Below are 83,919 nucleotides of genomic sequence, written 5' to 3'. Positions count from 1 at the left end.
GGCGGCCGTATCCCTCGGGTACGACCTGACCATCCGACAGAGCCACGGTGCCGCCGATGGCCTCGATATGCACGCGGTTTGCGCTCAGGCGAAACCGGGCATGGGTTTCCGCAATGCCTGGATCGCTCAGGACGACATCCGAATCCAGGCTCGACCCTATAGTGAAGGTGGTATCGGTAAAATCCAGATTTGCGCCGGAATGCAGGCCCTCGGTGACCTCGAATGCGACCCGTCGGTCGGATGCATCTTTTTCACCGGTTCCGGAAGTGTCGGTTCTCCATACCCGTTCTGTAATGCGGGCCGTGTGCCGTGCAATATTCCGGGCAAAATCCGTCTCCCGCAACTGATCTGCCAATTTCGACAATTCGTTCATCATCAAGGCCACTCCCATGACACGATGCTGCGTGAACCGCCGTCGAGCTGCGGGTCAGTTTGTGGTGTGCCGCCCGTCCGGGTTTAGCGGCACACCATATCGTCTCCGGGTCATCAGGCCTTCTGGCCTGCCTCTCCGAGCTTGCGAGAGATGCTCATGTTCATGTCATGCTGAGATTTGGCCATTTCGGCTTTGATGCTCAACGCGAACATTTTTTCCTGGTGCTTGATCATCTTGTCGAGATTATCCTCGTTAGACGATCCTGATACAGCGCCGGGTGAAAAGTCGCCCATTATCGGCTCCCTTGAACGTGAGTGAATAACGTGCACGAACCTCGCTCAAAGGTGCATGCACGCGGGCATCCTAGGACAAAGGACCGGGAAATTAAAGTCCATTTGGAATTTTTGGGAGCCTCAGATTCCATATGTTGCTTTTGTGACAGTAACAGCGTAGCGTAATCAACGGGCTAAGGGGTTGGAGACATGAAGAAGGGGCCATTGGCAGAGCTGTTGCTCGAACGATTTGAATCCTTGCCGCCGCAACTGCAGGTGGCAAGTCGTTTCGTTCTCGACCATCCGGACGACGTCGCACTGATGTCGATGCGCGAACAGGCGATTCGAGCCGGCGTATCGCACAGTACGATGATGCGCCTCGCGCGGTCGCTGGGGCTGAACAGCTATGATGACATGCGCGCACTCTACGCCAAGGGGCTGCGCGATCCCGATCGGGAGTTCGACATTTCCGACCTGCCGGATCCCGGCAAGGAAGGACCGAGCGGCATTTCCCTGGTCGGAAGGATGTCGGATACGCTCGCCGCGCAGGTGGCGCGCCTGGGTGACTATACGAATGCCGGACAATTGATTGCGGCGGCGGAACTGCTTGCCGGTGCTCGTCGCTTGTTCAGCCTCGGCTTGCGTGCGGAACATGCGGTTGCACATCATTTCGCTCACATGTTTTCGGCTTTGGGCGAGCCTGCAACCCTCCTTGAGGGGATCGGCGGGACAGGGGTGGAGCTCCTGCGCGATGCCGGCGCAGACGACGTGATGCTGACGGTCGCTCTGGAGCCGTATTTGCGGGCGACGATCGAGACCGCACAGCAGGCAGCCGATCGCGGTGTTGCCATTATAGCCATCACCGACAGCCAGGTTTCTCCCTTGGCCCGTCTGGCGCGCGAGAGCGTCATCGTGACCGCGCGCTCTCATTCCGGGTTTCAGAGCATGGTTCCCGCAATGGCGGCGGCTGAGATACTGGCCGGGCTGACGGCGGCGCATCGCGGCGTCAATGTCGAGAAGGCGTTGGAGAAGACAAAAGGCCAGTTAGCGGCATTCAATATCTATTGGAAAACCTGACGGCGGGAGCCGTTTCTCCTGCCCGAGGCGGGCGGACAACAGGGCGGCAGAGGGGGCGATAACTTTGCGAGAGTGGAGTGATCTCCGATGGTGGTACGCCGGATTTCGCCGATACTGAAGACCCCTTGGGAAGCCCTGGCAGCAGCGCGCGCGATCATCGCCGAAATTCAAAGACAGCAGCAGGCTGCCGCTGCCACGCCGGTGCAGAAGCCTGTGCCGGTTACCCCGGCAAGCACTCAGCAGCCGACGAATGGCGTCCAGCCGACCAATGGGACTGATCCGAATATCGTCAGGCCCGCGCTTTATTATTCCACCTCCAGTGGCGTACCGCTGCACCTCAACTTCACGCCGACCGACTATGGCGGTCCCGCCGAGGCAGATCCGGCGGATACCGGCGATCAGGCGGCAGCCGACTCCGTTGTCGAGGATGTAGAGGCCGGCAAGAGCATAGATGCGATTGCGAACGAGCAGGGCAAGACACGCGAGGACGTGATCGCCGAGCTTGAGGCGGCTGGCTACACGGTCGAGACCACCGACCCGGAGAGCGACAATGGCGACGTCCGCACCACGAAGATCGTCGATCCGCAAAGCGGACGCACGGTCACCGAATATTATGACTTCCATCACGGGGCGTACCATACGAGCGTCGAGGAAAACGGCGAAGAGGTTGCCGGTCCGGTGCGCGACGAGCGCGGCTGGAAGATGGAAGAAGAATATGATCCCGAGACAGGGCTGACGACGACGCGCTACGAGAACGACCTGGGCAACGGCACCGTCGAGGTGGTGGAGGAATTGCCCAGTGGAGCCACGCTCAGAAAGACGACAACGGACGGCGAAACCACGACAACGGTGACCGTCGACGGCGAGGAAGTCACGCTGGCGGAAGGGCAGGAGCCGACGAAGGAGGGCACCCAGCCGCTGATCGATGACTTCATCGACGGCAAGAGCCTTGATCAGATCGCCGAGGAGCGCGGCCTTACGCGCGAGCAGGTGGAGGCGCAACTGCGTGCTGCCGGCTACACCATCACGACGGGCGAGCCTACCAGCGACAATGGCGATGTCTCCTCGACGGTGATCACGGACACCAAAAGCGGTGATCAGGTGGCCGCGCAATATCGCGACTGGCAACATGACGGCCGAACGATCACTTATGTCGACGACAAGGGCAACGAGGTCCGGCGCACCACGGAAAGCGATGGCACCGTCACCAAGACAGTAACAGACAAGGATGGCCGCCGGACCACTACGATCACCGAGGACGGCAATAAGACAGTCAAGATCACCTTCAACGGCTATACGCTGACGACCGGGCCGGACGGCAAGATAGTGCTGGAGGATCACGATCTCGGAACGACCACCGAAATCGAGCCCGGCAGCGTCGAGGAGACATTGGCCCGCACACTCCTGTCGATCAACCCGGAAAGCAGCGACCCCGCAACGGCCAAGCGGGACACAATCGTCAAGACGGTCATCGAGGGCATGCTCGCCGGCAGGACCTATGAGCAGCTTCTGGAGGAGGCCGGCGATCTCGAAGATGCCACCGAGGCGGCGATCGAGCAGTATGGGATCGGCCCGGAGGCCACTCCGGTCGTCGAGACCGACGAAAGCGGCAATGTGACGGTCATCGATTTCCAGGGCAAGCCGACGACGCCCGGCGAATGGGTGCCGGTCCAGATCAACGGGGGCTGGCATTGGGTTCATCCCGAGGTCGCCAGAGCGATAACGGCGGAGGCGGTCGTCAATGGTCAGCTTGCCAAGCTGCAGGCAGAGTTCGGCAGGGACCAGGCGCAAATCGACGTCTGGGCGCTCGATCCTGATTTCAAAGCAGCAATGGAAGCGGCCGGCGTCACCCTGGATGATGCTCTTGGCGAACATGGCTACCGCTGGGTGCGGCCAGAGCCGGAAGGCAGCCTGGCCGACGCCAGAGAGCGGTTGAGCGACGCCGAGGATCAGGTGACGCTGGCGAATGAGGCGCTGGATGCCTACGAGTCCTACGAGAGCCTGATGAATCAGGCGATCACAAAGCAGGAGAACATGCCGTTCTATCCTGACGGCACGACGCCTGTCGTCACTTCTGCCGATAGCGACTACAACTACCAGGAGGAAGTCAAGAAAGGCGAAGTAGCACGCAACGAACTCAAGAAACTGTTCTACCAGGCGGATTACCAGCGCATCCTGGGTGACCAGAAAACCACCGACTATCTGCTGGGCGATCTGGAAAATGGTTTCGGCGCCGGGAAGAATGGTTTGCCCGCGGGCGTGGAGCCGGTGGAGATCACCGTTGGGGACCAGACGGTGCAGGTGTCGCCTGAAGTTGCGGCGGAATACGAGAAAAAAGGCCTGCCTGCGCTCACGGCAGGCGGCTTGCCGGTGGGCATCCAGATCGACCCGGATGGCGATGGGAATGGGGAATGGATATGGGTCGATCCGACGCAGGCCGTAAGCTGGCTAGAGCTCAAGACCCAGCAGGGCGCGCTGGAGAAACAGCTGACCATCGCTGATGCCTATGTCGACTACTATATGGCGAAGGTCAATCTGGCCGATGCCGAATTGCGGGCCGAGCAACTGTTGATCGAATACAACGAAGACAATCCGCATCTGTTCGAGGAAGGCAAAAAGCACAGCCGGATCAATGGCGAATATCTGGGCCTGCTGGAGAGCCAGGAGATCGTGGAAAGGGATGGCCAGCTCTGGGTGATCAACCATTTCGAGGAAGGCACGACCGAACAGCAGCTTACCTATTCCCTGGATGACGAGAATGTCAGGCCGGAATATCGCGACAGGCCGCTCAACAAGCAGTGGCAGGAATTCATAAAAGGCCGGATCGATCATGAAGCGGAAATCTGCACCGTTGGAAACACCCTGACTATATTGCAGGCTGCGAAATTGCAGGCAGGCAAGAACCTCAATCAAACCCTGTCGGATCAGCTCGACATCCGCATCGAGGACCTCGACAATCAGATCAGTGAGCTGACGACGGAATATGAGGAGCTTCTGGAGAAGCATGGTCCCGGCACATTGACGGCGCCCGAAGGGACGCTGCCCGATGGTGTCGAGCCCGTCGAAATCCAAATCGCCGGACAGACGGTCTATGTAGCCCCGTCCGTCGCGGCGGCTTATGACGAGGAAGGCTTTTCTGCGCTCTTAGCCAGCGGCAAGCCGGTCAAGATCCAGATGGATGCCGATGGCGACGGCGACAAGGAATGGCTCTGGGTGGACCCACGCCTGGCGGAGAGCCGGCTGGCGCTCGATCTCGCGCAAAATCAGCGAGAGACGGCCGAAGACAGCCGTGACATGCTGGATGCTTCGGTCAATTGGTACGAGTTCCAGCGCGCCGAATTGCTGGAGGAGGGATACACCAACTCGCCGACGCACCATAATGAGCTTGTCAAAGCTTATCTCGACGAGCACGAGGACCAGATGCTGGACGAGCAGATCCGGCCGCAGCTCGAGACGCTCTATGAACAGGGATATGATGAAAACTTCCGCAGGCTGACGGATGAGGACATCACCGGCGCGCTGCCTCTGGACACGTCCACCTCGGAAGGGCGCGAAGCCCTCGACAAGGTCAAGGAGGAGATCACCGACATAGGGGGCGACGATGCCGAGGCCCGCATCGTGCCGATTTTCTATGTCGATGGTGAAGTCGGCGTGCAGCAAACGGCTCTGTTCGCTGTCAAGAATGACGAGGGGGAGACCCGTTACGTCGATATCGCCGGCAAGTCCTATGACAGCGTCGAGGACTTCCAGGACAACAACAACCAGTTCTCCGAAGACGGCAAGCTGATCGTTCCGGAAAACCTTCAGCTGACGCGCGGCGAAAATGGCGAGTTCGAGCTCGACGTCGTCAAGGCGCGCAATGTTTCAGTCTTCGACGAGATCATCGATCCGGTTGTGGGCATCGGCACCGCCGTCGCGACGGTCGCCTCGTTCACGCCGCTTGCTCCCGTCGCGGCGCCGCTCGCTTATGCCGGCGGCGCTTATCTCGGCACCCGCGCCGTGATGCGGCAGGTAAACCATCTCCAGCATGGCGGCGAGTGGGGCGAGACCGAATCTCTGATGAACATGGCAATGGTTGCGACCACAGCCCTGCCCATGGCTTCGAGCGGATTGCGCTCGATCGGAATGGCGCGCAACCTCAACCTGACCAAGAGCCAGGCCTTCCTGGCGAGCATGGGGGCGGTTCGCACGACCGGAACCGTCGAAGCAGCCGCAAATGCCAGCCGGTTCAAGAATATCTGGTACAACGCCCCCCATACCACGCAGGTGAGCAACTATATGCGCACCGCGGGCGGCCTGAACAGGGCAGCCTACGCCCTCGACGGGAGCGCGATCGCGATTGGCGCGCCCGTCATGGTCGTCTCGGCGCGCGATCTCATCCTTTATGGCGATCAGATGAACGGCCTCCAACTCGCCGATGCGATTACCGGGCTGACCACAGGATTTGCGGGAACCGGTATGGGAACGGCGAGCTTCGTTTCCTATGCCAGAACCGGCAAAACTCCCACATTACGGCTTACCGGAGAGAACGGTCAGCGGATAAGCGCCATGGTCTATGGCACGCCGCCTAAAAATCCGGACCAGATCTACATTCCACCGGCTATCGGGCCGCAGGTACGCGGCGATCACCCGAGTGTAGCCAGCAAGACGCATATTTTGGTACGCGACCCGAATACGGGTCAGGCGGCCGTGCTTCCCTGGATCAGGGGCGCCTCCCAGCAGAACAATCTGCCACCCGCGCCTTCCGCAAAGGAGGTGCGGGGCCTGGCCATAGCGGATATACCGTCCCTGACGGAGAGCTATCTGCTGTCTATCGCGCCCAGGCACCTGGAAAAGATGAGTCCCGACCAGATCGGTGCATTCACGCCGGAACAGGTCAGCAAACTGACTACAGAACAGCTTGCCGCGCTTAAGCAAAAGCAGTTGCGCGTGCTCGATTCGGATCAGTTGCAGGCCATCGACCCGACCCATCTCGGAGCCATAAGGCCTGGCCGGATCACCGCGTTCAAACCGGAGCAGATGGCTGCCTTCACCCCCGAGCAGATCGCAGCGTTGACACCCGAACAGGTAGGCAAGATTACCAGCGAACAATGGCCGATGCTGGAGGGCAGCCAGTTGCGGGCCTTGGGATCCGATCAGCTTGGGACGCTGACGCCGGAAAGGATTTCGAAGCTTCGGCCGGAGCAGATGGCTGCTTTCGAGCCGTCACAGCTTGGAACCCTGCTGACACCAAAAAAGATCTCGGGAGTTCGACCGGAGCAGGTGGCAGCTTTCGAACCGTCGCAGCTCCAAGCTCTGAGCCCATTGCAGATCGGCAGCCTTTCGGCCGATCAACTGAATGCGCTTGGCAAGAACCAGTTGAGGACGCTTGGCGAGAATCAGCTCGGGGCGATTACGCCGAACAAGGTCTCAAAGCTTCAGCCTGAGCAGGTGGCAGCTTTCGAACCGTCGCAGCTCCAAGCTCTGAGCCCATTACAGATCGGCAGCCTTTCGGCCGATCAACTGAATGCGCTCGGCAAGAACCAGTTGAGGGCGCTCGGCAAGGAACAGCTTGAGGCGATCGCGCCGGAAACAGTAGCCAAGTTCGATCCGAGCATTGTGCGGAGGCTCAGTCCGGAGCAGGTGGCAAGTTTCACATCGCGCCAGTTGGATGCGTTTACCCCCGATCAGATCAAGGCCCTGAGATTCAGCCAAAAGCTCAAGCTTTCGCGCGACCGGCGGGCTGCGTTCGGCTTGATGGAGCCTTCCATGACAATCGGCTATACAACGGTCAGCATGGGCGCTGTTCCGTTCGCCTTCCTGCCTCCGGATGTCCTTTCATCGATCTCCGCCGGTGCATATGGCTGGCGCAGCATGAGCACGATCTGGAAGTTCAAGTATGCCGACGCGACAGGGCCCGACAGGGTTCTGGGCCGCGTATTGAGAGGCATCGATGCCGTTTCCTACATGCCCACCATTGCCAACGGCGTCCTCGGGGTACCCGGAAACCCGGCCGTAAACACCACGTATCAGGTTGGGAGCCTGATGTTTGCCGGGAAAGCCATCGAGGAGATGCGGACCGGCAAACCTGCTTTCCCGGCAACGGACAAGTGGGCGCTTTCTCTCTACGCGGCGGGCAGCTTGGAGTATGTGAGGGTCTATTCGGTTGGGGAGGTCGGATATACCGGGAAGGTCATGGAGGGATCGGACTTGTCCGGTCTGCCCTTCATGCCGGATGCCGCATCGGACGCCTTGAGAGCCTTCCCTGGCGGAGCCGATACGATTGCCGGGGGGCTGTTCGCGATCGGCTCCGGCTATCTTGGGTACAACGCCTGGCGCCATCCGTCCAAGTCTCCGAGCATGAGATCTCGTATAATCGAGGCCGTCACCTTCGGAGGGGGACTGCTCCTGTTCAGCGGGATTACGCTGTCCTCGGTTCTGGCAGAAGATCAGAGTGTCGAACCTCCCGTGGATCAGCCTCCCGAAGAGCCGGTCACCCCTCCTCCGGACGAGCCGAGTGAGCCGCCGGTCGAGCCCGAAGAACCGGAGGAGACGGAAGAACCCCACCCGCAGCTGGTCGTCACCGCAGAGGATGGCCTCAACCTGCGCGAGGAGCCGGGCATTGATTCGCAGAAGGTGACGGTCTTTAAGCCGGGGTCGCTGATCCAGGAAACTGGCGAACGCAGGACCGACGGGGCGGGCAACGAGTGGGTTGCCGTCACCGGATATGGCTGGGACGGGCGGCAGCATGAGGGTTGGGTTTCAGCCTCGTTCGTTGCTCCGCACGACGAAGGGGCGCAGAACACGGATGGCCGCTACAATCCGGATCTCGAAGGCCAGGGTTACGAATGGGTGGTCGTGCAGCCTGGTCAAAGCATCGGCATCATTGCCAGAAGCCGTTCGGCCGATGTAGCGGAAACCATAGTGCTGAACATGGACCACATCGTCGACCCGCACCTCGTTTATGCCGGCGACAGGGTCTACCTGCCTCGAACGGCTTGAAGAATTGTCCGGCGCGGGGTCGCTCCGCCCTTGCGCCGGCGCTTGATCTTTCAGGGGAGATCGCTGGAATGTTCTTCCGCCGGGCTTTGCCGTCTTCTTGCATAGGTGCTGGCGACTTTGGCCGCCAGCAGCGCGGCATGCTCGGCCACTGGATTGAATGGCTCCATGGAAAATGAGACGGTGAACCGCAGGTCGGACGGGCGCCATTCGCAATCCACGATCCGAAGCTGCCCTTTCTCGACATAGGGCTCCACGAGGTCCTGGGGAAGGACGCCGATGCCGATGCCGTCGATGACCATCCGCAAGGAGGCCGCCAGGGAACTGGCCGGAAATATGCGCGGTATATCGTCAAGGTCGTTGCTGAGCTTGTGATAGAGCTCGCTATAAGGTCGGCTCGATTTGGCATAGGTAATGACGGGCAGGCGCAGCATCTCGCACAAGCTCGTTCGCGTGTCCGGCAGTTCGATATGGGGCGCGCAAACCCACACAAGAGGAAAGGGCGGTATCGTGATATTCTCGATGCGGTGCTCCGATACCGGTCCCATGAGGACAGCCATGTCGATCCGGTGTGCGAGGAGCTCGTCGCGCAGCTTGACGGTGGCATCGACCACGAGGTCTACATCGGTACTCGGATAGCTTTCGCGGAACTCCTTGAGGAAGTCGGACAGCCAAGTATGTACGACCGTTTCGGCTACGCCAAGGCGCAGGACCCCGTTGACCGTGGCCAAAGCGTCGGCCGCCCGCTGCAGCCGATCCGCGGTGCGCAGCGTCCGTTGCGCCAAGGGGAGCAGTTGTTCTCCCATGGCCGTCAGCCGCACGGTATTGCTCAGCCGCTCGAAGAGCTGAACTCCCAAAGCTTTCTCGAGGCTGGCGATCCGGGCCGACACAGCGGGCTGTGTGGTGTTCAGGCGACTGGCCGTCTTGCGGAAGCTGCCAAGTGTGGAGACCCAAAGGAACGTCTCGAGCTGCTTTATGCTGAAGGGAATCATCGAGCAGACTTCGCATCAACAATGGCTTTGCCGGTCATGACCGGACAATAACCTTCGCGCCAACCGCCACTCTCTCATAGAGGTCGATAACATCCTCGTTGGTCATGCGAATGCAACCGGAAGAAACAGCCTGTCCAACGGTCCAGGGCTGGTTGGTGCCATGGATGCGATAGAGCGTGTCGCCTATATAAAGCGCCCGTGCGCCCAGCGGATTGTTCGGTCCGCCTTCCACATAAGCCGGTAGCATCTGTCCTTTCAGGGCCTCCCTTCGGCGCATCTCCTCAGGCGGCCGCCAGTCAGGCCAATGCCGCTTGTCGGTTATGCGATCCTGTCCGTTCCATCCGAAGCCTTCCTTGCCGACGCCTACTGCGTATTTCAAAGCCCTGCCGTTGCCGAGCACGTAGTAAAGGCGGCGTTGTGACGTGCTTATGACGATCGTCCCTGGCGGCTGTTGCTCCTCGAATGCAACCACTTCACGCGGAATCGGCTGCCAGTCCGACCGCGGGGTGAGGGCCACCTGAATATTCGATCCATGAGGGGCGACGGTGCGGGTGGCCGAATCGAAACTCCAAGTCCGCGGGTCATAGCCCCCGCCACCCGATTGGGCGGATGCCGCGGAAGCAGCAATGGCAACCGGAACCGCCATTAGCAAGCGGCGGCTGCATCCTTCCGATTTCCCAGGCAGGTAGGTCAACGCACCCATAGCCGTACGGACCGTCCGGCAGAGATCTTCCAGCCTCGTTGCCATCAGCTTCTCCACGTGCAGCCAACAGGAATCTTGCAGATCACAATTGAACATAAACGGAATGAATGATCATGCAACAATTGGCACTGCCCTTCATGATAAAGTCCAATTGGACTTTTAATTTCTTCCCTGCCGCTATAGGGTGGTGCGAAGAGTTGGGCCGGCGCGGCTGAGTTCCGGCGGCCAGAGGATTCGGGCGCATTGCATGCAGTTCAGCACCGACAGGTCAGGCCGGCTTTTCACCAGTATGCTGGGTCTCATGACGTCCCTGTGGCTATGTGGCGCCGCGACGACTGTCATGGCGGCAGAGCCCGATTGGCCCGCCGGAACCTACAAATACATCACCATCGACCAGGATGTGCGGGAGGCTCTGGAGGAGTTCGGCCGCAATGTCGGCCTGCCGGTCCAGGTAAGCGACCGCGTACAGGGCCGTCTGAATCATGGAATGCCGGTGGGCACGGCAAAGGAGTTCCTGGAGTGGATCTGCAACCGCTACGGGCTGGTCTGGTTCTATGACGGCACCGTGCTTCATGTCGCGGCGGAAGGCGAGGTGCGCACCGAAATGGTGAAGCTCCCGGCTGAGGACGCGCGTGTCATGCGTACGCGTCTGGATCGATTGCAAATGAGCGATCCCCGCTTTCCGATCCGCTTTCTGGAAGAAGAAAACATAATGTCCGTTTCCGGGCCGCCGGCTTATGTCGGCGCGGTCAAGAATGCTCTGGGACTGATGTCGGGACCGGCCACGTCCCATGTCGCACGCGATGGCGAATCGATGAAACGGAGTGCTGCTCAAGTGCGTGTGTTCCGGGGCAGAAGCGCCGAGGCGGAGTCCGTTCCTGTGAACAGCCGACAATAGGAGAACGAGATGAGGATCGACGATTTTGCGGCCAATATGCGGGTCCAGTCCGAGATGAAGACAAAGGCGAAGGAGCAGGTCCTCCAGGCACAGATCGAAAACGCGCTGGCCGAGCGTCCGGTGGGAAAGGTTCAGCCGAATCCTTTGGCCGATAATGCGGTCAAGGCATCGGAAGGCGCCCAGGGAGACGCAGAATAGCATTTCGAAGGAAATCTGATCGCTAAATCAGGAGCGAGATCATGGAAGCGACATCCACCGGGGTTCCGTCGCCTTTGCCGCAGGAAGCCCAGCCGCCCCAGGCGCAGATCACCGTCGAGCAGCAGCTCTTCGACTATCTCCTCGAAGTCGAAAAAGGCGTCGGCGCAAATGGTCAGTTCACCGATCCGTCTGCCTTCATCGGAACGACGCTGCAGACCGTGGACGGTATTGCGCAGCAGGCGCGGGAAGCTTTCGAGAAGGCGAATACCGGCTTCTCGCCCGGCTCTGACGGCGCTTCCGCGAATGGAGGGTTGCAGTCGGCGCAAACCGGCGCGGAGGATGCTGCCGGCACCCAGGCATCGGAAGGAAACCTGGCCTTCTCTCTCGATCGCGCGGTCGAGGTCATGTGGGCCTCCGCCAATGTGTCCATGGCCGTCAATGGCATGACGGCAGCCACCTCCTCGGCCAACACGCTGATCCAGCAGCAATAGAAGGCGTGTCTGGTGAGAACAGCGCCGATGCCGCACTCCCGACCCGCAACCTGGATGAGCAGAGCGCGACTGGCGGTGGTGGCCATGGGCCTGCTGCTCCTGCAGGCATGCTCGGTCGAGCTTTACACGGGACTGAACCAGCAAGAGGCCAATGAGATCGTTGCCACGCTGGTTCGTCAGGGAATACCTGCCGAACGCCAGGCGGGGAAGGACGGCACCATGACCGTCATGGTGGAAAAGGGGCGATTCGCCGACGCCATGGCTGTCCTGGAAGAAGCCGGGCTTCCAAAGGCCCAGTTCAAGACCCTTGGGGAGGTATTCAATCGCGAAGGGCTCGTTTCCTCCCCGATAGAGGAACGGGCGGCCATGATCTACGGCCTTAGCCAGGAACTCTCCAGAACGATCTCGGAGATAGACGGTGTGCTGTCGGCCCGCGTGCATCTTGTGCTGCCGAACAATGATCCGCTTCGCAAGGACCTCATGCCGTCTTCGGCGTCCGTGTTTATCCGTCATCGGGCGTCGATGGCCATGAACGAGCTCATCCCGCAGGTGAAGATGCTGGTTGCCAATGGCGTTGCCGGACTGACTTACGACAATGTGTCGGTCGTCCTGGTGCCGGTGGCAAGCATGCCTGCGCCGGTCTCCGGCCAAACAGGCTTCGTCAGCTTCCTCGGTCTGTGGCTTCATCCGGACAGTCTGGCGCGCGCCAGGTGGCTGTTCTTCGGCCTCGGATTGCTTGTTCTCGGCCTTGCGGGCAAGCTTGCCTATGACCAATGGCTGAAGCGCCGAGATGTCTATTCGCTGCCGGTACCTGTGAAGAAGCCATGAAGGGCCAGGGCGAGTCGGGCCAGGCGGATCGCGATGACCTTCGCTCCTTTCTTGAGGAGCCTGCCTCCTATGCTGCGGTGGAACATCTGGAACCATGCTTCGATCACGCGATCAGCAGGCAAGCCTGCGAGCGCCTGCTCGCCGACAGGCGACTGAATGAGCGCCTCTCCGGCCTGCTTGCACAGCATTACGAATTGCCGGGAATGCCGGCCGGTGCGGAACAGGATCTCGATCCCGCCGACCGTTCGATCGTGCTGTCGGATAGCCAGAACATAGGCGAAATCGTGCTGCGCGCAGGCGCAATCTACTGGGCCAACACCATTGCCGGGACGGTGCTTGGCCGTGAAGCCGCGGCCTTGCACGCCGCGCTGGGCAGCGAATTATGCGCCTTTGCCGTGGCCAACAAGGATCTGGCAGGCCCTCGTCAACCCGTCGAACCATCCGAGACGCTGCGCGACCGGATCATGGCTGATGGTTGGCGATGTCTGGCTGCATGGTGCCGTGCGATCGATCCCGCGATCAGCGCACGTTTCCGTCTCAAGCTGTCTCCTTCTGCGCCGCTGGGCGAAGCGGAAATGCCGTTTGCCGAGATTGGTCCGGCGGTGGTGCGCAGGGTGGCGAGCCCAAGTCTTCGGTGAGCATGTGATGGCCAGAGGGGAGAACGAGCCGCTACATGACCTGCTGCCCACCCGGCCTGCCTGCCGTATTCTGCGCCCGGCGGAAGCGCAAGCGTGGCAGGAAGGCTTCGCATTTCTTGATGCAGCCCGAAGCGAAGCCCGCAGAACCCAGGAAGCTGCACGGCAGGCTTATGCCCGCGAATACGCCCAGGGCTATGAGGACGGCAAGGCCGCCGGTGAGGCCGAAGCTGCCCGCCTGGTCAGCGAAACGGTCGTCAAGGTCGATCGCTATCTGGAGGGGATTGAAAAGGATGTGGTGTCGCTGGCGCTCGATATCGTGAAGCGCGTCCTTGGTGATCTCGACGTGGAAAAACGTGTAGCATTGGCGGCCAGGAAACAGGTCGCCGACATCCGGCGGGCCAAATATATCCGCGTCACAACGCATCCCGATGTCGTCACGGAGGTGAAAAAGGAACTGGACGAACTGGCGGCCGAGGGGTCGCTGGCCTGCTCCGTGGAGATCGACGGCGACAACAGCGTGGCTCCCCATGCATGCATCGTTGCCACCGATCTGGCCGTTTTCGATGCCAGCGTGGAAGCGCAGATAGCCGCGCTTGCGGCGGCTATCGGCAAGGACGCCGAGGCAGGGCAATGAATACTCCGTTGCCGCCGGTCGACAAGAGACTTTCCGGCATCGTGCCGCGTTTGCGCGAAAGGCTGCGCGAGGATGGCGCCCGTCCGCGCATCGGCCGGGTTCGGCGGGTGGTGGGTGTCGTCATCCACGCCGCTGTTGACGAGGTGCGGCTCGGCGAAATCTGCGATCTCGTCGACCCGAAGACGGGCCGACGTGCAAAGGCGGAAGTCGTCGGCTTTTCCGACGAGGAAGCCGTTCTCGTGCCGCTCGGCGATCTGACTGGATTGTCCAGCCTGACCGAGGTGGTTCCCACCGGGAAGGACCTGCAGATACCGGTCGGTCCGGGACTGCTCGGCAGGGTGATCAGCGCGCTTGGCGAGCCCCTGGACAATCGACCATGGCCGCCGGAAGGCATCGCAGGCAGCTATCCCGTGCATGCCTATCCGCCTCCGCCACTGTCGCGTGTCCTGATCTCCGAACCGATACAGCTCGGCGTGCGGGCGCTCGATGGTTTCCTGACCTGCGCCCGCGGTCAGCGGATGGGGATATTCGGTGAGCCTGGAGTGGGCAAGTCGGTCCTGCTTGCCGATATCGTGCGCGGCACTGATGCCGATGTCGCCGTTGTTGCGCTTGTCGGCGAGCGCGGGCGGGAGGTGCGCGAATTCGTGGAGCGGCAGCTCAGTTCCGAGGGCAGGGCGCGCACTGTCATTGTCGCTGCGACTTCCGACCGCCCGGCGATCGAACGGGTCAAGGCCGCCTATGTCGCGACCACCATTGCCGAATATTTCCGTGACCATGGCAAGCATGTACTGCTCGCCATGGACAACATAACGCGGTTCGCGCGCGCCCAGCGTGAGATCGGCCTCGCCTCCGGAGAGCCGCCCACCCGGCGCGGATTTCCATCGTCGCTTTTCGCGGCTCTGCCCCGGCTTCTCGAACGTTCGGGCCCTGGTGAGCACGGCTCCATCACGGGCCTCTACAGCGTCCTTACCGAGGGTGACGGCACGCTTGATCCGGTGGCGGAGGAATTGCAGGCGCTGCTCGACGGTCACACTTTTCTGTCAACGGATCTTGCGCGCCGCGATCACTTCCCGGCCATTGATGTTTTGCGCAGTCGCAGCCGGCTGATGGAAAGCGTTGTCCCCCCGGCGCATCGCGCCGCTGCCGGCAAGCTGCGGGCGCTGATGGCGCGGCATGCGGATATCGAGCTGCTTCTTCGCGTCGGGGAGTATGAGAAGGGAGCCGATCCTCTGGCCGACGAGGCGATCCGCAAGATCGACCGGATCAATGATTTCCTGCGTCAGGTTCCCGGCACGCGCGTGACGCTGGCGCAAACGCAAAACCAGATGCAGGAGATCGCCGATGGATGATCGTGAGATGATCGCCCGCCTGCGCGACCTTCGCAGCCTGCGGGAACAGCGCGCCCAGGAAAAGGTGATCCGCCAGCACGCGACATTGCAACGGGCGGAGAAGAAAAGGCAGGAAGCTGTTCGGGCCACTGAGACGCATGTGCAGGAAACGGTCGCGGCCGAGCAGACCGAATTCGGCGCGCTTCTTGGGCAGGCCGTGGATGTCCAGGACATACACCGTCTTCAGGGGCGTTTCCAGAAGGCAGCGGCGGATTTCGAACTGTTGCGCAAGGCGGAGGAGCAGGCAGCGGCGGCCGAGCAGGATTGCCAGGGCAAGCTGACCAAGGCGCGCGGCGAACATCGGTCGCGTATGCGGGCCGTGGCAAAACTGGACGTGCTTCTTGAGCGGCTGGCGGCCCGATCCCTGCCGAGGCAGGCCCTGCTGGAGGAAAGCCGGGACGAAGAGGCTGTGAGCGAACGTGCCAGTCACATTGGCAATGGCAAGGCGTAGCGGCTCGATGCCTCCGGCTCTCACTGCGGAAAAGACGAAGAAGAAGCGACGTGCGCCGGCAACAGGCAAAGCCAGGCCGAAGGCGGCGGCATTGCCGCTGCGCAAGATCGAGCCGGCCGGCATGGCTGCTTTCAATGCCGTTTATCGGTGCCGTGAACCGCTCCAGTTCATGATCGCAGAAGACGCGTTCTTGCTGGCGGCAGAATGGACGGAGCCGAGTACTGTTCCCGCTGCGGCTTCGGCAATCCGGTTCTCGATCGACGGCGAGCCGGGCGAACTGATCCTGCCTTCAGCATTAATCGAGGAATGGGTAGATGCCATCGATCCCGAGGCGGATCGCGACCGGCTTGCCCCCGAACATTTCGCCCTTCTCGTCGAGTGTCTGCTGGGCGGCGAGCTGAGCCGGCTCGAAGCCTATTTCGATTGCCGGATTGTCTTTGCTGCGATCCAGAGGGAGGCGACGGCGCCGGACGGCAATGTCTTAACATTCAGTCTGGAGCGCGGCGGGGATGTCATGCCTTGCGTCCTGCAACTGGAACCGGCCTGGGCGGCCAGGCTCGGACATGCTCTCGACGCCATTCATGGCGCGAAACCTCCACTCCGTCTCGATATTCCGGCAAGCGTCTCCATCTGGCGTGGTGTGACCGTCATTTCCGTTGCCGACCTTCGCAGCCTTCGTCCCGGCGACGTCATCGTGCCGGAAGAAATGAATACGGATCAGGATGCAGCGGTGGCGATCATCGCGGATCGTTTCGCTGTCCCGGTGAAGGCGGTCGGAGAGGGCTGGCTTTTGACAGCCGGGCTCGGCGCGCTCGCTGCAACGAAATGGGAGTGGACAATGGACCAAACGAAAAAACCGTCCACGGTGAAGGTCGAGGACTCCGATCTCGAGGAATTGCCGGTGACCCTCGTCTTCGAGGTCGGCCGGATGGCAATGCCGCTGAGGGAGGTCAGCGGATTGACGCCGGGGGCTGTCATCGAGGTCACCGATATGTCGTCCCTGGCCGTCGATCTTCTGGCCAACGGAAAGCGGATAGGCCGCGGCGAGATCGTAAGGATCGGCGACGGGTTCGGCGTGCAGGTCACGCGGATCTTCGGCAATGCTTGAAAACGCCCCGAATTTTCTGGGCATTCTTGTCGCCATCGGGGTTGTCGGCCTTTTCCCCCTGGCGATCGTGACCATGACCGGCTTCCTGAAGATTTCGGTCGTCCTTTTCCTTATCCGCAATGCGCTGGGTATCCAGAACACGCCGCCCAATCTTGTGCTTTACGGTATAGCGCTCGTTCTCACGGTCTTCGTTACGGCGCCATTGATCAGCGAGATTTCCGCCAGACTGGAAGAAAACCAGATCACCTTTGAATCGAGCGCAGATATCGAGCGCGCCGCCGCGATCATACGGGAACCGCTGAAACAGCACCTCCTGCACTTCACTCGGCCGGAGGAGCGCCAGTTCTTTATCGATGCAACCGGCCGCATCTGGCCGGAAGGCGCCAGCCGCGATGTGCAGGATGACGATCTTTCGATCCTCGTGCCTGCCTTCGTGGCGTCGGAACTGAGCCGCGCCTTCGAAATAGGCTTTCTTCTCTACTTGCCCTTTCTCATCGTCGATATCGTCGTCGCCAGCATATTGATGACGCTCGGCATGATCATGGTGCCGCCGGTCCTGATCTCCATACCGCTGAAGCTGTTTCTCTTCGTGGCGATCGAAGGCTGGTCGCGGCTCATGCAGGGCCTGATTCTGAGTTACGCCTGATTTGGATTGGACCGAGGAAGCCATGAACGGTGATTTCGTACTTGCGAAGGTCCAGACGGCACTGCTGGTTGTGCTCTATGCCTCGGCTCCGGTCATCATCACCGCGCTGGCCGTCGGGCTGCTCATCGGCCTGGCCCAGGCCCTGACCCAGATCCAGGATCAGAGCCTGCCGCAAACGGTCAAGCTCGTCGCGGTGCTGGTGGTGCTTCTCCTGTTCGGTCCCGTCATGGGCTATCAGATCGCCGAGCAGGCCTCCTCCGCTCTCGACGAATTCCCGCGTGTGACCCGATAGGCCCAAGAAATTTACGACGAAGGCTGCGGCGATGGACTACGGCATATTCTTCGAAGCGCTAAAGGGCCTCGAATATTATGTTCTCGCCGGCGCTTTTGCGCTCGCCCGTATGGCGGGCCTCATGGCGATCATGCCGCTTTTCTCGCGCATAAGATTGACAGGTGTCCTGCGCAACGGGGCCGCGCTTGCCCTTACCGTCCCGGTCATTCCGATGATTGCTTCGGTTCTGCCCGGAATAGAGGTGACGACGCTATTCATATTGCTCCTGATGTTCAAGGAGGTGCTGATCGGGCTGATGCTCGGTTTCGTCCTCGGCATCCCTTTCTGGGCGGCGGAGGCGGCGGGCGACATTGTGGATCTGCAGCGCGGGTCAACCATGGGAGCCCTGCTCGATCCGATGATGACGCACCAGACCAGCCCAACGGGAACATTCCTTGCCATAGTCATGCTGGTCGTCTTCCTGGCGGCCGGCGGGCTCGAACTCGTGCTTACCATTCACTATCGCAGCTATGAGCTATGGCCGATCGATCAGATCATGCCCACCATCAGCCAAGAAGCCGCCGAACTCTTTCTCGAATTACTCGACCGCCTGCTGGCCATGGCGCTGATCCTGGTCTTTCCGCTTGTGGTCGGACTGCTCTTGTCTGACCTGGTCCTGGGCTTCCTCGCGCGCGCCTCGCCTCATCTCAATATTTTCGCCCTGTCGCTGATAGTTAAAACCTTGATCTTCAGCCTCATACTGGTTCTGTATGCTTCATTTCTCGTGCATTTCATGGGAACGAATCTCGAATTTCTGAATGACATTGAGAAATACATCGAAATAATTGCGTGATCAGATACGTAAGAAATACCATTCTTCCGAATGTTTTCATTGCAGTCGCCCAGTAAAGAAAAAATCTATTGCCATGGAAAAAATCTGACAATTTGACAGACCTGCTGGCCCTGAAGAAGGTTTGCCTAATGCAACCTTGCCGGGAGGGGCGGCATTGTGATTCCCATCGCTGGCCATCAGACGCTTCCGCTCCATGAAGCATTGTCCGCTGTCGATGTCGGCCAGGTACGCAGGGTCATCCGGCAAGGAGCCTATGGGAGGCAGACCCATGGGCTTGCCACCGGCAAACTTCAGGCCAATCTGATCATCCTTCCGCGTGATTTCTCCGCCGATTTCCTGCGCTACTGCAAGAACAATTCCAAGCCCCTGCCGCTTATCGGCGTGAACAGGATCGGCAGCCCCTTTATCCCGCAACTGGGCGACATAGACCTCAGGACGGACGTGCCCAGCTATGACGTTTATCGTTTCGGCATCCTTGCGGACCGGTCTTCGGATATTCTGGCCCATTGGCGGGATGATTTTGCCGCCTTTGCAATCGGATCGGGCTATAGCTTCGAGCATGCACTGGCCAAACGCGGTGTCAGGCTGCGTCGGCCGGATGCCTGCAAGGCGCTGCCAAAATTCCGGACCACGATTCCGACCGGTCCGGCGGGTCCGTTCGCCGGTAACTTTGTCGTCACCATGCGCGCCATTCGCCGCCAGGATTTGGACAGCGTCTACGCAGTCACGGCAAGGTTTCCCCATGCGCATGGAGCGCCGATCCATATAGGCGATCCAAAGGCGATCGGTATCGGTTGCCTGGACAGGCCGGACTGGGGCGACCCGATGACCATCGGCTCCGGTGAAGTGCCGGTTTTCTGGGCCAGCGGCATGACGGCGTTTGAAGCGCTGCAACGGGCGAAGCCGGATATCGCAATAACACATTCGCCCGGCCACATGTTGCTCACCGACCTCGACGGGCGGGCGGAAGTCGGTTCCTTCAGGGTGTTTTAACGGACACTGGCGTTCGGCAGCCGTGGCTGGCATGTCGGAAAACGTTCCCGTCATCGCCTTGTCGGGCAGTGTCGGATGGTGGGCTCACCTCAATTCCGAACGGTAGTGGGTCTTCTCTGTCAGGCAGCGCGAGACGCGCAACTCGACGGGATTCTGCTCCAGATCGAAGGCGACGCGCGAGATATGGAGGAGCGGCATGCCGGGCCGGCAGCCGAGATGCCTTGCATCGCGCAGGTCGGCGCCGGTTGCCTTCAGTTTTTCGGAAGCCGCCCCGATGGTGATGCCCCAGCGCTGCGAATAGAGCCGGTAAACATTGTTGGGGATTTCCTCGATTGTATCGAAACCGGGGAAGCGGGCAGCCGGAAGGGTGATAGTCTCGACCAGAAGAGGTTCCTTTCCGAACATGCGGATGCGCTCGATGCGCCAGACGGTCGCATCCCGGACAAGGCCGAGCGTCTCCATTTCCTGCCGATTGGCTTTTTCCGGTCCTGAGCGCAGGATGCGCGAGGAGGGGAAGGAGCGTCCTCCGTTGTCCTGCACCAAGCGGAAGAACTGGAAGAGCAGCCGGCCTTCTTCAGGCTCGGCAACGAATGTCCCGCGGCCTTGCCGGCGGATCAGAAGGTTCTCCGCGGTCATGGTATCCAGCGCCTTGCGCACCGTGCCCTGACTGACTCCGAGCTCGCGCGCAAGCTCCATCTCGGAGGGGATGAGCTGGCCGGGCTGCCATGAGCCGTTTATGAGCCGGCGCACCAGGCTCTCCTTCACCTGGAGATAGAGCGGCCTGAAGGTTAAAGCCTTGGCTTGCAGCGTCTCGGTCATGGTGCTGTACTCCAGTTCGGAAAAGCCGTCCTTGACATCAACCGTCCTGTACAGTCTTATATCTTATATAAGACATAAGATACAGTTATCGGAGTGGATGATGCAGATACCACACCTCCTCGTGCATGAGCACAAGGACAATGTCGGAGTCGTGGTCGTAGAAGGGCTGACTGCGGGCACCAGGATGCTCTGTGTGGTGACAGCAGACAATTCAAGCTTCGAGCTTGTCGCCAAGGCTGATGTGCCCATCGGCCACAAGGTGGCGCTGACGGATCTGAAAGCGGGCGATACGGCCATCAAATATGGCGAGGATATCGGCCGCTTCGTCGCCGATGTCGAAAAGGGCGGGCACGTCCATGTCCACAACCTGAAGACCAAGCGCTGGTAGGTCGGGAGAAGTTCCATGGCATCCAAATATTCCAACCTCACCTTCAAGGGCTATCGCCGCGACAATGGCCGGGTCGGCGTGCGCAACCATGTCGTCATCCTGCCGGTGGACGACATCTCGAACGCCGCATGCGAGGCTGTCGGCAACAACATCAAGGGCACGCTCGCGCTGCCGCACGCCTATGGGCGGCTGCAGTTCGGGGCCGACCTCGACCTGCATTTCCGCACCATGATCGGCACCGGCTCCAATCCGAACGTGGCGGCGGTGGTCGTCATCGGCATCGAGCCCGGCTGGACGAAGAAGATTGTCGACGGCATCGCCGAGACCGGCAAGCCGGTGGCGGGTTTCTCGATCGAGCAGAACGGCGACCTGAAGACCATCATGGACGCATCCCGCAAGGCCAAGGAATTCGTGCATTACGCGACCGAGCTGCAGCGCGAGGAATGCTCGATCTCGGAGCTGTGGGTCTCCACCAAATGCGGCGAGAGCGACACCACGACCGGCCTCGGCTCCTGTCCGACCGTCGGCAACATGTATGACAAGCTGCTGCCGGAAGGCATTTACGGCTGCTTCGGCGAGACCTCGGAAATCACCGGCGCCGAGCACATTGCCAAGGCGCGCGCCATCAATCCGGAAGTGGGCGAGCGCTGGTACAAGATGTGGAAGGCATACCAGGACGAGGTCATCGAGGCACACAAGACCGACGACCTTTCCGAAAGTCAGCCGACCAAGGGCAATATCGAGGGCGGGTTGACCACCATCGAGGAGAAGGCGCTCGGCAATCTGGAGAAGATCGGCCGCACCTCGAAATATATCGATATTCTGGAGCCGGCCGAAACGCCGAAATCGGGCAACGGCCTCTATTTCATGGATTCGTCCTCTGCCGCCGCCGAATGCGTGACGCTGATGGCGGCGGGCGGCTATGTCATCCACACCTTCCCGACCGGCCAGGGCAATGTGATCGGCAATCCGATTGTGCCCGTGATCAAGATTAGTGCCAATCCGCGCACCGTGCGGACCATGGGCGAACATATCGATCTCGACGTCTCCGGCATCCTGCGCCGCGAAATGACGATCGACGAGGCAGGCGACGCGCTGATCGACATGATTGTCCGTACCGCCAACGGCCGCAACACGGCGGCCGAGGCGCTCGGGCACAGAGAGTTCGTCATGACGAAGCTCTACCGCAGCGCCTGATTCGGATCGGCGTTGCTCCCAAAAGGGGGAGAGAAGCGCAGCTTTCACGAGTCTCTGGCTGGTTTTCGCCGTCATTGTCATCTTCAAATCCTGACCCTAGCCGATGCCAGAAATCGTCATTACGGAATTCATGGACGAAGCCGCCGTCAAGTTGTTGGCGGCCGAATATGACGTCTTCTACGATCCCGGACTTGTGGACCAGCCGCAGGAGCTTGCCGGGCTTGCGGCCGAAGCGCGGGCGCTTATCGTGCGCAACCGCACGCAGGTGAGGGGCGCGCTTCTGCAGGCGGCGGAACGGCTGGAATGCGTGGGACGGCTCGGCGTCGGCCTCGACAATATCGACGTGGAGGCCTGCAAGGCCCGAGGCATCACCGTCTATCCCGCCACCGGCGCCAATGATCTGGCGGTCGCCGAATATGTGATCGCGACGGCCATGATGCTCCTTCGGCAGGCCTATCTGTCCTCCGACGCCGTCGCGGCGGGCGCATGGCCGCGCCAGGCCCTGATCGGGCGGGAGATTTCGGGCAAGGTGATGGGTCTTGTCGGCTTCGGTGCCATCGCCAGGGAGGTGGCGCGGCGCGCGGATGCCCTCGGTATGAGCGTTGCCGCCCACGACCCTTTCCTTGCCGACGACCACCCCGCCTGGAAGGCGGCACGAAACCTTCCTCTGGAAGCGCTTCTGGGCGAGGCCGATGTGATCAGCCTGCATGTGCCGTTGACGGATTCGACGCGCCGCATCATCGATGCGCGAGCCATTGGGCGCATGAAGAAGGCGGCGGTTTTGATCAATGCAGCGCGTGGCGGAGTGGTGGACGAGGAGGCACTGTGCATGGCCTTGCGCGAAGGCCGGCTCGCAGGTGCCGCACTCGACGTCTTCGAGGAGGAGCCGCTGCAGGCTGGCAGGGGCGGGATGTTCGAGGGCCTGAAGAATCTAGTGCTCACGCCGCATATCGCCGGCGTGACGGAAGAATCGAACGTCCGCGTCAGCCACAAGATCGCGGAAAACGTTCTAAAGCATCTCGGGGGCAGGTCATGACGGACACGAGACTGACGGTCACTGAGGCGACCGCACTGGTCATCGAGACACTGCTGCGTTGCCGCACGTCGGAGCCCAATGCACGGACGGTGGCGCAGGCGCTGGTCGGCGCAGAACTCGCGGGGCAGGGCGGACATGGCTTGCGGCGGATGCCTTCCTATTGCGCGCAGGCGCTGGCCGGCAAGGTGGACGGCAAGGCCAATCCCAAGGCGACGCAGACAAGGCCGGGGGCGCTTTCCATCGATGCCGCGCATGGCTTCGCCTATCCGGCCCTGGAACTCGCCGAGGATTGGCTGCCGGAGGCCGCGCGCAGCCAGGGCATAGCCATTGCCGGCATCCATCGCTCCCATCATAGCGGGGTGACGGGCCTTGTCGTGGAGCGGTTGGCCGAAAAAGGGCTCATGGCGCTTATGGTCGCCAATGCACCTGCCGCCATGGCGCCATGGGGCGGCAAACGGCCGCTTCTCGGCACCGATCCGATCGCCTTCGCCGCTCCTGTGGCCGGAGCGGATCCGGTCGTCATCGACGTGTCGCTGTCCAAGGTGGCGCGCGGCAAGGTCATGGCTGCCGTGCAGAAGAACGCGCCCATTCCCGAGGGATGGGCATTGGACAGGGACGGCAATCCCACCACCGACGCCAGAGAGGCCCTCAATGGTCTCATGGTGCCCATGGGCGACGCAAAAGGAGCCGCCCTTGCCATTATGGTGGAGATGCTTTGCGCGGGGCTGACTGGCGCCAGCTATGCCTATGAAGCCACGTCCTTCTTCGATGCCGAGGGCGCGCCGCCCGGAACCGGACAGACCATCATCGCCATAGATCCGGAGGCCTTCGGCCCCGGCGCAACAGAGCGCTTCGCCCAATTGGCGCGGCTGATCGAGGAGATGGATGGCGCCCGCCTGCCGGGCCGCAGGCGCCAGGAGCTCAAGCGGCAGATGGAAAGGGACGGCATTCCGGTCGATCGCGATCTCCTGGACCAGATCGAGGCGCTCGGCCGGTGAGCCGCCGACAGTCCGCCTCTTGTCAGGCATCCGGGCAAATTCTCTGAACGCGAATAATTGCTCATATTCATTGACGTATCGCCGGCGGGCTGCCAGTTTCAGAAACATTGGTTGCAGGCTGGAGCGAAGATGGTCATTAGGCAGGAGCAGGGCAGCAGCAGGCTCGATGACGCGGCGCGGGCAGGGTGGCTCTACTATGTCGCCGGCAATACCCAGGACCAGATAGCGGCCAAGCTCGGTGTATCGCGCCAGTCTGCCCAGCGGCTCGTCTCGCTGGCCGTTTCGGAGGGGCTTGTAAAGGTCCGCATCGACCATCCGATCGCAAGCTGCCTCGATCTGGCGCAGCGTCTGCGCTCACGCTTCGCGCTCGATCTGGTGGAGGTCGTTCCGAGCGATCCGGCGTCCACTTCGACGACGATCGGCGTCGCGCAGGCGACGGCCGCCGAAATCGAGCGCTTTCTGAAATCGCCCGAACCGATCGTCATGGCCATTGGCACGGGGCGGACCCTGAAGGCGGCGATCGAGCAGATTTCGCCGATGGAATGCCCGCAGCACAAGATCGTCTCGCTTACCGGCAATATAGCGCCGGACGGTTCTGCGGCGTTCTACAATGTCATCTTTACAATGGCCGATACGGTGAAGGCGCGCAGCTTTCCTATGCCTTTGCCCGTGATTGCGGCGACGCCGGAGCAGCGCCAGCTTCTCCACGACCAATCCATCGTCCGTTCGACCCTTGCTCTTGCCGCGCAAGCAAAGGTGACGTTCGTCGGCATCGGCGATCTCGGGCCGAAGGCGCCCCTTTTCCTGGACGGCTTTATTTCGGAGGCGGAACTCAAGGCGCTGCAGAAGGCTGGCGCCGTGGGCGAAATCGTCGGCTGGGCCTTCGACAGGGATGGCCGGCTCATCGAGGGCATTACGAACGAGCGTGTGGCGAGCGCGCCTATCCCTTCCCGTGAAAATTCCCTTGTTGTCGGCGCGGCTATGGGAGAATTCAAGGTCCTGGGGATATTGGCGGCCGTCAGTCGCCGTCTCATCAACGGACTGATCACCGACGAACGTACAGCAACGGCGCTGCTAGAGGCGCGGTGACGCCCTCTGTGATCTGACGACAGCCTTTCCGTGCCTTTACCGGTCATGGTGTCGTTTCGGTCGAGAACTGGATGCCCGACGCTCTCCGCTTCGCTTCGAGGTCGAGGATGACGATGGCTTGATGACGCCGGCCCGCCGCCCACTGCTCACCTCCTTTTTCGCTGCGCTGCAGCAATGAATCCGTCTTGACTCGGCTGTCGTGCGGTGATCATTTGCTCAATGAAATAGCATTTGCTCATCATCATATCGGGAGGAAGCCATGAATATGAAGATCCTCGCCCTCGGTGCGTGCTCGCTCTTGGCGCTTGCTGCCCATGCACAAGCGGAGACCTTGACCATCGCCACCGTCAACAATGGCGACATGATCCGCATGCAAAAGCTGACGGATGATTTCACTTCCAAGAATCCGGACATTCAGCTCGAATGGGTCACTCTGGAAGAGAACGTGCTGCGCGAACGCGTCACCACGGATATCGCGACCAGGGGTGGCCAGTACGATATCCTGACCATCGGCAATTATGAGGTTCCCATCTGGGCCAAGCAGGACTGGCTGCTTCCGCTCGACAATCTCGGCGACGACTATGACGTGGACGACCTCCTGCCGGCCATTCGCGGCGGGTTGAGCGTGGACGACAAGCTCTATGCCGCGCCCTTCTACGGCGAGTCGGCGATGATCATGTATCGCACCGACCTCTTCGAGAAGGCGGGACTGACCATGCCGGAATCGCCGACCTGGGAATTCATCGGCGAGGCGGCGCGCAAGATCACGGACCGCGACAATGACATCAATGGCATCTGCCTGCGCGGCAAGGCCGGATGGGGCGAGAACATGGCCTTTCTCACCGCGCTCAACAATTCCTTCGGCGGGCGCTGGTTCGACGAGAACTGGCAGCCCCAGTTCGACCAGCCGCAATGGAAGGAGTCGCTGCAGTTCTATGCCGACCTGATGAAGGAGGCCGGTCCGTCCGGCGCTTCGTCCAACGGGTTCAACGAAAACCTGACCCTGTTCCAGCAAGGCAAGTGCGGCATGTGGATCGATGCCACGGTTGCGGCATCCTTCGTTTCCAATCCGGATGATTCGACCGTTGCGGACAAGGTTGGCTACGCTATCTTCCCGAGCAAGGAAGGCGTCGACAATCACGGCAACTGGCTGTGGTCGTGGAACCTGGCGATCCCGGCCAGCACGACCAAGGCGGAATCCGCCCAGAAGTTCATCGCCTGGGCGACCAGCAAGGGATACACGGAACTCGTTGCGGAGAAGGAGGGCTGGGCGAACGTACCTCCCGGCACGCGCACCTCGCTCTATGAAAACGAGGAATACAAGAAGGCCGCGCCCTTCGCCGAACCGACGCTTGCCGCCATGGATGCGGCGGATATCACCAAGCCGACCGTCGATCCTGTCCCCTATACCGGCGGACAGTTCGTGGCCATCCCCGAATTCCAGGGCCTCGGCACGATGGTCGGACAATTGTTCTCCGCAGTTGTGGCAGGACAATCCTCGGTGGATGACGCGCTCACCCAGGCGCAATCGATCGCCCAACGCGAGATGACCCGCGCGGGCTACATCAAATAGGGCATCCTCCCGAGCCTGGCTGCCCGGTCGCATGATCGGGCGGCCCTTTTCCAAAGCGAAAAGTTTCTACGCCTGCTACCGACAGGGTGATCGCGATGGCAACCAGACAGACCCGGACCTTGGCGCGTTTCATGATGACGCCGTCGGTCGTGCTTCTCCTGATCTGGATGATCGTACCGCTGGCGATGACCTTGTGGTTCTCGTTCCAGAACTACAATCTGCTGATGCCCGCGAACCGGAGCTTCGCCGGCTTTTTCAACTACATCTATTTCTATACCGACCCGGCTTTCTTCCAGTCGATCGCCAACACGCTCGCCATCGTCCTCGGTGTGCTCGCCATCACGGTGATCGGTGGAATCCTGCTGGCCCTGCTGCTCGATCAGCCGATATTCGGCCAGGGGATTGTGCGCATCCTCATCATCTCTCCCTTCTTCGTCATGCCGCCGGTGGCCGCGCTGGTCTGGAAGAACATGATCATGCATCCGGGCTATGGCGTCTTCGCGGATATATCGAGGTTCCTCGGCCTGCGGCCGATCGACTGGTTCGCGCAGTATCCGCTGCTTTCCATCATCATCATTGTCGCCTGGCAGTGGCTGCCTTTCGCAACGCTGATCCTTCTGACCGCGCTGCAGTCGCTCGACGAAGAGCAGAAGGAGGCAGCCGAGATGGATGGTGCTGGAGCCGTTTCGCGCTTCATCTATATCATCCTGCCACATCTTGCCCGTGCCATCACGGTCGTCATCCTCATCGAGACGATCTTCCTGCTGGCGGTCTATGCTGAAATCCTCGTCACGACCAATGGCGGCCCGGGCTATGCCTCGACCAATCTCGCCTTTCTCGTCTACCGCACGGCCTTGTTGTCCTATGACATAGGCGGAGCCTCGGCAGGCGGCGTGATAGCGGTCGTGCTGGCCAACATCGTCGCGCTCTTCCTGATGCGTGCGGTCGGCAAGAACCTGGACCGGTAGGAGCACGCCATGGCACGCGCAGTATCCAGCCGCAGAAAGACAATCGTGACGATCGTCGCCTGGGTGATCGCTTTCGTGATCTTCTTTCCGATCCTCTACACGGTCATCACCTCCCTCAAGACGGAGCGCGAGGCGATCGACGGCATCAGCCTGATCCCGTCCGGCACCTTCGAGAACTATGTCGAGGTGCAGGCGCAGCGCGACTACTGGAAACCCTTCACGAATTCCGTGATCATCTCCATCGGCTCGACGCTGATCGGGCTGGTGATCGCGATCCCCGCCGCCTGGGCGATGGCCTTTTCTCCCACGAAACGGACCAAGGACATCCTGATGTGGATGCTGTCCACCAAGATGATGCCGGCGGTAGGCGTGCTGGTCCCGCTCTATCTGCTGTTTCGAGACACCGGCCTGCTTGATACGCGGCTCGGGCTGACGATCGTTCTGACGCTGGTCAACCTGCCGATCATTGTCTGGATGCTTTACACATATTTCCGCGAGATCCCGGGCGAGATTCTGGAAGCGGCGCGCATGGACGGCGCCTCCTTGATGAAGGAGATCGTCTATGTCCTGACGCCGATGGCGGTGCCAGGAATAGCCTCGACCCTGCTATTGAACATCATCCTGGCGTGGAACGAATCCTTCTGGACGATACGGCTGACGGCCGCAAATGCCGCGCCGCTGACCGCCTTCATCGCCTCTTTCTCCAGTCCGCAAGGCCTGTTCTGGGCGAAGCTTTCGGCAGCCTCGACGCTCGCCATCGCACCGATCCTCATCATGGGCTGGTTCAGCCAGAAGCAACTCGTGCGCGGCCTCACCTTCGGCGCCGTCAAGTAAGGGAGGCGGGAACAATGGGAAGCATCAGTCTCCAAAAGGTTCACAAGGCTTTCGGCAACACGGTTGTCATTCCGGAAGTCAACCTGGAGATCACGGACAACGAGTTCGTGGTCTTTGTCGGCCCATCCGGCTGCGGGAAATCCACGCTGCTGCGGCTGATCGCGGGGCTGGAGGACATGACCAGCGGCACGATCAGCATCGACGGCAAGGATGTGACGCGCGAGCCGCCTGCGCGGCGCGGCCTCTCCATGGTATTCCAGTCCTATGCGCTCTATCCGCATATGACGGTCTACGGAAACATCGCCTTCCCGCTGAAGATGGCCGGCATGGAGAAATCCGCCATAGACACCAAGGTGCGTGACGCGGCGCGCATCCTGAACCTGACCGATTATCTGGAGCGCCGGCCGGGGCAGCTTTCGGGCGGACAGCGCCAGCGTGTCGCCATTGGCCGGGCCATCGTGCGCGAGCCGAAGGCGTTCCTGTTCGACGAGCCGCTTTCCAATCTCGACGCCGCGCTGCGCGGCTCCATGCGGCTCGAGATCAGCGAATTGCACCACAAGCTCCAGACGACGATGATCTATGTCACGCATGACCAGATCGAAGCCATGACCATGGCCGACAAGATCGTCGTGCTGAATGCAGGCAATGTCGAGCAGGTCGGCTCGCCGCTGGAGCTCTACCGCAACCCGCAGAATCTCTTCGTCGCCGGCTTCATAGGCTCGCCGCGCATGAATTTCCTGCAAGGCGAGACGGCGCGGAAGCTCGGTGCCGCCACCATCGGCATCAGGCCGGAACATCTGGAGCTGTCTACGAGCGAGGGCCTGTGGAAAGGTGAGGTGGGCGTGGCCGAGCATCTCGGCTCCGACACCTTCCTGCATATCGATGTCGCGGGTGTCGGACAGATCACGGCGCGGGCGGATGGCGAGTTCGCCCTGCGCCACGGTGAGACGGTCTATCTGTCGCCCGTCGAAAAGCAGCTTCATCGCTTCAATGACGAGGGCAGGGCGATCTGATGCGGCGTCTGGAAGGAAAGTCGGCGCTGATTACCGGCGCCGCGCGCGGCATCGGACGGTCCTTCGCCGAGGCCTATGTGCGTGAAGGCGCAACCGTCGCCATTGGTGATATCAATGTCGAAGCTGCTGAGAAGACCGCTGCCGAAATCGGCCCGGCCGCCTATGCCGTCCCACTCGACGTGACCGACCAGGCCTCCATCGACGCTGCCATCCACATGGTCGAGGAGAGGACGGGCGGCATCGACATACTCATCAACAATGCGGCGCTGTTCGACCTCGCGCCTGTCGTGGATATCACGCGCGAAAGCTATGACAGGCTCTTTTCAATCAATGTCGCCGGCACGCTGTTTACGCTGCAGGCTGCCGCGCGCTCCATGATCCGGCGCGGCAAGGGCGGCAAGATCATCAATATGGCAAGCCAGGCCGGCCGGCGGGGTGAGCCGCTGGTCGCCGTCTACTGCGCCACCAAGGCGGCCGTCATCAGCCTCACCCAGTCGGCGGGCCTGAACCTCATCAGGCATGGCATCAATGTGAATGCCATCGCCCCCGGCGTCGTGGATGGCGAGCATTGGGACGGAGTGGACGCGCTGTTCGCCCGCTATGAGAACCGTCCGATGGGCGAGAAGAAACGGCTCGTTGGCGAGGCGGTGCCCTATGGCCGGATGGGCCGCGCCGAGGACCTGACCGGGATGGCGGTATTCCTCGCTACCTCCGAGGCGGATTACATCGTCGCCCAGACCTACAATGTCGATGGCGGCAACTGGATGAGCTGAGATGATATTGTTTTGTCTTCCCCCTTTGCCGCGTCATGCCGGAAGCCGCTCGGAGGGGAGCGCAAGCCGATGACAGCCCGCCTCTCCCTTGCCGGCCTCGAAAGCCTGCCGCCGGGCATCTCGCGTCCCGCCTATTCCCGCGACGGACTCTCCGCCGGCATCCTGCATTTCGGCGTCGGCAATTTCCATCGTGCGCATCAGGCGGTCTATCTCGATGACCTGTTCAATACAGGCAACGACCACGACTGGGCGATCGTGGGCGCTGGCGTTCTGCCGTCGGATGAAAAGATGCGGCAGATGCTCGCCGGGCAGGACTATCTGTCGAGCGTCGTGGAACAGGAGGCCGACCGCAGCGAGGCGAGAGTGACCGGCTCCATGGTCGATTTCCTGTCGCCGGAGCTACCGGAGGAGATCATCGCACGGCTGGCCGATCCGGCCATCCGCATCGTCTCCCTCACCATCACCGAGGGCGGCTATTTCATCGATGCCGCTTCCGGCGCGTTCGATCCGGCTCATCCTGAAATCGTGGCGGATGGCGCAAATCCCGGCCACCCCCGGACCGTCTTCGGTCTGATCGTCGCCGGGCTGAAGCGCCGCCGCGAGGCGGGGATCGCGCCTTTTACGGTCATGTCCTGCGACAACGTCCCCCATAACGGCACGGTCACGCGCAATGCCGTCATTGGCCTGGCGCGGCTTTCCGATCCGGCCTTCGCCGACTGGATCGGCGACAATGTCGCCTTTCCGAACGGCATGGTGGACCGGATCACACCGGCGACCGGCGACCGCGAGCGCGAGATACTGGCCTCGCAATTCGGAATCAAGGATTCGTGGCCTGTCTTCTGCGAGGGGTTCAAGCAATGGGTGCTGGAGGACGATTTTCCCGCCGGCCGGCCGGCGCTAGAAAATGTCGGCGTGCAGTTCGTGCCGGATGTCACGCCCTATGAGGTGATGAAGATCCGCATCCTCAACGGCGGCCATGCCGCGATCGGCTATCCGGCGGGGCTTATGGACATCCATTTCGTCCATGAGGCGATGGAGGATCCGCTGGTCAGCGCATTCCTGGAGAAGGTCGAGCGCGAGGAGATCATTCCGGTCGTGCCTCCCGTGCCCGACACCGACCTCGACGACTATTTCCAGGTAGTGAAGACACGGTTCGCCAATCCGAAGATCGGCGACACCGTGCGCCGCCTTTGCCTCGACGGCTCGAACCGTCAGCCGAAATTCATCGTCCCCTCGATCAATGACTGCCTGAAGGCCGGTCGCGACATAACCGGGCTCGCGCTCGAATCGGCTCTGTGGTGCCGCTATTGCTACGGCGTGACGGACAGCGGCAAGGTCATCGAGCCCAATGATCCGAACTGGCCACGGCTTCAGGAGGTCGCCCGGCAGGCGAAATCCGATCCGCTCGCATGGCTTGCCATGAAGGACATCTACGGAGAACTCGCGGCTTCCGAGATTTTCCATCCGGCTTTTGCCAAGGCATTGGGGGCGCTCTGGGCCGATGGCACGAAGGCAACACTCAAGCGCTATCTGCGGGGTGCGCTTTGAACAGGATGAAGTTGGACTCGATTCATCTCGTTATCTTCGATTGCGACGGCGTGCTCGTCGACAGCGAGCCGATTGCGATAGCGGTGCTCCTGGAGATAATCCGCGAGGCTGGAGTTGTCCTGGGCGAGGAGGAGGCATATCGGCGCTTCCTCGGCCGCTCCATGGTCTCCATCTCGAAGGATATTGAAGCGGAATTCGGCCTGATCGTCACCGACGATCATCTGACCGCCATCCGTTTGCGCCTTTACGAGGAATTCCGCCGCGATCTGCGCCCCATCCCCGGCATTGCCGAAACCTTGAGCAAGCTCGACCGGCCCTACTGTGTCGCCTCTTCGAGCCAACCGGAGCGTATCCGGCTGTCCCTCGACGTTACCGGGCTACTGGATCGTTTCGAGCCGTGGATATACAGTTCCACCATGGTCAGGAAAGGGAAGCCCGCACCCGATCTTTTTCTCCATGCGGCGCGGTCGATGGGCGTTCAGCCAGCGTCCTGTCTCGTCGTGGAGGACAGCGTGGCCGGTATTCAGGCCGCGCAACGGGCAGGCATGCATGTCTTCGCTTTCACCGGCGGATCCCATGCCGTTGCCGGCGATCTGGTGCGCAAGGCCGCTGAACTCAAACCGGATCGGGTTTTCGACGACATGCGCGCTCTTCCCGGCCTGATCGAAGGCATGGCGAAAGCAGGAAACATGGCTTGAGCCGCGATCACGTCTGCGCCGTCGATGTCGGGACCGGCAGCGCGCGGGCCGGCATCTTCGCTATCGACGCCACATTGGTTGGACAGGGGAGCCATCCCATTCTCATCAACCGATCTGCGGCCGGGCATGCCGAGCACGATTCGGAGGATATCTGGCGGGCGGTTTGCCACGCCGTGTCGAAAGCCGTCGCCTCATCGGGGCTGGAGCCCGGAAGCATCGCGGCGATCTCCTTCGATGCGACCTGCTCGCTCGTGATCCGCGGAGAAGGTGGAAGACAGGTTTCCGCCTCCACGACGGGCGAGGAGAACTGGGACACGGTGGTTTGGCTGGACCATCGCGCGCTTGCCGAAGCTGAGGAATGCACGGCCACGGGTCATCGCGTCCTCGACTATGTCGGCGGTGTGATGTCGCCGGAAATGCAGGTGCCGAAGCTCATGTGGCTGAAGCGCCACCTGCCGCAAAGCTGGCGGGSGSSCAGCCATTTCTTCGATCTTGCCGACTTTCTGACTTGGAAGGCCTGCGGCTCGACGGCGCGCTCGCAATGCACGCTGACGGCCAAATGGACCTATCTGGCGCACTGCAACGGCTGGCAGCGCGATTTTCTCGCCACGGTCGGTCTCGAAGACATGCTGGAACGCGGAAGCCTGCCGGATCTGGCCGTTCCTGCAGGTTCGCTTCTTGGAACGCTCACACCGGAAGCGGCAAGCATGCTCGGTCTTGACACGGAATGCGTCGTGGGCGCCGGCATGATCGATGCATTTGCCGGCACGCTCGGGCTTGTAGGGCGTCACGCGGGCGAGGGGGTCGGCAACCACTTCGCCCTGATCGCCGGAACGTCGAGCTGCGTCATGGGTTTCGCGCAGAAGGAGCGGCAGGTGCGCGGCATCTGGGGGCCATGTTTCGGCGCTACACTGCCGGGCCTCTGGATGTCCGAAGGCGGCCAGTCCGCGACCGGTGCCCTGCTCGATCACCTCATTCGCTGGCATGCCGCCGGCGGCGAGCCGGATGCTCAAACTCACGGCAGGATCATTGCCCGCATCAACGAGCTCCGGGCACGGGAAGGTGCAGGCTTCGCCAGCCGATTGCATGTCCTGCCGGATTTCCACGGCAATCGCTCGCCGCTTGCGGATTCGCAGGCCCTCGGCGTGATATCGGGCCTGACGCTTGATACCTCCTTCGACAGCTTTTGCCGCCTCTACTGGCGGTCATGCGTGGCAATCGCGCTCGGCGTCCGGCATATTCTCGACGCGTTCAATGCAGGCGGCCACAATATCGACACGCTGCATGTGACCGGCGGGCACACCCGCAACCCGCTCCTCATGGAGCTTTACCCCGAGGTAACCGGCTGCACCCTGGTCGAGCCGGCTGCGGAGAATGCCATGCTGCTCGGCACGGCCATGGCTGCCGCATCGGCAGGGAGGCTCTATGACGGGCTTTATGAGGCCTGCCGTGCCATGTCCCGTCCCGGTACCATGCGTGTTCCGGATAAAGCTGCATGGGCAATCTACGAGCGGGACTATCGCATCTTTCTGGAGATGCTTCGCCAGCGTGCTGCTTTGGATCGGATGGAGTGACGCAGCTTCCTTTTCGTTTCAGGCAGAAGGGGAAACGGTCAGCAGATTGGATCCTGTCAGATAGCGGCTGACGGGTTCCGGCAAGACGCCGCTTTCCGGTGCAAGCAAGCCGCAGCGCGAGACCAGTGCCCGGCGGTCGACGTCATGCCCGAAATAGCGCCAGATCATGCGGGATGCATAGGGCGTGTTCTCCTTCCGCCAGGAGACGCCCATGGTGATGCCATGCAGATAGAGGCGCTGATGTATCTCGAAGGGCATCAGGATCGTCTGGCCGAAGGTCGGATATTCGCCATTGGTGCGTTCGGTGATGAAGATGCGGTTTCGCCGGTAGGCGGCAAGGCCCACATAGCGGGAATGCTGCCTGATCCCGCTGGCCCTGTCGATGATGCGCTCCCGCGACGTGACGACGACCCGCCCGTCGCGCTCCTTCAGATGCACGCAGGAGCAGACGACCTTGCCTGGCCATGACATGGACAGATGATAGGTCTGGTAGAAGCCGAGATAGCGCCGCAGGCTGTTCAGGTCGCCGGGATATCCGTCGAGCAGGATGTCTCCGGCATTGTCGCGGCTGACGCAAGGCCCGAGACGTTTGCGGAACTCCTGGCGCGGCAGGTCGAAATCCTCCGGCTCGACGGCAAAGGCCCGGGCGATGCGGTGCCGGTTATGGGCCGACGGCAGGGCCTGCCCGTTGATGTAGCGGTTGAATTGCTGGCGGTTCACCCCGATCTCGCGGCAGACCTGCGATATCGAGGCGCGGGTGCTGCACGCTTCCCGGAGATTGGCTGCGAAAATCTTGTGGGCCGAGGTCATCGAGGAGTAGCGTAAAAGAGCGTAGGCCCGCGTCAAGCCGCGAAATTGATTGCCGAAGGAATTGGATCACGATTGTTCCCATCAATCCTCGAATTTCCAGGGAGCGCGTGACATGGTCGATATCCGCAAAAAACCCCTTGGTCTGGACCTTACCCGGCGCCGCTTCGTTCAAAGCAGTGCGATGCTCGGGCTGTCTCTGGCAGCGGCGAGTTTTCCGGCCAGCCGTCTGCTGGCGCAGGAGCCCAAACGCGGAGGCCATTTGAAGCTTGGCCTTGGCGGCGGTGCATCCGCCGACACGCTCGATCCGGCTTTGGCGAGCGCTACCGTCGCCTTCGTGATCGCCCATTGCTGGGGCGATACGCTGGTGGAATCGCATCCTGAAACGGGCGAGGCGGTCCCGTCGCTGGCCGAATCGTGGTCCCCGTCTCCCGATGCCAAGGTCTGGACCTTCAAGATCAGAAAGGACGTCTCCTTCCATGACGGCAAGCCGATGACCGTCGCGGATGTCGTCGCCACCCTGAAGCGTCACTCGGGCGAGGGCTCGCAATCGGGCGCGCTCGGTCTTCTCGGCTCGATCGAGCGCATCGAGGAGAAGGCGGGCGACCTCGTCATCACCTTGTCGGAAGGCAATGCCGATCTGCCGCTGGTTCTGACCGACTATCATCTCCAGATTCAGCCGAATGGCGGCATGGACGATCCGAATGCGGCGATCGGCACCGGACCCTACAAGCTCGCCAGCTACGATGCCGGCATCCGCGCGACCTTCGAAAGGAACAAGGAAGACTGGCGCCCGGATCGCGGTTTTGTCGATAGCGTCGAAATCATCGTCATGAACGACGCCACGGCCCGGGTCGGCGCCTTGAGCTCCGGCCAGGTGCATTTCATCAACACCGTCGATCCCAAGACTGTGAGCCTGCTCCAGCGGGCGCCGAATCTGGAGATCCTGCAGACTTCGGGAAAGGGCTTCTACTCCTTCCTGATGCATTGCGACACCGCGCCTTTCGACAACAACGATCTGAGGATGGCGCTCAAGCTTGCCGTAGACAGGGAAGCGATCCTCAATCAGGTGGTGGGTGGTTTCGGAACGCTCGGCAACGACTATCCGGTCAACGAGAATTACGCGCTCGCCCCCACCGATATAGAGCAGCGCGTCTATGATCCGGAAAAGGCTGCCTTCCACTACAAGAAGTCCGGCCATGAGGGGCCGATCGTGCTGCGCACTTCGGAAGCTGCCTTTCCCGGCGCGGTCGATGCGGCCCAGCTCTTTCAGCAGAGTGCAAGCAAGGCGGGTATCCAGATCGATGTGCGCCGCGAACCGAGCGATGGCTACTGGTCCGAGGTCTGGAACGCGCAGCCTTTCTGCGCCTCCTATTGGGGTGGCCGGCCTACCCAGGATTCGCGCTATTCCACCTCCTATGTCTCCAACGCCGAGTGGAACGATACGCGCTTCAAGCGCCCGGACTTCGACGAACTCGTCTATCGCGCAAGAGCGGAACTAGACAAGGAGAAGCGCAAGGCGCTTTACCATCAGATGGCAGTGATGATCCGCGATGAGGGAGGCCTGATCCTCCCGGTATTCAACGATTTTGTGAACGCTGCCTCGAAGCAGATGAAGGGCTTCGTTCACGATATCGGCAACGATATTTCCAACGGCCGCATCGCTAGCAGGGTCTGGCTGGAGTCGTAGCCACCGTCACTTTTCAGCAGGGTTCGCGGGCACGCCGCCATGTGCGGTCGCGCCTGGCCTGCGATCTGTTTTCGTCAGGGAGGAACCACCATGAGCCAAGGCGCCTTTACGGTCATCGAGAATGAATGGATCGTCCTGAAGGACGGGACAAGGCTTGCCGCCCGGATCTGGATGCCGGCTGGCGCCGACGCCGATCCGGTTCCTGCCGTCCTTGAATTCCTTCCTTACCGCAAGCGGAACGGGACAGCGCCACGCGACGAGTCGACCTATCCGGTTTTCGCCGAGGCGGGCATTGCGGGTATCCGTGTCGATATTCGCGGTTCGGGCGAATCCGAGGGCGTCATCGACGGCGAATATACGCCGCGCGAGCTTTCCGATGCCTGCGAGGTCATCGACTGGATCGCCCGTCAGCCCTGGTCGAACGGCAATGTCGGCATGATGGGCATATCCTGGGGCGGCTTCAATTGCCTGCAGGTGGCGGCGCTGAAACCGCCGGCGCTCAAGGCGGTGATCTCCATCGCCTCTACCGTCGACCGCTACAATGACGACATCCACTACAAGAACGGCACCCATCTGTCGGCGCAGCTTTCCTGGGCAGCTACCATGCTCGCCTACCAGTCGCGGCCGCCGGACCCGGAGATTGTCGGCGAGCACTGGCGCGACATGTGGCTGGAGCGTCTGGAGAACGAGCCCTTCTTCATGGAGGAATGGCTGAGCCATCAGCGGCGCGACGCCTTCTGGCGTCACGGTTCGATCGCGGAGAACTTTGGCGGCTTTCCGGTGCCGGCGCTGGTGATCGCAGGCTGGGCGGACGGTTATCGCAACACGCCGCTCAAGGCAGTGGAAGGCATGCCGGCGAAGGCAAAGGCCCTCATCGGCCCCTGGGTCCACAAATACCCGCATTTCGCCTTTCCGAAACCGCGAGCTGATTTCCATGGCGAGGCGATCGCCTGGTGGAGCCGCTGGCTGCGCGGCGAGCCGAACGGCGCGGACGAGCAGCCGCAGGTCCGGGCCTTCATCCTCGACGGCGTGAGGCCGGCGCTCTGGCGCGAAAGCGATCCGGGCTACTGGGTGGCGAAAAGGAAGTGGTCGCCGCCCGAAATGCTGGACTTTGCCGTGGGGCCGGATTCTGCTCTCTTGTCAGGATCGGGCCCTCGCGCCGACGGAACGATGCTCCTGCGTTCCCCGCTCGACACGGGAACTGCGTCCGGCGAATGGTTCACCCTCAAGCCCGATGCCGAACTGCCGGGCGACCAGCGCGTGGACGATGCCGGATCGGTCACCTTCGACAGCGCCCCGCTTGTCTCGGAGATCGTGCTTCTTGGGCAACCGGTCCTGACCCTGAAACTCGCCAGCGACGCCGAGCTTGCCAATCTCTGCGCGCGCCTTGTCGATATCCATCCGGACGGGACGGCGACAAGGGTCTCGTTCGGCGTCCTCAATCTGGCGCATCGCGCGGGCAATGCCGATCCGCAACCGCTCGTGCCCGGAGAAATGGTGGAAGTGAGGTTGGTGCTCGATGCCTGCGGCTACCGCTTCGCGCCGGGACATCGCATCCGGCTCGCCCTTTCGAGCGCCTATTGGCCGATGATCCTTCCGCCGCCCGCAGATGCCACGCTGACGCTCGACCTGGGCTCGATAGGGCTGTCCCTTCCGCTTCTGGGCGATCACGATCGGATCGACGTGCCGGAGCCCTCGAACCCCGATCCGCTGCCGCGCTACGAAAGCCTCGAGGCGGGCAGGGCGGAGCGCGTGGTCGAACGGAATCTGGCAAAAGGCATGACGCGCTACCGCGTGGTCGAAGACACCGGCCTCAACCGGCATCCGGGCAACGGGCTGGCCTGCCGCGACATTCGGGAAGAAACCTGGTCGATCACGCTCGATGACCCGCTGTCAGTCATCGGCCAGTCGCGATGGACATGCGTGGTGGAACGCGAGGGCTGGAGTGCCAGGACGCTTGCGTTATCGAAGCTTTCCTGTACCGAAAGGGACTGGATCATCGAGGCTTCGGTCGAAGCCTTCGAGAATGGCGAGCCCGTTTTTTCCAGAAGCATGGAAAAGAAAATCCCGCGTGACATGATGTAGGGGAAAGGGAGCCAATATACAGAAGCGCCCCCGCGTTGCCCCGCATGCGCATGCAGTCAGCCGGTCTTCTTGCGGTAACCGAGATTGATGGAAATCTTCTCGGCTGCCGCCTGCAGGTGACGGACCTGATCGGTGCTCGGGGTCTCGGGCAGGTATTGGATCGAATCCGTGACGGCTATTGCCCCGACATAGCCGCCAAGGGCATCGAAGATCGGCGCGGCGAGCGCGTTGAGGCCGACCATCGCCTCATTGGGCGCGGCCGCCCAGCGCTGACGGCGGATCACATCGATCTGGGCGCGGAGCTGTTCCGGGTCGGTGATGGTGTAGGGCGTGACCAGTTCGAGCCCCTCCGAGATCCGGCGTGGCAGCAGAAGCGTGTCCCCGAAGGCAAGGGTGATCTTGCCCTGGGCGCTGGAATGGAAGGGCAGGACAGATCCCGGCTTGACATATATGTCGATATTGGAGCGGCTGGGCACGATCAGCAGGATGCGGTTGCCTTCCTTCTCAGGCTGGCTGATGGCGACCGCATGGCCGAGAAGATCGCGCAGCTCGCGCGCGATCTCACGGGCCGCCGAGGCCAATTCGAAGCTCTCGCTGACGGCCTGGCCCAGCGCCATGAGCCGGGCGCTGATGGAATAGCGTTCGGTGTCCTCGTTGCGGATCAGGTAGCCCGCGGCGACCAGCGTCTGGAGATGGCGGTGGATGCGGCTTTTGGTCGTGCCGAATGCGCGGGCCATTTCCGACACGCCGACGGAAGCCTGGCGGCGCGCGACATATTCCAGGATCTCCAAGGCAAACTGGACGGCCTGGATGCTGCCGCCGCGCAGCGGTTCGCTCATAGTCGAATCCTCACGGTCGCTTCCACTCCTCTGCCGACCAACTACCTGATGCCGCGCCAGACATACCCTGATCCGCATCGTAGGCAAGCCCGCGGACAAAGGCGAGCGTACCGCCTCAGCCACTCGCGGGCGGCATCGGATATTCGTCGGCGTTCAGCACCCAACCCTGGTTCGAGAAGTCGATGCGCGGCGGCGAGAAGATGTCGACGAGCTGGTTGAGGCCCGGTTCCATCCCACGGGAGGTATGGATCGCCGGAGGCGGGATCACAGTCAGCGACGGGGATTTCACCAGCGCATGCTCGTCCTCGCGCCAGGCATTGAGATTGGTCGTCCAGGGCCAGCGCAGGTGATGGGTGAAGGCGCCGTCGAGAGCGAGCGAGCCCTGCTCGAAATCGTCATGGTGATGCGGCGACAATTTGGTGATGTCGCGCGGCCCGTGTTGCGGGTCGAGATAGTTCACCATCAGCGTCGTGCAGCGGAAGATACGGCCGAAGCGGCCGGGCGTCGACGGCACGTCCAGGCTGTAGGCGCGGATGCGGAAGCCGCCGACCGGATCGGGCCATGGCTCCAGCAACGCCACGTTCGGATGCGGCTCGGCATAGGACGCGGCATTGGAGCAGAGCGCGTTGAGATCTTCCGAACGGGTGGACAGGATGCGCGTGGCCCGCCCGCCTTTCGGCAAGGTGATGCGGCTTTCGCCCGGCGGCAGGATGACCAGCGAATAGCCTTCGACCTCGAAGTGCTCGCCATTGGCCTCGACGACGGCCGGCGTGTCGCGATCCGGGAGAAGCAAGACATATTCGTCCGGCTGATCCTTGCGCTCCAATACCCCTCCGGCCTCGACCTCACTGTAGCCGACCAGGAAGTTCTGGCCGCGCGTCAGCCAGGTCTTCGTCCCGCTGTCGCGAATCTGCGGCCCGGTTTCGTAGAACAGGCCGTAATCTGCAGGCGCGAAGGAGGTGGGGGCGGTAGCCTTCGACGTTGCCGAGGCCATCCGCGAACGCGGATCACTTTGATCATACATATGCTCTCTCCCAAGAATCGTTCTGTATTACAGAACAATAGTATTAAAATTCAAAGCCGCGCATGAGAAGCTTGTCAAGGGCGATCAGGCAGGATGGTATGCAGGCCCGATGGTGTGATTGTCCGGGATTTATCTCTTGACAGCCCGGATTCAGCGATAAACTATATATCGCAACAGCGTTCTGCATAACGAAACGGAGGAGACGTTCATGCCGACTCGCCGCCAATTCATCGCGTCCACGACTGCCGTTGCCGCGACGCTCGCCATGCCTTTTGTCGCGCGCGCCCAGCCGGTCCAAATGCGGCTGGCGCATGCCGCCAATGAAATCCACCCCGGTCACATCGCAGCCGTCGAATTCAAGAAGGCGCTGGAAGATCTGGTGCCCGGCGCCATCGAGATCACCATCTTCCCCAATCGTCAGCTCGGCGATGACAAGCAAAACCTGGAATCGGCAATGGCCGGCACCAACGAATTGTGCGGATGCTCGGGTGTGCTTTTCTCGCTGGTTACGGGCCGCGTCGCACTCGATGCGTATCAGCTGCCGTTCCTGATCAAGGATTACGAACACTTCTCCAGGCTCGCCATGAGCGACATCGGCCAGAAGATCCTCGATGACCTGTCGCCCGCCGGGCTGGTCGGCCTGCAAACAACCGATATCGGCCAGCGGCACTTTCTGTCGGCGACGAAGGTCGTCAAAACGGTTGCCGACTTCCAGGGCCAGAAGACACGCATCCTTTCGGTGCCGCTGCACAAGGCGATCTGGGAAGGTGTCGGAGCCTCGCCGGTAGGATTGCCTTATGGCGAGGTCTATGGCGCGCTGGAGACCAAGGTTATCGATGCCGTAGAGATCAACGTGTCGTCGATGCTCGGCGAGAATCTCTGGGAAGTCGGCAAGAACTTCACCCTGACCGGCCACTATCCCTGGCACAATGTCATCGCCGTCAACAAGGCCGTCTTCGACGGCCTGCCGGGCGAACTGCAGGAGGCCATGCGCGAGGCAGGCCGGACGTCGATCGCCCCGACGCTCGAATATACCAAGAACCAGGATCTTGAGGGGCGCGATCAGCTGCGCGCCAAGGGAGTCAACATATACGAGCTAGAAGACCTGGCCGAGATGCAGGAAAAGGTCGAGCCCATCGTAGCTGAATGGAGCAAGAAGTCGCCCCTGATCGAGGAGTTCGTAGCCGCCGCCCGGTCGGACGCCTGAAGGCAGCAACGAGTAAGGCCGGCTTCCGTGAAGCCGGCCGGCAAGCCTGCGATCCACGAGTGAAGCCATGATTTCAAGCAGTACAGAGCCGGCCGGCCAAGCAGGGCCGCTTGCCTGGTATTTCGCCGCCATCCGTTTCCTCGCCGGCGCGACCATGCTGACGATCGTCGTCATCATGACGGCGCAGGTGATCACTCGCTACATTTTCAATGGATCTCTGATCTGGGCCGAGGAACTCTGCCGCTACATCCTGATCTGGCAGACCTTCCTGTTCATAGGCATGGCCTATAGCCGCGGCGAACTGGTAGCGGTCGATCTCGTGCCGGACCTTCTGACGCCGAAGCTGCGGCTGGCCTTGAGGGCTGTCATGGCAGTTCCGATCCTCATCTTCCTGTGGCTGATGATGGTCAACGGCTATGTCTATTCGACACGTTTCGCGCATCAGGTCGTGCCGGCGATTGACTTCATCTTCATGTCGCTGATCGGTCATGGCGTCGGCCTGTCGATCTTCTGGGTCTATGTTTCGGTGGCGGTCGGCTCCGCGCTCCTGGGGCTGCACATCATCGCATCGCTGATTGCCGATTTCCGTGCCCTGGCAGCCGGCCGGCCGAAAGCTACCGCGCATCCCACTGTTCCGCAGGCCTGACAGATGGGCAGCTTCTTCGGCGTATTCTTCCTCCTGCTCGCCACCGGCGTTCCGATCGCGCTGGCGCTCGGCGTCGGCGGGATGATCTATCTCTTTCTGTCCGGCAACGGGGCGGTGATCCTCGCTTTCCCGCAACGAATGATGGCGGGCGTCGACCAGTTCATCCTGCTGACGATCCCGCTTTTCCTGCTCGCCGGCATGCTGATGAATGTCGGCGGCATAACCGACCGCATCGTCGTCTTCGCCCGCGCCATGGTAGGTCACCGCAAGGGCGGCATGTCCTCCGTGACCGTCCTGTCGGCCGGCTTCTTCGCAGGCATTTCCGGCAGCGCGACGGCGGAAGCCTCCGCGCTCGGATCGATCCTCATTCCTGCCATGTCGAAGCAGGGCATTCCGCCCGCCTATGCCGCGGCGCTTGTCGGCGTCAGCTCCATCATGGGGCCGATCATCCCTCCATCGATCACCATGATCATCTACGGCGTGCTGTCGGGAACCTCGATCGGTCAGCTTTTTCTTGCCGGCGTTGCCCCCGGACTGCTTCTGGTTGTCGGGCTGCTTGCCTATGCGACCTGGCGTGCGCGGCGCGACGGCTTTCCGGTGACGCCGAAGATGAACTGGGCGGATCGCCGCGCGGCGACGCTGCGCACCTTGCCGGCGCTGGTCCTGCCGCTGATCATCATCGTCGGTATCAAGGCCGGCATCTTCACGCCGACGGAGGCGGCCGCCGTCGCAGTCGTCTATGCGCTGCTGATCGGCTTTGCTTATCGCGACCTTACGCTACGCCGCGTTTGGGAATCGCTGATTGCGACGACGCTGGTGAGTTCGTCAATCCTGTTCATCACCGCCATGGCCAGCATTGTGGCCTTCGTGTTCACGCTCGAGCAGGTGCCGACCACGATCGCTTCGGCCGTGCTGTCGATCAGCGAAAACCCGCTGGTCGTGCTGATCATGCTCAATCTCGTGCTGCTCGTCCTGGGCATGTTCCTGGAGCCGATCTCGATCCTGATCCTGACCATGCCGATCCTCATGCAGTTCCAGCAGATCATTGGCATGGATCCTGTGCAATTTGGCACGATGGTGGTGCTCAACGTGGTCATAGGCATGGCCACTCCGCCGGTCGGCATACTGCTTTTCATCGTCTGTGCGACCTCCGGTCAGCCGCTCACCAAGGTGACACGCGAGGCGCTGCCGCTGATCGGGATCTGCATTCTGGTGCTGGCGCTTATTGCAGCGATACCCGCGGTTTCGCTGTTCCTGCCGCACGCCTTTCTGCCGGTGAACTGACCGGCGCGATTTCAGGAGGTTTTCCGAAGATGAACGTTGCCAAGACCGCCCCCACCGGCTTTCGCCAGCGTTTCATGACCGGCGAGACGCTGGTCGGCACCTTCGTCAAGACGCCGGCGACCCACCCCATCGAAATTCTTGGCCAGTCCGGTTTCGAATTCGTGGTTATCGACGAGGAGCACGCGCCTTGGGACCGCGTGGCGATCGATGGCGCGCTCCTCGCGGCGCGCGCATCGGGCACCGCCGGCATAGTCCGCGTCGCCGAGCCGAGCGCGGCCAGGATCCTAGCCGTCCTCGATGATGGGGCGACCGGGATCCTCGTTCCGCACGTAAGTTCCGTCGCGAAAGCGAAGGAAATCGCCCAGGCCTGCCGTTTCCGCGGCGGCCGGCGCGGCTTTTCCAACACCACACGGGCCGGAAATTTCGGTGCCGTGGGCGTATGGGCGCATGTGGATGCACAGGATGCCCAGACCACCTTCATCGCGATGATCGAGGATCCCGAGGCGCTCGACGAGATCGACAGCATTGTCGCGACCGACGGCCTCGACGGGGTATTCATCGGCCGCGGCGATCTCACCGTGGCGCTCGGTGCGCCGGCGATGGACGCGCCGGAGATCATGGGCGCCTGCGAGAAGATCATCGCCGCCGCCAAAAAGGCGGGCAAGCCGGTGGCGATGATGGTCGCCAATCAGGATGACGCCCGCCGCTTTCATACCATGGGGACGACGACCTTCATCGTCGCCTCGGACCAGGGCTTCATGCGCCAGGCGGCGATGAAAGCCTATGCAGAGATTTCCTCGGTCGGCGCGAAAAGCGCCTGAGCCGTTCGACAAATAAAAGGAGAGGAACAATGGCCGACACCACGACCAATTATCCCATGATCGTGCCGTTGGAGCCGATGGAGCCAAAGCGCTCCGCGGAGGTCGCCGAACTGCTGGTCGGCGCGGTGGACCTGCATTGCCATTCAGGCCCGGCGGCGATGCCGCGCATCCTCGGCCATCACGAGGCTTTCCAGATGGCATTGGATGCCGGCTTCAAGGCATTGCTCTACAAGGATCACTATTATGTCGGCATGCCGCATTGCGCGGTGCTGAAGGAAATCTATCCCGACGCGCCCATCGAGCTCTATTCGGGCGTGGCGCTGAACAATGCCTCGGGCGGGATCAATCCGCATGCAGTGGACCACGCGATCAAGCTCGGCGGGAAGATCGTCTGGTTTCCGACCTTTGCGGCGAAGAACCATATCGAGGCCTATGCCTCGAAGAGCTTCCCCAAGACGGCGAAGCCGATGCTGCCGCCCATCCCGCTCACCGTGCTCGACGCCAATGGCAGGCTGATCGACGAGGCCAAGCAGATCTGCGATCTGATCGCGGAAGGCGACATCATCCTGGCGGGAGGCCATCTGCACGTCTCCGAGCTCTTCATCCTGTTCGAGGAGGCGAAGAAGCGCGGCGTGAAGAAGATGCTGGTCAATCATCCGAGCTACGTCATCGGCTGCTCCGACGAGGATATTCGCGGCCTCGTTTCGCTCGGCGCCTATATGGAGCATTCGATCTGCATGTTCGTTCCTGGCCGCGCCAAGCAGCACGACACGCAGGACCTGATCCACATGATGGAGGTGGCGGGTGTGGATCGCACCATTCTCGGCTCTGATCTCGGTCTGACGCAGGCGCCGAAGCCCGTCGACGGCTACCGTATGATCGTTTCGGACCTGCTGGACCATCAGGTCCCGAAGGAAGACATCAAGAAAATCATCTCGACAAACGCGGCCGGGTTGCTGAACCTGATCGCGTAGAAATGACAACCCAAGGAGGGATTTTCCGATGGCAACCCGCAAGGTCATCATCACATGCGCCGTCACCGGCTCGATCCACACGCCGTCCATGTCGCCGCATCTGCCGGTCACGCCCGAGGAAATCGCGGATGCGGCGATCGGCGCCGCCGAGGCGGGAGCGGCCATCGTCCATCTGCATGCCCGCGATCCCAGGACCGGGCTGCCGGATCAGTCGCCGCAAGCCTTCGAGCCCTTCCTCAGGGTGATCAAGCAGCGGTCCGATTGCGTGGTGAACATCACGACCGGCGGAGCGCCCACGATGACCATCGAGGAGCGGTTGCAGCCTGTTGCGACCTTCAAGCCGGAGGTCGCCTCGCTCAATATGGGCTCGATGAATTTCGGGCTCTATCCGATGCTTGGCCGCTTCAAGGAATTCAAGCATGACTGGGAGCGGCCCTATCTCGAAGGATCGCGCGACCGCATCTTCAAGAACACCTTCGCCGATATCGAAAAGATACTGACCACCTGCGCCGAAAACGGCACGCGCTTCGAGATCGAGTGCTACGATATCGGCCACCTCTATACTCTAGCGCATTTCGTCGACCGCGGGCTCGTCAAGCCGCCATTCTTCGTCCAGAGCGTGTTCGGCATCCTTGGCGGCATCGGCCCGCATCCCGAAGACGTGGCGCATATGAAGCGCACGGCTGACCGCCTGTTCGGCGATGCCTATCGCTGGTCCGTGCTGGGCGCGGGACGCAACCAGATGCCGGTTGCCACCATCGCGGCTGCTATGGGCGGCAATGTCCGCGTCGGACTGGAGGATTCTCTCTGGGCCGGGCCGGGCCGGCTCGCCCAGTCCAATGCCGAACAGGTCAAGATCGTCCGCAGCATCATCGAGGGTCTTGGCCTGGAGATCGCCACGCCAGCCGATGCCCGCGAGATCCTGCAGCTCAAGGGCGCTGACCGCGTGAACTTCTGAGACGAGGCCGAAAGAGTCATGGCAACGGTCCTCATCGTCTACGCCCATCCGGAACCGACCTCCTTCAGTGCGGCGCTCGTTGCCTCCGCAAAAACCGCACTGGAGGGGGCAGGGCACCAGGTCATGGTCTCGGACCTATACGGCGAGGGATTCGACCCGAAGGCGGGCCGGCACGATTTCACCTCGGTCGCCGATGCAGGCCGCTTCCATTATCAGAGCGAGCAGGCGCATGCCGTGCGCGAAGGCGCCTTCTGCGATGAGATCGCTCGCGAGCAGAAGCGGGTTGCCATGGCCGACGTGCTGGTGCCGGTCTTTCCTCTTTGGTGGGGCGCACCGCCGGCGATCCTCAAAGGCTGGTTCGAGCGGGTGCTGGCCTATGGCTTCGCCTATGTCGACGGTGCCCGTTTCGACACCGGTTTATTCCGCGGAAGGCGGGCGCTGCTGGCGGTGACGACCGGCGGCACGATCGCCCGTTTTAATGCGGAAGGCGTGTATGGCGAGATCGACCGGGTGCTGTGGCCGGTGCAGCGGCTGACGCTTCAGTATATGGGCTACGAAACGGAAGCGCCGTTCGTGGCCTATGCTGCGCCCCGCGTCAGCGATGAGAAGCGGCAAATCTATCTGGACGAGTTTGCGCGGCGTGTGGTCGCGGTCGCGGGCAAGCCGGTCGACCGCAGCCTGCATGTCGCGCAGCCGCTCGATCTCGTGCCGGCGGATGCCTGGTCGAAAGCGCGGTGAAGGAGGAGGCGGCAATGGACAAGCGACGATTCGAAGGCAGGGCCGTGCTGGTGGCAGGCGGCTCGCGTGGCATTGGGGCAGCGGTGGTACGCCGGCTGGCCGGGGAGGGGGCCGCGGTCGGCATTGGTTATCGCACTGCGAGTGCGGCGGCAGAAAGTCTTGTTGCGGAAATCGAGGCGGCTGGCGGCCAGGCCAAGGCCGTTGCAGGTGACATCGGCCAGCCGGGAGCGGCCGAGGCGATGGTGGAAGCTGCACATTCGGCTTTCGGCCGGCTGGACGGGCTGGTCAACACCGCAGGTATCGGGCCCTATCGTCCGCTGGTGGAGGTGGACGAGTCTTATATCCGCGCCATGTTCGACACCAATGTCACCGGCGCGATCATGCTGACCAAGGCGGCGGCTGCGGTGCTTCCTTCGCCTGGCGGGCGCATCGTCCATTTTGCTTCGCGCCTGGCCTACAGCCCGATCCCCACCAGCACCGTCTATGCCGCGTCCAAGGCGGCGGTGGTGGCGCTGACGCATGGCTTCGCCAAGGAGCTTGGACCGAAGGGAATCACGGTAAATGCCGTGGCACCTGGCGTGATCGAGACTGACATGACGGCCTCGATCATCGTCGAGCGCGGCGAGGCGATCAAGGCAATGACGCCGCTGGGCCGTATCGGCCAGCCCGACGATATCGCCGGAATTGTCGCATTCCTCCTGTCTGATGACGCGGCCTGGATCACCGGGCGGACGATCCTGGCGGATGGCGGGTTCAACTAGGATTGGTCCTAAACCGGACCTGCGGAAACTTTCGCCTCTATCGATGAGCCACGCTGGAAGCTTTGGCCTCGTAATAGGCGATGGTCTGCCGCAGTCCATCTTCGATCGAGGTGAAAGGCAGCGGGCCGAGCGTGTCGCGCGGATCGTGCGGCTCGCGACGGGCGGCGATCGTCACTCCCTCGCCTTTCGCCGTGATTTCTGCGCCAGGACGAAGGCTTCGGATGATTTCCATCACTCGCCGGACATCGACGATTTCGCCGTGGAGATTGAAGACATGGGCTCCTGAGACCGGCCGCAGAAGCGCCGCCTCGAAGGCTGCCGCGACGTCCTCCACGTAGATCAGATCGGTTTCTCCCGTATAGGGGATCGCATAAGGTTCGCCTTCCACGGCTTTGCGGCAGGCGATGGTGACGCCGGCGGTTGAGCCGGTTGCGCGACCAGGTCCGTAGACGACCAGCGGACGGAAACCGACGCTGGCAACGCCATAATCCTCCGCGAATGTGCGTGCGACGCCTTCGCAGGCGAGCTTGAAGACACCGTAGAGCGTCTTCGGGCAGGGACGGATGCCGTCATCCGGGCCGAAGACGGCCGCGCTGCTGGCATAGGCGATGCTCTGGATGCCGTGTCGGCGAGCAGCTTCGAACACATTGATCGTACCGACGAGATTGACCTGGGCGCCAAGAACGGGATCGGCCTTGCAGGCTGGCGTCAGGAGTGCTGCCAGATGCGCGATGGCTCCACATCCCTCGGTGGCTTCGAGGACTTCCTTGTCATTCGCGATATCCCCGGTCAGCCACTCGATCTTCGGCGCATTGGCGCCGACGATCCCCACTACCAGGCGACGGTTGGTGCTGCGGTCGAAGATGCGGACTTCGTGGCCTGCGGCCAGAAGCCGCTTGGCGATCCAGGCTCCAAGGAAGCCTACTCCTCCGGTGATCAAGGCTTTCATGATTTCTGGTCCTCGTCCGGTTTCGGAACGCGTGGTTAGGTTCAAGGCTATTTGCAGCGTTGCCAAGCCCTTTCCAATATGCCAACCGGGAAAGACCCAAGATCAGGCAGGACAGACAATGCCAAGCGAACCAGATAAGAACCTGCTGTTCGAGTTCCGCTCCTACGATTTCGCGCCGGGAGCCGCGCCGCGCTATCTCGAGCTTTTCCAGACTTCAGGATTGGAATATGTCACCAGGCATCTGCCGCTCGGCGGATACTGGCTGACCGATACCGGCGCGCTGAACACGCTCCACCATATCTGGATTTACCGCGACTTCGCGCATCGCGCCGAGTGCCGCGTCGGGCTGGCGGCGGACAAGGAATGGAACCAAGGCTTCATTCCGCAAGGCTTCCCGCTGATCCTGCGCCAGCAGAGCAGGTTCATGCGCCTGGAAAAGGGATCGGAGACACTTTCGAACGTCGTTCGGGACGTCGGCCGGCAGTATCACTCGCATGCTGCCGGCAGTCCGCTCTTCGCAGGCTCCTGGTATGGTCTCCTCATCGGGAGCGAAGCGGAAGGACAGGGAGAGCATATCGGACGCTGGCGCGTCGTTTCCGGCGAAGGGCCGGGCACGGCGATCAGCCTTGCCCGTTTCACCAATCCGGCTGAGGTGACTTTCCCGAAGGGACCGGCGGCAAGGCACGAGATGCTGCGTCCCTGCAGTTTTTCCCCTCTGGGATAAGTCAGGCGGTCTTGGCCTCCCGCGCGGTTTCACGGAAGGCGCCGGGCGGGCAGCCGGCGCGCTCGGCGAAGAAACGGTTGAAATAAGCCGGGTCCTCAAAGCCAAGCGTATGCCCCACCTCGTTGACGGACATGCCGGTATAGAGCAGGTAGCGCTTGGCCTCGATCATCAGCCTCTCATGCAGCAGGCGCGCCGCGCTGTTGCCAGCGATTGACCGGCAGGCGGCGTTGAGCCGCGCGGGCGTCACGCCCATTCTGCCGGCAAAGAAAGCCAGCCGCTTTTCGGTGCGGAAATTCTCCTCGATAAGCTCGCGGAAACGCATCACCAGATCGTAATCCCGGTGATACCGCTTGTCGCTCGGCAACGGCCTCTGCTGGTCCTGGCGCAGACGCATGATGGCGACGAGTATATGCAGGAAATCCGCCAGGATGGCCGGACGCCGCCCCGGCGCGGGCCAGACGAATTCGGCGCCGAGATGTTCGAAGGTTTCGTGGAGGCGGCGCGTCTCGGCGGCGGAGGGGKCAAGCGCAAAGGCGCCGGGTTCCAGCGTTTGCGCGACCAGCCGCTTGTCGTCCCKGGCGGCCCAGGCGACGTRGGCKGCGGCGGCCGTTATGACGATGCCGTTCGTTCCCGGATGAAAGCGGATTTCGTGCACCATCCCGGCCGGTATGACAAGAAGGCTGGGTATGTGGACCGGATAGCTCACGCCTTCCACATTCAACTCGCCGCCGCCCTGGGAGACGAAAAGGATCTGTGCATGTGCCGGGTGGGCATGCGGACGGATTATCCAATTGTTAGCGCCGCTGCGCGTGGCGATGGCTTCGGAGTGCAGGAAGTCGCGTTCAGTGTCTTCTTCCGCATCACCGTACAGGAAATAGCGCGGAATCAGCCTTTGTCGGGCCATTGGATACCTGCTTTGTCAGTTTCGGATTAACGTTTGCTTCAGCTCGATTTCTACGAAAAGTACAATCAATTCGCGCGTTCGTCCATTGTCGGAAGATGCGGTCGGGATCATTCATTACTCCAATGAAAACCGCGTTCCGGATCGATCGGAAGAAAGCGGGTGTTATCGGGGTCCGCGTAAAGAGCCGCATCGAAGTGGCCGACGCGCCGGTATCTGCAAGGAGGAAACGATTGTCCAACTCCATCAAGTCTGACTTGACCTGTGACGTTCTTGTCATCGGCGCCGGTGTCGGCGGGCTTGCCACCGCCATCACGGCGAAGAAGCTTGGGCTAGATGTCGTGATCATCGAAAAGGAACCGTTCTATGGTGGCACTGCCGCCTTTTCCGGCGGCGTCCTCTGGATCCCCGGAAACCACCACTTCCGCGACAAGGGCGTGAAAGACAGTCGCGAGGCCGCGCGGCTTTATCTGCGCAACGAAGTCGGCAATTTCTATCGTGAGGACGTGGTCGAAGCATTTCTCGATTACGGTCCGAAGATGCTTGAATTCTTCGAGCGCGAGACCGAGGCCAAATTCGTTCCCACGCCTTATCCCGATTACCACCCGGATGTTCCGGGGGGCGTCGATATCGGCCGCTCGGTCACTGCGGCCGCATATGACGCCAGCAGGCTCGGACCTGAATTGAAGCGGCTGCGCCCGCCGCTCAAGACGATCACCTTCATCGGCATGATGTTCAATTCGTCAAATGCGGACCTGAAGCACTTCTTCAACGCCACGCGTTCGCTCGTCTCGGCGCTCTATGTCGCTAGGAGGCTCGCGAGCCATATCAAGGATCTGGTGATTCATGGGCGCGGCGTACAGGTGACGAGCGGCAACGCGCTTATTGCGCGGCTGGCCAAGACCGCTTTCAATCTCGGCATACCGCTTTATACGGAGACGCCAGCGGGCCGGCTGATCAGCGAGGAAGGTCGGGTTACCGGCGCCGTTGTGGGCGAAGCCAACATCGAGCATCGCATCACAGTCAGGCGAGGCGTGGTATTGGCTTGCGGCGGCTTTCCGCATGACAAGTCGAAGATTGGTGCCGCCTATCCGCATGTGCGCCGCGGCGCGGAGCACTTCTCACCGACGCCGGAGGGCAATACCGGCGACGGCATCGATCTTGCCAAACAGGCCGGCGGCCGCTTCGAGATACGATACCCGGCGGCAGCGGCGTGGATGCCGGTGTCCAAAGTACCCATGGGCAATGGAAAGCTTGGCGCCTTTCCGCATCTGGTTGACCGCTACAAGCCCGGCGTGATCGCGGTGTTGCGCAACGGGCGCCGCTTTACCAATGAATCAAATTCCTATCACGATGTCGGCGCCGCCATGATCGAGGCTTGCCGGGATGATCCCGAGACTGCCGCCTGGTTGATTGCCGACCATGCGACGGTCCGCAAATATGGGCTCGGCTTTGCAAAGCCTGCCCCGGTGCCGGTTTCGGGCTATGTGCGCAAAGGCTATCTTATCCGGGGTCGAACGCTTGCCGAGCTGGCCGCGAAAGCGGGGATCGATGCAGCCGGTCTGGAAGAGACAGTGCGTGTCTATAACCGCGGTGCCGTACGCGGAGAAGATCCAGCCTTCGGCCGCGGCACCACGACCTTCAATCACTATCTCGGCGATCCCGAGAGCAAGCCTAATCCTAATGTGAAGCCGATCGGCAAGGGGCCGTATTACGCGCTGAAGATCGTCATGGGCGATCTCGGCACCTTTGACGGCCTCGATACTGACGTGAACGGCCAAGTGCTCGACGACAATGGCCGGCAGATCGCCGGGCTCTACGCCGCGGGCAATGACCGCGCCAGCATGATGGGAGGCAATTATCCCGGCGCCGGCATCACGCTAGGCCCGATCATGACCTTTGGATACCTGACCGCACATCACCTGGCTGGGATTGAACCCTGACCGGAGCCAAGGACCGGTCGCATTCAAGAGTGGAGGAGAATGAAGTGAAACTGAATCGCAGACGTTTTATCGAGATCGGCGGAACCGCCGCCGCCGTAAGCCTCATGCCGTTCGGCATCGCTCGGGCGCAATCGGACGACATCATCCGCATCGGCCTGATCACCGACATGTCGGGCATCTATCGTGACGTTTCCGGGCCGACATCGGTGGCTTGCGCCCAACAGGCGATTGATGAGTTCACGGTCGAAAATCCCGACATCAAGGTCGAGCTTCTTGTGGCTGACCACCAGAACAAACCCGATGTCGGCTCGACCATCATCCGCCGCTGGTTCGACCAGGACGGCGTGGATGCCATCGCCAATGTCGGCAATTCGGCTATCGCGCTGGGCGCGCGCGAGGTGCTCGCGGACAAGGACAAGGTGGCACTTATCACGACGGCAGGCAGTTCCGATCTCACCGGCAAGAGCTGCAGCCCGCATATCGTGCATTTCGCCTGGGATTCCTGGTGTCTTGCACACTCGACGGCAACCGCTACAGTTGGTGCCGGCGGCGACAAATGGTTCTTCATCACCGCTGATTATGCTTTCGGTCACGCGGCCGAGAACGACGCCACCAAGTTCATCAAGGCGGCAGGCGGCGAAGTTGTCGGCTCCGTGCGCTATCCTTACGGCTCGACCGCAGATTTCTCTTCCTTCCTGCTGCAGGCGCAATCCAGCGGCGCCAATGTCATTGGCTTTGCCAATTCGGGCAGTGAGCTGATCAATTGCCTGAAGCAGGCGCAGGAATTCGGCATCCCGGCGAGCGGTATCCGCCTGACTGCCATGGTGGGCTATATCACCGACGTGCTCGGCATGGGGCTGCCCGTGGCCCAGGGCCTGACGCTGACCGAGACCTTCTATTGGGACCTCAACGACCGCACGCGTGCCTTCATGGAGCGCATAAAGCCGAAGCTCGAAGAGGGCGTTTTCCCCAATATGAGCCAGGCCGGTGACTACGGCAGCGTTCTGCACTATCTGAAAGCGGTGAAGGAACTCGGCGTTTTGGAAGCCAAGAAGTCGGGCCGCGCTGTGGTCGACAAGATGAAGGAAATGCCGACAGACGACGATTGCTTCGGCAAGGGTTCCATCCGCGCCGACGGCCGCAAGATCCACCCGGCCTATCTCTTCGAGGTAAAGAAGCCTGAAGAGAGCGAGAGCCGGGGTGACATCTACAAACTGGTTGCCACCGTGCCCGCGGAAGAGGCTTTCAGGCCCATTGAGGAAGGCGGATGCTCCAGCATCTGATCTGACAAGAGGGCCGGCGGCAGCCGTCGGCCCTTAACCATGTGAGAAAAGACAATCCGGGAGGCCCCTTTGAGCCAGAAATCCGAGCCGTGGATCGATTTTTCCGGTCGGATCTGCGTCGTGACGGGAGCGAATGGAGGTATCGGTACCGGTCTGGTCCGCGCCTTTGCCGCGCTCGGCGCAGATATTGCAATGATCGACAGGGTCGAGACCTCCGGTACGCTTGAGGAAGAGGTCAGGAGGGCAGGCCGAAAGGCGCTGTCGCTTGTTTGCGACGTCTCTGACATCTCTTCAGTGGAGAAAGCGGCGGAGCAGGTCCGATCGGAACTGGGGGGCTGCGACATACTCGTCAACAATGCAGGTCTTCTGCGGCCGGGCAAGCTGGAGGCGCTGGACGCAGCGGACTGGGAAAGCCTGATCGCGGTCAATCTGCATGGCTATTTCCATTGCGTACAGGCATTCGGGCGGCAGATGCTCGAACGCAAGCGCGGCGCGCTCGTTCACGTCGCTTCGATTGCTGGCAGCCAGCCGCAAGCCTTCAGCGGCGGCTACAGCGCAGCAAAGGCCGCCGTCGCAATGATGTCGCGGCAGCTTGCCTTCGAATGGGGTCCCTCCGGCGTGCGCAGCAATGTGGTCAGTCCCGGCCTCGTGCGCACGCCGCTCAGCGAGAATTTTTACCGCACGCCGGACGTCAAGGAGAGGCGGGAGGCGGTCGTGCCGAGCCGACGCATCGGTGCGGTCGAGGATATTGCCGATGTCGCGGTTTTTCTGGCGAGTGATCGCGCGGGTTATGTGAACGGCCAGGAGATCGTCGTCGATGGCGGCTTCAGCCAGACCCTGATGAGCCATATCCCACGTCCAGGCTACGAATAAAAGAGGGGGCGCAGATGAGCGAGCGGATCGCGGTCATCACCGGTGCCGCCGACGGGATCGGCTGGGCCATGGCGCAGGTCTTTGCCGAGGCCGGCTATCGGGTTGCTTTGGCGGATCTCGACCTTGAAAACGCCAAGGAGCGCGCTGCCGGTCTTGGATACGGACATCAGGCTTTGCCGGTCGATGTTTCGGACGAACAGGCGGTGGTGGCGCTTGCGGCCAAGGTCGGCGAGACCTTCGGGCATGTTGATGCGCTGGTCAACAATGCCGGCATCAGCGACAGCCATCTACCGACGCTGGAGCAAGATGTGGGCCAGTTTCAGAGGGTCATGGATGTCCATCTGAAGGGGACGTTCCTGATGTGCCGGGAATTTGGACGATTGATGACCGCCCGACAGCAAGGCGCCATCGTCAATATCAGTTCGATTGCTGGCCTGGGCGGCATGCCTCGCCGCAACGGCTATGGCGCGGCCAAGGCCGGCATCGTGGCGCTGACACGCTCCTTGGCTTGCGAATGGGCGCGATACGGCGTGCGCGTGAACGCCATTGCACCCGGCTATGTCGCGACCGGTCTTGTCAGAAGCCTGGCCGAGGCCGGCAAGATCGACATCGGAAAGATCGAGCGCCGCGTTCCGCTAGGCAGGTTGGCCGAACCGGAGGATATTGCGCTCTCGGCGTTCTTCCTCGTTTCCCCCGCAGCCGCTTATATCACCGGCACCGTGCTCAGCGTCGACGGAGGTTGGCATGCCTTCGGTGACTTCGGCGATGCGAGCCTTGGGAAAGAGCGGCAAACATAGTCAGAGAGTTTCCAGAACCCGGGAGATTTTCCGCAGGCCGTCCGCCAGCGCCGCCTCCTCGCTGGCGTAATCAGGGTGTAGGTAGTCGATCTCGAGCGCCAGCAGCCCGTCATAGCCTTCCGCCTTCAGGAGCCGGATGATCTCAGAGATATCTATCAGTCCCTGTCCCAACGGGACGCTCGGCCAGAAGGCGAAAGTCTTGGGGTCGCCCTTGTAGGCGGCGATGTCCTTTACATGCGTCGTTTTCGTGTAGGGGGCGAGCTTGCGCGCAACCTCCATCGGGTCCTCGAACATGCGCAGGTTGTTGGCCGTGTCGAAGCAGACGCCGAGCGCGGGCGAGGCGACGGCCTCCATCAGTTCGACCATTTCGTCGGCATAGAGGTCGATGTGGTTTTCCACCGCCAGCACCATTCCGACCTCTTCAGCCGCGGTAGCGGCGTGGCGCAGCATCGGCACAAGCGCGTCGCGATGATCCTTCCAGAGGGCAGGGCGCGTGCCGCGGCCGCCGGCGCAGATGCGCATGACGTCGGCGCCGAGCTTCCGGGCGATGTCGATATGGAGGATCAGGTCTTCGAGCGCCTGGCTATCGCTGCCGGAAGCCAATCCGCGAGGATGCCCCCAGGCCCAGGCCTTTGCGAGCCCCAGCGTGTCAAGTTTCTCCTTCACAACCGATAGCCGTTCGTCTTCGAAATCTGGAAAGAAACAGGATTCCAGCATGACGCCTTTTGCGCCGAGCGCGGCCACGCGATCGATGAGTTCCCCGACCGTCATGCGGTGGCCCGGGTCCGTCTCCAGTTCCGGGTAGTGATGACCGAAGAAGCGGTGATAGGCATAGGAGTCGATGGCGGGAATCATGCTCTGGTGTCGTCTGCTGCCGCCAGAAGCCGGCGTGTGGCATCAAGCGCGATTTTGGCTCGCTCTCGCGGCGACATACGGCTTGCGAGCTCGTGGTTGGGGACTTCGATGCTGACGGTCACGTTGTCGGGTATCGCACGGGCGAGCCCGGTGAGATCGATCGCGCCGTCACCGGGCATCAGCCGTGCCTGACGAGCGACGCGGATCAGTCCCTCGTCGCTCCCGTCATAGTTGGCCGGCCCGTCGCAGAACTGCACATAGTTGATCCACTTGGCCGGCAGGCCACGCACCTCCTCAAGCATTGACCCGGCCCGGTCGAGATGGAGCGCGTCGATCAGCACTCCACCATTTGCTTCGCCCGCGGCCTCAACGATCCCGCGCGCGAAAGCGAGATCGGGCACTTCGGTCCAGGGCATGAATTCCAGGTCGGCTGTCAGGCTGTAAGTTTTGGCCAGTTGGCATAGGCCTGCGAAATTATCGGTCAGGCGGGAGGCGTCGGGATCGTCTCCGGCGACCAGTACATGGCGGGCGCCGAGCCGGCCTGCCCTCTCAAGGAAGGACTCGAAATCCGCAACGATCGTATCCGGCATGAGGCGCACGATCTCGACATCGGCGACCGCAATGCCGGTATCGCGGATCGCAACAACGGCCTCTTCCAGCAGGCGGTCGTCCGTCATCAGCGGGTAGGGGGCTTCCGCCGGTCCGGCAGGCAGCAGCCTCAGACCCACCATGTTATAACCGGTTTCGGCCGCGATCCGGATGGCCTCGACCGGTCCGGCATCGAAGACGGTGAGGAATGCAAGCGAGAACGGATGCGGCATATGAGACTTTCCGGCTATTTGAGGGGCGAAATGCCGAGCGGCAGGGCGATGGCGGAATACATTTCCGGTGTCAGCCAGTCGGGTCCGCCCTTCGGCGGCCATATGCCGTCCGCGACCGATTGGGAGCGCGCCTTCTGGCGCTCCTCCAGCGTGCGGTAGGGCCAGATCTGGGTGAAGCGCGGCGGCCCGTCGAGGGAATACATGGCGATGGTCAGCGGCGAATATCTTTCCCGCACGGGGACCGCTTCGCGCCACTTGTCCTGCGTTGGAGCCAGCCCATTCGGCTTCATGTGATAGGTGCGGATCTCGTAAATGGGGCCGAAGTCGCCGGTCTTGACCGGCGGCAGGAAATCGAGCGGGGCGTAGCTGTCGATGGCCATATCCGTCAGGAGATCGGCGCAGCCGAAGGGATTGGAGGATTTCCGCGTACGCTCGCGTTCAGCGAGAAGGTCTTCCGGGCTTTCGAAGCCGCGCAGAAGATAGATGCGGTTCAGCTTGCCGATATCGGTGCCCCAGGCACCGAGCAGGGTGCCCCTGGCTTCCGGGGCGGTAACATAGTCGCCGATGAGCGGCATGGCCTTGCCGGCGCCGAAGATGACGGTATCGAGGGTCGCAAGTTCGTAGAATTTCATCGGGATTGGCTCCTCTCTTTCTCCAGTGCCGTTCCGGTTTCCAGGCCCGTGACAGGGAGGCCCGCGAGAACACGGCCGGCGATGTAGCCGAAGGTCATGGCTGGCCCGAGCGTGATGCCGCCGCTCGGATAATTGCCGCCGAATATGCTCGACATGTCGTTGCCGGCCGCGAAAAGTCCCTTGATGACCCTGCCGTTCCCGTCGAGCACGCGCGCGGCAGCGTCGGTGCGCAGGCCGGCAAAGGTGCCGAGGCTGCCGGGCACGATCTTTACCGCGTAGAAAGGAGCCTTCAGAAGGGGCGCAAGCGAGGGGTTGGGCTGGTGTGCATCATCGCCCTGGACTCGGTTATAGGCCGAGAGCCCGCGTCCGAATTCGGGGTCCTCGCCATTCTGTGCTCCCTCGTTGAAATGCGCGACCGTCACGGCCAGCGCAGCAGGATCGATGCCGCAGGCTTCAGCGAGTTGGCCGATGGTCCGGCCGCGTTTCAGATAGCCATTGCGGAGATAGGGAGCCAACGGGAACGGAAAGGGCTTCGACCAACCAAGGCCGTAGCGCCGCTGGGCGCGATGATCGCAGATCAGCCAGGCGACGGGCTCCTCGCCGGGAGGGGTCTCGCGCAGCAGCACCGACATGAAATCGTGATAGGAATCGGCTTCGTTGACAAAACGCCGTCCCTTCGGCGTGACCGCAATGAAGCCAGGCTTTGCCCGCTCGACGAGGTGGGGGAAGCGTGCGACCCGCCCGTTGGCCAGCGAGACGAGAGAGATCGGCGCCCAGGCGCCCGGATTTGCCAGATCATCGGAGACGGTAGCGCCGATTTCTTCGGCCATTGCCAGACCGTCACCGGTATTGCTCTCGGGGGCCGCCGAGTAGTGCTCCGTGCCGTTCGGCGCGTGCTCGAACATGGCGGCGATGCGCTTTGTGTCATGCGGGAAACCGCCGGTGGCAAGGACGACGCCGCGTCGCGCCATGATCGCAGTCTCGCGACCGTCGATGTGCAGGACGCCACCGCAAATCTGCCCGTCCCTTGTAATCAGCCGGATGGCCGGCGCGGAATGAAGAAGGGAAACCTGAAGGTCGAGCGCGCTGCGCAGGAGCCGGGCAATGAGCGCATTGCCGTTGACGAGATGCATGCCTCGGCCATGCAGGACAAGGTCGCGGGCATGGCGCAGGAGCCGCTTGGCGACATGCAAGGCGGATCGTGGCGAGCGGGTGGCGTTGAAGAAGTGCCGCATGTCGGCGCCACTGGCGATCGCCATACCCTTGAGGCTGATGACATCCAACGGCGGGCGAAGCCTGTGGATGAACTCGCCAAGCTCGCGGCCGTCATAGGGCAAAGCGGAAACCGAGCGCCCACCGAGCGCGCGCCCCGGCGATTCATGGAAATCGGGGATGGTATTGCCGGGAATGAAGCGGACAGCCGTATTCTCCTCAAAAAAGGAGACCATTTCCGGCCCGTTTTCGAGAAAAACATCTATGCGCGGATCATTGGCCCGGTTACCGAGCTCGTTCGCCAGATATTGGCGCGGATCTTCCGGCCCTTCCAGGATGCCTGCGCGACGGGCCAGCGGGTTGCGCGGAATCCATAACCATCCACCGGACCAGGCACTGGTGCCGCCGAAAACGGGTTCCTTTTCCGCTACGATCACCTTCAATCCGTGGAAAGCCGCAGTGACGGCGGCGGCGAGTCCTCCCCCGCCGGAACCGATGACCAGCACGTCGCATTCGCCTGGAACGTCTCTGTCATCCATCATGCCGACTGACGGTCCGTGCTTTCGCCGGCGCTTTCGGATTCTGCCTTCACTCGCTGGAAGTAGCGGGAAGCGCGGCCTGCCGCTCCCAATTCGTTCGCTGCGGCATGGAGGGCAGGGGCTAGTTCTTTCATCCGTTCCGACGTCATGCGTACTGCCGGCCCGGCGATAGAAAGACAACCCACGACGACACCTTTGTTGGCGTATCTTATGGGCACGGCCATAGCCGCCATTCCGTCGATATAGCTGTCAACCGCCACCGAATAGCTGCGCTGGCGTGTCTCGTGCAGGATCGCCAGGACTTCGCTCGCCGTTTTCGGCGCCTTCGGACCCAATTGCTCCGTCTTCGAATCGAAGCCCTGCTCGGCCACCAGCATCAAGGCTTCCTCGTCGCTCATGGTGGAGAGGAAGGCCCGTCCGCCGGCGCTGGCAGCCAAGTGCACGACAACGCCCTGTTCCCGGCTGGGATCATAGCGCAGCCCCTTGGTGGTGCCCTGGGCGACCGCAACCCAGACCAGATTGCGGCCGTCGACCACGCTGAGACGGATCAGCTCGCCGCTCTGTTGCGCCAGTTGATCGAGGATCGGCTGGGCTATGTCGGTGACCCCTGTATGGCCGAGGAAGCTGAGCCCCATGGCCGCGAGCTTCAAAGTCAGGGCATAATTCCCTTGCGCGCGATCCTGCCGCACATAGCCGAAACGGGCCAGTTCGTTCAAAAGCCTGTGTGCAGCACTTGCCGGCAGATCCAGACGCGCGGCGATGGTGGTGACCGGAAGTCCGTCCGGTTCGTCTGCCAGAAGCTCGATGATGGCCAGCGAACGCTCCATCACGCCGCTCATGTCCGCTCCTCCCTGCCGGCAGGCTCCTGGACGGGTTCCACGTTCCGCCAGGCCTGGATGCTCGCCGCTTCGCGAATGGCCGAGATGGTGGCGAGGTCCTTCGCTGCTTCCAGGCCGGAAACGAGGGGCGTGGCGCGCCCGGCGATCACCTCGCCGAAATGGAGAAGCTGTTCCTCATAGGCATCGGCCTCGGTGAAGGGGAGCGTCCTGCGCTCCAGTTCGAAATTCCAACTCTTCTCGCCTTTGTGGGACCATAGCGAAAGATCCGGCAGACTAAGGCCCGCTTCGGTGCCGCAGAGGAAATGCGACTGAACCTTATGGGCGGGGAATCGCTCCAGATTCTCTCCCGACGAGAGATCCCAGGCCCACGGCCCGACGGCGGCGTCCGATACCGTCAGCGTGGCCATGCCTGCGCGTTCGAACTTCAGGATCACGGAGGCTGTGTCCTCGACCTCGAAGCCGCGAATGGCGTTGGAAGCCAAAGCCGCGACTGCGACGACATCACCGAAGAAATGACGCATCAGGTCGATCTCGTGGATCATGTTGATCAACAGCGGCCCACCGACGCCGGGCCGGCGGCGCCAGGCGGGGCCGAAATATTCCGCAGGCTTCATGAGCGAACTGACGACGGAAGCGGTCACCAGATTCCCGATCGCGCCTTCCTCGATGGCCTGCTTCGCCGCCTTGACGATCGGATTGTGCCGGCGGTGATGGCCGACGAGAAGCGGTTGCCTCGTCCGTAGGCATGTCTCGAGGAGTATGCGCGCTTCCGCCAGCGTATTTGCAATCGGTTTTTCGAGGAGAACCGGAATGCCAGCCTCCATCAGCGCGGTCGAGATTTCCACATGAGTTTCATTCGGGGTGGCCACGATGGCGCCGTCAATGCCGATTGAGCCGATCATATCGTGGACATTGGCGAAGGAAGACACGCTATGTTCGCGCGCAAGCTCCGCGCCTTGCGACATCGGGTCGACGATAGCGGCCAGCCTGAAGCCATCCGTCCTTTCTATCGTGGCCATGTGGGTTTTTCCGATGATGCCGGCACCAACCACCGCGATCCGCTTCTCTGCCATTGGGCGGCCTCCTCTCAGCATGGGTTCCGACGCGCCTCCGGAGCAGGTACATAGCAGTCACGAAGCATTTTGGAAACATATTCCATTCTTGAATGAAATTTCAAAACTGTTATAAGCGCCATGAAAGTTATTGGGCGGCAGCCAAGGGACAAGGGAGGAGCAGTCGAACATGCTGGTAGCCTGTTTCCGCTCGCGCCGATCCCGTCTATTTGCCATTTGTCGGGCTGGCGCATGACGTCCGCCGCGAAAAAGTTGACCGATATTGCTGAGGGTGCAGCCTATGATGTGGCGGTGCTCGGAGCAGGCGCCGCCGGCATGGCTGCTGCGGTCTTCGCCGCTCTTGAAGGCAGGCGCGTCATCCTGATCGAGCGGACGGAATATGTCGGCGGCACCTCCGCCTATTCCGCTGCGACCACCTGGATCCCGAACACGCAGCATGCAGCCTTTGTCGGGGCTGAAGGGGCTGAAGACAGTTTCGAAAAGGCCAGTACCTTTCTCGACAAGGCGGTCGGGAACCGTTCGCCCAAAGCTCTGCGTGATACCTTCCTTGCTAAAGGGCCTGAGGCCATACGCGAGTTGGAGGCGAGGACCGATGTCAGGATGCGTGCACGTCCTTTCCATCCGGACTATCTCTATGAGCTCGAAGGGGCCACTGCCTGCGGCCGCGCGCTGGAGCCGCTTCCCTTCGACGGGAGATTATTGGGCGAGGACCTTTCACTGGTCCGGCCGCCGATCCCCGAATTCACGATTCTGGGCGGCCTCATGGTGGACCGTGACGACATCGCTCATCTGCTCAGGATGACGAAGTCGCTCAAATCCGCGATCTATTCCGCAAAGCTTATCGGGAGCTACTACCTCCAGAAATTGCGTTATCCGCGGGGCACGCGCCTCGTCATGGGTAATGCCCTGATCGGACGCCTGCTTCTCACAGCGCGAAAGCTCGGCGTGGATATCCTCGTCAATGCGGACGTCACCGAAATTGCCGGGAAAGATGGTGCGGTTACCGGCTTGACGGTCGCCCAGGCGGGCACCATGCGACACCTGAAGGCGAGAGGCGGCGTGATTCTGGCCAGCGGTGGTTTCGCTCGTCATCAGCAGCGGCGGCAGGAATTCCTGCCGAAACCCGTGCCCGAATACAGCCCGGCAGCGCCTGGGCATACAGGCAAGCTGCATGACATCGTGCTGAAGCTGGGTGCCCATTACGGCGAGAGCGCCGACCAGAACTGCTTCTGGGCTCCGGTTTCCGTGCGCAAGCGCGCGGACGGCACCATGGCGGTCTTCCCGCATTTCGTGCTCGACCGGAGCAAGCCGGGCATCATCGCGGTGGACAAAAACGGGCGGCGCTTCGTCAATGAAAGCACCTCCTACCATCTGTTCGTGCGCGCCATGTATGCGGCGAACGAGAACGGGTCGACCATCCCCTGTTATCTCGTCACTGACAGCGTGGCGCTGACAAAATACGGCATCGGCATGGTGCGGCCTGGCGGACGCGGGCTTGAGTCTTATCTGAAGGACGGCTATCTCACCCGCGCCCAAACGCTGGATGAACTCGCGACCAAGCTCGGCATCGATGCCGGTGGCCTTGCCGCTTCGGTTGCGGCCATGAACGAATATGCAGAAACGGGCATCGACCGCGATTTCGGCCGCGGTACCACAGTCTACGAGAGGGCGAACGGCGACCCGAGGCATGGCCCTAATCCGACGCTTGGCAAGGTCGCCACGGCGCCTTTCTATGCGATCAGACTCTATCCGGGCGACATCGGCTCGGCCAAGGGCCTGGTGACGGACGAGAATGCGCGCATCGTTCGCACCGACGGCTCGCCAATTGATGGGCTGTATGCGGTCGGCAATGACATGCAATCCATCATGGGCGGGGTCTATCCCGGGCCGGGCATCACGATCGGGCCGGGCATCACCTTCGGCTATATTGCAGGCAAGCATGCGGCCGTCAGAGCCGCCTGAGCTGGAGAGGTTCAGAAAGGAAGATTCCAGATGTCTATCCAGTTGAACGGCGAGACCCGGCTTCACATCATCATCGGTGATCCTATCGGCCAGGTGAAGTCCCCCGAAAATCTGACCCACATCATCAACAAGCGCGGCGTCAACGCGATGGTCGTTCCAGCCCATGTGACGGCGGAGGACTTGCCGGCCTTCATGGCTTCGGTGCGGCTGATGCGCAATCTCGACGGCATCGTCGTCACCGTGCCGCATAAATTTGCCGCCCTCGGCTATTGCGACATCGCCACGGATCGCGCCGCTTTCGTCGGCTCGGCCAACATACTTTGGCGGCTGCCGGACGGCCGCTGGAAAGGCGACAATGTTGATGGCGTTGGACATCTCGATGGCGTGTTGAAGGAAGGATTCGAGGTCTCTGGCAAGCGCGCCCTTCTGATAGGTGCCGGCGGCGCCGGGTCGGCGATCGCTTTTGAGGTTCTCGAACGCGGCGCCACCGCGCTGGCGATCCACGACATGGACGAAACACGGCGCGATCGTCTGGTCGAGAAGCTTTCCGCGCGCTTTTCCGGAAAGGTTTCGGTCGGCAGCACCGATCCCGAAGGCTTCGATCTCGTCACCAATGCAACGCCTGCAGGCATGCGCATGGAGGATCCGCTGCCTGTCGATGTCAGCCGTCTGAAGCCGGACCAGTTCGTGTCGGACGTGATCACCAAGCCCGAGATATCGCCTCTGCTGGAGGCGGCGCGCAAGACAGGCTGCCGCACCATGCCGGGCAGCGGAATGTTCCACGCCCAGGCGGAACTTCTGGTCGATCTCCTTCTCGGCGCGGACAGGGAGACGAGGTAGGACAGGCGTGGGCTTGTCCGGTCTAAAAGATGTTACACCGCGTGAAAATGCTGGTATTTGCGATGATCGGAACGCTCGACCGGGAACGGCAAAAAGATCACCTGAAACCATCGAAAGGGAGGAAATACGCATGAACCGCAGACACATACTTGCAGTGGCGACTTCAGCTCTCATGCTGGCCGCTCCGTTTGGAGCCGCCCACGCGCAGGAGACGGTGAAGATCGCGAATATTTCGGAGCTCTCCGGGCCCGGAGCGCCTTCCGGCACCAACTGGCGCGACGGGGCCCGCATGGCGATCGAGGAGATCAACGCCGATGGCGGCATCCTCGGCAAGCAGATCGAATTCTCCGAATATGACACCCAGAGTGACGCGCAGACCTCGCGCGCCATGGTGCAGAAAGCCATCGACGACGGCGCCTTCGCGCTTCTGGGCACGGTCTATTCCGGCTCGACCATCGTCAATATGCTGGTCGCGCAGCAGGCCGGGGTTCCGCAGTTCACCGGTTCCGAGGCGCCGAAGATCACGGAGCTCGGCAATCCCTATATCTTCCGCACCTCTTTCGGCGCTCAGAAGAGCATGCCCAAGGTCGGGGCCTACATGAAGGATGTCATGAAGGTGAAGAAGGTCGCCGTCGCTTGGGTGAATTCCGAGTTCGGCAAGGGCGGCCACGATTCCTTCGTCGCGGAAATGGAGAAGGCCGGGATCGAGGTCGTCGCCGACGTGGCGAGCGAGAACGCGCAGGCCGATTTTGCCGCCGACGTTGCGAAGCTCAAGAGCTCGGGCGCGGAAGCCGTCTTCGTCTATCTGACCGAGGAAGAGAGCGCCCGTTTCCTGCGCGAGGCCCGCAAGCAGGGCATCGAAGCGCCGCTTGTCGGCGAAACCACGCTGATCGGCCAGAAGGTGATCGATCTGGCCGGCGGTGCCGCGGATGGTGCGCTCGGCCATGTCGGTCTGACGCCCGATGCGGATGTCGAGGCCGTCAACGAAATGGCCGAGAAATTCGAGAAGAAGTTCAACTACCGTCCTGACCACAACGCCATCAAAGGCTATATCGGCGCCTATGCCATCAAATACATCACCGAAGAAGTAGGCGAGTTCGACCAGGAGAAGTTCGTCGAGGCCGCGCACGGCATAACGCTTACGGCATCCGAGCATCCCGGCGTGCTTATGGATGTCTCCTGGGACGAGAATGGCGAAGTCTCGCGTGAAAGCTTCCTGGTAGAAGTCAAGGACGGCAAGCAGGTCGTCAAGGACATCCTGCCGGCCAACTAGAGCGGTCATCGTCCATTTGATGCGGCGTCCGGCTGACTCGGGCGCCGCCAATGAGAAAATTTTCACTGGGACCGTGGGAGGATCACGTGTCTGAATTCGTTCAGATTGTCCTGTCGGGGCTAGCGACAGGGTCGATCTACGCGCTGGCTGCCATCGGCTTCACGCTGCTATGGCAAGCTTCGCAGACGATCAATTTCGCCCAGGGCGAATTCGTGATGCTGCCGGCCTTCTTCGTGCTGGTCGGCATGCATGTGATCGGCCTTCCCATGTTAGTCTCGATCGCTCTGGCGCTTGTGCTATCGCTGCTCGTCCTCGGGCTGGCCTTCAAGAAACTGGTCATCGAGCCGATGCTGCCGCATGGCACCCTGCCGATCGTCATGGCGACGATCGCGCTCGGGCTCCTGATGAAGGAGGCGGTGAAGGAGTTCTATAGCGCGGAGGCGCAACCCTTTCCGGCGCTGGTTCCTGGCGACACGATTCGGCTATTCGGGGCCACCATCTCGGCGCAGGATCTGGCCAATCTCGCCATATCCATGCTGGCCGTGCTGGCGCTCCAGCTTTTCCTCAACGGCACGCGCACCGGCCGCTCCATGCAGGCCACGGCGCAGAATCCTGCGGTAGCGGAAATTCTCGGCGTGAACATCAAGCGGATGGTGCTCTATACTTTCCTGATCAACGCCGCCCTGGCGGCAATCGCCTCGATCCTCATCTCGCCGATCTATCTTGCCAAGTTCTCGAATGGCGAATCCCTCGGGCTTGTCGCCTTTATCGCGGCCATCGTCGGAGGCTTCAACCAGATCCGCGGCGCCCTGGTCGGCGGCCTTCTGATCGGCGTCATCGACAATCTGGCGGCGACCTATGTGTCCGCCCAATATCGCGCCGCCGTGCCGCTGATCCTTCTCATCATCATCATCCTGGTGCGGCCGCAGGGCATCCTCGGCAAGGCGGAAGGGAGGGCGGTCTGATGCCTTACCGCATGATCCTCATCCTCCTCGGCATTGTCGCTCTTGTCCTGGCGCCGCTCAGCCAAGGCAATTACGGCATCTATGTCCTGTGCTCCTGGCTGATCTTCTCCATTGCCGCCATGGGCCTCAATCTTACTCTCGGCTATGCTGGGCAAGTCTCTCTCGCGCAGGCGGCCTTCATGGGCATTGGCGCTTATACGACGGCGCTGATGACCATGGCGGGCGTGCACTGGAGCTTCGCCGCGGCAGCGTCGATGGGGCTCTGTTTTCTGGTCGGGCTCGGGCTTGGCTACCCGGCCCTGCGCGTGCAGCATCATCTGCTTGCCTTCGTCACCCTCGCCTTCAACACGCTGGTATTCCTGGTGCTGCGCAATGAGGAATGGCTGACGGGCGGCTCCTTCGGCATTGTCGGCATTCCTCGGCCGAGTTTCTTCGGCATCGAGACCACCAAGCAGCTTTCCTTCTATTACTTCACGCTCGTTGTCTTCCTCATCGTCGCCGTCCTCTTTTACGGGGTGGTGCGCTCGCCCTGGGGACGCGCATTCAAGGCACTGCGGGAGAATCCGATCCGCGCCAACAGCCTCGGCGTCGATATCCGGCGCATGACCCTTCTCGCCTTCGCGATCGGCTCGGCGCTTGGCGGTCTTGCCGGGGCGCTTGCCGCGCCATTGGTGCAGTTCATCGACCCGCCAGCCTTCGCTCTCGTCCACTCGCTGAAGCTTCTGCTGATGGTGATGGTCGGGGGGGCCGGCTACTTCTTCGGCCCCATGCTCGGAGCCGCGCTGGTGACGGTGCTGCCCGAGTTTCTGCGCTTCACCGAAGGCTACTATCTGATGATCTATGCCACGACCGTCCTCGTCCTGATGGTGGTATGTCCCACCGGGCTGATCGGGCTTGGCAAGCGCATGGTGGCTCGCTTCCGCCCGCAGCGCGTCGAACGCGGCGATCTCAAGCAGGGAGCGCAGCTATGAACGCAGCCACTCCCGTTCTCAGCGTCCGCAACATCTGCAAGTCCTTCGGCGGCATTCATGCCGTGCGCGATGTGAGCTTCGATGTTGGTGCCGGCGAGATCCTCGGGCTCATCGGCCCGAACGGCAGTGGCAAGTCCACCCTTTTCAACTGCATTCTGGGGCAGTTGCGACCGGACAGCGGCCAGGTGAGCGTCAACGGCAAACAGGTGGCGGGCATGCGCGCCTGCGACCTGAACAAGCTGGGGGTGGGGCGCACCTTCCAGATGCTGCAGGTGTTTCCGCAGATGACGGTGCTCGACAACATCATCCTGGCAGGCCAGGAGCATCACGGCAATATGCTGACGCGCCTTTTCGGCCCGCCGGATGCCGGCCTGACGGAGGAAGCGGAAAGGCTGATCGAATTCTTCCGTCTTGGCCATCTGCGTGACGAACTGGCGGGCTCGCTCTCCTACGGCCAGCAGAAACTGCTCGACGCTGCCATGGCCTTCATGGCCGGTCCGAGCCTGGTGCTGCTGGACGAACCGGCGGGCGGCGTCAACCTCACCATGCTCGCCAGCCTGAAGGAGCGGCTGAAGGCTTTCAACGCGGAGCGCGGCACCACTTTCGTGGTCATCGAGCACAATATGGAATTCGTCATGTCGCTCTGCACGCGCGTCCTCGTGCTGGCCGACGGAGCGATCATCGCCGAGGGCAAGCCGGAGGAGATCCGCCGCAACAGCCAAGTCATCGAAGCCTATCTGGGAGGCTGACCGTGCTCGAACTCAAGGATCTTTACGGCGGTTACGGAAAGATGACGATCCTGAACGGGGTCTCCTTCAAGATCGACCGCGCCACCATCACCACGCTGATCGGTCCCAACGGCGCCGGCAAGTCGACCGTATTCAAGGCGATCTTCGGCCTCCTCAGCATCCATTCGGGAGAGGTCCTGCTCGAAGGCAAGGATGTAACCCGCTCCAGGCCGTCCGAGATGATCGCCCATGGCGTCACCTACGTGCCGCAGGGGCGCAATGTCGTGCCGCAGCTTTCCGTTTACCACAACCTGGAACTTGGTGGCATCACCGCCAAGGATCAGAGCACGGTGAAGCGGCGGATAGACGAAGTGATGGACCAATTCCCCATCCTTCGCGAGAAGCGGAACGAACCGGCCATCGCCCTTTCCGGTGGCCAGCAGAAGCAGCTCGAGATCGCCCGCGCCCTGCTGCTCGACCCGAAGCTTATCCTGATCGACGAACCATCCATCGGCCTGTCGCCGAACCTCGTGCAGGAGGTGTTCCAGACACTGATCCGTCTGCGCGACAATGGCGTGACTGTCCTGATGGTCGAGCAGAATGCCAGGAGCGCGCTGGCCATGTCGGATTTCGGCATTGTGCTGGAGCTTGGACAGGCGCGCATGCACGACAGAGCCGACAAGCTGCTGAACGATCCGCGCGTCGGCCAGCTTTTCCTCGGCGGCAGCATGGAGGCTGCCGAATAAGGGCCTACTCATCGCCGAAGAGGGAAGACGCGAGCAGCGCGACCGCGGCGGCAGGAGCCGCATCGCTGGCGGCGATGCGCGCCGCGTCGGTGGCAGGAATAATTTCGGCCAGATCGATGAAGCGGCGGCGAAGTCGCTCGGCAAGGCGAGCAATCTGCCAACGGCCGATCCCTGCGCCGACGACCGGGGCGTCTTTCGCAACCCTCAGTGAGACAAGGAAAGAAGCGTCGTGCAGGTCTCGAAGCTGCTGCTCGCTGAACCATTCGGCGATGTGGCGCCATTCGCTTTCCGACAAATCGCCGGCATCGCGCCCGACGATGCGCGCCAGCCGCGTGATGGAGGCGGGTAGGCTCTTCTCCTTGTTGTCGGCGGTCCTATGCTGGTCGTCCTTCTCCTGAAGAACTCCCAGGATACGGTGGACATCCGCCATGGTGGCGAAATACTCGTTCATCAGCGGCGTGAAGCGGCCGTTCACCGGCGCGCGTGAGGTGAAGGCGAAGGGGAAGGAACGGACGAAGCCGGCATAGACCAACTCCCCTGTGCCCAGACGTTCGGCGTCGGTAAAGCCTTCGTTGACCACTGTCCCTGAATTGACGGCGATGATATCCGTCGTGGTCGATCCCATATCGACGAACAGGGCACCGCCTGCCAATCTGCCGACGAGCGTGGCCGTCGCATGCCAATTGGCGGAAGCCACTTCAGCCGGAACAGAAGCGGCCCGTTCGACCGTCACGAGGCCCGAGCGCGTCGTGTAGACGCATTTCTTCGCGGCAGGAAAGCGCTCTGCAATATAGCGCAGCAAGGACGCCACGCCTGCTTCCCGCGATGAGAAGGCTTCGGAGAGCTCTCCTGTCATGGTGAAGGCGCAAAGTTCCGCATCGGCGTACACAGAAGCGGCCTGCTTAAAAGCAGTATCCAGCGAATGAAGGCCCTGCCAAAGCGGGGCGCCGATGGTCGTCGCGCCGACGACTTTGCCGTTTTCGACCCTTGCCACCTTCAGATGCGCGCCGCCTATATCGAAGCCGGCGATAATGTTCTTTCGTTTTGCCACTGGTCACGCTTTCATGGAAAATCTAACGCAGGCAAGAGGAGAGGCTGGTGCAAATCATCCCGGTGCTGGATCTGAAGAATGGACAAGTCGTGCGGGCCGAAGGAGGACGGCGCGAGACTTACCGGTCGATCTCCACGCCTCTCAGCCCCGATGCCGACCCCGTTTCCGTTGCAGGCGGATTACACACCCTCCATCCGTTCCCAGCCTTCTATATCGCCGATCTCGATGCGATCGAAGGGGGGCAGCCAAACGCAGATCCGCTTCAACGGCTCTCGGCCATGCCCAAAATCCGGGAATTGTGGCTCGATGCCGGTTTCGCCAATGAGAAGGATGTAGTCGCGGCCATCGAAGGACCGCCAGTCCGGCCGGTGCTTGGTACGGAATCCCAGCAAGACGACGCGCTCCTGCGCACCCTTCTGGACCATCCAAGGCTTATCCTGTCGCTCGACTTTTTTGCCGACGGGTTCCGAGGTCCGGCTGCTCTTCTTGGCCAGCCGGAACTCTGGCCGCAAACCGTCATCGTGATGACGCTCGCAAAGGTCGGATCGGGCACCGGTCCGGATTTCGCCAGATTGCAGGAGATCAAATCGCGAGCCGGAAACCGCACCATTATTGCGGCCGGCGGCATCCGCGATGAACAGGACATCCGCCAACTCGCACAATTCGGCATTGCCGGCGCACTGATGGCGACCGCGTTGCATCAAGGCGCGCTGAATTCCCGACAGCTGGACGAACTAGACCACCTTGAGCCTGCGCTTGAAAACAGTGCGCCAGCTTAGCTTTGGCTTTCTAATCCAGCCGTCGAGCCTAGAGACCCAGAAGATCCTTCAACCGGCGCAACAGGCCGCCCGAATTGTCAGGCGGCTTGCTCTGTGCGAGGTTGTCTCGTGTCTAAGCCGCCGCACCGAAGGGGTGCGAGACGGTGTCACGCTTCTCCGTAACCTCGGCTGCGGTCGGTTTGCCGGTAACGGCTCTCTCGATCGCTTCCTTGGTTGCACGATAGTTGTAGTCCTGGATCTTGGCGTCGTCCTCCGCCTCCCAGTGGATGAAGACGCCAACGCAGATGAAGAGATCGTCCGCTTCTTCTGCCGGGATGATACCTTCCGCCACCGAATCCTGGACCGCTTTTGCGACCGCAAACTGCGCCGGCCCGAACATCTGGACTGCCTGTTTGGCGCCCTTGATGGTGACCTTGTTGAAGAGCACCGTGTTCGGTTTGCAGGGCATGTTGGGCGCGATCACGGCCAAAAGAGTCGTGAAGCCATCCTTGTTGTTCGTAAGAGCGTTGCAGAATGCCGCCTCCACCGGGCTTCCGCGAGGGCCAATGATGAGGTCGATATGAGCGACCTCGTTGCCATCTCCAACGAGTGATTCGCCAACCATTACTTTCGTGATTTTTGCCATACCAGTTCCTCCAAGACATGGTTCTATTGCCCAAGGATGCCGCCCCAGGTCGACACCCAGTGGACGACTATCCTTGTTGGCAGCATCCGGGGTCCCCGGACCGGTTGGCTAGATAGTCACGGATTACATTCCGCCGGTAAATTGAAACATCAACGCTTCAATTATGCAAGTTGCAGCTTAGATTGTGTGCGAAAAGGCTGGCGACGGTGAGGTCCGCGGAAGTGCCGGGGTTGAGTTCTTCTGCCTTCAGCCTGGTGTCAAATTCGAGCAGCTTGCGGATCTTCCCCGCTTCCTCCTCTATCCCGGTCAGTTGCGCCATCAGCGACTGTGCTTCGCTCCTGACCTTCTCCGCCGCCCGAAGGCCATGCTTGCGGGCAATATGACTGTCCGGGAAGGTTGAGAGGAAAGCGAGATAAGCAAAAACGGTCGGCCACATACCGCCTTCACCGCGGTTTTGCGCCGCCTGAAGCGTGGCCACGCCCGTTTCGAAGACTTCGCGAAAGTCCGTGGCATATTGACGGGCTATCATGTCCCGGTCGGCGGCCTCCCGCATCGCCTGCACCAGGGAAATTTGCGGTTCCTCCCGCACATCATGGGAGGGAGCGGAGCCAAGCCCGCCGGGCGAGGCAAGCACGATCGCCTTGAAAGCTGCCTTTGTATCCTCGAGGTCCATGGAGGCCAACACCTGTGCAACGGCGGACCGCTGCTCCAGATCAAGCTCCGCGGCACGGGCGAGGGGAGCGCACAACAAGATGATACCCAGATTGGTATTGGTTTTGACCGCATCGCGCGTCGCCCGGACGGCTTCCAGGATCCTGCGGCCGGTCGAAAGCTTCGGATCGCTTAATAGCGGAGCCGAGACATGCGCACTGATCAGGAATTCATCGACAGTCATGCGATGGCCATCGGCGAAGCGGTGGACATTGCCGGGCTTCAGAGCATCGATTTCGGCCCGGCAGGCTGCAACATAGGCGTCTTGGATCGCCTCCCGCGAAAGCATGACTCAGGAAACCGCAGACACTTCCCCGCTGCTCGGCATCAACGAGAGCGAGGCGAGCCTTGCCCGCTCGTCGAGGAAACGCATCATTTCTTCGGCGATGGTGTCGGCGATATCGGCCTGCGCGACCGTTTGCAGACCCGACCAGGCAGGCATGCTGTTGACCTCCACGACCTGAAGACTCCCGTCCATGGCGGGCAGGATATCGATGCCGGCAAAGTCCGCCTCCACGGCGGCGGCAGCGGCAAGAGCCATCTCTCCAAGGCGTTGCCGCATTTCCGGCGGCACTATCTCCGGTACGGCGCCCTTCTGGATGTTGGTAATCCAATTGTCGCCGCGGCGGATCATCATATCAACGATCCGGCCGGCGCAGACGAAGATGCGATAATCGCAAAAGGGCGGACCGGAGCGGGGAACATAGTGCTGCAGATAATAGGTATCGTCTACTTCCTCGGGGGACGGCAGGTCCGCCAGGCTGCGAACGAGCCGGATGCCACGTCCCTGTGAACCGAAGAGCGGCTTCAGCACCAGCGGTGTGCTTGCCAGTTCCCTTGCCGCTATCTCCTGGGCGGCAGGAAAGCCCTCGACGGCGAAGGTCGGGGGAGTTGTCAATCCTGCCCGCTTGAGAAGGAAGGTGGTCATGGACTTGTCGACGCAACGCTCTATCGCCTGTGCGGAATTCCATACCGGCACGGACAGTTTCCGCAGGGCATGGAGGACGCCCAGCCGGCGTGTCACGGCCTCGAAGGTTCCTGCTCCGACGGAGCGCACGAGAACCGCATCCGGCAGATCGTCGCCGAAGCCCGGAAAGTACAGACCGCTTTGCTGCTGCGTGTCGAAGACAATGTCGGCGAGCGGATAGGTAGAGACTTCGCAGCCACGTCGGCGAAAAGCGGCGGCAAGCGCGCCGCCCTGGTTTCCTGGCTGACTATTGAGGATGACGATCCGTCGGGTCACGCGGGAAATATCCAAATTGAAAGGTGGGTTCAGGCCAGGCTTTTCTCGAGCATGTCGAGATCCCGCCCGCCCTTGCGAAAGGTTTCGCCTGTTTCGAGGGCGGTAACGATGACTTCGGCGGGACTGAAGAGCAATGGATCTATGGCATAAAAATCGCCGTTGAACTGTTTGAAGATTTGGGCAAAGGGCTGGCCGTAATCGCGGGAGGCACGGCTCGGCATCTTTTCGGCAAGCTCGCGCGCTTCGTCTGCTGGCCCGGTGACGAAAAACTGGGCAATGCCGCCATAGATGATTGCATCATTTGTTCGGCCCATGGCCGTCATAAAATCAGGATGCGGCGCCGGAATGGGAGCGGAGGCGATGCCGTCGACTATGTTCTCGAGCGGAAATTTGAGGTCGTTTGCCTTGTGAAGCGCCACCTCAAGCACGCGCGCAACGATTTGAACGGTACCGGCAAGACTTTGCGTGGGAGCGTAGACAAAGGACAGGTTCTCCGGTGCAAGGTTCGTGGCCTTCGACACTTTCTCGACTATGGCAGCGGGAGGTGGCGCCGAAGCCTCCAGCATGACGACAGACCGACTGGCCGTCTCGCGATAGGGCAATGTGGAGAACAAAGGTTCCACCCGGGCAAGAAGGCGGGCGGGGCCGGAACCCATGGCAAAATATTTATCCTCGGAGAGGTTCCAGCCTGCATATTGGCTGCCGAGGCAGGCCAGAACCGGTTGCGACGAGCGCACCTCCAGACCGAAAGGCCATTTCGACAGTGCTCTGTCGACTACCGCTGAAACGCCGGCCAGACCGCCCATGGAGGCCTCTGCCATCTTGAGGCCTGCCTCGATACTTCCCTGCACCTTGGCGCCAGCGTCGATAAGGCGCTCGCCCAGCGAACCTTCGGTTACCGCTATGCGCAAACGCTCCGCATCCCGGACCATGTCGTCCACTATCCGGTGTGCCGTCTCGTTCAGAAAGGCCGAGCCATCTTTCATTATGGCACTCCGTCCCAGTCAGATTGCATCAGTTTTGCCAGCGCGTTGACCGTCCGTCTGGCTGCGGCGGCGTTGGCGCCATGCGCGAAAGCGGTGCAGACAGGATCACCCGCGAGCAGGCGCGTACCCGGCAATTGTCTGTCCGATACCCAATCCGGCCAATCGAGGGCGGGAAATCGCTCTATCGGCCGGGATGCGTAGACGATCATCGAGGCCGTGGAGCCGGACCATCGCGGCAGCCTGCTTGCCATGCCTCCAGCAGGGTCGATATGCGCATCGAGAAGCGGCGCCTCGGTGCTGTCAAACAGATCGAGCGTTGCGCCGGGTCTGGGGTTGATTTCAACCAGATGGAAATTGTCCTCCGCCTGAATGAAATCAGCACTGCACAGACCGGTCAGCCCGAGGTGTGCGGTGAGGGTGGAGAGCCACTCCCCGATTCTGGCCGCCTGCTTGCGGTCGAAGCGCAGCAGGCGAACGGCGCCCCCGTAGCGATAAGGGCTCTGCGGCGTGGGGGACGACCATTGACGGCTGAAGCCGACAAGCCGTGCCCTGCGGCCATCACCGATAAAAAGAGCAGAGATGCTTCTTCCATGAATGAAGCGCTGGAAATAGGAGCCGGGCGATACCACCGCATTTTGTGCATGCCGGACATGGGAGCCGCCTGCCGCTCCAGCCTTCTTTGCAATCCAGTTCTCCGGATCTTCCGGTGCGTTCCAGCGGATTTCGGGGTGAGGGATGCCAGCTTTCGAGCATATCGCGGCGAAAGTCTGCGGGTCCTTGACGCGGCGGACGACCTCTCCGCGATTGCCTGCCAGCGGAAAATGGCGCGCAAGCTCGTCGAGGAGCTCCGGCTGGCTCTCGAAGCCGGAGCCGTAAACCAAGGCAAGCGGTTCTTCCTTGCCGGCAAGCTCTTTCAACCGCTTCACGATGTGATCGCCGTCGATCCCGGCCTGCAGGCTGCCAGGCATTCGCATCGCGCGCTCGGCCAAAGCCAACATATCGCTGTCGCAGAACATATCCGCGACCAGCGGCCGATAGCCCGCGCGTCGCGCTGCCGCGGCAAGCGCGCGACCGGAGATCGCCGCGATGAGAAGCGGGCCCTTACTTGGCGATCTCGCGAGCAAGGGAGAACGCGTCCTGAAAATCGAGAGTCATGGTTTTCTCAGCCTCGATCATCCGCTTGAAGAGGCCAAATTCGGTTTTGTATTTCACATTGCCGGTTGCGAGCGCGCCAATGCCGACCGCGCTGGTTCCGGAGATTTTCTCGGCGTCCGCATCCACGCCGATGCCTTCTATGCCGGCTGGAGGGACGGCATTGACATCGGCGGCGATCAGCAGACTGGAAGCGCGGCCCATCAGGGCGCTGTCAAGCACCTGCACCCCAGCCTTTGCAGCGGCAAGGATGATTTCGGCATCGGCGACGACAGCGCTCTTGGCTGCCTCGGTGGAGCCGTCTGCTGCCTGGACGTCAAGGCCGAAGCGGTTCTTGATTTCCGTGGCGACACCTTGCACCCGCGTGAGCCCGTCATGGCCGACCAGCGTCACCGATGCTCCTTCCCTGGCGGCTATGACGGCGGTGCAGAAACCGACCACCCCCGTGGCGCCGAATATCGCCACCCGCGCGTCCTTGAGACTACGGTCGAATTTCTTTTTCAACGCTTTCTCAACCTTGGCGACCATTGCTGCGGCGGTGGTGAAGGAGCCGGCGGGATCGGCAAAGACGCTCAAGCTGAACGGCGGGACCATCGCCTTCTTCGCCGCATCGAGCATGTCGAGGGCAAGGGTCACATCGCGGCCGGCGATGAAGACCCCGGTGTTGACACCGGCATCCGGGGGGCGTGAAAAGATGGCGTCCTGAACCAGGCCTGTGACGTCGGAAAGTTTTACTTCGACATAAGGCACGACTGCGTCGAAGCCGGCGTCAAGAGCCATGTTGACGTCAAAGGGACTCATCTGCGGGAGCGGCGTGATCATATGCAGAATGTTCTTACGGGCCATTGTTTCCTGTCCGGTTTCCGTGTTCGGTGCCGCGCTTTTCCTTCAGCTTCCGAGAAGCCGAAGCGTGTTCCTGCTGATTTCAGCGCCCGAGTTCCTGCCTTTGACGATCTTCAACTCAATGCCAGGGTCGGCGCTTTCCTGCGCGACATGCACTATATCGCGAGCGACTTCTTCCGAAGGCGCGAAGGCAAAACCGGTCGGGCCCCATGAGCTTTGTCCAATACCCGTGGCACCGGCTTCCACCATTCGTTCCCCCAGTCTCTCGACGCGCTTGCTCGTGAAGACACCGCCTTGGACTGGCGCGAAATAGTTTCCTACCTCGAATTGAACAGCCTGGATGGCGGCACCGAAGGCCGCCAGATCGCGTTCCACGACCGCCGGCAACGCCTGCATGAGCACCCGTCGGCAGATCTCGCCCGCGCTCGCCGCCGGAAAAGGCGGCAGGGCACGAAAAGCCGCAACCTCCTCCTCTCCATGGATGCCGGTATGGCCATGGTCGAGGATCAGGATCACCCGCCATTCCTCCGGGAAGGGGAGGCGAGCCACGACGGGAGGTTCCAGGTGGTCGGCGCTCTTGCCGGCGTCAACGATAAGGCCTCCCCTCTCGAAGGCCGCTATCCCGATGCCCGATCGCGCGCCGCGCCCGAGCAGGCGCGCGTCGCTGCCGGCATCGATCGGCAGATCGTGGAGGGTCCGGAGCGCCGCTGCCACGGCGACCGCCATCTGGGTTCCCGAGCCCAGGCCGACATGCGGGGGTATCGCGCTTTCAACGACAAGCCGGTGTCTGGCACGGATCTCGAGATGATTGCACAGGGTCTCCAGATGGCTGGCGGCACGCTCGTGATCCGGTCCCTCGACCGATGTCTTCGAGGACAGAGACAGCGTGACGACCGTTTCCGGCTCGCTCAGAGGAAGTCCAATGCTGCCGAAGCGCCGACCTATGCTGCCGTCAAGATCTAGAAAGCCGAGATGGAGACGGGCAGGAACTGACGCGGTGACAAGGTTCGACATTTGCCCCCAAGGGGTGCATCATAATGCATCGCTGATGTTCGGGTGCCCGCGGGGCATGATAGCTGTTTTCCCCGGCGGGGCAAGTCGCAAGCGAACCCTTCCGACCGCGCCCGGGCGGAAAAGCTTCCAAGTCCTGAGCCGGGTATTGCACGATGGAGGAGAATATGATGGAGCGGCAAAAAGAAAGAGTTTATTCGGAAGCGGAAATCGTCGAGCGGCTCCAGAAGGAGCTGCCGAAGTGGTTTTACGAGAACGGCTGGATCAGGCGGAAGTATAAGACGCACAGCTGGAAGGCGACGCTGATGGTCATCAACACGATCGGTCATCTCGCCGAGGCGGCATTTCACCATCCGGACATTACCGCATCTTATGCCTGGCTGGAGGTGCGCCTGACCAATCATGCGGCAAAGGGCGTGACCGACAAGGATTTCGAACTGGCGAAAAAGATCGAAGAAGTGGTGCAGTGGCAGCCTGGGCTGGAGGGCGGTGCGCTGGAAGGCACGCCAAACAGTGATCAGCGCTTCGCCTATATCAAATACGACTAAGCTGTGTGGACAGCTAGGTTCGGGTGGGGGTTCACGGCTTGCGAAGTTTCGTCTACATTTCCGGCGGGCACCAGAAAGTAGCGTGATTGATGGCGGTTGCATGGATCGGCAACCGGGACGCGCCGGTGCAGCATGCGGTCGAGCAAGCCGCAGAGCTTCTGGCAGCGAGTCGGTGCCCGGTAATCAGCATTGACACAGACATACATGGAACCCGCGCGGCGATTGCCCTCGCGGAGCGGATAGGCGCGGCTTACGATCACCCCTTCGAGGGAGTGGCGCGGGAAACGGCGACCTTTACTGACCGGGGAGGCATCTTCGTGTCGCCTGGAGAGGTTCGCCGACGCGCCGATGTCGTGGTCGTCGTCGGCGATTTGCCCGCCTATTCGCGGGAGTTCGTGTCGGAGCTGGCGGAAACCGTGCCTGACCTTGCCGGCGACAACAGCCGGAGCTTCTTCTCGGTGACCGGCACACCGATCGGGCCTTTTCCCGCGGACAACCAGGGACCCGTAACCCATCTTTCCTGTAAGGGGACAGACCTGACCGGAACGGTTGCCGCCTTGCGTGCCCATCTTGCCGGACGGCGCATCTCCTCGCCGGTCGAAAATGCCGACCGCCTGTCCAAGGCCCTGGGCCATGCACGTTTCACTGCCTTTCTATGTTCCGGGGCAGGGCTGGACGACCTGGCGCTGGAAATGGTGCAGGGCCTCGCTGCCGACCTCAACAAGAAAGCCCGGGCGTCCATACTGCTGATACCGACCAGCGAGGCCGGGTGGGGCAGTGTGCTAGTCTCGACTTGGACGACCGGCCTCCCGTTGCGCACGAGCTTTTCGCGCGGGGCTCCCGAATTCGATCCCTGGCGTTGGAACGTCGGAAGAATGATCGAGGAAGGCGAGGTCGACCTGCATTTGTGGATAGGAGCGGGAAGCCCGCCTGCCAAAAACGGCGACAGCAAGCTTATCGCGCTGACCAAAACCGGGCAGCCGGTTGCAGATGCCGCTATCACCATCCCGATCGGTGAACCGGGTGCGGACCATGACGCGGTTCTCCTCTCTGCCCGAACCGGAACATTGGCAGCCAGGCCCGCTTCTGAACCGTCGCGAATGCCCGCGGCTGCAACAGTCATAAATTCGATCCTGGAACATCTGGACCCTACATGCTGACGAAGATTGCGGGAGGTGAGATCATCGATCCGGTTGGCGGCCGTCACGGCGTCGGCGACCTTTGGATCGAAGATGGCGTGATTGTTGACCCGCCAGCTGGCCGAAACGCGGAGACGACGGTGGACGCGTCAGGCTGCATCGTCATGGCGGGCGCCATCGACATTCACTCTCATATCGGTGGCGGCAATGTGAATACGGCGCGTCTGCTCCTTCCGGAGCACCATTCCGCCCATTTGCCGCGCCCTTCTGAAACCCCGCTGTCGAATCTCGGCTGGACGGCATTCCAGACGGGACGCCTCTATGCGCAGATGGGCTTCACGACCGTCGTGGAGCCGGCCATGGCGCCGGGCAATGCCCTCCATACGCATCTCGAACTCGCCGATATTCCGATCATCGACAAGGCGACATTGGCCGTTCTCGGCAATGACGATTTCCTGCTGTCGCTGATCCGCGACAATGCCTCGTCCAGCATGATCGAAGACTATGTGGCCTGGACGGTCGCGTCCTCGCGGGCGCTCGGCGCGAAAGTGATCAATGCAGGCGGTTCGGCGGCCTTCAAGGAAAATGTGCGGCGTTTTTCGCTGGACGATATTGTGCCCTCCTACGGCGTTTCCTCCCGAAAAATCGTCAAGACGCTGCAGATGGCAGTGCAAAATCTGGGCATCCCGCACCCGCTCCATGTCCATTGCAACAATCTCGGTATGCCCGGGTCAGTCGATACCGCCGCCGCGACGATCGCCGCCGCCGAAGGCGTACCGCTGCATCTGGCGCATCTGCAGTTCTACGGCTACGGCACCGAGGGCAAGCGACGCTTCTCCTCGGCAGCCAGCCAGCTTGCCGAGCAGGTCAATGCCACGCCCGAGATCACGATAGATGTGGGCCAGGTGATGTTCGGACAGACCGTCACCATTTCCTCCGACGTGCTGCGGCAATTTTCGGCGCGCGGCAATGCCCATCCCAAGAAGAGTGTCATTTTCGACGGTGACGGCAATGGCGGGGGTATCGTTCCGTATCGCTATCGCAAGGACTTCTACGGCTCCCTGCAATGGGCGATAGGGCTGGAGCTTTTCCTTCTAATAACGGATCCTTGGCGCGTTTTCTTCACCACGGACCATCCTAACGGTGCGCCCTTCACCGCTTATCCCGCCTTGTTCGAACTGCTGATGAGCAAGGAGGCGCGCAGGGAGATGGCGGAAGGGCTCTCAGCGTCGGCCCTCGCGCTGACGACCCTGCTGGCGATTGACAGGGAATATACGCTTGAGGAGATTGCCGTCATGACCCGCGCGGCCCCGGCCAGGCTTCTGGGCCTCAAGGATCGCGGGAATCTGGCCGCAGGGGCCATTGCCGATGTCGCGGTCTATCGCAAAGGGAAAGACATCGCGAAAATGTTCGGCTCGGCGGCTTTCGTCTTCAAGGATGGCGAACTTGTGGTGAAGGATGGCGAAGTGGTGGCACATCGCTGGGGGAGGGCACTACGGCTGGCGCCTCAACCTGACAAGACGATGGTGCGGCGGCTGGAGGCCTATCACCAGGAGCGATACGGGCTCTCCCTCGATTGGTTCGATTTTCCGGACTGGGCAATCGCCCGCGAACAGCCTTTTAGCGAGGTGGCATGCGCGGCTTGACGGCAAATGGGGTGGCTGTCGACAACACCTTTGCCGAAGCCTTCGGCATGCGGGCGACGGCAATCATTGTTACTGCGCCGACCAGGAAATGGGCGCTCGAAGCGGTGCGCTCGATGATAGGCTTCGCCACCTCGGTCATCGGTTGCGGCTGCGAAGCCGGGATCGACATGGAACTGGCCGCCTCGGAAACGCCGGACGGGCGTCCCGGCTTCCGGGTGATGCTGTTTGCGGTCAGTAGCGACGAATTGCAGAAACAGCTTTTGAAGCGCGTTGGCCAATGCGTGCTCACTTCGCCAGGAAGCGCCTGCTTTGCCGCCCTCGATGCAACCGACCGGCTCAAGCTCGGCTCGGCGCTGCGCTATTTTGGTGACGGCTGGCAGATTTCCAAGAAGCTTGGCGGCCGGCATTACTGGCGCGTGCCCGTAATGGACGGAGAATTTGTCTGCGAGGCGACGACCGGGCTGACAAAGGATGCCGTCGGCGGCGGGAATCTCCTGCTCCTTGCGGCAGGCAATGACCAGGCGCTTGCAGCGGCCGAAGCGGCGGCGGCGGCCATGCAGGCAGTGCCGGGCATCATTCTGCCCTTCCCTGGGGGCGTGGTGCGTTCCGGCTCGAAGATCGGCAGCAAATACAAGGGCATGATCGCCTCTACCAACGATGCCTATGCTCCCACTCTGCGCGCTCAGGTCGCCAGCGCGCTGACTGCGGACATCAACGCGGTTCTGGAGATCGTCATCGATGGTGAGACGAGCGAAGCGGTGGCGGCCTCCATGGCGGCCGGTCTCAGGGCGGTGATCGAACTTGGCCCGGAGCGTGGAGCGTTGCGGGTGAGCGCCGGCAACTATGGAGGAAAGCTCGGCAAGTTCCAGTATCACCTGAAGGACCTCCTGCCGTGAGCAGACTCACTTTCACATTGCTCTCGGAACCGCCAGAGCGGCTGGACCTGTCGCCTCTCGTTCCCGCCAGGCTTGCAAGCATGGCCATGCACGAGGTGGAAAAGATCCGACTCGGCGTCTCGAAACACAGTCTCGCGGTCGGCGATGTCTTTCGTCTTTCCGGCGCTGATGTTTCAGCGATAGTGTTCGAAGGCGGCAGTCGCCGCTTCGATTGTGCCGGCGCTCTGTTGGACAGCGGGACGATCCGTATTGCCGGCGATGTCGGCGCACAGACCGGCCGCAGGATGTCGGGTGGCTCGATCCTTGTCGAAGGTAGCGCCGGGCCTCATGCAGGCTCCGGGATGAGCGGGGGCCGGCTGGAAATCCTGGGCGATGCCGGGGACTTCACGGGCGGTCCCCTTGCCGGCGAGCTTGCGGGAATGAGCGGCGGCACTCTGATCGTGCGCGGCCGGGCCGGCGACCGGGCGGGCGACCGTATGCGGCGCGGCCTTCTGGCCGTTCTCGGCGGATGCGGCGACTATGCGGCAAGCCGCATGATCGCAGGAACATTGGCGATCGTTGGCGGCAGCGGAAGGATGCCCGGCTATCTGATGCGCCGGGGTTCGATCCTTGTCGATCGCATGCCTCAGATGCTGTCTCCCAGTTTTGTCGAAAGCGGTGCATGGGACAGTGTCTTTGCCTCGCTCGCCGACCGCCACCTCATTGCGGAAGGAATTGCCCAGGAGCCGCTCCTGGGTAGGACGGTCCGGCGTTATTGCGGGGATAACGCCGTGCTCGGGAAGGGTGAGATCCTTGTAGCGGCTCAAGGCTCGTAGCCGTCGTTTTGCCGGTGGCAGACACCGACGCAAGTCAAGTGACGGGCGCCGCGCCTATGCGGCGATATTTGAAGCTCTCGGCTGCCGACCCTGTTTTCTCGGATTCGGGTTCCGGTTGAGCATCCTGCACCAGGGCCAGGATGCTTTCGCGAAATGGCGATTTGACGCAGACCGGATCCGTGGCCGCAGCGTCCCCGGCAATCGCCATGGCCTGACAGCGACAGCCGCCCCAATCGATCTCGCGCCGCTCGCAACTGCGGCATGGTTCCTGCATCCAGTCCGTGCCCCGAAAGGCGTTGAAGGCTGGCGAATCCGCCCAGATGTCCGCAAGGCTTTTGTCGCCGAACCGTTCGAAGGTGAGAGAAGGGATGGTCTGTGCCGCATGACATGGAAGCACGGTGCCGTCGGGGGCGACGGCAAAGGCATCGCGCGCCCACCCGCCCATGCAGGGTTTCGGATAAGTCGCGAAATAATCCGGCGGTACAAAATCGATGTTCAGCACCCCTTTGAGGCGCTCGCGCGCCTCTTCCACGATCTCGATCTCGCGCTCGACCGCGCTGTAGCTCGGCATGAGGGCGGCGCGATTGACGAGGGCCCAGCCGGAATATTGCACATTGGCGATTTCCAGGCGCTCGGCATCGAGCGACAGCGCAAGTTCGATGAACTGTTCGACCTCGCCAATATTGTGCCGGTGCACCGGGGCATTGACGGTCAGCGGCAGGCCGGCCGCGCGCACGCGCCTTGCCGTTTCCACTTTCTTCGCGAGAGCACCCTTGTAGTTGCTGACGAGGTCCGCCGTCTCGGGACGCGCTCCCTGCAGGCTTAATTGGACATGGTCGAGGCCGGCCTCCGCGAGCGCCTCGATGCGCCCCTCGGCGATCCCGACGCCGGCGGTTATGAGGTTTGTATAGACGGCACGTGAGGAAAGTTTTCGGACGATCTCTTCCAGATCGCGCCGCAGCGTAGGCTCGCCGCCCGAAAGATGGACCTGCAGGACGCCCATATCGGCAGCCTGCTCGAAGAGGTCCAGCCAGCCCGCGGTGTCCATCTCGCGATTGGCCTTCATCAGTTCGAGCGGGTTGGAACAATAGGGGCACTGCAGCGGACAGCGATGCGTAAGCTCCGCAAGCATTGCAATGGGCGGAAGGAGCGGGTCGCTCATGAAAACCTCAACAGGAGATTGTCCGCCCACTCTTGAAGAAAGGCAATGACATCCTCCGAGATCTCCTCTTCCTCGGCGTCGAATTCGAGCGCCAGCGCGGCGATAATCGCGCGCACCGAGGTTTTCCCGTCGCAACGGCGCAGAATTTCCAGGCCGATCTCGTTGGGCCAGAATATGCGTTCCGGCGACAGCACCGCCCATGCCTGCCGCAGAGGATCATATCGCATGCGCACATGCTTCGGCAGGACAAGC

At 61.7% G+C, this 83,919-nt stretch carries 82 protein-coding genes; 56 read left to right on the top strand and 26 right to left on the bottom strand.

Annotated features, from left to right (window positions below; translation table 11 throughout):
• Both L598_RS03815 and L598_RS03810 read right to left on the bottom strand, forming a co-directional pair.
• Nucleotides 1–376 (bottom strand): FHA domain-containing protein (locus L598_RS03815; RefSeq protein ID WP_246658618.1); only part of this gene is annotated, 376 nt, incomplete at its 3' end.
• Between the two features lie 110 nt (nucleotides 377–486).
• Nucleotides 487–666, bottom strand: coding sequence for a hypothetical protein (locus tag L598_RS03810; protein WP_144860544.1), 180 nt, complete (start codon nucleotides 664–666; stop codon nucleotides 487–489).
• A gap of 189 nt (nucleotides 667–855) precedes the next feature.
• Here L598_RS03810 and L598_RS03805 point away from each other — a divergent pair, with 189 nt between their 5' ends.
• Complete coding sequence (locus L598_RS03805) at nucleotides 856–1,722, top strand: MurR/RpiR family transcriptional regulator (RefSeq protein ID WP_144860542.1); 867 nt, start codon at nucleotides 856–858, stop codon at nucleotides 1,720–1,722.
• Nucleotides 1,723–1,809: 87 nt separating this feature from the next.
• On the top strand, nucleotides 1,810–8,703 hold the full coding sequence (locus L598_RS03800; RefSeq protein WP_144860540.1) for a DUF4781 domain-containing protein: 6,894 nt from the start codon (nucleotides 1,810–1,812) through the stop codon (nucleotides 8,701–8,703).
• A gap of 50 nt (nucleotides 8,704–8,753) precedes the next feature.
• Here the strand turns inward: L598_RS03800 and L598_RS03795 are convergent, their stop codons facing one another.
• Complete coding sequence (locus L598_RS03795) at nucleotides 8,754–9,692, bottom strand: LysR family transcriptional regulator (protein ID WP_144860538.1); 939 nt, start codon at nucleotides 9,690–9,692, stop codon at nucleotides 8,754–8,756.
• Between the two features lie 34 nt (nucleotides 9,693–9,726).
• Nucleotides 9,727–10,440, bottom strand: a complete 714-nt coding sequence (locus L598_RS03790; protein ID WP_246658617.1) for a L,D-transpeptidase — start codon at nucleotides 10,438–10,440, stop codon at nucleotides 9,727–9,729.
• Between the two features lie 202 nt (nucleotides 10,441–10,642).
• On the opposite strand from L598_RS03790, the gene L598_RS03785 reads away from it, so the two are divergent.
• From L598_RS03785 to L598_RS03725, 13 genes are all read left to right on the top strand, one after another.
• Complete coding sequence (locus L598_RS03785; RefSeq protein WP_246658616.1) at nucleotides 10,643–11,293, top strand: type III secretion protein; 651 nt, start codon at nucleotides 10,643–10,645, stop codon at nucleotides 11,291–11,293.
• Nucleotides 11,294–11,302: 9 nt separating this feature from the next.
• Complete coding sequence (locus L598_RS03780; RefSeq protein WP_144860536.1) at nucleotides 11,303–11,491, top strand: hypothetical protein; 189 nt, start codon at nucleotides 11,303–11,305, stop codon at nucleotides 11,489–11,491.
• Between the two features lie 41 nt (nucleotides 11,492–11,532).
• Nucleotides 11,533–11,982 carry a hypothetical protein gene (locus tag L598_RS03775; protein WP_144860534.1) on the top strand — a complete coding sequence of 150 codons (450 nt, stop codon included), beginning with the start codon at nucleotides 11,533–11,535 and terminating at the stop codon, nucleotides 11,980–11,982.
• 54 nt (nucleotides 11,983–12,036) lie between these two features.
• The gene (sctJ, locus tag L598_RS03770; RefSeq protein WP_144860532.1) at nucleotides 12,037–12,810 is read left to right on the top strand and encodes a type III secretion inner membrane ring lipoprotein SctJ; all 774 of its coding nucleotides are present in this window, start codon (nucleotides 12,037–12,039) and stop codon (nucleotides 12,808–12,810) included.
• On the top strand, nucleotides 12,807–13,448 hold the full coding sequence (locus L598_RS03765) for a SctK family type III secretion system sorting platform protein (protein WP_186444921.1): 642 nt from the start codon (nucleotides 12,807–12,809) through the stop codon (nucleotides 13,446–13,448). Before sctJ ends, L598_RS03765 begins: the two co-directional genes overlap by 4 nt.
• A gap of 7 nt (nucleotides 13,449–13,455) precedes the next feature.
• Complete coding sequence (gene sctL, locus L598_RS03760) at nucleotides 13,456–14,082, top strand: type III secretion system stator protein SctL (protein ID WP_144860528.1); 627 nt, start codon at nucleotides 13,456–13,458, stop codon at nucleotides 14,080–14,082.
• The gene (locus tag L598_RS03755) at nucleotides 14,079–15,431 is read left to right on the top strand and encodes a FliI/YscN family ATPase (protein WP_144860526.1); all 1,353 of its coding nucleotides are present in this window, start codon (nucleotides 14,079–14,081) and stop codon (nucleotides 15,429–15,431) included. The genes sctL and L598_RS03755 overlap by 4 nt, the downstream gene beginning before the upstream one ends.
• Nucleotides 15,424–15,921 (top strand): YscO family type III secretion system apparatus protein, encoded by a 498-nt coding sequence (locus tag L598_RS03750; protein WP_144860524.1) that lies wholly within the window; start codon nucleotides 15,424–15,426, stop codon nucleotides 15,919–15,921. The genes L598_RS03755 and L598_RS03750 overlap by 8 nt, the downstream gene beginning before the upstream one ends.
• Before the next feature lie 7 nt (nucleotides 15,922–15,928).
• A complete protein-coding gene (gene sctQ / locus L598_RS03745; protein ID WP_186444920.1) occupies nucleotides 15,929–17,029 on the top strand; it encodes a type III secretion system cytoplasmic ring protein SctQ in 1,101 nt (366 codons plus the stop codon).
• A complete protein-coding gene (gene sctR, locus L598_RS03740) occupies nucleotides 17,022–17,675 on the top strand; it encodes a type III secretion system export apparatus subunit SctR (RefSeq protein WP_144860520.1) in 654 nt (217 codons plus the stop codon). The genes sctQ and sctR overlap by 8 nt, the downstream gene beginning before the upstream one ends.
• A 22-nt stretch (nucleotides 17,676–17,697) precedes the next feature.
• Nucleotides 17,698–17,967: a flagellar biosynthetic protein FliQ gene (locus tag L598_RS03735; RefSeq protein ID WP_144860518.1), complete on the top strand. Its 270-nt coding sequence runs from the start codon at nucleotides 17,698–17,700 to the stop codon at nucleotides 17,965–17,967.
• Between the two features lie 31 nt (nucleotides 17,968–17,998).
• Nucleotides 17,999–18,799 (top strand): type III secretion system export apparatus subunit SctT, encoded by an 801-nt coding sequence (gene sctT, locus L598_RS03730; RefSeq protein ID WP_144860516.1) that lies wholly within the window; start codon nucleotides 17,999–18,001, stop codon nucleotides 18,797–18,799.
• Nucleotides 18,800–18,955: 156 nt separating this feature from the next.
• A complete protein-coding gene (locus tag L598_RS03725) occupies nucleotides 18,956–19,792 on the top strand; it encodes a DUF1445 domain-containing protein (protein WP_246658615.1) in 837 nt (278 codons plus the stop codon).
• Nucleotides 19,793–19,876: 84 nt separating this feature from the next.
• Here L598_RS03725 and L598_RS03720 read toward each other — a convergent pair whose 3' ends face one another.
• Complete coding sequence (locus tag L598_RS03720; RefSeq protein WP_144860514.1) at nucleotides 19,877–20,611, bottom strand: GntR family transcriptional regulator; 735 nt, start codon at nucleotides 20,609–20,611, stop codon at nucleotides 19,877–19,879.
• Nucleotides 20,612–20,711: 100 nt separating this feature from the next.
• Between L598_RS03720 and L598_RS03715 the strand changes: the two genes are divergently transcribed.
• The 13 genes from L598_RS03715 to L598_RS03655 all read left to right on the top strand — a co-directional run bounded on the left by L598_RS03715 (nucleotide 20,712) and on the right by L598_RS03655 (nucleotide 34,300).
• The gene (locus L598_RS03715; protein WP_186444919.1) at nucleotides 20,712–20,999 is read left to right on the top strand and encodes a UxaA family hydrolase; all 288 of its coding nucleotides are present in this window, start codon (nucleotides 20,712–20,714) and stop codon (nucleotides 20,997–20,999) included.
• A 15-nt stretch (nucleotides 21,000–21,014) separates the two neighbouring features.
• The gene (locus L598_RS03710; RefSeq protein ID WP_144860510.1) at nucleotides 21,015–22,196 is read left to right on the top strand and encodes a UxaA family hydrolase; all 1,182 of its coding nucleotides are present in this window, start codon (nucleotides 21,015–21,017) and stop codon (nucleotides 22,194–22,196) included.
• A 103-nt stretch (nucleotides 22,197–22,299) separates the two neighbouring features.
• Nucleotides 22,300–23,232 carry a hydroxyacid dehydrogenase gene (locus L598_RS03705; protein WP_144860508.1) on the top strand — a complete coding sequence of 311 codons (933 nt, stop codon included), beginning with the start codon at nucleotides 22,300–22,302 and terminating at the stop codon, nucleotides 23,230–23,232.
• Nucleotides 23,229–24,230, top strand: coding sequence for an Ldh family oxidoreductase (locus L598_RS03700; protein ID WP_144860506.1), 1,002 nt, complete (start codon nucleotides 23,229–23,231; stop codon nucleotides 24,228–24,230). The genes L598_RS03705 and L598_RS03700 overlap by 4 nt, the downstream gene beginning before the upstream one ends.
• Nucleotides 24,231–24,359: 129 nt before the next feature.
• Nucleotides 24,360–25,319: a sugar-binding transcriptional regulator gene (locus L598_RS03695; protein WP_144860504.1), complete on the top strand. Its 960-nt coding sequence runs from the start codon at nucleotides 24,360–24,362 to the stop codon at nucleotides 25,317–25,319.
• A gap of 259 nt (nucleotides 25,320–25,578) precedes the next feature.
• Complete coding sequence (locus L598_RS03690; protein WP_144860502.1) at nucleotides 25,579–26,892, top strand: sugar ABC transporter substrate-binding protein; 1,314 nt, start codon at nucleotides 25,579–25,581, stop codon at nucleotides 26,890–26,892.
• A 95-nt stretch (nucleotides 26,893–26,987) separates the two neighbouring features.
• Complete coding sequence (locus tag L598_RS03685; protein WP_144860500.1) at nucleotides 26,988–27,860, top strand: sugar ABC transporter permease; 873 nt, start codon at nucleotides 26,988–26,990, stop codon at nucleotides 27,858–27,860.
• A gap of 9 nt (nucleotides 27,861–27,869) precedes the next feature.
• A complete protein-coding gene (locus L598_RS03680) occupies nucleotides 27,870–28,694 on the top strand; it encodes a carbohydrate ABC transporter permease (RefSeq protein WP_144860498.1) in 825 nt (274 codons plus the stop codon).
• Nucleotides 28,695–28,708: 14 nt separating this feature from the next.
• Complete coding sequence (locus L598_RS03675) at nucleotides 28,709–29,707, top strand: ABC transporter ATP-binding protein (protein ID WP_144860496.1); 999 nt, start codon at nucleotides 28,709–28,711, stop codon at nucleotides 29,705–29,707.
• A complete protein-coding gene (locus tag L598_RS03670) occupies nucleotides 29,707–30,480 on the top strand; it encodes an L-iditol 2-dehydrogenase (protein ID WP_144860494.1) in 774 nt (257 codons plus the stop codon). Before L598_RS03675 ends, L598_RS03670 begins: the two co-directional genes overlap by 1 nt.
• Before the next feature lie 69 nt (nucleotides 30,481–30,549).
• The gene (locus L598_RS03665) at nucleotides 30,550–32,028 is read left to right on the top strand and encodes a mannitol dehydrogenase family protein (protein ID WP_144860492.1); all 1,479 of its coding nucleotides are present in this window, start codon (nucleotides 30,550–30,552) and stop codon (nucleotides 32,026–32,028) included.
• 5 nt (nucleotides 32,029–32,033) lie between these two features.
• The gene (locus tag L598_RS03660) at nucleotides 32,034–32,726 is read left to right on the top strand and encodes an HAD family hydrolase (RefSeq protein WP_144860490.1); all 693 of its coding nucleotides are present in this window, start codon (nucleotides 32,034–32,036) and stop codon (nucleotides 32,724–32,726) included.
• Entirely contained in the window at nucleotides 32,723–34,300 is a 1,578-nt protein-coding gene (locus L598_RS03655; RefSeq protein ID WP_144860488.1) for an FGGY-family carbohydrate kinase, read from the top strand. The genes L598_RS03660 and L598_RS03655 overlap by 4 nt, the downstream gene beginning before the upstream one ends.
• 18 nt (nucleotides 34,301–34,318) lie before the next feature.
• Here the strand turns inward: L598_RS03655 and L598_RS03650 are convergent, their stop codons facing one another.
• Complete coding sequence (locus L598_RS03650) at nucleotides 34,319–35,110, bottom strand: helix-turn-helix transcriptional regulator (protein ID WP_144860486.1); 792 nt, start codon at nucleotides 35,108–35,110, stop codon at nucleotides 34,319–34,321.
• 112 nt (nucleotides 35,111–35,222) lie between these two features.
• Between L598_RS03650 and L598_RS03645 the strand changes: the two genes are divergently transcribed.
• A complete protein-coding gene (locus tag L598_RS03645) occupies nucleotides 35,223–36,797 on the top strand; it encodes an ABC transporter substrate-binding protein (protein ID WP_144860483.1) in 1,575 nt (524 codons plus the stop codon).
• 90 nt (nucleotides 36,798–36,887) lie between these two features.
• Nucleotides 36,888–38,882 carry a CocE/NonD family hydrolase gene (locus L598_RS03640; RefSeq protein WP_144860481.1) on the top strand — a complete coding sequence of 665 codons (1,995 nt, stop codon included), beginning with the start codon at nucleotides 36,888–36,890 and terminating at the stop codon, nucleotides 38,880–38,882.
• Nucleotides 38,883–38,938: 56 nt separating this feature from the next.
• On the opposite strand, the gene L598_RS03635 is transcribed toward L598_RS03640, so the two are convergent.
• Together L598_RS03635 and L598_RS03630 are read right to left on the bottom strand one after the other, a co-directional pair.
• Nucleotides 38,939–39,721 carry an IclR family transcriptional regulator gene (locus L598_RS03635; RefSeq protein WP_186444918.1) on the bottom strand — a complete coding sequence of 261 codons (783 nt, stop codon included), beginning with the start codon at nucleotides 39,719–39,721 and terminating at the stop codon, nucleotides 38,939–38,941.
• Nucleotides 39,722–39,836: 115 nt separating this feature from the next.
• Nucleotides 39,837–40,745 carry a hypothetical protein gene (locus L598_RS03630; RefSeq protein ID WP_144860477.1) on the bottom strand — a complete coding sequence of 303 codons (909 nt, stop codon included), beginning with the start codon at nucleotides 40,743–40,745 and terminating at the stop codon, nucleotides 39,837–39,839.
• Nucleotides 40,746–40,953: 208 nt separating this feature from the next.
• Here L598_RS03630 and L598_RS03625 point away from each other — a divergent pair, with 208 nt between their 5' ends.
• The 8 genes from L598_RS03625 (at nucleotide 40,954) to L598_RS03590 (ending at nucleotide 48,134) form a co-directional block, all read left to right on the top strand.
• Nucleotides 40,954–41,952: a TRAP transporter substrate-binding protein gene (locus tag L598_RS03625; RefSeq protein ID WP_144860475.1), complete on the top strand. Its 999-nt coding sequence runs from the start codon at nucleotides 40,954–40,956 to the stop codon at nucleotides 41,950–41,952.
• Between the two features lie 67 nt (nucleotides 41,953–42,019).
• Nucleotides 42,020–42,598, top strand: a complete 579-nt coding sequence (locus L598_RS03620) for a TRAP transporter small permease (protein ID WP_144860473.1) — start codon at nucleotides 42,020–42,022, stop codon at nucleotides 42,596–42,598.
• 3 nt (nucleotides 42,599–42,601) lie between these two features.
• On the top strand, nucleotides 42,602–43,882 hold the full coding sequence (locus tag L598_RS03615; RefSeq protein WP_144860471.1) for a TRAP transporter large permease: 1,281 nt from the start codon (nucleotides 42,602–42,604) through the stop codon (nucleotides 43,880–43,882).
• 29 nt (nucleotides 43,883–43,911) lie between these two features.
• Nucleotides 43,912–44,703, top strand: a complete 792-nt coding sequence (locus tag L598_RS03610; RefSeq protein WP_144860469.1) for an aldolase/citrate lyase family protein — start codon at nucleotides 43,912–43,914, stop codon at nucleotides 44,701–44,703.
• A 29-nt stretch (nucleotides 44,704–44,732) separates the two neighbouring features.
• Entirely contained in the window at nucleotides 44,733–45,677 is a 945-nt protein-coding gene (locus tag L598_RS03605) for a DUF6282 family protein (RefSeq protein WP_246658614.1), read from the top strand.
• Between the two features lie 28 nt (nucleotides 45,678–45,705).
• Entirely contained in the window at nucleotides 45,706–46,635 is a 930-nt protein-coding gene (locus L598_RS03600) for a 3-keto-5-aminohexanoate cleavage protein (protein WP_144860467.1), read from the top strand.
• Nucleotides 46,636–46,653: 18 nt separating this feature from the next.
• Complete coding sequence (locus L598_RS03595; protein WP_144860465.1) at nucleotides 46,654–47,373, top strand: NAD(P)H-dependent oxidoreductase; 720 nt, start codon at nucleotides 46,654–46,656, stop codon at nucleotides 47,371–47,373.
• A 14-nt stretch (nucleotides 47,374–47,387) separates the two neighbouring features.
• A complete protein-coding gene (locus L598_RS03590; protein WP_144860463.1) occupies nucleotides 47,388–48,134 on the top strand; it encodes a glucose 1-dehydrogenase in 747 nt (248 codons plus the stop codon).
• Between the two features lie 37 nt (nucleotides 48,135–48,171).
• Here L598_RS03590 and L598_RS03585 read toward each other — a convergent pair whose 3' ends face one another.
• Entirely contained in the window at nucleotides 48,172–49,083 is a 912-nt protein-coding gene (locus L598_RS03585) for an NAD-dependent epimerase/dehydratase family protein (protein WP_144860461.1), read from the bottom strand.
• Nucleotides 49,084–49,201: 118 nt separating this feature from the next.
• Between L598_RS03585 and L598_RS03580 the strand changes: the two genes are divergently transcribed.
• Nucleotides 49,202–49,807 carry an NIPSNAP family protein gene (locus L598_RS03580; protein WP_186444917.1) on the top strand — a complete coding sequence of 202 codons (606 nt, stop codon included), beginning with the start codon at nucleotides 49,202–49,204 and terminating at the stop codon, nucleotides 49,805–49,807.
• Nucleotide 49,808: 1 nt separating this feature from the next.
• On the opposite strand, the gene L598_RS03575 is transcribed toward L598_RS03580, so the two are convergent.
• Nucleotides 49,809–50,711 carry a helix-turn-helix domain-containing protein gene (locus L598_RS03575; RefSeq protein WP_144860457.1) on the bottom strand — a complete coding sequence of 301 codons (903 nt, stop codon included), beginning with the start codon at nucleotides 50,709–50,711 and terminating at the stop codon, nucleotides 49,809–49,811.
• A gap of 230 nt (nucleotides 50,712–50,941) precedes the next feature.
• Here L598_RS03575 and L598_RS03570 point away from each other — a divergent pair, with 230 nt between their 5' ends.
• The 4 genes from L598_RS03570 (at nucleotide 50,942) to L598_RS03555 (ending at nucleotide 55,604) form a co-directional block, all read left to right on the top strand.
• The gene (locus L598_RS03570) at nucleotides 50,942–52,651 is read left to right on the top strand and encodes an FAD-dependent oxidoreductase (protein WP_246658613.1); all 1,710 of its coding nucleotides are present in this window, start codon (nucleotides 50,942–50,944) and stop codon (nucleotides 52,649–52,651) included.
• A gap of 44 nt (nucleotides 52,652–52,695) precedes the next feature.
• Complete coding sequence (locus L598_RS03565) at nucleotides 52,696–53,934, top strand: ABC transporter substrate-binding protein (protein ID WP_246658612.1); 1,239 nt, start codon at nucleotides 52,696–52,698, stop codon at nucleotides 53,932–53,934.
• 69 nt (nucleotides 53,935–54,003) lie between these two features.
• Nucleotides 54,004–54,807 carry an SDR family oxidoreductase gene (locus L598_RS03560; protein WP_144860453.1) on the top strand — a complete coding sequence of 268 codons (804 nt, stop codon included), beginning with the start codon at nucleotides 54,004–54,006 and terminating at the stop codon, nucleotides 54,805–54,807.
• 14 nt (nucleotides 54,808–54,821) lie between these two features.
• Entirely contained in the window at nucleotides 54,822–55,604 is a 783-nt protein-coding gene (locus tag L598_RS03555) for an SDR family oxidoreductase (protein WP_144860451.1), read from the top strand.
• Here L598_RS03555 and L598_RS03550 read toward each other — a convergent pair whose 3' ends face one another.
• From L598_RS03550 to L598_RS03525, 6 genes are read right to left on the bottom strand one after another with little or no spacing between them, the layout of a single operon-like run.
• Nucleotides 55,605–56,459 carry a sugar phosphate isomerase/epimerase family protein gene (locus tag L598_RS03550; protein ID WP_144860449.1) on the bottom strand — a complete coding sequence of 285 codons (855 nt, stop codon included), beginning with the start codon at nucleotides 56,457–56,459 and terminating at the stop codon, nucleotides 55,605–55,607. It lies immediately after the preceding gene.
• A complete protein-coding gene (locus L598_RS03545) occupies nucleotides 56,456–57,280 on the bottom strand; it encodes a TIM barrel protein (RefSeq protein WP_144860447.1) in 825 nt (274 codons plus the stop codon). The genes L598_RS03550 and L598_RS03545 overlap by 4 nt, the downstream gene beginning before the upstream one ends.
• Nucleotides 57,281–57,294: 14 nt before the next feature.
• Complete coding sequence (locus tag L598_RS03540; RefSeq protein ID WP_144860445.1) at nucleotides 57,295–57,912, bottom strand: NIPSNAP family protein; 618 nt, start codon at nucleotides 57,910–57,912, stop codon at nucleotides 57,295–57,297.
• Nucleotides 57,909–59,666 carry an FAD-dependent oxidoreductase gene (locus tag L598_RS03535; RefSeq protein WP_144860443.1) on the bottom strand — a complete coding sequence of 586 codons (1,758 nt, stop codon included), beginning with the start codon at nucleotides 59,664–59,666 and terminating at the stop codon, nucleotides 57,909–57,911. Before L598_RS03535 ends, L598_RS03540 begins: the two co-directional genes overlap by 4 nt.
• Nucleotides 59,663–60,502, bottom strand: coding sequence for an IclR family transcriptional regulator (locus tag L598_RS03530; protein WP_144860441.1), 840 nt, complete (start codon nucleotides 60,500–60,502; stop codon nucleotides 59,663–59,665). The genes L598_RS03535 and L598_RS03530 overlap by 4 nt, the downstream gene beginning before the upstream one ends.
• Nucleotides 60,499–61,575 (bottom strand): Gfo/Idh/MocA family oxidoreductase, encoded by a 1,077-nt coding sequence (locus tag L598_RS03525; protein WP_186444916.1) that lies wholly within the window; start codon nucleotides 61,573–61,575, stop codon nucleotides 60,499–60,501. Before L598_RS03525 ends, L598_RS03530 begins: the two co-directional genes overlap by 4 nt.
• A 231-nt stretch (nucleotides 61,576–61,806) precedes the next feature.
• Here L598_RS03525 and L598_RS03520 point away from each other — a divergent pair, with 231 nt between their 5' ends.
• The 7 genes from L598_RS03520 to L598_RS03490 all read left to right on the top strand — a co-directional run bounded on the left by L598_RS03520 (nucleotide 61,807) and on the right by L598_RS03490 (nucleotide 69,060).
• Complete coding sequence (locus L598_RS03520) at nucleotides 61,807–63,537, top strand: FAD-dependent oxidoreductase (RefSeq protein ID WP_144860437.1); 1,731 nt, start codon at nucleotides 61,807–61,809, stop codon at nucleotides 63,535–63,537.
• A gap of 30 nt (nucleotides 63,538–63,567) precedes the next feature.
• Entirely contained in the window at nucleotides 63,568–64,377 is an 810-nt protein-coding gene (locus L598_RS03515) for a shikimate dehydrogenase (RefSeq protein ID WP_144860435.1), read from the top strand.
• A 130-nt stretch (nucleotides 64,378–64,507) separates the two neighbouring features.
• Nucleotides 64,508–65,650, top strand: a complete 1,143-nt coding sequence (locus tag L598_RS03510) for an ABC transporter substrate-binding protein (protein ID WP_144860433.1) — start codon at nucleotides 64,508–64,510, stop codon at nucleotides 65,648–65,650.
• A gap of 86 nt (nucleotides 65,651–65,736) precedes the next feature.
• Nucleotides 65,737–66,615 (top strand): branched-chain amino acid ABC transporter permease, encoded by an 879-nt coding sequence (locus L598_RS03505; protein ID WP_144860431.1) that lies wholly within the window; start codon nucleotides 65,737–65,739, stop codon nucleotides 66,613–66,615.
• Nucleotides 66,615–67,586 (top strand): branched-chain amino acid ABC transporter permease, encoded by a 972-nt coding sequence (locus tag L598_RS03500; protein WP_144860429.1) that lies wholly within the window; start codon nucleotides 66,615–66,617, stop codon nucleotides 67,584–67,586. The genes L598_RS03505 and L598_RS03500 overlap by 1 nt, the downstream gene beginning before the upstream one ends.
• Entirely contained in the window at nucleotides 67,583–68,335 is a 753-nt protein-coding gene (locus L598_RS03495; protein WP_144860427.1) for an ABC transporter ATP-binding protein, read from the top strand. The genes L598_RS03500 and L598_RS03495 overlap by 4 nt, the downstream gene beginning before the upstream one ends.
• Before the next feature lie 2 nt (nucleotides 68,336–68,337).
• Nucleotides 68,338–69,060: an ABC transporter ATP-binding protein gene (locus L598_RS03490; protein WP_144860425.1), complete on the top strand. Its 723-nt coding sequence runs from the start codon at nucleotides 68,338–68,340 to the stop codon at nucleotides 69,058–69,060.
• A gap of 4 nt (nucleotides 69,061–69,064) precedes the next feature.
• Here L598_RS03490 and L598_RS03485 read toward each other — a convergent pair whose 3' ends face one another.
• Entirely contained in the window at nucleotides 69,065–70,111 is a 1,047-nt protein-coding gene (locus L598_RS03485) for a hydantoinase/oxoprolinase family protein (protein ID WP_144860424.1), read from the bottom strand.
• A gap of 47 nt (nucleotides 70,112–70,158) precedes the next feature.
• On the opposite strand from L598_RS03485, the gene L598_RS03480 reads away from it, so the two are divergent.
• Nucleotides 70,159–70,890: a HisA/HisF-related TIM barrel protein gene (locus L598_RS03480; protein ID WP_144860421.1), complete on the top strand. Its 732-nt coding sequence runs from the start codon at nucleotides 70,159–70,161 to the stop codon at nucleotides 70,888–70,890.
• Between the two features lie 112 nt (nucleotides 70,891–71,002).
• Here the strand turns inward: L598_RS03480 and fae are convergent, their stop codons facing one another.
• The 7 genes from fae to L598_RS03445 form a co-directional block, all read right to left on the bottom strand.
• Complete coding sequence (gene fae, locus L598_RS03475) at nucleotides 71,003–71,515, bottom strand: formaldehyde-activating enzyme (RefSeq protein ID WP_144860419.1); 513 nt, start codon at nucleotides 71,513–71,515, stop codon at nucleotides 71,003–71,005.
• A gap of 157 nt (nucleotides 71,516–71,672) precedes the next feature.
• Nucleotides 71,673–72,515, bottom strand: coding sequence for a triphosphoribosyl-dephospho-CoA synthase (locus L598_RS03470; protein WP_144860417.1), 843 nt, complete (start codon nucleotides 72,513–72,515; stop codon nucleotides 71,673–71,675).
• Nucleotides 72,516–72,518: 3 nt separating this feature from the next.
• Entirely contained in the window at nucleotides 72,519–73,469 is a 951-nt protein-coding gene (locus tag L598_RS03465) for a RimK family alpha-L-glutamate ligase (protein WP_144860415.1), read from the bottom strand.
• Nucleotides 73,470–73,498: 29 nt separating this feature from the next.
• Nucleotides 73,499–74,455 carry a methenyltetrahydromethanopterin cyclohydrolase gene (gene mch / locus L598_RS03460; RefSeq protein ID WP_144860412.1) on the bottom strand — a complete coding sequence of 319 codons (957 nt, stop codon included), beginning with the start codon at nucleotides 74,453–74,455 and terminating at the stop codon, nucleotides 73,499–73,501.
• Nucleotides 74,455–75,423 (bottom strand): ATP-grasp domain-containing protein, encoded by a 969-nt coding sequence (locus tag L598_RS03455; protein WP_246658610.1) that lies wholly within the window; start codon nucleotides 75,421–75,423, stop codon nucleotides 74,455–74,457. The genes mch and L598_RS03455 overlap by 1 nt, the downstream gene beginning before the upstream one ends.
• Before the next feature lie 133 nt (nucleotides 75,424–75,556).
• A complete protein-coding gene (locus L598_RS03450) occupies nucleotides 75,557–76,453 on the bottom strand; it encodes an NAD(P)-dependent methylenetetrahydromethanopterin dehydrogenase (RefSeq protein WP_144860410.1) in 897 nt (298 codons plus the stop codon).
• A 42-nt stretch (nucleotides 76,454–76,495) separates the two neighbouring features.
• A complete protein-coding gene (locus L598_RS03445; RefSeq protein WP_144860408.1) occupies nucleotides 76,496–77,464 on the bottom strand; it encodes a beta-ribofuranosylaminobenzene 5'-phosphate synthase family protein in 969 nt (322 codons plus the stop codon).
• Between the two features lie 164 nt (nucleotides 77,465–77,628).
• On the opposite strand from L598_RS03445, the gene L598_RS03440 reads away from it, so the two are divergent.
• The 5 genes from L598_RS03440 to L598_RS03420 all read left to right on the top strand — a co-directional run bounded on the left by L598_RS03440 (nucleotide 77,629) and on the right by L598_RS03420 (nucleotide 82,505).
• The gene (locus L598_RS03440) at nucleotides 77,629–78,009 is read left to right on the top strand and encodes a 4a-hydroxytetrahydrobiopterin dehydratase (RefSeq protein ID WP_144860406.1); all 381 of its coding nucleotides are present in this window, start codon (nucleotides 77,629–77,631) and stop codon (nucleotides 78,007–78,009) included.
• A gap of 89 nt (nucleotides 78,010–78,098) precedes the next feature.
• A complete protein-coding gene (locus tag L598_RS03435; RefSeq protein WP_144860404.1) occupies nucleotides 78,099–79,169 on the top strand; it encodes a tungsten formylmethanofuran dehydrogenase in 1,071 nt (356 codons plus the stop codon).
• Entirely contained in the window at nucleotides 79,163–80,794 is a 1,632-nt protein-coding gene (locus L598_RS03430) for a formylmethanofuran dehydrogenase subunit A (protein ID WP_144860402.1), read from the top strand. The genes L598_RS03435 and L598_RS03430 overlap by 7 nt, the downstream gene beginning before the upstream one ends.
• Nucleotides 80,782–81,690 carry a formylmethanofuran--tetrahydromethanopterin N-formyltransferase gene (fhcD, locus tag L598_RS03425; RefSeq protein ID WP_144860400.1) on the top strand — a complete coding sequence of 303 codons (909 nt, stop codon included), beginning with the start codon at nucleotides 80,782–80,784 and terminating at the stop codon, nucleotides 81,688–81,690. Before L598_RS03430 ends, fhcD begins: the two co-directional genes overlap by 13 nt.
• Nucleotides 81,687–82,505, top strand: a complete 819-nt coding sequence (locus tag L598_RS03420) for a formylmethanofuran dehydrogenase subunit C (protein ID WP_144860398.1) — start codon at nucleotides 81,687–81,689, stop codon at nucleotides 82,503–82,505. Before fhcD ends, L598_RS03420 begins: the two co-directional genes overlap by 4 nt.
• A 34-nt stretch (nucleotides 82,506–82,539) precedes the next feature.
• On the opposite strand, the gene pqqE is transcribed toward L598_RS03420, so the two are convergent.
• Together pqqE and pqqD are read right to left on the bottom strand one after the other, a co-directional pair.
• Nucleotides 82,540–83,667, bottom strand: a complete 1,128-nt coding sequence (gene pqqE / locus L598_RS03415) for a pyrroloquinoline quinone biosynthesis protein PqqE (RefSeq protein ID WP_144860396.1) — start codon at nucleotides 83,665–83,667, stop codon at nucleotides 82,540–82,542.
• Nucleotides 83,664–83,912, bottom strand: a complete 249-nt coding sequence (gene pqqD, locus L598_RS03410) for a pyrroloquinoline quinone biosynthesis peptide chaperone PqqD (RefSeq protein WP_246658620.1) — start codon at nucleotides 83,910–83,912, stop codon at nucleotides 83,664–83,666. Before pqqD ends, pqqE begins: the two co-directional genes overlap by 4 nt.
• Nucleotides 83,913–83,919 lie beyond the last annotated feature (7 nt).

Source organism: Mesorhizobium sp. J18, from assembly GCF_007829525.1.
GTDB lineage: Bacteria > Pseudomonadota > Alphaproteobacteria > Rhizobiales > Rhizobiaceae > VLJP01.
This window is presented reverse-complemented; position numbering and strand designations above follow the sequence as displayed.

Excerpts from the sequence above, each read along its gene's own strand:
- L598_RS03810 (WP_144860544.1), bottom strand. The coding sequence starts at position 666 with ATGGGCGACTTTTCACCCGGCGCTGTATCAGGATCGTCTAACGAGGAT.
- L598_RS03805 (WP_144860542.1), top strand. The coding sequence starts at position 856 with ATGAAGAAGGGGCCATTGGCAGAGCTGTTGCTCGAACGATTTGAATCC.
- L598_RS03800 (WP_144860540.1), top strand. The coding sequence starts at position 1,810 with ATGGTGGTACGCCGGATTTCGCCGATACTGAAGACCCCTTGGGAAGCC.
- L598_RS03795 (WP_144860538.1), bottom strand. The coding sequence starts at position 9,692 with ATGATTCCCTTCAGCATAAAGCAGCTCGAGACGTTCCTTTGGGTCTCC.
- L598_RS03790 (WP_246658617.1), bottom strand. The coding sequence starts at position 10,440 with ATGGCAACGAGGCTGGAAGATCTCTGCCGGACGGTCCGTACGGCTATG.
- L598_RS03785 (WP_246658616.1), top strand. The coding sequence starts at position 10,643 with ATGCAGTTCAGCACCGACAGGTCAGGCCGGCTTTTCACCAGTATGCTG.
- L598_RS03780 (WP_144860536.1), top strand. The coding sequence starts at position 11,303 with ATGAGGATCGACGATTTTGCGGCCAATATGCGGGTCCAGTCCGAGATG.
- L598_RS03775 (WP_144860534.1), top strand. The coding sequence starts at position 11,533 with ATGGAAGCGACATCCACCGGGGTTCCGTCGCCTTTGCCGCAGGAAGCC.
- sctJ (WP_144860532.1), top strand. The coding sequence starts at position 12,037 with ATGAGCAGAGCGCGACTGGCGGTGGTGGCCATGGGCCTGCTGCTCCTG.
- L598_RS03765 (WP_186444921.1), top strand. The coding sequence starts at position 12,807 with ATGAAGGGCCAGGGCGAGTCGGGCCAGGCGGATCGCGATGACCTTCGC.
- sctL (WP_144860528.1), top strand. The coding sequence starts at position 13,456 with ATGGCCAGAGGGGAGAACGAGCCGCTACATGACCTGCTGCCCACCCGG.
- L598_RS03755 (WP_144860526.1), top strand. The coding sequence starts at position 14,079 with ATGAATACTCCGTTGCCGCCGGTCGACAAGAGACTTTCCGGCATCGTG.
- L598_RS03750 (WP_144860524.1), top strand. The coding sequence starts at position 15,424 with ATGGATGATCGTGAGATGATCGCCCGCCTGCGCGACCTTCGCAGCCTG.
- sctQ (WP_186444920.1), top strand. The coding sequence starts at position 15,929 with ATGCCTCCGGCTCTCACTGCGGAAAAGACGAAGAAGAAGCGACGTGCG.
- sctR (WP_144860520.1), top strand. The coding sequence starts at position 17,022 with ATGCTTGAAAACGCCCCGAATTTTCTGGGCATTCTTGTCGCCATCGGG.
- L598_RS03735 (WP_144860518.1), top strand. The coding sequence starts at position 17,698 with ATGAACGGTGATTTCGTACTTGCGAAGGTCCAGACGGCACTGCTGGTT.
- sctT (WP_144860516.1), top strand. The coding sequence starts at position 17,999 with ATGGACTACGGCATATTCTTCGAAGCGCTAAAGGGCCTCGAATATTAT.
- L598_RS03720 (WP_144860514.1), bottom strand. The coding sequence starts at position 20,611 with ATGACCGAGACGCTGCAAGCCAAGGCTTTAACCTTCAGGCCGCTCTAT.
- L598_RS03715 (WP_186444919.1), top strand. The coding sequence starts at position 20,712 with ATGCAGATACCACACCTCCTCGTGCATGAGCACAAGGACAATGTCGGA.
- L598_RS03710 (WP_144860510.1), top strand. The coding sequence starts at position 21,015 with ATGGCATCCAAATATTCCAACCTCACCTTCAAGGGCTATCGCCGCGAC.
- L598_RS03705 (WP_144860508.1), top strand. The coding sequence starts at position 22,300 with ATGCCAGAAATCGTCATTACGGAATTCATGGACGAAGCCGCCGTCAAG.
- L598_RS03700 (WP_144860506.1), top strand. The coding sequence starts at position 23,229 with ATGACGGACACGAGACTGACGGTCACTGAGGCGACCGCACTGGTCATC.
- L598_RS03695 (WP_144860504.1), top strand. The coding sequence starts at position 24,360 with ATGGTCATTAGGCAGGAGCAGGGCAGCAGCAGGCTCGATGACGCGGCG.
- L598_RS03690 (WP_144860502.1), top strand. The coding sequence starts at position 25,579 with ATGAATATGAAGATCCTCGCCCTCGGTGCGTGCTCGCTCTTGGCGCTT.
- L598_RS03685 (WP_144860500.1), top strand. The coding sequence starts at position 26,988 with ATGGCAACCAGACAGACCCGGACCTTGGCGCGTTTCATGATGACGCCG.
- L598_RS03680 (WP_144860498.1), top strand. The coding sequence starts at position 27,870 with ATGGCACGCGCAGTATCCAGCCGCAGAAAGACAATCGTGACGATCGTC.
- L598_RS03675 (WP_144860496.1), top strand. The coding sequence starts at position 28,709 with ATGGGAAGCATCAGTCTCCAAAAGGTTCACAAGGCTTTCGGCAACACG.
- L598_RS03670 (WP_144860494.1), top strand. The coding sequence starts at position 29,707 with ATGCGGCGTCTGGAAGGAAAGTCGGCGCTGATTACCGGCGCCGCGCGC.
- L598_RS03665 (WP_144860492.1), top strand. The coding sequence starts at position 30,550 with ATGACAGCCCGCCTCTCCCTTGCCGGCCTCGAAAGCCTGCCGCCGGGC.
- L598_RS03660 (WP_144860490.1), top strand. The coding sequence starts at position 32,034 with ATGAAGTTGGACTCGATTCATCTCGTTATCTTCGATTGCGACGGCGTG.
- L598_RS03650 (WP_144860486.1), bottom strand. The coding sequence starts at position 35,110 with ATGACCTCGGCCCACAAGATTTTCGCAGCCAATCTCCGGGAAGCGTGC.
- L598_RS03645 (WP_144860483.1), top strand. The coding sequence starts at position 35,223 with ATGGTCGATATCCGCAAAAAACCCCTTGGTCTGGACCTTACCCGGCGC.
- L598_RS03640 (WP_144860481.1), top strand. The coding sequence starts at position 36,888 with ATGAGCCAAGGCGCCTTTACGGTCATCGAGAATGAATGGATCGTCCTG.
- L598_RS03635 (WP_186444918.1), bottom strand. The coding sequence starts at position 39,721 with ATGAGCGAACCGCTGCGCGGCGGCAGCATCCAGGCCGTCCAGTTTGCC.
- L598_RS03630 (WP_144860477.1), bottom strand. The coding sequence starts at position 40,745 with ATGTATGATCAAAGTGATCCGCGTTCGCGGATGGCCTCGGCAACGTCG.
- L598_RS03625 (WP_144860475.1), top strand. The coding sequence starts at position 40,954 with ATGCCGACTCGCCGCCAATTCATCGCGTCCACGACTGCCGTTGCCGCG.
- L598_RS03620 (WP_144860473.1), top strand. The coding sequence starts at position 42,020 with ATGATTTCAAGCAGTACAGAGCCGGCCGGCCAAGCAGGGCCGCTTGCC.
- L598_RS03615 (WP_144860471.1), top strand. The coding sequence starts at position 42,602 with ATGGGCAGCTTCTTCGGCGTATTCTTCCTCCTGCTCGCCACCGGCGTT.
- L598_RS03610 (WP_144860469.1), top strand. The coding sequence starts at position 43,912 with ATGAACGTTGCCAAGACCGCCCCCACCGGCTTTCGCCAGCGTTTCATG.
- L598_RS03605 (WP_246658614.1), top strand. The coding sequence starts at position 44,733 with ATGGCCGACACCACGACCAATTATCCCATGATCGTGCCGTTGGAGCCG.
- L598_RS03600 (WP_144860467.1), top strand. The coding sequence starts at position 45,706 with ATGGCAACCCGCAAGGTCATCATCACATGCGCCGTCACCGGCTCGATC.
- L598_RS03595 (WP_144860465.1), top strand. The coding sequence starts at position 46,654 with ATGGCAACGGTCCTCATCGTCTACGCCCATCCGGAACCGACCTCCTTC.
- L598_RS03590 (WP_144860463.1), top strand. The coding sequence starts at position 47,388 with ATGGACAAGCGACGATTCGAAGGCAGGGCCGTGCTGGTGGCAGGCGGC.
- L598_RS03585 (WP_144860461.1), bottom strand. The coding sequence starts at position 49,083 with ATGAAAGCCTTGATCACCGGAGGAGTAGGCTTCCTTGGAGCCTGGATC.
- L598_RS03580 (WP_186444917.1), top strand. The coding sequence starts at position 49,202 with ATGCCAAGCGAACCAGATAAGAACCTGCTGTTCGAGTTCCGCTCCTAC.
- L598_RS03555 (WP_144860451.1), top strand. The coding sequence starts at position 54,822 with ATGAGCGAGCGGATCGCGGTCATCACCGGTGCCGCCGACGGGATCGGC.
- L598_RS03550 (WP_144860449.1), bottom strand. The coding sequence starts at position 56,459 with ATGATTCCCGCCATCGACTCCTATGCCTATCACCGCTTCTTCGGTCAT.
- L598_RS03545 (WP_144860447.1), bottom strand. The coding sequence starts at position 57,280 with ATGCCGCATCCGTTCTCGCTTGCATTCCTCACCGTCTTCGATGCCGGA.
- L598_RS03540 (WP_144860445.1), bottom strand. The coding sequence starts at position 57,912 with ATGAAATTCTACGAACTTGCGACCCTCGATACCGTCATCTTCGGCGCC.
- L598_RS03535 (WP_144860443.1), bottom strand. The coding sequence starts at position 59,666 with ATGATGGATGACAGAGACGTTCCAGGCGAATGCGACGTGCTGGTCATC.
- L598_RS03530 (WP_144860441.1), bottom strand. The coding sequence starts at position 60,502 with ATGAGCGGCGTGATGGAGCGTTCGCTGGCCATCATCGAGCTTCTGGCA.
- L598_RS03525 (WP_186444916.1), bottom strand. The coding sequence starts at position 61,575 with ATGGCAGAGAAGCGGATCGCGGTGGTTGGTGCCGGCATCATCGGAAAA.
- L598_RS03520 (WP_144860437.1), top strand. The coding sequence starts at position 61,807 with ATGACGTCCGCCGCGAAAAAGTTGACCGATATTGCTGAGGGTGCAGCC.
- L598_RS03515 (WP_144860435.1), top strand. The coding sequence starts at position 63,568 with ATGTCTATCCAGTTGAACGGCGAGACCCGGCTTCACATCATCATCGGT.
- L598_RS03510 (WP_144860433.1), top strand. The coding sequence starts at position 64,508 with ATGAACCGCAGACACATACTTGCAGTGGCGACTTCAGCTCTCATGCTG.
- L598_RS03500 (WP_144860429.1), top strand. The coding sequence starts at position 66,615 with ATGCCTTACCGCATGATCCTCATCCTCCTCGGCATTGTCGCTCTTGTC.
- L598_RS03495 (WP_144860427.1), top strand. The coding sequence starts at position 67,583 with ATGAACGCAGCCACTCCCGTTCTCAGCGTCCGCAACATCTGCAAGTCC.
- fae (WP_144860419.1), bottom strand. The coding sequence starts at position 71,515 with ATGGCAAAAATCACGAAAGTAATGGTTGGCGAATCACTCGTTGGAGAT.
- L598_RS03470 (WP_144860417.1), bottom strand. The coding sequence starts at position 72,515 with ATGCTTTCGCGGGAGGCGATCCAAGACGCCTATGTTGCAGCCTGCCGG.
- mch (WP_144860412.1), bottom strand. The coding sequence starts at position 74,455 with ATGAAAGATGGCTCGGCCTTTCTGAACGAGACGGCACACCGGATAGTG.
- L598_RS03455 (WP_246658610.1), bottom strand. The coding sequence starts at position 75,423 with ATGCCTGGCAGCCTGCAGGCCGGGATCGACGGCGATCACATCGTGAAG.
- L598_RS03450 (WP_144860410.1), bottom strand. The coding sequence starts at position 76,453 with ATGGCCCGTAAGAACATTCTGCATATGATCACGCCGCTCCCGCAGATG.
- L598_RS03445 (WP_144860408.1), bottom strand. The coding sequence starts at position 77,464 with ATGTCGAACCTTGTCACCGCGTCAGTTCCTGCCCGTCTCCATCTCGGC.
- L598_RS03440 (WP_144860406.1), top strand. The coding sequence starts at position 77,629 with ATGATGGAGCGGCAAAAAGAAAGAGTTTATTCGGAAGCGGAAATCGTC.
- L598_RS03435 (WP_144860404.1), top strand. The coding sequence starts at position 78,099 with ATGGCGGTTGCATGGATCGGCAACCGGGACGCGCCGGTGCAGCATGCG.
- L598_RS03430 (WP_144860402.1), top strand. The coding sequence starts at position 79,163 with ATGCTGACGAAGATTGCGGGAGGTGAGATCATCGATCCGGTTGGCGGC.
- fhcD (WP_144860400.1), top strand. The coding sequence starts at position 80,782 with ATGCGCGGCTTGACGGCAAATGGGGTGGCTGTCGACAACACCTTTGCC.
- pqqE (WP_144860396.1), bottom strand. The coding sequence starts at position 83,667 with ATGAGCGACCCGCTCCTTCCGCCCATTGCAATGCTTGCGGAGCTTACG.